The organism is Mesorhizobium sp. Cs1321R2N1, from assembly GCF_037179725.1.
GTDB classification, from domain to species: Bacteria; Pseudomonadota; Alphaproteobacteria; order Rhizobiales; family Rhizobiaceae; genus Mesorhizobium; species Mesorhizobium salmacidum.
This window is the reverse complement of the sequence record NZ_JAPYKP010000001.1, coordinates 1-112,248: the sequence shown is the minus strand read 5'-3', so window position 1 is coordinate 112,248 and position 112,248 is coordinate 1. Positions and strand designations below refer to the sequence as shown.

Sequence of the window (112,248 nt, the reverse complement as noted above, 5' to 3'; positions counted from 1 at the left end):
GCGAATTCGCGGGTCATTCGGCCTTGCGGCTGAGAGAGCCGACTCAAGAACGGACTGATAAATCGACTCGACCCTGTCGCACATGGCATCCATCCCCCATGACGAAAGGTCGGTGAATTTCGCGCTGGCAGCCAGTTGAGCGCGATAGCGCTCATTTTGCAGAAGGTCGGCGATCGCCGCCGCTGCGGCGCCAACATCTTCTGCTGGCGTCACAATTCCGTTCACGCCATGCTTCACCACTTCTTCCACGCCCGGCAGGTGCGAGACCACGCTGGCTCGGCCACCCGCCAGATACTGCATTACGACCCGAGGCAGTCCTTCTCGCATGGACGTCAGCACACATACATCTGCCAGGCTGATTAGTCGTTCAGGCTCGCAATGGTAGCCGATCATGCGAACGTTGTTTGCGAACGGGGATCGTTCGATCGCCGCCTCAACAGCGGACCGAGTCGGCCCTTCACCGGCTAGGATCAGTCGCACGTTTGGGATTCGGTCGACGACTTGCCCAAATGCTTCAATGAACTCTACATGGCGTTTTCTCGGTTCCAGTGCGGCCAGCATAAGGATCACCGGCGGCTTAGGCTCTCCGGCGGCCGTTCCCAGGAGCAGATGCGGCTCCTGCGGCCATTGCGCGTTCGCGAAGCGTGTCAGATCGAAACCGGAATGGACGACGTGGTGCTGATCGGGACTGCCCAAATGATTGGCGATGCAAATGTCGCGCATGGCCTGGCTGACGTCGATGAAAGCGCGCGTGACTTTCGCGGCCAGGCGTTCGGCAGCCAGGAACATGAGCCTCTGCGCGTTGCCCACATGCACGAAAGGTAAAATGTGCACGCCATGTACGATGCAACGGACATTGGCTTCCTTGGCGGCAAGGCGACCGACGATCCCGGCTTTGCTTTGATGTGTGTGCACGATGTCAGGTTGCCAATCGCGTATAAGGCGAGTGAGTTGCCCGAATGCGGAAATGTCACGGGATGGCGAGATCGAGTTGATCAGTTTTTCCAGAGTCACCACCCTGATGGCTCCGGCAACCGACGCCCGTAATCCAGCATCGTATTCTTGGCCGTGAACCAAAAGCACTTCGTGGCCATGCCGCGCCTGAGCGAGACAGCAGGCCAGTGTGTTCTCTTCGGAGCCTGCCCGAAGCAGTCTGGTGAGCACATGAACAATCTTCATTTGCTTATACCTCAGGGGACATGAATCCGGGGCGGCGCATCCGGGTGAGCGAGCGCCTGGAGGCGGAGCGTTGAGGGCTCCTCGGCGGCTTCCCTGGCACGGCCTGGATCGGCTGTTGCTTGGCGCGATCGTGGCAAGCTGGCCAGCGCGTCTGCTGTGGTGAATGCCGGCGTTAAGCCGCCAGCTGTTCTCAGAAGGACAACCAGATATGCCTGAACAGTTCCTGGCCGACCGCCTCTATGCCGGCGCTCGCGTCAATGGTTCGGATGTTCTTGTCCCTGTCTCGCAACTCCGCCATCAGCGATAGCCGCGCATCGAACGCTTCTTTCCTGATCTCTCCCGGCTTGCGCTGCTCGGAGACGGCAAAATCTGAAACGAGATGCAAAGTGAGTTGTGGCTGGCATTCTGCCATCTTTTGATAGAGCCTTTGCTCGAGGCGGGCGAGAACCGACAGGCCGGGGACGGAGAAGAGGTGCTGTGGGACGGTTGGCCCGTCCAGATATCCGCTACACAGCGCCTGCGGCCACCTGTCACAAATGACGATCAGGCCGCGCGTAGCCCATCGATGCGCACGTTTCACGACAGCGTATCGCTCTAACGCGATCAAGACTGCCCAGAATGCCAGCGCGGCAGCGGCGAGTCCTCCCTTCGACCAATTTCGGCTGAAGGAATTGTTGCCATCGTGCTGGGCCAACGACTTTAGGCGGCGTCTGTAGGGAAAAACCAGAGTCTGCAACGCCTTGCGGAGCCACCACCCATTGCCGTCTCCGATTCCGACATATGCTTGCGCACACCCGAATTTCCATCGAAATATCCGTGTCAGCCGATCAGCTTGAGTGCTCTTTCCCATGCCATCAGGGCCGACGAGCGCCACTACAAAGCCGCCAGCCGCAGGCCGCCTCTTTGGTGGGAATGTGCCGGGCATCAGGCGCTGAAGGGACCTCAACGCCAGATATGAGGTCTTGCGGGCCAGATGAACGCCGGCATCGGCGATCCCGTAACCTCCTGTAAAACCGCAGGCCTCACGGATTGAACGCCGGAGTCTGGCAAGATCTCTGCGGTTTGCCATCAAACCGTCTACGCTTTGCAGAAACCTGCAGCTCGCCAGTCTGCCGCCGCCAAGCGTGTATTCCGCGACACCCAAGCCTTGCTGGCCTGACGGAAGTGGCGGGCGTGCAAACTGGTCCCTCCAACCACCACCGACGGTGATCCACTGTCGCCAAGGCAATGCCCAGGTCCGGAAGGCGAAGCGGGCAATGGTTACTCGAATCTCGTCCTCGGGTGAGACGACTGGAATCGACACCCCGTTCACACAAATCGACTCCCATCGTGTAATCGCCGCATAGTCGAATACCGGATATCGCTTGCGAAATTCCCAGCCGACACGGATCCCGATATGCATGTCCAGATGGAGATAGCGGCCATTTGGAAAGTCAGGCAGGAACCAGTCCTCCCGGCCGGCACAGACATTGTCGTAGCAAGACAGGCTCACGCTGCGACAGCCGTGCAGCTTGCTCACGATCGAGCAGAAGACCGGGTAGTCGTGCTTGTCCAGAAGGAGATCCAGGTCGTCGCGGCCCGCAAGTCCGCTTTGCAGGGATGCGAGATCCTGAATTATTCCGTACTTCAGGCCGCTCTCATTGAATGCTCGAAACAGTTCGATGGCGATCGGGAGGGCCGGGACTGTTTCGAGGGGCAGCAAGGAGGCGCTTGCGTCGGTTTGAGAAACACCGGCATCTGCTTTGTTGGTCGACGAGCTCGCCCCAACAACCCTGGCTGGCGCTGGAACATTCACCCCCGGCGTCAACGCTTCGACCAGCATGCTTGCCTTGGCTTTTGGAACCCAGCGACGATATTGTTGCGGCTCCAGGCCGTCCCGAGCCTCTCCGGGATCCGTCGGACGGTAGCTTCCGGGTTTGGATTTACGTGAAGGTTGCAAGGGGTTTCCCCTGGTTGATCGCGTCGAGCGTCATTCGCTCATCGTCGCCGGTCATCGTATCGGCGAGGTATATCCAACCTGTTGGCGCTGATTTCGTTGAGACGCAGCACCCAATGGTTTCAACGCCGGCCTGCAGCCTTGGATGTCGCCTTGCAAGCTGCCGCATCGAGGGTGAATTGGGTGCCAACTCATCCTTCCTTTGCCGGGTGGTTTCGGCATCTTTCGTGCAAAAAGATATTATACGAAAACTAAGGTATAGAATTCAGGATATAACCGAAAGTTTATCTCGGTCGATCGTGATTGGAATCGAACGATTCATTATATCAAGAAGAATTTTGACTGCTCCAGCACTTCCAACATGATCAAGAACGCCAAGCTGTTCCGAAAACGGTCCATCTATGATTCGAATTCTTTGACCTGGCCTCAATAAGATATCGGGATGCAAAATTCCGTCCTCGTCGGTTGCGGCTATCAAGGACTCGATCACGCCGTATGGCGCCGGGACCGGCATTCCTTTGCTCATGACAAGTCTTCGCACGCCGACGGTCGAGTTGATCGGGTACCAACTTTGCTGAGCAGCCAGCGAGACGAACAGATAGCAGTCGAAATACGCACTGGCGACGGTTCTGACACTGCGAGCGTGGCGAACGGTTCGCCTTCGCTTGGGCAGGTATGTTCGGAAGGTTTGCGATAGCAGGTGCCGCTCCGCCAAGCTCTCGGAATGTTGGTGCGTCTGGACCACGTACCAACGCGCAAGGTCCCCGCCGTAAGTCTTTCCAACCGGCTCCGGGTAGCGATCATGGTATAATTCAGCGTGCTGCATGGCGAAACATTTCTCTAGTTGAGATAGTAACTGTCCGAGACACTACTTTCGAGGGACGTGTATCGGCCATATTTTGGCAGCTTTGGTTCGTCCACCATTGTCAGGGCGATGCCGGCAATCTTCGATCGACCGCCAAGGTGTCGAATTCCTTCTGCAACGGCCTCGCGCGCGGTTTCGCGCCACTTCACGACAAAGAGGACCTTGTCGACATACCGCGCCAGGATCGTGGCGTCGGCCGCGGCTCCAACAGGTGGTGCGTCAACGATCACCGTATCGAACTTTCCGCGAAGCTCTTCGAGAACCGAGCGCATCCGTGCCGAAGCAAGAAGGGCAGGCGGGTTCCGGGTCCTTGCGCCCGCAGGGAGCAGGGATATCCCCGAGCGTTCGTCCAGATGAATTGCGTTTGCTGCCTTCACCGGCAACGTCAGAAGGTCGACCAGCCCGACCTTGTCTGCCATGCCGAAGAAGGCCGTGGTGGCCGAAAGCCGCAAGTCCGCATCGACGACCAGAACCCGTTCGCCGTCGGCCGCTGCGGAGCAGGCCAAGCTCAATACCAGGGTTGTCTTTCCTTCGCCGGGCATCGCCGATGTCACCAGCATGAGGCGCGGCAAGCGGGCCTGTTCGGGCGTCGCATCGATGCCCAGGCGGAGCCGCCGCACGGCCTCGCTAAACCTCGATAGCGGTCTGCGCTCGAGATAAGCCACAGGTTGGGCTTGGGACTGGGCGTCTCTCGACCAGCCCGCCATCCGTGGGATGGATGCAAGAACCGGAACGGACAGCTCTTCCTCTATCTGCTTCTTTGCCAAGAAGCCGGAAGCGAAAAGTTCACGAAGAACGGCGCCTGCGCCCCCGACGAAGAAGCCGAGCACAAGTCCCAACGCCGCGAATAGAGGCCTGTTCGGAAAGCTTGGCGAACCCGGAATGACCGCATCGGTTATCACGCGCACGCCGCTGTTCAGCAGGGTAGACTTCTCCTCGGTGAGCTTGGCGCGTGAAAGGAATGTCTCAAACAGCTCCTTGTTCGCGGCCGCAATCCTTTCTAGGTCGCGCAACTGCACGCCAACCTGACCTTCGACTTCGGATCGGTTGGATACCGAATTCAAGGCTCGGCTGAGAGAAGCTTCCCGGGCCTCGGCAGCGTCCACTTCATTCTTCAGATTGCCGATGAGACGCTGGACTTCGGCGGTAATCTGCCCCTCGATGTCGCGGCGCTCGGCTTGCGCCGCCAGGACATCCGGATGCCGATCGCCATATTTCAATTTAAGGTCGGCTTCCCGCCGTGTCACTCCAGAGATCTGGGCCCGAAGCGCGCTGATAACCACGGACTGCAAGACGTCCGGCATCGACTGGATGTCGCCTCCGCTAGTCAGCAATTTGTCAACTTGTTGATATTGTGCCCGTTTCTCCGACAATTCGGCGCGTGCGGTGATTAATGCGACATTCAATTCAGACAGCTGCTGATCAGTCAAACTGCCTGCTGGCGTCGCCAATAGATTGTGATCGATCCGAAACTTCTGGACAGCTTGTTCCGAAAGGCTCAGTTCCGCTCGCAGAGATGCAGCCCGCTCACTGAGCCATGTGGACGCTTTCCTGGCCCCTTCGTAACGGGACCTTACTCGATCAGCGAGGTAGGCCTGGGAGATTGCGTTCGCCAGCGATGCTGCTTTCCCCGGGTCGTAGGCGGTCACCGAGATCTCAATAACATCCGCCAATCCGACACGCGAAACCCCAAGGGCGCCCTGTAGCCATATTAATGCCCCCGGCCCGATCTTCGGGTCTTCCGTCAGTTTTTCGCTGTCGACGACCTTCTGAAGAAGCGAGGCGGATCTCAGAACCGCAATCTGACTTTCGATAAATGTCGAATTGTCGGCAAAATCAGAATTGGAATAATCCTGCGGGGTCATATAGTCGACCGGGGAATCGAGTAAGACTTGTGCGACGCCCGTGTAGGATGGTGGAAGGAGATAAGCGGCGGCGACAAATAGGGCAAAGGTGATTACAGCAATGCTGCACACAAGCTTCCAGCGGCGGAGAAAGAAATCAAGAATCTCCCGCACGTCGAGCGGCAGTAATTCTCTGGTCATGGTCGGACTGTCAATTGAACTTGCCATTGCCGAATCCTTAGCGATCAACAGAACAACGCCCACCCTTCAGCGTCGGCTGAATGTGCTTCACTTCAACTTGTTTGGGCAGTTGCCTGTTAGGCGCGATGAGACCGCTGACAGGGTTCGCACCCCGCCATCCGGCATGTCCAAATCGCTTCCGCCCACCAACGATCGCGTCGCCGGTCAGCCGAAAACATAACAGCTTCGCGCACACCGCCGCCATTACCATTATTGAGTAGTAATTCGGCTAAAGGTCGATCTGGTCTACCCGATGAGCCTTTCAGACCTTAGGACGTTCGCAGGGACATCTATCGCTCGTCCGGGTGCTCTATAACGCGACCACCGAGCCGGCGCGCGCGGGACGGCCTACGCTCCCACACGACGAAGAGGCCGGCCGGCCCGTTTGTTTCGAGGTTGATATGGACACTTACAGCGACATTGTTCCGGGACTTGTAGATTGGGCGGTCAACAGACCGTTAGCCATTCTGATGCTGTCTGCAACCTGGCCGTTGATGCTTCTTCTAAGTAAGGGCCGGTTGCTGGGCTATGGTGCCCTTGCCTTTTTTATTGGAGTGGGGGCCTTGATCGTGTTCGGCATCGAAAGCCCCGCAGGAGCAGCCATTGTCGTGCTCGCCTACAGTTTGCTGGTTTCAGTTGCCCTGATTTCCACCAGCAGGCGACTTGCCGAAATCGAAAATCGCCTTGCATCGGCCATATCGGTGCTCGATGACCTGGAAGTTGCCGAGGAAAGACGGCAGACCTACAAGGCCAAGCATCCGTCGACCTCGCGGCTTCGCCGGAAACCGGCAGCTAGAACAATGGAGCCGGTCGTTGCGGAGGGCATAACAGAGGGTCTCGAAAGTGGGGCTCAGGTGATCCCTGGGCCTCCTTGGCAAGAGTTCCAACCGCTAGATCCGACGGTGGGATCGGCGGTTTCGGCATTAACTCCACCAACAGGATCCGACGTTCTTTCAGAAGAAAAACGTCGAACAAGACTGGTGTCAAGTTGAGTAGGTCTGCCTTGGATAGTTTCGGCCAAGTGAAGTGACCGCCAGCTAGCGCTGATGCTCCGGCTGGGCGCAGTCCAAAGGAAAAGGTCGACTGCGGGCGACCGGGTTGCTGCTGGCGGACCCACGGGCTACTTGCAGAAGTCGATCTGGTAGAGATCATAAGAGCCGGCTTCGGCGGAGATGCACGGCAGCTGGTTCGCTTTTTTCATTCGGTTGCGGTCACAAATCCTTGCCGATGGACCGCACGGCTGCCGAGCGTAACAAAGGTGCCGCGGCCAAAACAATGAAAATCGTGACCCCCGACTAGCCAGTGCGCCCGACGCTCTTGGCTATCCGCGCTGTACCGGCTTGAGTGGCCCCAGCAGGCATGGTGGCTCTTTATGACCTTTGCTGCATGCTGATATCCTCCGAAGGTGGTAAGGTAGTGCCCAACGGTGGTAGGTTGCGCCTCCATTCGGATGAAACTATAAATGGAACTTTATGTGTAGCTGTTAGTTTGGGCCTGAGGGACGATCACGGCTGGGGTAATCACACAAAATGAGCTTATCAAAGCAGGCTCTTGGATTGGCGAGGGAGCCTACCCTTGCTGAACCAATTTCAGAAATGGGAATCTCTGTACTGCCTGGAGCTGTCCGGCGCCTTTATCCGGCGAACACGACGATTGCACGGGAGTATCAGGCTAGATCCTTTATCCTAGTTATGACCGCGGGGTGGGCCGCATTCGCCAAAACCCTGCGGAATGGCTCTCGTCTCATCGTCGATTTTGCGCTCCCTCACGAAATTGCCTTCATCGAGTTCTGCGGAGACGGGAGCGAGACGGTAACGGCTCTCTCGGACGTGACCGCGATCGAGTTGACGGGTCCGGTCCATACATGTTTTTCGCGTTATCCGCAGTCCATTTGCGAGGCCATCATGCTGGCTGAGGCACGGCGGTACTCAAGGGTCACCGAACATCTGGCAGGAGTCAGTAGAAGAGGACCTATTGAACGCACGGCTCACCTTCTCCTCGAACTGGGCTGCCGCGCACATAGATCGGTCACAGGTTATCCGCAGCGCTTTGAATGCCCGCTGACCCAGGCCCAGTTGGCCGACGCGTTGGGGCTGTCTGCTGTGCATGTAAGTCGCGTGTTGAAGGATTTGCGAGAAAACGGGTTGGTTTCGTTCCGCAATGGTGTGGTCGAGTTGCATGACCACGCGGGACTTATCAAAATAGCCGGATTTGATCGGTCTTACATTTCGAGTTGATGGCGCAATTCCGGTCTCAACCGCGCACCGACCCTCGCCGAGGGTCAACTACCGAGCCGTAGTCGATGCAGAGCCGTAAAGGAAATGGCCGGTGCGGAGGGGCAGCCTTCCGGGGACGTGAAGACCGCACCGGCCACTGCGGCGGGCTTAACGCTACGCACCCGTACTGGCCAATCTAACGCATACTTACAACCAGGCAATTACGCCAATCGGTGGTGTCCAGGTCAGGGAAATACAGACGGGATCGTACGCCCTCCGTCTTGGCGAGTCTCTTTTCTAGAGCGATTTATGGTGTCTGATACTTCGGTCGATGGCACATTTGCTATCGGGAGGTGTGCGCTATCAGTGCCCCCGTCTGGCGATATGTTTGCGGAAGCTCCGGCTGGCTTGTCGGTCGCTGTCCCTGGCGTGGGGCGCCGCAGATCGTCGACGCCTCGGCCATGAACCCTTCCTGCCACCGCCATACGCAGGTCGTCGACTTGGGCGTAGCCGTCATGCTGCCGCGATCGCCTCAAACCAGGCCTGTCGGAGGCCACAACATCGATCATGAACCCGTGCGCATCCCAACCGTCGCATACAGCGCGAACACGCTTCTCCGTCTCAATCGGTCAACTAGGCGCGTCTAGTTCTTTTGCGTTGTGACCTCATCCAAGTAGTCGAATGGACTGGACGCCATACAAGGCCGTAACTTTTTTGTTTGGCTGCGGGGGGCTGGGAGGTCGTATGACCATACCTTTACAAATCAAAGAGTTGTTGGAAATCGAGGCGTACCGGCGAACCATCAAGATGCTCGACCACGCCTATGACGTCGACCTGGCAAATGCTTGCACGCCTGTGGAGCGGGAAAAGGTTCAGTACCGACATTATTGGGAAACGTTACTGTACTATGAACAGATTGCAGAGATAAAAACGCGGCGGCTTGTCCGGAAGGCGGAGCGTCTCAATCTGTCGATTGGCCCCCCGGACAGCGACAGCCCAATGTGGAGGAGATCGTCTCAGCTAAACAGCTGGATACTTACGACGGTTGGCTGTTCTGAAGTACAAAAAATAATCCGCAAAGAATACAAAGATCGACGAGAGCGAGACACTACCTGGGCTGGCGTAATCATCGGCCCACTCACCCGGCTGGCATCTGTTTGGCTGGTCGAGCGCGGGTAGCCGTACAGCAGCCAACGCACGCTGCCAGTTATGATCGCCGAGATGGCGGCGGAGATGACCTACTGGATCGCGCCGACAATGTTCTGGCGACGTGCGGCTGCCTGCATTGGAGGGGCATCCCATGACCTCGTCCGTTCATCAGAGTTTCGGGTTGGTTGTCCGCCAAACTTCATACTCATCGCTCGCACTTGGGTGCAGCGGATAATAGCGTTGCAACGACCCGCCCTCCATGAGCTTCATGCGCGAAAATTCCTCCCAGTCGTGATGCTTTTGGGATTCCTCGATCACCTTTGCGGCCATTGCGACGGGCAGCACGACCACCCCGTCATCGTCGGCGACGATGATGTCGCCGGGGATCACCGTGACACCGCCGCAGGCAATCGGAACGTTGACGGCGTTGGGATAGATGCTGGTTTGCACGTGGTAGTTGGGCGTCCAGCCGCGCAGCCATAGCGCCAGATCGAGCTTTTCGACGTTGGGTCGGTCGCGCATGCACCCGTCGATCACGATACCCGCGCCGCCTCTGCCCTTGAAATACGTCGACATCATATCGCCGAAGACGCCCGAGCTCATGTCGCCACGCGCGTCGACCACGACCACGTCGCCTTCCTGCGCGTGGTAGAGCACGTGTCGGTGCAGTTGCGTCTCCGGATCGGCATATTCTCCCTCGGTGAAGAGGTCCGGCCGCTGCGGCATGAATTGCAGCGTCAGCGCCGGCCCGACGATCGACTTGCCATGGTTCTGCGCCACCGGGCCGACCATGTGCGGATTGCGGAAGCCCATATGGCCAAGCGTGCCGGCAACCGTCGCCGCGCCGATCTCCCTTAGCGCATCGATCAGATCCTTGGGCGGCCGCGTGATGTCGGAAGTATGCGTCATTGTGGACTCCGATTGAAAGGGAACTACCAGTTCGTGACAGAACCATCGCGGCGCTTGAGGTGGGGCGCTTCCCAGAAACGGAAGCTCTGCGCCTGGACCGCCTCTTCGTTGACCTCGACGCCGAGCCCCGGCAGATCGCTGACGGGATAATCGGGGCCGTCGAGCCGCGGTTGTACCGGGAAGAATTCGGAATTGTCGAAGCCAAGCTTTGCTTCGGGTTCCCTGGTCTCGAGCCACGCGAAGTTGGGTACCGCGGCGGCCAGATGCACGGTCGCGGCCGTGCACACCGGACCAAGCGGGTTGTGCGGCATCAGGTCCACATAGTGCGCCTCGCTCCAGCCGGCGACTTTCATCGCTTCGGTGAACCCGCCGACATTGCAGATATCGAGCCGGTTGAACTGGTGGATACCGCGCTCGATGTAGGGCAGGAACTGCCACTTGCTGGCAAATTCCTCGCCGATGGCGAAGGGGATGCCGGTCATGGTGCGCAGGGACTCGTAGGCCTCCGGCGTCTCGTCGCGTATCGGCTCCTCGAGGAAATCGAGCACGCCGCGGTCGAGCTTGTTGCAGAAGCTCGCTGCCTCCGCCACCGACAGCCGGTGGTGATAGTCGATGCCGAGGACGACATCGTCGCCCAGCGCCCGGCGCGCCTTGTTCAGCATGCTCGCGGTAGCGCCGATCGACTGGCGTGGCTCGAAGATGTCCCTGCTGTTTTGCCCGACGGGAAAGAAGCGGATGGCCTGCCAGCCCTGCGCACATAGCCCGCGGGCCCGCTCGATGGCAATGTCGCCCTCGGCCTCGTCTCCGGTCGAGGCGAAGGTGGGGATCCGGTCACGCTGTTTGCCGCCCAGCAACTCGTAGACCGGCACCCCCAGCGCCTTGCCCTTGATGTCGTGAAGGGCGATGTCGATGGCGGATATCGCCGCCTGCAGAACTCGCCCGCCTTCGAAATACTGGCTGCGATAAACCTCTTGCCAGATGCGCCCGATCTGCATGGGGTCGCGGCCGACCAGGAACTCGCGATAGTGCTCGACCGCGCCGGCCACGGCCTTCTCGCGTCCGCTCAGGCCGCTCTCGCCCCAGCCGAATATGCCCTGGTCGGTCTCGACCTTGACCAGCATCTGGTTGCGCGTTCCCACCCATGCCGGATAGGGCTTGATCGCGGTGATCTTAAGCTTCGTAGTCATCCACGCCCACGTTCCACACGCATCCGCCTGCTCAGCTGGCCTCGAGGGCCATTTCAGTTTCGCCGTCGAACAGATGCATCCGCTCCTGGTCGAACTCGAGCCAGATCTGCTCGTCGGGCGCGACGGCAATGTTCGGCGGCACGCTGACGTTGACGACGGCGCCGGACAGGAACGCCTGCACGAAGGTGACGTCTCCGGTTGGTTCCACCGTGTAGACCTTGGCCGGGATGCTGCCTGGCACCGCACTCTTGTGCAGCTTGATCGTCGAGTGACGTGCGCCGAGCACGACTTTTTTGGTCGTTGCCTTCGTGACCTTCTGGACGTTGCGCGGCGAGAGCCCGAGGCTCCAGCCCTCCGCGCTGGTCAACACGGTACCGCCCGGTGCCGTCGATGCCTCCAGCGGAATAAGGCTCATCGCCGGGCTGCCGATGAAACTGGCGACGAACATGTTCACCGGATGGGCAAAGACCTGCGCCGGTGAATCGTATTGCTGCAGGAAGCCGCCGTTCATCACCGCCATCTTGTCGGCCATCGTCACGGCTTCGAGCTGGTCGTGCGTCACATAGATGATCGTCGCCTTCAGGTCCTGATGGAAGCGCTTGATCTCCGACCGCATCTGCACGCGCAGTTTGGCGTCGAGGTTGGAGAGCGGCTCGTCCATGAGAAACACGGCGGGGTCGCGCACAAGGGCGCGGCCCAAGGCCACACGCTGCTGCTGGCCGCCCGAAAGTTCGCGCGGCTTACGTTCGAGCAGGTGCGTCATGTCGAGCACGCGCGCCGCTTCCTTGACCTTCTTGTCGATCTCGTCCCTGGGCAGTTTGCGCATCTGCAGCGGGAAGGCGAGATTCATATAGACCGACTTTTGCGGATAGAGCGCGTAGTTCTGGAACACCATTGCGATGTCCCTGTCCTTGGGGTCGAGATCGTTGACCACCCGTTCCCCGATGACGATGTCGCCCGATGTGATCGGGGTCAGCCCCGCGACGAGATTGAGCGTGGTTGTCTTGCCGCAGCCTGAAGGGCCGACGAGCGCAACGAACTCGCCGTCATTGACCGTCAGCGAAACGTCGTTGACGGCCTTGAAGTTGCCGTAGGTCTTGACGAGATCTTTGAGGAGCACGTGGGCCATCGGCAACTCCCTAATGCTTGACCGCGCCTTCTGTCAGGGCGCGTACGAAGTATCGTTGCAGGACGAGGAACAGCACCACGACGGGCACGCTCATCATGAAGCTCGCCGCCATCAGACCCGGAAAGTCCGTCGTGTTTTCCGAGAAGAAGCGCTGGATGCCGACCGGCAGCGTCAACTGGTCGTTCTTGGAGAGGAAGGTGTAGGCGTAGATGTACTCGTTCCACGCGCCGATGAAGGAATAGATCGCGGTGGCGATGATCCCCGGCGTGGAGAGCGGCATCACGATCATGATGAAGGCCTGGAACCGCGTTGCCCCGTCGATGCGCGCCGCCTGCTCGAGCTGCACCGGGATATTGTCATAGAAACCCTTGAGCAGCCAGATCGCCAGGGGCAGGCCGAAGGTGAGGTAGGTCAGGATCAGCGAGCCATGCGTGTTCACCAGCCCGATCGCGCGCATCAGGATGAAGAGCGGCACGAGAAAGATCACTGCCGGGAACATATTGCGCAGCAGCACGGCGAAGAACAGGAAGTTCCGGCCCGGGAAAGTGAAGCGCGAAAACGCATAGGCCGCGGGAACAGCCACGATCACCGAAAGGATTGTCGTGACGGTCGACACGAACAGGCTGTTCCAGAAGAAGCGCAGGAAGTCCTGGCCGACACTGTTCTGCGGATCGAGGAGCTTCTGGTAGCTGGCAAGCGTGGGCTCGTCAGGCCACCATTGCGGCGGGAATTGCGTCGCCGCGAAGCCCGACTTGATCGAGGTAATCAGCATCCAGATCATCGGCAGCGCTGTGTAAAGCAGCATGAACAGAAGGAAGATGCGCCCGGCCCACCGCCATCCGTCGACGCGCATGCGGCGACGGATCTGGCCTCGAGAGGCTGTCTCGGCGATCGTGCTCATGCGCCACCCTCTTTCCGCTCATTGCCGCTCAGCGCACGGACGTAGAAGTAGCCCAGCATCATCAGGATGAGGAACAGGAGCACCGAATAGGCCGATGCCACGCCCCAGCGTTGCCGGCCGAAGGCGAGCTCGTAAATATGGGTTATCCAGATATGCGATGCGTTCGATGGTCCACCCGCGGTCATGATCCAGGGGATGATGAAGGAATTGAAGTTGGCCACGGCAAGCAGCAGGATCGTCACCACCGAGACGTTGCGCAAGTGCGGGAAGGTGACGTGCCAGAAACGCTGCCATGCATTGGCCCCGTCGACTTTCGCGGCGCGCAACAACTGGTCGGGCACAGTCTGCAGGCCGGCCATCATCATGATCATGGCAAATGGAAACTCGCGCCAGATATTGACGACGATCAGGGCGGGGAGCACCGTGCTGACGTTGTCGATGAAATTCGGCGGCCGGTCGGTCAATCCAAGGCCCACCAGCACCGCGCCGATGATGCCGAAATCCGAATGGTAGATCCACTTCCAGATATAGGAGGCGGCGACCGCGCTGATCACCCAGGGAATGATCAGGATGGCACGCAGGATGCCACGGCCGACAAAGTCGCGGTGCAGCGCCAGCGCCGTGGCAAACCCCAGGACAAAGGAGATGAAAGTCGACCCGAATGTCCAGATCAGGGTATTCCGGGTGACTTTCCAGAACACCTCACTGGTGAGGATGGTGGTGTAGTTGTCGAAGCCGATGAAGGTCTTGTCGCGGAGCTGCAGGCCGGGCGGCGTCTTATAGAACGACAGCTCGATCGTGTAGTAGATCGGATAGGCGATGACGACGAGCATCACGGCGATCGCGGGGAGCACGTATGCGTAGTCGGCGCGATGCTCCCAGATGTTCCGCAACGCGCCGGACCTGCCGGGTTGCAATTTTCGGCGAGCCTCGGCCTTGCCGGTCACGATCGTCACTGTGGCGTGCCCTTGTTCTTCGGAATGAACCAGCTGCACTCTGGTGCAGCCGGCCAGATCGGAGGTCAGGTCCGGACTAGAGTCCGCCCATCAGGTCCTTCACCCTCTTGGCCGCGTCGTCCGCTGCCTGGTCGACGGTCATCGCTCCGGTCAGGGCATTCTGCAGCATGTCCGGGACGATGATGTTCATGATCTCGGGCGACTCCGGCAGCGCCGGGAACGGGATCCCATACGGCAGCATCGAGGTCGTGACATCGAGGAACTTGATGTGGTCCAGACGTTCCTTCATCCATTTGGTCTTGAAGCCGTTGAGGTTGCCCGGGTTGGAGCCGGCATAGGCCATCTTCAGCGACCATTCCGGGCTCGTCCACATGCAGATGATCGCCTTCGCGGCCGGCTCGTCCACCTTGCCGCCCTCGACATATTCGGGCTTCAGGATGTGAATGTTCGAGCCGCCGAACACGACGGCGCGCTTGCCGTCAGGGCCAGTCGGGATCAGGCCGTAGCGCATATTGTCGATGACGGTCTGCGCCTTCTCCTTGTCGGTGCCCGTCGCCTTTGCCTGCAGGTCGAGCATGACGTTGTAGTCGGACGGGTGCGAGATCATCATGCCCAGCTGGCCGGCTACGAACAGAGGCTGGTTGTCGGCCTGCTGGTTGGTAAGTGCCGAGACCGGAACCGACTTGTCGCGGACATACATGTCGTATGAGGCTTGCAGCGCCGCCTTGCTCTGCGGGCTGTCGAGCTCCACCTCCTTGTAAGTCGGGTTCGCGGTGGCTTCGTCGAAGACGCCGCCGCCATAGGCCCACAACTGCGGCATGAAGCGATAGGGCGTATTGCCGGCATTCTTGCGAGCCACGAGGCCGTAGCCGGCAATGCCGAGCTTGTCGTGGATCTGCTTGGAATATTTGACGACGTCGTCCCAGGTTGCCGGAGCCTTGTCCGGATCGAGGCCCGCACGCTTGAAGATGTCGGCGTTCCAGATGAACGCCATCGTCTCGTTGTTCGTCGGTATGCCGTAGGTCACCCCATCCCAGGTCACGGCCTTCATGGCGCCCGGCCAGAAATCCTCGGTCGAATAGCCGACATCCTCTGGTTTGAGCGGCTGCAGATAGCCCTTCGAGGCGAATTCGGTACCGCCCAGGATTTGCAGGCGGACCGCCATCGGCGCGGCATTGCCCAGGAGCGCCGTGCGGAATTTGTCGAGAAGGTCGTTATAGGTGAGGGCCTGTTCCTCGAGCTGGATGTTCGGATAGGTCTTGCGGAAAGTCTCGAAGAAATCCTTGTAGTACTGGCGCAGGAGGTCGGGATCGCCCTCGAACACGCCCTGATACCAGAAAGTCAGTCGCCCCTTGTAATCGAGCGGGGTGACCTTGCCGCAATCGCCGGCCGTGTCGAATTCCTGTGTTCCGGCGATGGAGCGCACATATTCGGGCGACCATTTGCTCAGGTCGACCGGCGGCGCACCCAGCGCCGATGTGGACATAAGCGATGCCGCCAAAACACCGACGACAGTGCCGCGCAGGACCGCACTGCCGAGCATGATCCTCGTCATAGGTATCCTCCCTGGTTCTCCGCCCTGCGATCGCGAGGATGGTTCTTTTAGTACGGTGTATCCTCTCGATCGCTTAGTACGTTTTCAGATCATGGATTGCCTGTCAACGAGCCAGATCGTACATTGTGTAGGGAAACTGTGCGTGATATCGGACAGACTGTGTATTAATTTGGGGAGCCGGCCCTTGGCCGAAACAAACGACTTTAAAGCAAAGCCACCTCCGGGGATCGACGCCATCGGAGCCTCCAGCGAGGGCGCCTCCCTTTACGAACTAATAAGGGAAGACATCATCGAGGGACGGCTCGCCGCCAACGAACGGCTTGTCGTCACCGATCTCGCGCGCCGCCACGGCACTTCGACCAACCCCGTGCGCGAGGCCCTGCAACTGTTGCGGGGCGAGGGGTTCGTCATCTTTTCTCCCAATCGCGGCGCGCGTGTAAGGCCCATTGATCAGGACTTTGTTCGCGACATCTACGAGATCGGTGTTCTGATCGAACCAGCCTTGACGCGATGGTTTGTGGGCATGGCCACCGGCGAGGACATCGCCGAACTGGAACGTATCCAAGGCCTGATTGAAGAGAACAACTTTGCCGACACATTCAGGCACAGTGAGCTGGATACCGCCTTTCACACCGTGATGTACCAGCGGCACTATAACCGCCATGCCGCCGAACTCTGGTGGAAGCATCGCGAAGTGCTGCGAGCGGTGAGCCGACGCTTCAATTTCACGCTCGCGCGGCGTGCCGCGATCATTCGCGAACACCGCGAACTCATTGCGCTCATCAAGGCGGGAGAGGCAGACAAGGCAGCCGAACTCATTTCCCGTCATGTCGAGGGTTCCGGCCGGCATGTTCTCGAACACATGCGTGCGCGCAACGCCGCTCGGGCCGGATAGGACGAGGGTCAGGTCTGGAACATCGTGGCTGACCCTCACTGGCAAAGGTAGTTGAAATGAAAATCACGAGCGTTCGGCCGTGGCTGATCAAGTCCGATGCTTCTTATTGGGGGGAATTCCTGTTCGTCGAGTTGACGACAGACGAGGGGCTGAGCGGCTGGGGAGAGATCACCACCACCACCAAGCTCGCCAACCGCGCCCTCTGCACGATCCTTCGACAGATCGGAGCCGCGGTGACGGGCGAGGATTCGGCGCGCATCGAGTATCTCTGGCACAAGATCTTCCGCAGCTTCACCTATATGGGCAGTCGTGGCGCCGCGGTCGAATGCGTGAGCGCGATCGACATAGCCCTCTGGGATCTCAGGGGCAAAGCTCTCGGCAAACCGATCTACGAGCTGTTGGGCGGGCCAGTCCGTGATGAAATCGCGCTCTACACCCACCCAAACCAGGCCAAATTCACCAGCAAGGATGCTGTGGTCCGCGAAATCCTGGACATCGTCGAATCCGGACACACTGCTCTCAAGTTCGATCCTTTCCCCCACCAGGGTCGCGGTGCCGGCGGCGTGTCCCGCGAACAGCGGGACGGCTATCTCGATGGCAGCATGACCCGCAAGGACGAGCGCGAGGCCGCCGAACTCACGGCTCTGATCCGCGAAACGGCGGGGCCCGATGTCGACATCCTCATCGATGCGCATGGGCGCTTCGACGTTCCGACCGCCATTCGCCTCTGTCGCAGCCTCGAGGAAGCCGGCCAGATCGACTGGTTCGAGGAGCCGTGCCCGCCCGAGAGCCTTAACGCCCTCAAGCAGGTGCGCGAGAAGGTCAGTGCGGCCATCTCGTGGGGCGAGCGCGGCCACACGAAGTGGGATTTCGTGCCGGTTCTCGAGAACAAGCTCGCCGACTACATCATGCCCGACGTCACCTGGACCGGCGGCATTACCGAACTCAAGAAGATCTCCGCTCTGTGCGAAGCCTATTACATCCCGGTCTCGCCACATGACGCCGCCGGGCCGATCAACGTGGTCGCGGGAGCACAGGTGATGATGACCGTTCCGAACTTCTACAAGCTCGAGACGTCGGAGTGGAATTTGGGCAAGTACGATCATCTCGTCGACAGGCCGCTCGACGTTTCGAACGGCAGCCTCAAGCTCTCGTTGAGGCCGGGTCTCGGCATCGAGATGAACCGCGATTACCTGCAAGCCCATGAGATCGAACTGGGCTAGCAACGTTGTCGGCAGCATGCGGGCGACAAGCCTGCAAATCAGAACGAGGATAAGTCATGCCAAAGACGGATGGAGCCGACGAGGCCCTCAACCGGGTCAACACCAACTCGAAGCCGTCCGAGCTTCGCATCACCGACATGCGGGTGGCCGAAATCGTCGGCGCGCCGTTCACCTCGGCGCTGCTCAAGATCTACACCAACCAGGGCATCGTTGGGCTTGGCGAGGTGCGCGACGGCGCCAGCGCCACTTACGCGCTGATGCTGAAGAGCCGGCTGCTTGGTGAAAACCCCTGCGACATCGACCGTCTGTTTCGCCGGATCAAGCAGTTCGGCGGGCACGGCCGGCAGGGCGGCGGCGTCTCGGCGGTCGAAATCGCGCTGTGGGACCTCGCCGGCAAGGCCTATGGCGTGCCGATCTACCAGATGCTGGGCGGCAAGTTTCGCAATCACGTGCGCGTCTATTGCGATACCGACGCCGAGAAACCCAGCGGCACCGAAACCGGCAAGCGCCTCAAGGAACGCATGGGCCGCGGGTTCACCTTCTTGAAGATGGACCTGGGCTTGATGCAGATCGCCCATGTCCCGGGCGCCGTGGTCGCACCTGCCGGCGCGCTCGAAGGGTTTCACGGCAACCCGCGCGGCCGCGGTGGCTCGTTCGAGGAGCGAAAGGCCCGCAATCTCGCTTATGACGCGCAGAACGTGCAGCACCCGTTCACAGGCCTGCATTTCACCGAAAAGGGGATAGACCTGCTCGAGCAGTATATCCACGAGGTTCGCGAGGTCATCGGATACGAGATCCCGCTTGCCATCGACCATGTCGGCCACATCTCGCTGCAGGATGGCATACGCCTGTCGCGCCGTATCGAGAAATACGTTCCGGCCTGGCTGGAGGACGTGATCCCCTGGCAATACACCGAGCAGTACCGGCAATTGCAGCAGGCTACCACGGTGCCGATCTGCACCGGCGAGGACGTCTACCTCAAGGAAGGCTTCGAGCCGCTGCTCAAGAGCGGCGGCCTCTCGGTCATCCACCCCGACCTGCTCACCAGTGGGGGCATTCTCGAGACCAAGAAGATCGGCGATATGGCGCAGGATCACGGTGTCGCCATGGCGATCCATATGGCCGAAAGTCCGATCGCCGCGATGGCCGCCGCGCATGTCGCCACCGCGACCGAGAACTTCATCGCGCTCGAATACCACTCCGCCGATGTCGGCTGGTGGGACGATATCGTCACCGGCCTGCCCAAGCCGCTTGTCAAGGACGGCTTCATCACCGTGCCCGATAAGCCGGGGCTGGGCATAGACGATGTGGTCGACGAGGTGATCACCCAGCATCTGCAGCCCGGTGTCACGGGGATATGGCAATCCACCGAGCATTGGGACAATGAATATAGCTGGGACCGGACCTGGAGTTAGCCCAGACCCCTTGCCCTCATTCCCCAGGCTCACAGGGCCAACGACCGACCATTCGTGTCGACCGCTCCCAAGGGAGAGGCGAAGAAAGAAACGGACGAAACCATGATCTACGAACTGCGTATCTATGACTGCCTGCCGGGCAGACTGCCGACTTTGCTCAAGCGCTTTTCCGACCAGACGCTGGCCATCTGGGAGAGGCATGGCATCCGCCAAGCCGGGTTTTTCACCACGGCGATCGGCGAAAACAGCAATCGCCTCACCTATTTCCTCGCCTGGGAATCGCTGGCCGAGCGTGAGGCGAAATGGGCGGCTTTCGTCGCCGATCCGGCATGGCACAGGGCCCGGGACGAGTCTGAGCGCGACGGGCAGATCATTGCCAACATCAGCAGCCAGCTGCTCACGCCGACAGCTTTCTCGTCTGTGAAATAGGACTGCGCCATGAAGATCACCGACCTGCGGTGCGCCGTAATCGGCAAACATCCCATCGTCCGTATCGTCACCGACGAAGGTCTCTACGGCCTTGGCGAGGTCGAGTACACCAAGCCTTATCTCAAGCCATGGGTGCTGCATTTCCGCGAGGCGCTGATCGGCGAAGATCCGACCGACGTCGAGCGGGTCATGTTGAAGATCCGCCAACGCGGCTCTTTCAAGCCCTATGGCGCGGCGGTCAGCGCCATTGAACATGCGCTGTGGGACATAGCCGGCAAGGCCGCGGGCGTGCCGGCCTACAAGCTGCTAGGCGGCAAGGTGCGCGACAAGGTGCGCGTCTACAACGGCTCGATCCGCCAGAAGCGTACGGGCGACCGGCCGGAAGACTACGCCGCCGACGTCAAATGGATGATGGAGCAGCCGCAGAACTTCTTCATGGTCAAGCAAGGAATCTCGTTCCATTCCAACATGAAGGACACCATCGAGGACTTCCATTACGGCGTGACGCAGAAGAAGGCCGGCTATCATGGTGCGATGGATCAGGGCGTGATCAGCGAACGTGGTTTCAACCACATGCTCGATTGCGTGATCGCGATGAAGGAAGTGCTGGGGGACAAGGTCAGCCTGGCACTCGACTGCGGCCCGGGCTGGATGCTGCCCGATGCGATCAAGTTCGCTCGCGCGGTCGAAAAGTACAATTTGATGTGGCTCGAGGACATGCTGACCGGCGACTATGTACCATGGGTCAATCCACAGGCCTACCGGGAGCTGACCAGCTCCACCTCGACGCCGATCCATACCGGCGAGCAGATTTACCTCAGGCACAATTTCAAGGAGCTGATCGAGACGCAGGCGGTGCGCGTCATCGGCCCCGATCCTGCCGACATTGGCGGCATTGCCGAGCTCAAATGGGTCGCCGAGCACGCCTATATGCACTCAATCCTGATGGCGCCGCACGGCACCGCGAACGGCCTGCTGGGCCTAGGCGCGCTGATCAATGTCTGCGCCACCTTGCCCGCCAACTACGTCGCGTTCGAATATCCCAGCGCCTCGGACCCCTGGTGGAACGACATCGTCATCGGCCTGCCCAAGCAGATCGTGAAGGACAGCATGGTGGATCTGCTGGAAGCACCGGGGCTAGGTCTCGACATCGACGCCGAAGGCGCCAGGAAGTATTTGCTGGCGGAGGATGCCGGCTTCTTCGATTGATTGGCGCCGGTGGCCCTCGATCTCATCGACCGAGGGCATACTTCAAAGTGCGGATGCGAGCGGCTACCATTGGAGCATAGCCTGCACACTTGCAACAACGGAAATCGGCGCATTGTTGACGTGCGCCGGCCTTGTTTAGTTATGGCGGATCTCGGTCCCGAGCACCTTCAGGCATTCGCGGATGAAGGCAGCGAGGGCTGTCCAACCCTTGGCCGACACCATTGTGCCGTCGACATAGGCCTCCGTCGGCGAGAGGTCGACATAGGTTCCGCCTGCCAACGTCACTTCCGGTTCGCAGGCGGCGAGCGCGCCGACCTTCTTGCCGCGCACGACGCCGTCCACGGCAATCAGAATCTGGACCCCGTGGCAGATGGTGAAAATCGGCTTCCGGGTGTCGTGGAAGTGGCGCACCATAGCCTGCACACGCTTATCCGTGCGAATGTATTCCGGGCCGCGGCCGCCAGCGCAGTATACGGCGTGGTATTGATCGAGCTGCTTTTCCGCCTCGGCAAACGTCTTGTTGATCACCTGAAAATGGCCGAGCTTCTCGGTGTAGGTCTGGTCGCCCTCGAAGTCGTGCAGGGAGGTCTTGATGAGATCGCCGGCCTTCTTGTCCGGGCAAACCACGTGGACGGTGTGGCCGACGGCTTCCATCGCCTGCTGGTAGACGAAGATCTCGTACTCCTCGGTGAACTCGCCGGTGAGCATCAATATTTTCTTGCCTGACATAGTCGGTTCCTCTGTCGTGTGAAAAAAAGCCGGGCGGGCCATGCAGCGCCCCGCATTGGCTTTGTCCGTCCTCAGAATGGTGAGTTGGGGAAGTAGTATTCCTCGGCGTTGTCGTTGGTGCTCAGTGGCGCGGACATCGGTTTAGCCTCAATCGAAGGCCGGCAGCAGGCGATCGCGCGAGTGCTCGATGTGCGCGCGCATTGCTTTCGCTGCCGCATCGGGATCGGCCGAACCGAACGCGGCAAGGATCGCCTCATGCTCGTCCAGCGCCTCCTCGGTCACGCGGGAGTGGTACATCAGGCGAAAAATGTGGAAGTGGGTGTGTTGATAACCCAGCGTCTCGCGAATGAGCTCGTTTTCGGCATATTCCATGATCTTGTCGTGGAAAATCGCGTCCTGCCGGGCGAAGTTTGAGTAGCGCAGACGCTCGTCCTTGCCCTCGCGGCGCGACATCACGCCTGCTGCCTCCAGCAGCGTGCCGAGTTTGGCCTCGTCCATCGCGGCAGCGGCCTTCGCCGCGCCGTGCGGTTCGAGCAGGAGACGCATTTCGTACAATTCGTCGAAACGGCGCCGGCTGATCTGCGGTGCGGCGCGGTATCCGATCAGATGCGTCTTCAGAACCAGGCCTTCGCCTTCCAGACGCCCGAGCGCTTCGCGGATCGGCGTATGGGAAACGTCGAACTCCTTGACCAAATTGTCGACGGTGATGCGTGAACCGGGCGCGATCTTCAGCGACATCAGCTGCGCGAAAATGGCCTCGTAGACGTCCTCGGCCAGGCTGCTCGTGCGCTGGATGCGACCCGCTCCCGTGGGTGCTTCACCCTTATTGCTCAAAATGACAGGTTGCATTCTTTCGCCTCTCGACAAGGGAGACTGCTAACACGAGGGTTTGACCAATGCAATACTATATCCTATACGATTTTATCGGTGCCGTTCAGTTCAGGATCTTCGGTGCGGTTTTTGCAATGCGAGTTTCTCCGACACCCCTCAAGGATGCAGCCTGCCATGAGCCTTCTCACAGCCCTCCGGCTCCCACGCGAAATTCTATTCGGGAAGGGGCAACGCCATGCACTGCCGGTCGTGGCCGCTCGCTACGGCCGACGCGCCCTGGTCTGCACCGACGAGCGTTTCGCCGGTACGGCCGTGTTCGCCGAAATCATGGCATCCTTGCAGGCAGCGTCGATCGAAGTGCTGGTCCATGACGATGTCCTGCCGGATGTGCCGCGCGACTCCGTGGCGGTGTGCGTCGAGGAAGCACGGGGCTTTGGGCCCGATATGGTGATCGGGATCGGCGGCGGCAGCTGTCTCGATTTCGCCAAATGCGCCGCCTTGCTGATCAGCCACGGCGGCGAACTCCACGATTACTACGGCGAGTTCAAGGTTCCGGGGCTGACGCTGCCGCTCATCGCCGTGCCGACCACGGCGGGCACAGGGTCGGAGGTGACACCCGTCGCGGTGATATCCGATCCGGACCGCACGCTCAAAGTCGGCATATCGAGCCCCCATCTGATCGCTGCCGTTGCCATCTGCGACCCCGAGCTGACAGTGACCTGTCCGCCGGGCCTGACGGCGATCGCCGGTGCCGACGCCCTCACGCATGCGATCGAGGCCTTCACGGCCATGCGCCGGGACGGTGACTTCAGCCTGCCGCAGCGCCACGTCTTCATCGGCAAGACGCCGCTGACCGACCATTTCGCGCTGCTGGCCGTCAAACTGCTCGGCCGCAGCCTGGAGAAGGCGTTTACTGACGGTAGCGACGCAGAGGCGCGCGCCGACGTGATGATGGGAGCGCTGGCGGCGGGTTGCGCGTTCGGCACCGCCGGCACGGCGGCCGCGCACGCGGTGCAATACCCGGCAGGCGCGCTCACACACACGCCGCATGGGCTGGGGGTGGCGACAATGATGCCCTATGTCATGAGCTACAACAGCCGTGTGGCCGCGGCGGAGATCGCCGAAATAGGGATTGCTCTTGGCCTTGAGCCGCACGGTCGAAGCGCCGACGAAATGGCGGGCGCGACCATCGAGGAGATCAGGCGTTTGTTTGCGGCGATCGGCATCACTCCGACGCTGGCCGGCCTGGGGCTTCCGGCCGACAAACTCGACTGGACCGCCGAGCAGGCACTCGGCATCGATCGGCTGATCAAGAACAACCCGCGCCCATTCGACCTCACCGCCATGCGCCGCCTTGTCCAGGCTGCCTATGACGGCGATCTCAACGCCTGCGCCATGTGAACGTCAGGAACAAGACGATGAACCTTCCCTATAATGCCTCCCAGCTCGATCAGGATCCCTACGAAGTGCGAGGTTTTCCGCATCGACTCTACATTGGCGGACAATGGCTGCCGTCTTCCGACGGCGGGCTCATTGAGGTCACCGATCCATCCTCAGGCGCCGTGATCGCGGCGGTTCCCGATGCGACCCTGGAGGACGCCGCCGCAGCAGTCGAGGCAGCGGCCAAGGCCGCCAAGGGGTGGCGCGAGACCGCGCCACGCAAGCGCTCGGAGATTCTCAGACGCTGTTTCGAGCTGATGGTCGAGCGGTCGGAGACGCTTGCCATGCTGATCTCGCTGGAGAACGGCAAGGCACTGCGCGACGCGCGCGGCGAGGTGGGTTACGCAGCCGAATTCTTCCGCTGGAACGCCGAGGAAGCTGTTCGCATCACCGGCGAGTTCGGCACCGCTCCGTCCGGAACCAACCGGATCGTGGTCGACTATCAGCCGATCGGCATCTGCGTCCTCGTCACGCCGTGGAATTTCCCCGCCGCGATGGCGACACGCAAGATCGCACCGGCCCTCGCGGCAGGCTGCACGGTCATTCTGAAGCCGGCCAGCGAGACGCCGCTGACCGCCTATGCACTCGCCGCGCTCTACAGCGAAGCCGGCGTCCCGGACGGCGTCGTGAATGTGCTGACGACGTCGACACCCGGCCCCCTGACGTCGGCCATGCTGGCCGATCCGCGCGTCAGGAAGCTCTCCTTCACCGGCTCGACCGGGATCGGCCGCGCCTTGCTCGCCGAAGCCGCCAAACATGTGATCTCCTGTTCCATGGAGCTTGGCGGCAACGCGCCCTTCATCGTCTTCGACGATGCCGATCTCGATGCGGCCCTCGATGGCGCCATGATCGCCAAAATGCGCAATGCCGGCGAAGCCTGTACCGCCGCCAACCGCATTTACGTCCAGTCGGGCATCCACGATGCGTTCGCCGACGGCCTGTCCCGGCGCATGGCCGCGCTCAAGATCGGCACCGGCACCAGGGCAGAGACGGAATGTGGACCCATGATCACCAGGAAGGCGGTCGACAAGATCGACCGGCTGGTCAAGGATGCGGTCAATCGGGGTGCCAAAGTGTTGTGCGGCGGCTCGGTGCTTGAAGGAGATGGCTTTTTCTATCCTCCGACCGTCCTGTCCGAAGTCTCGCCGGACGCCGATATGGCGCATGAGGAGATCTTCGGCCCGGTGGCGCCCATCACCCGCTTCGAAAGCGAGGCGCAAGCCATTCTCCACGCCAACAACACCGAATACGGCCTCGCCGCCTATCTCTACACGCGCGATGTGGCACGCGGCATGCGGGTGGCCTCGGAGATCGAGGCCGGCATGATCGGCCTTAACCGCGGCTTGATGTCGGATCCCGCAGCGCCCTTCGGCGGGGTAAAGCAGAGCGGCCTCGGGCGGGAAGGGGGCCAGCATCACGGCATCGCGGAGTTCATGGAGGCCAAATACATCGCTGTAACCTTCTGAGCGGACACCATGTCGAAGGATCCTTTTCGCACCCGCGACCACGTTGCCGATTTCGATGACATCGTGGCCGATATCATCGCCCGCAGCGCCGCGACGCGGGCAGCGCTGCCCATGCTGGCGGATGTCGCCTATGGCCCGCACGAGGCCGAGCGCCTCGACCTGTTCTTTCCGGAGGGACCGCGTAAGGACCTCCCGGTGCACATCTTCATCCATGGCGGCTACTGGCGCATGTTCACCAGAAGCGACTATTCCTACATTGCCGAAACGGTGACGAGCGCGGGGGCAATCGCGGTCGTGATCGACTATGCGCTGATGCCTGCCGTCAGGATGGCGGCAATCGTCGACCAGGTCCGGCGCGCGGGGCAATGGGTGCTGGATAATATCGCCGGCCATGGCGGCGATCCCGGCCGGCTAAGCGTCAGCGGCCATTCCGCCGGGGCGCATCTGGCGACCTTTTTGTTCAACGAGGGTTTGGCCCCTTCGGCGGCACTCCTGCTCGGCGGGCTTTACGATTTGAAGCCCCTTCAGCATTCCTTCCTCGAGCCTTTGATAGGTCTCACCGACACGGAAGTTGAGGCATTTTCGCCGCTGAGCAAATCCCACTCTCCCCGGACGAAAGTCACGGTGTTGGTCGGCGAGCGGGAGACGGAACCTTTTCACCAGCAGGCCAACTTGTTTGCTGACCGCCTGACGGGACAGGGCCTGGGTGTGTCGAAGGGCGTGCTCGAGGGGCGCAACCACATGAATAGCGTACGTGATTTGGGGCTGCGCGGGACAATCGCGGGCGCCTGGCTTCACGACGTCGTCGTGACCGGATAGATTCGACCCGCGTCGGTACTGCGGCCGCACGATGCTGTCTCATCGACTCGAGGGTTCAGGCCTCGACTCGCCGCGACACGGGTGTCCGAAGGCACCGGTCCCGGTGGGCAGACGCAAAAACGCCCCGTTAAGCTTCGCGCAATGTATGCGGCCTAGTCTGCCCGCCAGATTGCGAGGCACCATGAAACGCAAACCACTCTTGCTTTTCGCCTTCCCGGCCTTTGTCCTGCTGATCCTGGCGGCGGAGCGAATGGCCACCATCCTGCTCGGAACCTACCCCGCAAGCCCCGATATGTGGAAGATCTGGCTCGCCTTGCACCCGTCGTCCGGGATGGTCTGGCAGCAGGTCGATGTCTATCTGGGAGGGTCGATGGTCCTGAATTTCGCGTTGCTGGGCGCGGCACTGGGGATCTGCTGGATGGCATGTCAGGCCAGAAGGTCGGCCGCTTTCTTTCTTGCCAACCATGGCACACTGATCCTCGCGGCGTCGATGATTTTGATCGGCGGCCGCCCGCAGACCGCCAGCACCATTGCCGCGTTCACGGCGCCGAGCGGCTTTCAGTTCTCACTGATGATGGACTTCACCTGGCTGAACTGCATGCTGGCGGTCATCGGGGTGACGGCGTGCACCTATTGCCATTTTGCCTATATCCGTGAACTCGGCATGCATGTTGAATCGCGGCGTGTCCGGATGATGGCGCTGCAGCGAGATTTTTAGCGCAGCGCGCCCGAGGCCAGAGCTAGTTTATCTTGTGGTAGGTGACCTTGCCCTCCGGGGATACGCTCCGCTGGTAGTTGGAGCTTGGCGCGGGAGGCGCTGCCGGAGCCGACCTCCTTCGCGTTACGCGCGGCATATCCTCTATGGCGGGCTCCGCCTCGGCGGCGCTGGCGACCGCCGCCGTGTCTTCGGCGGGCGAGGGGAGTTCCACGACGCGCGGCATGTCGCCACCGTGATTTCCCGACATTTCCGGTGCCTGCCGGGCGATGGTGGCGTTGACCTCGCCGAAGCTCGCCCTCAGCCGGTCGTCCAGTGCCTCGAACCGGCTTTGGAATCCGTTGTTGACGGTGTCCAGCCGCGCGCTCATTCGCTGCTCGAATTGGCCAAGGTCTTCCAGTCGCGCCTCGATCGCGCGCAGGTCGTTGATGCCACGGTAGAGATAGACGGCCGCGGTGGCATTCAGAAGGGCAAACAGCGTCAGGCCGACACAGACGGCAACGGCTAATCTGAACCGGCTCTTCTCCTTATCGAGCAATAGCGGTTCGGCCGCCGCCACCAGTTCGTCGGGATCGCTGATTGTCGTCATTGGACCACCACCTTGGTGCCGACAGGCACGCGCCTGAAAAGATCGATGACATCGGTATTGGTCAGGCGAAAACAACCCGACGTGCCGTCGAAACCCACGCCCGAAGGGTCGTTGGTGCCATGGATGCGATAGAGCGTGTCGCGACCGTCCCGAAGCAGATAGAGCGCCCGTGCACCGAGCGGGTTGTAGGGCCCCGAGGGCACCATGTCAGGCAACTCCGGCCGGCGGGCGCGCATTTCCCGGGGTGGGCGCCACGCCGGCCACTCCGTCTTCGCGCCCACCTGGACCGTACCCGTCCAGCCAAATCCATCGCGGCCGACACTGATCCGGTAGCGCAGGGCCTCGCCCTTGCCGGTCACCAGATAGAGCGCTTTTTCCTGCTTGCGGATGATTATGGTTCCAATCTTCTCGGCGGTGGAAAACGCCACTGTCTTGCGCAGGCTGGGACCCATGGCCGGCAAGGGCGGGCGGCTGTCCGCCCACGCGCTCTGTCCGGCCGCAGGTGCCAGCGCCAGGCCGAGGAGGCAGGCGGCCGTCAGTCGAAAGCGATGGCCGCTAGCGGGCCGCATCGTCGAGCCGCTCGCGGAACATCTTCTTCAGATCCTTGTTGAAGCGCGCGCGCCCATCCACTTCGGACGGCAGCATCGCGCGGTTCAGGGCGTCGGCCAGCAGGGCGTTGTCGAGGCCGACCGACTTGATGTTCGGCGCCTTGAAGATCTTCTCCAGCTCGCTGCGCGAGAAGTGGTTGCCGAACCATTTGCGCTTGTGCTTGTTGGCCACCAGCGTGATCGAGACGGCATTGCCGCGCAGCTCACGGATCTTCTTGTAGAGCCGTTTGCCTTGCCGCAGCGAAGCGACATTGAGCTCGAAGACGATGAAGATCTCGTCGCTCGTCGAAAGCACGGAATTGTGCCAGGGCGTTTCGATGTTGGGCAGGTCGATGACGATGTCGTCGAAACGGTAGGCCACGAGGTCGAGCAGCCGGAACACGAAATCGGCGCCATGCGGCTCGAACGGCAATTGCGGCCGCTCGAAGGCATAGAGCGTCAGGCCGGAAGGCCGCGACAGCTTGATGACATCCATCAGTTCGACATCGAGCCGTTCCGGCTGGCCGATGATGCCGGCAAGGTCGAACTGGTTGAACAGGTTGAGATAGGCGCCGCAATTGGCGCTCTGGAAATCGAGGTCGACCAGGCAGGTCGAGGCCGCGCGCTCGGTCGATTTCGAGGCCAGGAATTCGGCCGCCGATAGCGCCAGCGTCGTGGCGCCGGCACCGCCGCTGGCGCTGATGAAGGTGATGATGCGGCTCTTGGCGCCCTGGTTGCCGCTGTCGTGGAAGGTGACGGCGTTGAGCAGCTCCTTGCCGTCGAGCGGCTTGTGCAGCCAGTCCGAGGCATTCATGCGCACCAAGACGCGCGTTTGCTCCGACGTCAATTCGTCGGAAACCGCGATCAGCGGCACGGTCGCCCACAGCGCGCGCGCCTCGACGATGCCTGGATTGCCAAGCAATTCGCCATTGCCGAGATCGAGGATGACGATGCCCGGGCGCGTGTCGGCGGGCGGCCCCTTGAGAAAATCACCCGTCTCGGCAACCCGCACATCATAGATCGCCAGCGCATCGAGCCGCGTCGCCACATCGCGCTTGAAATTCGGATCGGAGGAAAACAGCGCGACCTGCTTTCGCTTGGTCGGCAAAACCTTGGTGTTGATGGCGTTCATGGCCAGGTACTCTTCATGTCTTCGCCCGTGACCGTGCTCAGCATGGAGGGCATGGTGATGTTTCCGAACCCGAGCAATCCGCCCAGAAAGAAGAACTGGAAGGGATGATTGGTGATGCTGACGGTGATCGTTGGCACCGGCCCGCTGGGGCGCGTCCAGTAGCCGAGGCCGGAGGCCTGATATTGGATCCGCACCTCGGACTTCGCCAGCATTGGCAGGAAAGTCTGCATTCCGGCCCGGCTGCTATTGCCGCTGAAGATGAAATCAAAAGCGGCTTGGCTTACATTGAGGTTCTGACACGTAGCGCCCGCGCCACAAGTGCAAGTGACGCTCCCCGCGGTATTGGCAGTGCAGATATAGTTGTAGGTGTTTGCAGCCACCGCGGTGCCGATTTTAGTTACATCGCTCTGCGTTATTGTCTCCAGCAGGAGCCCGCTGACGACAGGTGTAGAAATCTGCGCCAGCCTTGCGCCGGCTTGCACCGCTTTGTTCCCTGCATTCCATTGGTAAAAGGCGTAGCCGAAATCGACGAAGCCAAGCAGAAGCGTCAACAGTAGCGGCATCACCATGGCCATTTCGACCATTGTCGCTCCGGACTGGTTGGCCCAAAACTTGATGCGCCCCGTCACCATCCAATGACTCGTTCCTGATGGGACACGCTCAGCGTGAGAGCACCAAAGCCGAGATACGACCAGAAGCCGATGTCCGGATAAGAATAGGAGGTACTGACGTCCACGACATCGACAGTGCTCTTGCTGCTAAGATAAAGCTGCGTGCCCGTGGCCACATCAACCGCGTCCAGCGAGCGCGCCTTGGTGATCTCAACTGCCGCCGGCAGCCATCCTGTCACCCTGGCGCTGCCGTTGGCGACCGCCCCCTTGGCAGCAAGGTTTTGAGCCCGCCCCTTGCAGGTCTCCCAGTCACTGCTGCATCGTGCCATGTAGCGACCCGCATCCTCAACGCCGGCTTCGAGAAGCAGGCGCGTGTTCAGGATGTTGGAAAACTCAAACACACCAGCCGACAACAGCAACACGAGTGGTATGGTGATCGCGGCTTCCACCAAAGCGGCGCCATTTTCGTCGCCTTGGAACCGCCCAATAATTTTGCCGAACCTGGTCATGTCGACTCTACCGATACAGTTGGGCTTCGTTGCGGAATGCTTTGTCTAGAAGGGTGTTGTTCGCAAACCCTCCATCGACGTCGACGATCTCAAGGCTGATCGGCTTTTCGCCAGCCGAAGGATCTTCGGGGTCTTTGGTGTTATCCTGCTTCTGGATGGGGCTGTTTATAAAGACGCTGGCATAGCCATCAGGCTTGAGCTGGACATGGCCATTGATCTTGGCTTGGTTGGCGATGCAGTCGACGATCGCCATGTTGAGCAACCGCCGATCGGGGTCAGCTGTCGGCGTCGTGCCTTTGAAGCAGGCCGGAACGCCGGTTTCCTTTGTCGGCGCCTTGGACTTGTCCCCGACGAGCCCGTTCGCAATCTCGTACTTATAGACGTCATATCTCGAAGCCGGCACAGCGGCGCCGGTCGGGTTGGTGGTGCTCGGGACGGAGGGGTATGCGGCACCGTGGTTGATCAGCCAGTAATTGCTGCGATCCCAGGTCGAATTCGTCATCCCCGTGGCGGAATCGAAGCTGTTGCCCGGCGGCAGCGCCATGGCCGTCCCGTCCGTATTGGGTGTGTATTTATTACAGTTAGAGGTTTTATCTACCCCCTTGCGAACATTGCTCGCCGGCCGATATTGCCAATCGGTGTCATGGCTCTTCAGCGAAGTGCTGTAGATGTCGAAGCGTACATTGAGACCAGCGTTGACCTGGCCCAGGGTGACGCCGGTCTTAGTGGTGAGCTTATCGCGTTGATAGCAGGTGCCGGCGGTTCCGATAGCGAGCGCATCCCGCAGTGACGTGAGATTGTTGTCGATCAGTCCGAAATTGCCTGGGCCGGGGTTCGAGTCAACCTTGAGGATACGGTATTCGCGGCTATAGGTGAGCCCGGCGGCGAACGCCTGCTGGATGGTTTTGCTGGTCAACGGGTCGGTCGTCTCGAACGGATTGCACATGAAAATCGGCACCGTTTCGCAGATCGACTGGACAAATCCGGCCACAGCCTGGGGCTGAATATCGACGGTGTTGTTGCCGCCTAGAAAGCTTGCCGGAAAAATTGCCGCGAAAGCACCGGCACCATCCGCGTCACCGGACGGGTTTACTGTCACCAGGGAGAATGTCACGGCTTTGGGATCGGTGCTTGACCAGTCATGGCCATTAGTGTCGACACCGGCGGCGTTTAACCTGATGCTGTCGTCGGCAGGTATCCCAGTCAAATATTTGACGGTCACATCAGCCAAGGCGAGTGTATGATCGCCTGACGTTGAAAACTTTGTTTTGTTGGTGAGAAGTGTCGTCTTGGCCAGTTCGGCTCGGGTGATCGAATCCGATCTGCCATCCAGTTCCGCGGCCGTTGCAAGCGCTAGCGCATCGACACCTTTCTGCAGATCGTTATGCAGTCCGCTGGCCCGGCTCATATCGATTGCCAGCAGAGCGAAGCCGATAAGCACCGGCAGCATGATCGCCACGAGGATCATCGCTACGCCACGTTGATCGTTCCAGAAGGCACGAATGGTCCCCAACATGACCTTACTCTCTACTCTCTTGCAGGGCCCCTCGCATGCCCGGCGCCCTCCGCATCCTTCCGTTCAGTTCACGGCGTCGTCACACCCGACCCGCCGACATTGACCGTGATGGCTGGCGGCGGCGGCGGTGGTGGCGGATATTTGTAATTGTGCGCAACAAGTGCGGCGCGCGTGCCGTCGCCCTCGATATGCGTGTTCCTGGAGGCCGGGTTGAGCGGGTCCACCGTCTGCAGCAGCGAGTTATATTTCTGCGTGTCGCCGGCGGCCAGGGTCACCGAGTCGTAGTGGTTCAGATAGTCCGCGGCACAGCCCGAAAGCGATCCGGCGCACAGAATGAGGATCAAGGCACTATTTCTTGACATAGAGCATCTTGTCCTTCGACTTGAAGTCCAGCATGTGGCCATAGGGGCCGGTGACGCCGTCGCCCGTTTCATACTTGCGGATCATGTCCTTGTTCACTTCGAGTTGACCGAGCACGAAGAATTCCGGATCGTTCGCGGGCCGTGTCTTGTCGAAAGGCGTCGCCAACTGCTCGCCGGGCTTCACCGGCCGCACGATGTGCGGCGTGACGACGACGACGAGTTCGGTCTCTTCCTTCTGGCTGCTCGAATTGCGAAACAGTGTGCCGATGACAGGCACTTGGCCGAGCCATGGCACCTGGTTCTGAAGCTTGGTGGTCTTGCTGGACAGGAGCCCGCCGACCGCGAAGCTCTGGCCGTCGCGCAGTTCGACCACGGTTTCCAGCTTGCGGTTGGTGAAGATCGGGTCGCCGGCGGTGGTGAAGCCGGTCAGGTCGCTGACCTCCGGTGCCAACTGGATGTGGATCTTGTCGTCGGCGAGCACGATCGGCGTGAACAAGAGATTGACGCCGAATTGTTTGTACTCGATCTGGACCTCGCCGTTCTTGTCGACGCTGCGGATAGGCACCTGGCCGCCGGCATTGAAACTGGCGGGTTCGCCGGAAAGCGTGGTGAGGTTTGGCTCGGCAAGCGTGCGCACCACGCCCTTTGCCTCAAGCGCCTCGATGATCAGGTCGACCTTGATGTTGCTGTCGATGACGCGGGTGATCAAGGCTGCGAAGGGATTGCTGTTCGACAACAGGCCACTGACAAGCTCGCCCGCCCCGAGCTCCGCCCCGTCCTTGTCCACGGTGGCAATGCCAGTTCCGACTCGAGTCGTGCCTCTGCTGTTCGTGCTCTTGATCGACACACCGAGATCGCGGCCGGCGTTGCGCTTGGCTTCCAGCACGCGCACTTCGAGATTGACCTGCTGGCTGTCGTCAACGGTGACTGCATTGATGATGGCGTCGGGACCATATTGCTGCGCCACTTCCATGATGGCCGCCAGCGTGGCGCCGTCCTTGACATGACCGCCAAGCCGCACCCTGCCATTCACCGAACCGATTTCGATGCGCGACCTTGGCGACACCTGGCGGATCGCCGCCGCCATGTCGCTGACATCGACGCCGACCTCGATTTGGATGACGCCGAGCGAACGCTTGTCGGGCGAGAACAGGTTGACCGTGGTGGTGCCGGCGCCCTTGCCGATGACGTAAAGCGTGCGGTCGGTCATTGGCTGCGCGTCGGCGATCTTCTCGTCGCCGACGACGATGTCGCCGAGATTGGCATTCACCTGGAGCGTCACCGATTGCGACATCGGCAGGAAGATACGATGGACGCTGGGGTTCGACACGTCGATGAAGCGGTCGGCGGCATCGGCCGCAACGCTCGACAGCAGCGCCACCAGCATGGCCGTCGCCATCCTCAACCAAAACCCCTTCATTCCCCGTCTCCCCAAATGCTGCTTGAGGCAGCCACCATGTCGCGCGGTATTATGCCGCATTATTATCATGGTTGTCGCGGCACGTCATATGTCTCGAGCTTCACGCCACGAAATACGCCCACGGTCACGTTCTTCGGCGGTTCCGGCTGCACATATTTGATCACTTCCTTGACGACCTCGCGCACTTCAGGCGCAGATGTCACGGCCGGAGCGGGTTTGACCTTGCCCAACTCGTCAAGCCGGCTCCCCACCCTCTCCACGGCCTGAGCCAGCCCGGCCAGCTTGTCGTCGGCCCGCTTGCGCTCAGCTGCCGCCAAGGCTTCCGCTGCAGCCTTCTTGTCGAGTTCTGCCTGTCGAGCGGCGACATCGGCCGGCGTTTCGCCGGTCAGATCGGAAAGTGTCACCCGTTCGGTGGTTTCGCCCTTGCTGGCGGCGGCCTGGCGAAGCGCCAGCGACAATTGCCCGGCACCTGCCGCCAGTGTCAGCTTTTGCGCATCTTTCGTGCTGGCTTCCAGCGTAACGGACTTGACCACGGTTGGGCTGTCCTTGCTCACATCGGCCACCTGGTCGATGGCCAGCACCTTCATGCCCTGTAGCAGCACGTCGACAAAACTCTTGTCCGCGCCATCCTCGCCGCGAACCGTTCGGGTCAGCAAGACATCGACCCGGTCGCCCGGGAAGACGAAACCCGCAACGCCGAGCACGTCGTTGACCCTGATGGAAACGGCCTTCATTCCTTCGCCGAGCACCGCCGAAAGCGTGGCGCGCTGGCCGGGCCCAGTGATCTTGCTGGCGAGTACAGGCTCGTTAGCGCTAATGGTTTGAAGAGCCTGCCTCGTGCCCTCGCCTGCCAGAGCTTCCTTCGTTGTCTTGAAGGCGCCCGTTGGAACCACGCCCGCCGGCCACGCGACTTCGCGCAATTTATCTGCGGTGAGCGCGTCGCCGAACTTCAGCGGCATTGCCGCTACGACGACTGTGCTGCCTTGAACGAGGCCTGTTTGCGCCATAGCGCTACGCTGGCCGGCCAGCCAGATATTGACCAGCACAACTGCCAGAACGCCGAACACGCCGGCGAGAACGATCATGATAAGCGTATTGGCGCGCATGCCCCAAGCCCCAAGCCCCAATGCGGGATTCGCCCGCTGCGATCGGATTCAGGCCCGGCTCGAACGATCCGGGCCTGAGTGTAGTCAGGCGATCAGGTGCCGACGCCAGTCGCCGCGTTACACGAACCAACTGTCGCTGCGTCGAGGGCGGTGCAGAGTGCCGAGAAACGACCGTTTACCCAGCCGCCAATGGCGAGGACAGTCAGAATCGATGCAACGGCGATAATGCCGATAAGGATGGAATATTCGACCATGGCAGCGCCGTTTTCATCGTCGCGGAACTGCCGGGTCATCGTCATGAGCTTGTTCATGTCAATTTCTCCCTTGGAGGTTTGAACCCGACGAGACAGAGCAAAGGATGAAATCCATACCCAAGCATCCCCCGTCATCTCGATCCTAGGTCCCGAGAAATTGCAGAGTCAAATGGGATTAACGGTTCCTTAACTTTCCAATACATGAACTTTCGAGCTCTAAGCGCCTTCAAATTTCAGCAAGAGCTTGATTCGTCTAATTTTTCAAGCGCCCTTAACCATTCGTTCACAATTATGCATTCAATCTAATGAAGTGGCGGCTACTTTAGCCATATGGCATATCCCTTTATATCTAAGAGGTTATAGCCAAATATGGGGTGGATGCCGGTGTCGCAGCACGCAAGGGCACAGAAGCCTCCAAAGCTTATTGCGCCACTCATGTTTTGGTAACGTGGAGATCAGAAATAAAAACGATATTTTTTCGGTGCGCTCCTTAACTATGTTGCAAGTATTGCCGGCACGCGAGGCGCCCCGGCGCTTGTGCCCTGATTGGTTAACGTTTAGTTTCCGCTAATGCAGGGCTAGGGGAGCATAGGCGATTATGCTGGGGCGATTCATCAAGGGGCAAGGCGCACAGCCGGCCATGACAAACACGGAGACGCTGACAGTTCTGCCTGTCGCTCCCGCCCTTTCTCCGGTCACCGAAATCGAATCGCATGGCAACGATTTTCTGACACTCAAGGTTGAGCTTCATCGCCATCTTATCGATCGGTTCAATCTGACCGCTCTGGAAAATGCATCGAAGGATGAGATCCTGATCGAGATCCGCCCGATCGTGCGCGAATTCGTGCGGGGTCGAAATGTGCCGTTGAACGCCCGCGAACTCGATCAATTGACCAGCGACACGGCTGACGAGATGCTGGGGCTGGGGCCGATCGAACCGCTGCTCAAGGATGATTCGATCACGGACATCATGATCAACACCCACAAGCGGGTTTTCATCGAGCGGCATGGCATCGTTGAAGAAACAGCAATCCGGTTTCGTGACGAGGCGCATCTGCTGCGCGTAATCAACAAAATAGTCTCGAATATCGGGCGTCGGGTCGATGAATCCTCGCCGATGGTCGATGCCCGCCTGGATGACGGCTCACGCGTCAACATCGCCGTGCGGCCGATCTCGGTCGATGGTCCGCTGGTATCGATCCGCAAATTCTCCAAGAATCCCTATTCGCTCGAACGCCTAGTGGCGCTCAATTCGATCCGTCCGCCAATGGTCGATCTGTTGCGGATCGCCGTGCAGGCGCGCAAATCGATCCTGGTTTCGGGCGGCACCGGCAGTGGCAAGACTACGCTGCTCAACGCGCTGTCGAGCTACATCCCCTCGAAGGAACGACTCATCACCATAGAGGATGCGGCGGAACTGCAGTTGCAGCAGCCTCATGTCGGCAGGCTTGAAACGCGGCCACCCAATGTCGAGGGCAGGGGCGAGGTTCGTCAGCGCGAATTGCTGAAGAACGCGTTGCGCATGCGGCCGGACCGCATCATCGTCGGCGAGGTGCGCGGCGAGGAAGCTTTCGACATGCTGCAGGCCATGAACACAGGCCATGAGGGGTCGATGACCACCATCCACGCCAACACGCCGCGCGACGCGATCTCGCGGCTGGAACAGATGGTCGGCATGGCCGGCATGCCGATGACGCACGACTCCATCCGGGCGCAGATTGCCTCCGCCATTGACATCATCGTTCAAACACAGCGTCTTTCGGACGGCGGCCGGCGTGTCACATCCATATCGGAACTGACTGGCATGGAGGGTAATGTCGTCCAGCTTCAGGAAATTTATCATTTCGTCCGGCGTGAGGTCACAGCCGAGGGCAAGGTCATCGGAGACTTTCGCGCAACCGGCGTCCGCCCGCGGTTCGCTCCGGAGGCCGCAACCCTGGGGCACCATTTTGCCAAGGACGCCTTCAACCCGCAGGTCGCCCTCTGATGCTGACCGGTCAAGCTCTGCTGTACTTCATCTACATGCTGGCGGCAGCTTCGGTCATTCTCGCCGGCGAAGCCCTGTATCTTTCATTTGCCGGCCGCCGCTCCCGGTCTCTAGCAGTTAATCGCCGATTGAAGCGGCTCGCTGGCGACGTCCCGGCCGAACAAACGTTACAGGGACTTCTGCGAGAGCGCGGGCTCACGGACTCGGGCGATTTTCTTTTCGGTATGGTCTGGTTGAACAGGCTCTATACCCAGTCCGGTATCACCGGAAATCCGTTGACCTTCGCCGCAACATTTCTGCTTGCAGGGCTGGCGATGGCGTTGCTGCTGGTACTCTTCAATTTTCCCGCTTTGCCGTCGCTCATTGTCTTTCTGGTCGTAGGGCTTGTCCTGCCGCTTCTCGTCCTCCGGCGTGCCCGCAACAAGCGAATCCGGAAGTTCGCCAAACAGCTGCCGGATGCGCTCGATATGATCGTTCGTTCGCTGCGCGCCGGACACCCGGCTTCGGTCGCGATCGGTCTGGTCGCGCGCGAAATGCCCGATCCGCTCGGCACCGAGTTCGGCATCGTCTCCGATGAAATCACCTTTGGCCTCAGCATCGAGCAGGCCGTGCGAAAGCTCTCGCAGCGTGTCGGCTTCGAGGGCCTTCAGCTGCTGTCGGTATCGATGTCGATCCAGGCCAAGACGGGCGGCAATTTGACCGAGATTCTGGCCAATCTTTCCTCGGTTCTGCGTGAACGGCAGAAATTGCGCATGAAAATCAGGGCGCTTTCGGCCGAAGGTCGCGTCTCCGCGTGGATCATTTCCTTGTTTCCTATTGTGATGTTCTTCACACTTCAAATCCTTGCCCCAGGCTATTACGGCGGCGTCTGGGGCAACCCGCTTGTCTTCCCGATATTTCTGCTTTTCGGGTTGTGGGCGCTGCTTGGCGACTTCATCATGTACCGGATGGTTACTTTCGATTTCTGACTGGGGCGACGAAAGAAATTGTTTTCGAACATTCAGGACCTGGGCTTCTTGGTGTCTATTGCCGTCTTTGTGGCGGCGGTGTCCTTCTTCCTGTTCGGTGCGCTCGTCTTCCTGCCGGCTCTGCAGACACGAAAGCTCGTCGCGCAGAGCCTGATGGGCGAAGAAATTACAGACCGCCGATCGATGCTCGGACAAGATCAGCTTGCCAAGCTTGCGGCACAACGGCCGGTCGATGCCTACTTCAAGTCGATCGAGAAGGAGCGGGAAGAGCCAAACGCCTTGGAAGCGAAGCTGTTTCGCGCCGGCTTTTATCAATCAAGCGCACCGCTGATTTATACGCTGTCCCGCCTTGTCGCGGTCTGCGTCGGTTTTCTGGCGATGTATGCACTCCTGTCGCGGGTTCTGCCGCCGCACCTGCCAGGTTTCATCACCCTTGCTGGTTCTGCCCTGTTCGGGTTGGCCTGCATGGTGATACCCGCCATTCTGCTCGACCGTTTCGAGAACAGCCAGAAACAGATCTATCGTCGAGCCTTCCCCGACTTCATGGACATGATGATCACCTGCGCCGACGCGGGCATGAGCCTGGAGGGGGCAGTCGAACGCGTCAGCCATGAAATGGCCGCCACCCACAAATGGCTGGGAATACAGCTGTCGATCATGAATTTGCAGTTGCGTGCTGGCAAGCCGTTGCGGGAAGCGCTACGCGAACTTTCAGATCGCATCGGACTTGACGAGGCGCGGGCACTGGCTGTCCTGTTCCGTCAATCGGAAGAACTCGGCACCAGCCTCACCGATGCCTTGCGTGTTTATAGCGCCGAGATGCGTGGGCAACGAATCCTGAGCGCCGAGGAACGGGCCAATTCTCTTCCCGTTAAAATGATGATCCCGTTGGGGTTGTGCATCTTCCCTGTCGTGATGATGGTCATTATGTTGCCGGTGATCATCCGCATGAGGGGCATTTTCTTCTAGTTACATGTATGCTTTGGTCCTAATGTGAGTCGGGGATCCTCGAGGGGAACTATATGAAAAGGGTTATCGCTGTCGCAGCTTGTCTGTTGACGGTTGTCCTTGCCGGCTGCCAGACGGACGCCACCAACGGTGTCGTTCGTACCAACGAGCCGTCGAAGGGGGATGTGACCTCATTCGGCGATGCTTTCGACGGGCTGAAGACGGTCGGCGACGTCGAATACTACGCCTCGGACCAGGCTGTTGCCGAAGCCAAGAACCAGTTCCGCGCCGAGAATTACGGCAATGCCGGCGCCTTGTTCTTCAAGGCGACGCAGCTGGCGCCCAATGACGGCGGCGCCTGGATGGGACTTGCTGCTTCCTGCGACCGCATCCACCGCTTCGACCTTGCCGATCGCGCCTATGGCCGCGCGTTCAAGCTGATGGGGGCATCGCCCGAATACTACAACAATGTCGGTTATTCCTATTTGCTGCGCGGCAAGCTGCAGGACGCGCGCAGCAATTTCCTCAAGGCCTATGAACTGGCGCCCAACGATCCGACCGTCGCCAACAATCTGAAGCTGCTCTCGTCCAGCGTGCAGAACATCGAGCGCTGAACGTGCTGCTGATCGAAGCCATACTGCTGAAGGTACTGGCTGCGGCCCTGCTCGCACGGACTGGCTGGCTCGATTTTACCACTCAGAAAATATCCAACCGCGACGTGCTGTTGCTGCTCTGCCTCGGGCTCGGATCGCTGCTGCTTATGTCGCTCCGGGCCGGGTCCTGGTGGGATATGGGTTTGAGCGCGCTTGCAGGGCTGTTGCTGTTTCTGGCGCTGTTCCCATTCTGGTTGCTGCGCAAGATCGGTGCCGGCGATGTCAAGTTGCTGGCGGTCGTGCCGCTTCTGATCGGCGGTAGTGGCCTGACGGTATTTTCGCTGCTGTTGATGGTTTTCGCGCTCGCCACGGCCCTGGTCGTGAAGAACCCGCTCCTGCTGCCTCAAAGTGCCTTCCGCGTCTACATCCAGCATCTCGATCAGCGGGGCGTGGTGCCTTTCGGCGTGCCGATCTCGGCGGCCGCGATCTGTACGATAGCGCTCCAAGTCTACTGGAGTTTTGTCTTGGCCAACAGCTCTGGAATCCTGGGCCAGCTCAACTAGCACCTCGTCGCTGTGTAGATACTGTTCAGCGCAACGGTCTGACAATCGTGCTGCTCGTCGTCGCCCTGAACGCAGCAAGCGGGCTCGGGAATCACCACGGTTCACGAAATATTATGTGACGGAACGTCCGGGCCACCAGTCTCTTTGACCCTCGAGGCGGCCGTTCGCCTCGGTAACTCAAAGGAGAAGAAAAATGCCCAATAAAGGTGGTAGCCATGAGCAACATGTGAAAGCAGGCCAGCAGAGCCACAAGAACATGGACGACAAGAACCGTCAGCAGCAGGCGGCCGGCGGCAATCAGCGCCAGCAAGGCGACAGCTCCGGCAATATGCGCGGCGGGACCCATGAACAGCATGTGAGAGCTGGCGAGCAAAGCCACAAGAATCGCTAGCCAACCCTGTGGCATCGAGCCCGTCCCGAGCGCTCGGGACGGGCTCTGCGTGGTGATAGGTGCTGCGGTCAACCCGCCCGGTCCGGCCAAAGAGAGGCCGCCGAAAGAGAGACAGATTTGATGCCCGACCCGAGAGAACCCGACCCCAACCGCGACGTGCCCATGCCGGCTCCCAACTGGAAGCCCAAGCCGATCGGAGAACCGGAGCCGGACGGATTGCCCGATGAGGCGCCGTTGCCCAATCCTGATGAGAATGAAGAGCCCCCGTTGCATGCGGCCGGCTGACCCGATTGCGGACGTCGTTCGGTCACTCGTCGTCGGCGTGGCCGCCTTCCCTTGAATGATCGCGTGAGATGACCGCCTCCTCGACATCGTCGGGCAATGCCTCGTCGCTTTCCTGGTAGGCATTGTCGTCATCTTCCTCGGGCAAGTCGCCCTCAGCCTCGTCTTCCACCTCGGCGTCGTCGGGAAGGATTTTCGCGCCTGCGAGCGCGTCCCAGTCCTGCTGCTCGATCACGGGACCTTCGGTTTCTGCCGCGTCTTCGGCCTGCACTGCGTCGTCGGGCTGCACTGCTGGTTGCTTTGTTTTGCGGGGGTCCATCGTCGTTCTCCGAAATCCGGGGAGTTGCCCCGGATCGCCTGGCGCCCGGGGCAACCGCTCGCCAGCTAGGCGGCCTGTTTCAGGGCACGTTCATTGACGCCGCCCTCGCCAAGGCTGGAAAGTGCCTTGTCGGTCGCCGTCTCTTCCTCAAGGGTCTCGTTGAGGAGTTTGACCACGTCGCTCTTGCCGAGTTGTTCGGCCCAGGCGATCAGCGTGCCGTAGCGCGCGATCTCGTAGTGTTCGACGGCCTGCGCCGCTCCGACCAGCCCAGCATCCAGCGCGGGGTCGCCCTTATATTCCTGGAGGACTTCCGAACCCTCCTCGATGATGCCGTCGATGGCCGGACAGGTCTTGCCTCGGGCCGGCTTGTCGAGAAGCTCGAAAATCTGTTCTAGGCGGTCGACCTGGCCCTCGGTCTCTTGCAGATGTTTCTCGAACGCCGCCGAAACATCTTCGGATTCGGCGCCCTTCGCCATTTTCGGCAGCGCCTTCAGGATTTTCTTCTCGGCATAATAAATGTCCTTCAGCCCGTCGAGGAACAGGGCTTCAAGGCCCTTCGGTGCCGCTTTCTTCGCAGTCGCCATGATTGTCATCTCCAATTATCAATTATCGTGAAGCCCACCAGCGGTGTAGCTGGGGCACAACTTGCCATCGGGAAGGTTGTTCCAGCCATTTCGCAAAGAGCCGGCCGGGAGGGCGCCTCCGGCCAGCGAGCGCGCCCGTGGCGCGAACTGCGTCACTCGATCTGCCGCATGGTGCACTGGCGCGGCGCCTTGTCCGGGCGCCAGCGCAACAGTTTGGTGCCATGCCGGAACCTGTCGCCGGTGACATGGTCGAAGCGGACCTCGACCACAAGTTCCGGCCGCAGGGGCTCCCATTCGCCGCTGCGCTGCGTGCTCCAGCGGCTCGGTCCGCCCGGCGCCTTGCCGGTGAAGCCGGGTCCGCCACGCAGCTTTTCCAGCTCTCGGGTGACACGGGCCCGGTCATCCCTGCCGATGGTCGAGGTAAAGCCGACATGGTCGAGTTTGCCGCTCTCATCATAGAGGCCGAGCAGCAGCGAGCCGACCTCCCTGCTGCCGGTCAGATAGCGAAATCCGCCAACCACGCAGTCGGCGGTACGCAACCGTTTGACCTTGACCATCGCGCGTTCGCCCGGCCGGTAGGGGTCGGCCAGCAATTTGGCGACGACGCCGTCGGTGGGGCCATGGCCGGCCCCTTCCAGCCAGCGCCTGGCGGCCGCCGGATCGGTCGCGCTGGGCGAGAGCCGCAAGCCGGGCTTGGCGCAATCGCGAACGAAGCCCTCGACCGCCCGGCGGCGTCGCGACAACGGTTCGCCAAGCGCGATCGTCCCGCCCGGCGCGGCCGGAATGTCGAACAGAATCAGCCGGGCAGGCGTTTGCACGCTCAGCTTGCGGATACGGCTTTCGGCCGGGTGAAGCCGCATCTGCAGCGCGTCGAAGGAAAGCTGGCCTTCGAGTTCGATGACGATTTCGCCATCGACAACGAAGTTACGGGCCTCCACCTGCTGCAGCATGGCGACGAGTTCCGGGAAGTAACGGCCAAGAGGTTTGCCGGATTTGGCGCGCAAGTCGACATCCGTGTCGCCCTTGAAGGCGAGGCAGCGAAACCCGTCCCATTTGGGCTCGTATTGCCAAAGGCCTTCCCCCTCCGGCAGGGCGTCGGCGGCCTTGGCCTCCATAGGCGGCGTGTCCAGGGGTAGGGCGAACCTGTGCGTCATTGCCTGAACCATCGCTTTCGGGGGCGTCGCGCCCCTCGGCGAAGCGACACCTCAGCCGCCGAGATCGATCAAAGCCACACCGAACTCGGCACGCTTGCGGCGGCGCAGGTGACCCGGCGCTTCCACCACGGTGACTTCCAATGTCGGCCGAACGCTGCCTTCGAGCAGATGGCCGCCCCTGGTCGTGCCGTCGCTCAAGCCAAGCACCGCGTGGACATGAAGACTTGGCTTGCCATCATCGCCCGTCGCGACATCACCGATCGCGCTCAGGACCTCGCATTGCTCGTCTACCGGGATTTTTCGATAGCGCTTCGCCTCTAGGTCGAACCAGCCGACAGTGGCCCGTTGGAACGCGCCGATCGCCGTCAGGGACGCGCTGCCGATCGTCTGCTCGACCGCGAAGCTGGTCAGCGCCGAAAATGCTTCCTCACCCGGGTCGAGCACCACGACAAATGTCCGTTGGCCGTTGGCCTCGTTGACCAGTCGCGATTTCATGCCGGTGTTCCGATCTTCGAGGCCGTTCAGTGGGCGTGGTGTTCGGCGTTCCTCTTGCGGGTCGCCGCCGCCTTCCTTGCCGATTCGGACCGGCTCGCGGCCGATCGGGAAGCGGACGCCTTTCCGCCGCTCTTGCCGCCCTTGTGCGCCGCCGGATGACCTGTGTGCTTGCCACGCCCGGAGCCGCCTTCCTTCTTGCCGCCACCATCGTCCTTGTTGACCGTCGCCCATGCGCGTCGCTCGGCTTCCTTGTCGGACACGCCACGCTTCTCATAGCCTTCGGCAATATGGTCGGCCTTGCGTTCCTGCTTGTCGGTGTATTTGGATTTCTCGCCTCGTGGCATGATCGTTTCTCCTTCTCGATGGAGGTTGAACGTCAAGTCGCCGTCCAAGTTCCAATCGCGATCGGCGAACCGGCCGTTCCGACATCGTTCATGACCGCTTCCGGGCTGCTATTCCTCAGGCGCCGTTGCCGGTGCGGTGTAGCGCCGCCGAACGGCATCGAGCACCCGTTTGCGGCTCTCCTCCGCCGAAAGCTTCCTGTCCTTTTCCGCCTCGGTGGTTTCGCGGGCGAGATCCTTGTCCCTGATCTGCTGGCGGAACCATTTCGAATAGTCGCCCGCGCGCAAATGGAACTCCCAGGTCTTGTCGTCTATGCCTTCGGCCATCTGGGCAAAGATCATCAGATTATGGGCCCTGAGGTTCATCGCGTCGTCGGGGCCGCGGAAATAGAAGCTGCCGGTCTCATCGAGTTGGCCCTCGGCATATTTGCGGCTGTGGCGCTTGAGAGACTGACGAGGTTCGATGACCTTGACCGTCGTGAGTTTTTTGCGCGCCTGCGGCCGCCAGAACAGAACCCGGTCACCCTTGGGCGTGGGAATGTTCTTAGGCGGCTCGATGCCGGTCTCGTGGCAGAAGGCCTTCACCACGTCCTTCGCCTTTGGGCCAAGGGCGATGACGGCTGTAACCAGACGCAGGGCGTCGGTCGAAATCGCCTCGGGATGGACGGTGATCAGGATCGTGCCCGGCAGTTCCAGCGAGAGCACGGAGCGCGTATCGTCGCGCCGCTTCGGAAGAAGATGGTGGGCTTCGTCGATGACCAGCCAATGCGGTCTTGCGGTGCGGCGACGGAAGCTGCCGAGGCCAGGCAGCAGGTCGGCAAAGAAGTCAGGCCGTTCATCGACACGAAGCGCCAGTCCATTGACGACGATATTGCTGTCGGCCTTGGCCATCAAATCCAGCACCTGCGCCTTTGTCGGCGCGCTCGACCCATCCCCCAGCCGAACGGCGCCCTCGAGGCCGTCATAGTCACCCTCGGGGTCGAAGACGCAAAACTGAAATCGGCTCTCGACGAAGCGTTCCGTCAGCGCGGTGGCCAGGGTGGATTTACCGATGCCCGAACTGCCGGCGATGAGCACGCTTTCGGTCGGCGACAGATAGATGTCGTCGCCACCGGACGATCCCAGAACAATGCCGTCATGACGTTTCGGCACGATCCCGTGGTCGCGTTCGATCAGCTTGGCGATCAGTTCCTCGACGCCTTTGCCGCGTGCGCCGCGCGTGACCAGGTTTGCGGTGCCTTTGACCGCGGGAATGGCATTGTCGACCGCAACGCTGCAGCCGCAGGCCTGCAGGAAGGCATGATCGTTCTCGGCGTCGCCGATACCCACCACATTGTGCGGCGACAGGTGAAGGTCCTCGAGTGCGGCGGCCAGCCCGGTGGCTTTGTTGACGCCGCTCGGCAGGATCATAACCGCGCCCTTGTTGAAGATGATTTCGAGCTCGAGCCCCATCTTCTTGATCACCTCGAGCACGGTCGCCTGATGTGGCTCCCAGGTGGCGACGATCGACCGTCCCGCCGAAAGTGGCTTTACCCCCTGTTTTTTCAGCCTGGCGACGAATTTCGGCTCCGGCGATGGCGAGATCGCCCGCTCTTCCTCACTCGCCGGGGTGTAGATCAGGGCGCCGTTCTCGGCGACGACCTTGTCGAACATGCCGATGTCGGGAAACACGCGCTTGAGGTCGGGCAGCTCGCGTCCGGTGACCAGAAGCAGTTTGTGGCCACTTTTCTTGAACCGCTCCAGAGCGGCGAGGGTTTTCTTGGAGACAACTCCGTCATGTGCGAGCGTCCCGTCATAGTCGGTCGCCAAGGCAATGAAATACATTGCGATGACCTCAGTAGCCGCCGACGATCGGCAGGATCTCGCCGGTGACATAACTCGAGCAGTGCGGGGAGGCGAGGAACACATAGGCCGGAGCCACTTCCTCCGGCTGTGCCGGCCGTTTCATCGGCGTGTCCGCGCCGAATTTCGAGACGTCGTCGGCTTCCTTGTCGGACGGATTGAGCGGCGTCCACACCGGGCCAGGCGCGACCGCGTTCACCCTGATGCCCTTGGCGATGAGATTGCCCGAAAGCGCGCGCGTGAAGGCGTGGATGCCGCCCTTGGTCATCGAATAGTCGACCAGTTGCTTGGAGCCGTCTATGCCGGTAACCGAGCCGGTGTTGACGATCGACGAGCCCGGCTTCATGTGCGGCACCGCTTCCTGTGCCATATGGAAGTAGCCGTAGAGATTGGTCTTGAGCGTGGTGTCGAAATGTTCTTCGGTCAGGTCGCCGAAGTCGCTGGAGTGGATCTGGAAGGCGGCATTGTTGACCAGCACGTCGATGCGGCCGAATGTTTCGACCGCTGCCGCCACGGCATCGTGGCAATCCTGCCGTTCGCTGACGTCGGCCTTTATGAGGATGCAGCGTCGACCTTCTTTTTCGACGGCGGATTTTGTCTCTTCGGCGTCCCTGTCCTCGGCCAGGTAGACGATCGCGATATCGGCGCCTTCGCGGGCGAACAATACCGCCACCGCGCGACCGATGCCGGAATCGCCGCCTGTGATGAGAGCCACCTTCTCCTCGAGTTTCCTTGATCCGAGATAATAGGGTGCATCGTAGAGCGGGGCAGGTTCGATCGCCGCTTCATACCCGGGTTTCGCCTGATGTTGCTTGGGGAAGGGCGGCTCGGGATAGGTGCGCGCGCCTGCCTGCATGGCGTGTTCAGCCTTGCCGTCGCGCTTCGATTTGTCCTTGGCGCCGATGCCGCGCTGGATATGGCGTTGCTTGGCGGCTTCACCGGCGGTCTGGGATTTCGTCTCCATGGTTGTCTCCTCGGCTGAAGAAAGTTCAACGCGCGGCGGACCGAAAGGTTTGCGCGATGCCAAAGCTTGTCGTCCGCGTCAGTCCTTGACATAGGCTCCGGGTTGGCGGCCCGATCTTGGAGACTTCGCGTCCTTCGAGTGTTCGGAGATCGTCGGGCCCGCCCCGGATGTCTTTTCGGTTGCCGGGCTGGGTGTCGCCTTGCCGGGCTGGCCTCCGGACTGATGTGTTTCTTCCTTTGTCTGGTCCGCTGGTCGCGTGAGCCCCATTCCGCCTGCCGGCGGCTTGTTGCCCGCTGCCTCGGGCGAGAAATCATCACTCGGATCCGAGCCGGTCCTCGCCGGATATTTCCGTGCGCCGGTTTCATATTCGGTCCTCTCGCGTGCCATGGCCGCCTCCGTGTTTGCCTGAACGGAAAACAGCCGCGGGCCGATCAGGTTCCGAACAAACGGTGATGATCGACTCTTTTGCCAGCCGTCGCATCGGCCCTCGCGTGCGACGGCTGCAGCCCGCACGCTCGCCAAGCCATGCTCCTTTTTCAAGGATGGCGCTCCGGAAGAAAAATGTTTTTCCGATTTGGTTCCACGGCGACCGTCAATTCCTTTTGTTCGGAAGTAATGTCTATAAAAACTGGGGACATTCCGGCCAGCTGGTTCGAAAAGATCACAGGGCATCCATCATGACCAACCCGGCCATTGTCGGCTTCTCCGGCAATTTCACGCGGCCCTCCAAGACCCGCGGCTTCGTGGACCATATCGTGACGGAGATCGCCGGGCGATACGGCCTTACCGCCAGCACCCATGATATCGTTGATCTCGGTCCCAGCCTTGGCAATGCCAAAGGGACGCGCGACCTGGATGTACAGGCTCGCGCCATTCTCGAGCGGATCCTGGCCGCCGATGTCCTGGTGGTCGGCTCGCCCACCTACAAGGGCAGCTACACCGGTCTGTTCAAGCATTTCTTCGATCTCGTCGACCCGGCGGCCCTCAGGGGCAAGCCGATGCTGCTGGCGGCGACCGGCGGCGGCGACCGCCATGCGCTGATCGTCGAGCATCAGCTGCGGCCGCTGTTCGGCTTCTTCGAGGCTCTTGCGCTGCCGACGGCTCTCTACGCCTCGGAAAAGGATTTCGTCGACGGCGTGCTGGCATCCGAAGCGATCCGGGCCCGTATCGGTCTCGCGGTGGACGATGTCGGCCTGGCGCTTTTTGGCCGGCAACGCGCCAGGATCGCCGCGGAGTAGCGCGCTGCGGAATATCTCCCACTCCGACCCATGAGCGCGCTGAAGCGGCCCTGAACGCGCTTAGCGCGCGGTAGGGCGGCGACATACAGCACGCTGCCTGTGCCACCTGACCGTCAGCGGCGTTGCCAGGATGATGCGGGCTGCCGATTTCGATGGCGATGGCCGACGCCCGATCGGACCTGGCCCGATATCCAAAGCCCAATCCGTCGAGGTTGCCGTGGTCCCGGCCGATGCCGTAGACAAGCGGCGGTGAATCACATTGGCGGAGAAGAAACACATGTCGGATCGGATGAAAATCATCTGCGCTGCCAGGTCGCATGGCGGCGTCCAGGGCGTCTATTCCCACGCTTCGGATGTCTGCGCCTGCGACATGACCTTTGCCGTCTTCGTGCCGCCACAGGCCTGTGAAAGACCTTGCCCCGTCATATGGTACCTATCCGGTCTCACCTGCACCCACGCCAATGTCATGGACAAGGGGGAGTACAGGCGCATGGCGGCCGAGCTTGGCCTGATCGTAATCTGTCCCGATACCAGCCCCCGCGGCGCCGGCATTCCCGACGAGAAGGACAATTGGCGGTTCGGCAGCGGCGCCGGATTCTACGTCGATGCCACGCAAGAACCCTATGCCAGTAATTATCGCATGTATTCCTATGTCGCCGAGGAATTACCAGCGCTGATCGCGCGGGAGTTTCCGGCCGACATGACGCGTCAGGCGATCTTCGGCCACTCGATGGGTGGACATGGCGCATTGACCATCGCGCTTAAGAATCCTGAACGCTTCAAGAGCTGCTCGGCCTTCGCGCCTATCGTGCAACCCAGCACCGCCGGCTGGTCGAAGCCGGCCTTCGAAAAATATCTCGGTGCGGACGAGAAATCATGGCGGGGCTACGATGCCACCTTGCTCATCGAGGAGGGCCACCGCTTCCCGGAGCTTTTCGTCGACCAAGGGACATCGGACGGATTTCTCGATGATGGACTGAGGCCTTGGCTTCTGGAAGCGGCATGCGCCAAGGCCGGCATTGCGCTGACGCTGCGCATGCAGGACGGCTACGACCACTCGTATTTCTTCATCTCGACATTCATGGACGATCATCTGAGATGGCACGCCCGAAGATTGTCCGGCGCTGAAGCCGGAGCATAGCGGCGGGCTCTTCTCATCAAAGCCCGAACCGGTCCTTCACCCGGCCCGAAAGGATCGCCGCCTTGACGCCAAGCGGCCAGAAGCGATGGAACCGGATTGGCTTGAGCGGCGATATCGGCATGGGAAACGGCGATGTCTCGTCGCCCCGCAGGCGCCGCGCCAGGGCAGCGCCCATCGCCGAGGCCATGGCAACACCGCGGCCATTGTAGCCAAGGCAGATCAGCACGCCGTCTTTCGGCTCGTGAACGTGCGGAAGATGGTCCTTGGTGATCGCGACCCGGCCGTTCCAGCCATGTGTCCACCCGGTTCCAGCAAGCGCCGGCCAGAGCCGAAGCGCATGGTCGGTGAGGTAGCGGATGGCGGAAGCATCGCCGATCGGGCTCATCGGGCCCCGGCCGCCCATGAGAAGCCGGTTCTGGGCGTCGATGCGATAGTACACGGTGATGTTGCCGGTTTCGTAGACGACGGGCCTTTCGGGGAGGATTGCCGCCGCGGCTGCCGGCGCAAGCGGCTCGGTCGCCGCGATGGCGCTGAACACCGGGACGAGCGACTGCTCCAGGCCCGGCCACAGGTTTCCGGTATAGCCGTTGGTCGCGATCACGACCTTCTCGGCGCTGACGGAACCGCCTGCCGTCTCGATGACCCAGCGCCCGGCCTGCCTGCTCAGCGAGAGCACCTCGCTGCCGCCGAAGATCCGCGCGCCGGCCTTCTGCGCGGCGGCAGCCAGGCCAAGCGCGTATTTCAAGGGATGGAGGTCGCCGCCGCGGGCATCGAACATGCCGGATATATACCTGTCCGTGCCGGTACGCGCCGCCATCGCCTTTGCGTCGAGCATTTCAACCGGCATTCCCCTCCGCTCGCATTGCGTTGCCGTGGCCCGCACGGAGGCTGCCGGCTTCGGCCGGATCGCCGCGCGTATGGTGCCGTTCTGCCGGGCCTCGCAATCGATCGACAGGCGCCTGATGAGACCGAAGGTGAAATCCGGCGCGCCGTAGGAGAACTCGATCATCCGCGGCCCAAGCTCCGGGCCGAACATCGCCTCGATGGTGTCCGGATCGTATTTGAGGCCGGGATTGACCTGGCCGCCATTTCTGCCCGACGCTCCCCATCCAGGCTGATGGGTCTCGATCACGCAGACGTCTTCGCCGGCTTCCGCCAGATGCAAGGCGGTGGAAAGGCCCGTGAAGCCACCGCCAACGATGGCGACCCTTGCCTGCTGCGGACCGGCAAGGGCGGGGTAATTGCCGGCGCCGCCAGCCGTTTCGCGATAGAGGCTCCTGGGCGGGCTGCTTTCCAGCATATGACGGGCTCTCACGATAGGGCGGCGGGCTTGACGGGCAACCGGCTTTCAACTGCCCGATATCCGGCACGCACGGCAGACCCAGACTTTTTTGTCGGATACGCCAGGCAATTCTGCAGGGCTTTCGGAAATCATAGCTTTGGACATGTTGGCTCCCCCATCGCCGGCCGACTATCGTCTTGGACAAACCTCGAACAATCGCCGCCCATGGCATCTCGTAAGAAAGAGCTAACTTTGTGATCGCGCGTGCGGCGGATAACGTCCCCCTCAATCTCCCTCGAGGCCGCCGTTTGTACATGCTTGTATATGCAAGTCGATCTGATAGTCTCTCTGCCGCGCAACCGGAGCGGCCAAGGAGGATCAATGCGCAACGCTTCTCTTTTCGACCTTTCGGGCAGGAAGGCGCTTGTCACCGGCGCCAGCCGCGGCATTGGCCGCAGCATCGCCGAGGCGCTGAGTGCCGCCGGCGCCGACCTCGCGGTCACAGCGCGTAGCCTGGACTCGCTCGATGAGACGGCGGCGGCCATCCGCGCGGCCGGCGGGGTCGCACATACCATTGCCCTTGACGTGACCGATATCGGCCAATGCCGTGCGGCCACCGCCGAGGCAGCCCGCCTGCTTGGCGGCCTCGACATTCTCGTCAACAATGCCGGGGTGGAAGAGGTCCGGCCCTCGCTCGACGTCGACGAGCCCCTCTGGGACCGGATCATCGATACCAATCTCAAAGGGGCGTTCTTCTGCGCCCAGGCGGCGGCGCTGCAGATGCGGGACGCCGGGCGGCCCGGCGCTATCATCAACCTCTGCTCGCTGACTTCAGAAGTCGGCATTCCAACGGCGGTGCCATACAGTTCGTCGAAATCGGGCCTGCTCGGCATGACACGGGCGCTGGCAGTGGAATGGGCGGAACTTGGCATCAGGGTCAACGCCATCGCCCCGGGCTATTTCAGGACGGCGATGACGGAAGTGTTCTACGGCAACGAGGCGTGGCAGCAATCCATGCTCGCCAAGATTCCGCAGCATCGTTTCGGCGATCTGCGCGATCTGCACGGCATCGCCGTGTTCCTTGCCTCGGATGCCGCAGCCTACATAACCGGCCAGTCCATTCCGGTGGATGGCGGTTTCCTCGCATCGATCTGAGGCGGCTCGCCCAGCTTCGAAAACAGAGTCTTCCGCAATGTTACCGGCCGGCACATTGCGTTCCAACAGGAGGGAATACCATGTCCGACATCAGCTTCCACGATCTGTCATCCCTCGACGCCACCCGGCGGGCCGGTCTGCTGAAACGCGCCGAGAGCGATCTGTCGGTCTTCGTCGAAAAGGTCCGCCCGATTATCCAGGCGGTCAGGGACGAGGGCGACGCCGCCCTGATCCGCTTCGCCAGGGACTTGGACAAGGCCAATGTGGCCGAAGGCGAACTGAAAGTGTCGGAAGCGGAATTTGATGCCGCCTTCGACAAGGTCGAGAAGGATGTCGTGGAGAGCATCGGGTTCGGCATCGAAAACATCCGGCATTTTCATGAAGAGCAGAAGCCGGAAACCATGTGGCTCAAGGAAGTCCGGCCGGGCGCCTATGCCGGCGACAGATATACGCCGATTGCATCGGTCGCGCTCTACGTGCCGCGCGGAAAGGGCGCCTTTCCGTCGGTGACCATGATGACGTCGGTTCCGGCTGTCATTGCCGGCGTGCCGCAGATCGCCATTGTGACGCCGCCAACCTCGGATGGCTCCGTGGACGCGGCCACGCTGGTCGCCGCTCGCCTCGCCGGCGTCGAGACTGTGTACAAATGCGGCGGCGCGCAAGCCGTCGCCGCGGTCGCCTACGGCACCGAGACGGTGAAGCCGGCGCTCAAGATCGTCGGCCCGGGCAGCCCATGGGTGGTGGCCGCCAAGAGCGTGCTGTCCTCGATCATCAACACGGGTCTGCCGGCCGGGCCGTCGGAGGCCATTATCTTTGCCGACGACAGCGTCGACGGAGGCCTTGCCGCGCTCGATCTGTTGATCGAGGCCGAGCACGGGCCGGATTCCTCGGCCTATCTGGTGACGCATAGCCGCAAGGTTGCCGAGGCAGCACTTGCTGCACTTCCCGACCACTGGTCGCGCATGACCGAGCAGCGTGTGGATTTCTCGCGCGCGGTGCTGACGGGAGAGCGCGGCGGCATCGTGCTGACCGCGTCGTTGGAAGACTCTTACCGCTTCATCAACGACTACGCGCCCGAACATCTCGAGATACTCTCGAAGGAGCCGTTCGCGCATCTCGGCCACATCACCGAAGCGGCCGAAATCCTGATGGGTCCGCACACGCCGGTCACCCTCGCCAATTTTGTCCTCGGGCCGAATGCTGTGCTGCCGACCAGCCGCTGGGCGCGGACCTATGGGCCGCTTTCGGTGACGGATTTCGTCAAGCGTTCGTCGGTCGGCTATGTCACCTCGGCCGCCTATCCGGAACTGGCGCTGCATGCCCGCAGGCTCGCCCGCTACGAGGGCTTCAGTTCGCACGAAAACGCGGTTTCGGAAATCCGCGACCGCTATCTCGCCGGCTGAGCGGAGACGATCGCGATGAAGGCGGCACGACTTTATGGACCGGGCGATCTGCGCGTCGAGGACGTCGCCGCGCCAGGCATTCCGGATGCCGGCTGGGTGAAGCTCAGGGTCGATGCCGCAGGCATCTGCGGTTCGGACTTGCACAATTTCCGCACCGGCCAATGGATCAGCCGGTCGCCTTCGACAGCTGGCCATGAGCTGACCGGCACGGTGATCGCGCTGGGCGAGGGCGTCGATACCATCGCCGTCGGCGACAGGGTGGTCGCGGATTCCCGCTTCTGGTGCGGAGATTGCGCGCAATGCCGCGCCGGCAAGCGGCATCTCTGCACTTCGCTGGGCTTCGTCGGCGAAATCTGCGATGGCGGCTTTGCCGAACAGGCGGTGCTGCCCGCACGTCTGCTGCACGTCATCGACGCCGGTCTCGACGAGCGGGTCGCTGCCATGGCCGAGCCGCTCGCGGTCGCGCTGCACGCGGTGCGGCGGTTGCCGAAGACGGCGGGCCCGGTGCTTGTCGTCGGTTGCGGCCCGATCGGTGGTCTCGCCGCGCTGCTGCTCTCCCGAACCTTCGCCTGCACCGTGCTTGTGGCCGACCGCAACCAGGCACGCTGCGCCCGGGTGGCGCGGGTGACGGGCGCCACGATCGTCGACATCGACCGCGACGCCATGGCCGCCGCCACCGCCAATGCTCCGCTGCTCGCGGCCGTCGAGGCGACGGGCAGTATCGCCGCATTCAACCAGTTGCTCGGCGTCCTCGATCCCGGTGGCGCGGTGGCGATGGTCGGCATCTTCCATGGCCGGCTCGACATCGACCCCAATGTTCTGGTCGAGCGCGAGATCGCATTGCTCGGATGCCATGCCTTCGCCGACGAATTGCCCGACGCCGTGCGGATGCTGGATGAACTGAGTGAACCGTTGCTGGCCCTGATCGACCGCGAGATCGGCCTCGATGAGATTCCAGCCGCCTATGAGCGGCTGCTGGCCGGGACGAGCGATGGCTTGAAAACAATCATCCGCATGCGGCAACCTGCCGGAAAGGATTTTTGAAATGATCGATTTGCCCGACACGGCGAGCCCCCTTTACGAGAAGGTGAAGGATTACATCCTGACCAACATCGGAACGGGCAAATGGGGCAAGGATCGCAAGCTGCCGTCCGAGAACGAGCTGGTGGTTTCGCTGGGTGTGTCGCGGATGACGGTTCACCGGGCCTTGCGGGAACTGACCGCCGCGGGATTCCTGATCCGGCTGCAAGGTGTCGGCACGTTCATCGCGCCACCCCGGCCACAATCGACGCTGATCGAGATCAACAACATCGCCGCCGAGATCGTCGAGCGCGGCAACAGGCATCGCTCCGAAGTTCTCGTCCTCGAAACCATCGTGCCCACGAAGGAACTCGCGCTGTCGTTCGAGTTTGCGAAGCGCACCTCGGTCTATCACTCCGTCGTCGTCAATTTCGAGAACGACCTGCCGGTGCAACTGGAGGAGCGTTTCGTCAATCCGGGTCTGATTCCCGACTATGACAAGCAAGACTTCGCCAGGACGGCGACCTACGACTACCTCATGCAGAAGACCCCGGTGACCGAGGTCGAGCATATCATCTCCGCCAGCCCGGCCGACAAGGAGACGGCGCAGCATCTGGGCATCGATGTCGGCAGTTGCTGCCTTCTCCTGCATCGCCGGACATGGACGGGGGCGGTCGTGGCCACGATCAGCAAACTGACCTATGCCGGCAGCCGCTACTCGCTCGGCAGCCGCTACTCGCCTTCCAAAGCAAGCTGAAGGTAAGCCCGATGGCGGAACCGACCGGATGACCGGTTTTCTCGATCGGATCGATCCTGAAAAAGCATGTACTCGGGCGGGAGATTCGCCGGTTCAAACGTAAAATTGGACTCCATCTACTTGTATATGCATGTATGTATTTCAGCCTTGACATCCGCTGCCGCTGACGCTGAGATATGTCGGCACTTCAACCATGAAGTGGCGGGCAAGACGCCGAGGCACAGTGCCGCAAGAGCAGAACCCCGCAGTCTCACCAGACCGGATGCCTGGGTAAAAAGCGGTCTGATCATCAAGGGGAACGAAAGATGATGCTCAACCTAGCAGGACAATTTCGCGCATTGGTGATGGCCGTTGCGGTCGGGCTCACCGCCGCCCCGGCGGCCCATGCGGCCGATGCGGCCATTCCCACGACGCCCGAGGCCGGTCCGTTCAAGATCGGCATCGAGCCTTGGCTTGGATATGGCCAGTGGCACGTCGCCGACGCCAAGGGCCTGTTCAAGACAAACGGCCTGTCGGACGTCCAGATCGTCAATTTCGCCGAGGACAAGGATATCAACGCCGCACTCGCAAGCGGCCAGCTCGACGCCGCCAACATCGCCACACACACGGCGATGGGCATGGTTGCGGCCGGCCTGCCGGTGAAGATCGTGCTGCTGCTCGATGTCTCCATGACGGCCGACGCCATCGTCGCCGGCAAGGACGTCACCTCCATCGCCGATCTCAAGGGCAAGCAGGTCGCTTTCGAGGAAGGCACGACGAGCGACATCCTGCTCAAATACGCGCTCGCCAGGAACGGCATGTCGGTGGCCGATATCCAGCCGGTTCCAATGCCTGCCGCCGACGCCGGCAGTGCCTTGATCGCGGGCCAGGTACCGGTCGCGGTCACCTACGAGCCGTACCTCACTGTCGCCATGGCGCAGAACAAGGACGTCAAGCTGTTGTTCACCGCCGGCGAGGATCCCGGCCTGATCAGCGACGTGCTGGTGGTGCGCGACGAGGTGATCAAGTCGCGGCCCGGCCAGGTGCTGGCGATGATCAAGAGCTGGGACGCCGCACTCAAGGACTATAAGGCCGATACATCAGGCGGTCGCGCCATCATCGCCAAAGCCGTCGGTTCCGACGTCAAGGACCTCAACACCGCCTTCGACGGCGTGCGCTACTACTCCCTGGCCGAAAACAAGACGGCGCTCACCGGTGACTTTACCACCAAGACATTCGCCGACGTCGAAGCGGCGGCCAAGAACGCGAAGCTGCTTCAGGCCGATGTGACGCCGGAGCAGATGATCGACCCGTCCTTCGTCAAGGCGGCGCAATGACGAGATCCGGATCGCGGTGGTAACGCAGATGTCCGGGGAGCCTCCCGCGAAAACCGGTTTGGCCCGCCCGACGCCGGCGCCCGCCGCAAAACCGGCGAGGCGTCGCCGATCCTCCGGGATCGGCGTGCCGATCGCCAGGTCGCGTTTCCTGGCGATAGCGGTGGCTGTCTTTGTCGGCCTTGGTCTCGCCTGGTGGGCGGCGACCGGGCTGGAATGGGTGAAACCCATCTTCCTGCCGTCGCCAGGCAGCGTCGTGACCCAGATCGCCAAGCTCGCGGCCGACGGCACCTTGTGGCTGGACCTCAGGGCCTCGATGTACCGCATTTCCATCGGCTTTCTCCTCGCCTCGGCATTGTCCATACCGATCGGCGTGCTGATCGGCAGTTTCCGCTCCTGGGAGGCGGCCATCGAGCCGCTGGTGGATTTCATCCGCTATATGCCGGTTGTCGCCTTCGTGCCGCTCTCCATCCTGTGGGCCGGTACCGGAGACACCCAGAAATTCCTGATTATCTTCATCGGCACCTTCTTCCAGCAAGTGCTGATGGTCATGGACAATGTGAAACGGGTTCCTACCGACTTCATCGGCCTTGGCCGCACGCTCGGTCTGCCGGACCGCAAGATCCTGACGCGCATCGTCGTACCCAGTGCCTTGCCGGGCATCTGGGACACGCTGCGCATCAGCCTTGGCTGGGCATGGACCTGGCTGGTGCTGGCCGAACTCGTCGCGGCGACATCCGGCCTGGGCTATCGCATCACCGTGTCGCAGCGTTATTTCCAGACAAACACCATCATCGGCTACATCCTGCTCCTGGGCGTGCTCGGCCTCATCACCGACCAGGTCATGAAGGCCTTGGAGAAGGTACTGTTCCGGCAGGAAGGCCACCCGCAATGAGGAACCGCCGATGACAGTTCCCAAATTGCGCATCGCCGGTCTCGACAAGAGCTTCGGCACCGGAGAGCGGCGTACGCAAGTGCTGCGGGACATCAATCTCGACCTTGCCGACAACGAGTTCGTCTCCCTCGTCGGCACGTCGGGCTGCGGCAAGAGCACGTTGCTGTCGATCGTCGCCGGACTGCAGGATTTTGACGCCGGCGACCTCAGCATCGATGGCGCACCGATCTTGCAACCGGGTCTCGACCGTGGTGTCGTCTTCCAGTCCTACACGCTGCTTCCCTGGCTGACGGCGCGGCAGAACATCGAGTTTGCCCTCAAGGCCGCCGGCTATGATCGCTCCGCCTGCCGCGAGATCGCGCTCGAGCATCTCGACCTCGTCAAGCTGTCGCAAAGCGCTGATCGCTTCCCGTCCGAACTGTCGGGCGGCATGAAGCAGCGCGTCGCCATCGCGCGCGCGCTTTCCTATCGCCCGAAGATGCTGCTGATGGACGAGCCCTTCGGCGCGCTCGATGCGTTGACGCGGCACCAGATGCAGGAACTGCTGACCCAGATCTGGGAAGAGCATCGGCTCACCGTGCTGTTTGTCACGCATGACGTCGAGGAGGCCGTCTACCTCTCGGACCGCATCGTCGTCATGGGGATCGGCCCCGGGCGCATCATGCAGACCTTCAACGTCGACATCGAGCGACCGCGCCGGGAAGAGGTGATGGAAACTCCTGCCTTCATGGATTTGCAGCGCGGCGTGCACAAGGCGATCCGCGAGGCATCAAGACGTCCCGAAATGACGTAATGCCAGCAACCTTGGCCCCACCGGCGGTCAGAAATCAGGGGCCGTGGGGACTGCATATGCCGAGCGTCCATGCGATGGTTCCGCAAAAGTCGCCGGCATACCCACGGTAACTGCCGTAACCATTGTAATAGCTGTCCATCCAGTTGCTGTTGTCGGTCGAATTCTCCCCGGTCCAACCGCTTCCAACCCAACCGTAACGGTGTCTGTGTCCGCGGTTCGCGGTGTGCGTGTGGCCATTATGGGCGGTGGTGACGCGGACATAGTGGTGCCTGGCGACGGCGGCATCGGCGACTGTGGCAAACGGGACAGCGCTCGTGGCCAACGTCAACACGATGGAACAGAGGAATACGTTTCGCTTTTCCATAAGCATGTCTCCTTTTTAGTCGAGACATTGGGAAGAACGCGCGCCTCCCTGCCCACGTTCCTTCACGAAATCGGGCCTTCACGGTCCCGAGGACGCCGTGCAGGTCAGCGGCCAGATCAGCGGATCTCGCAAATAAGGTCTTCTCGGCAAAGGGTATGGAAGCAATCCGTCCGTTCGAACCCGCCAGCACGGGCTTACGTTGCTTTGCCGGCCGCCGTGTCCATTTCCATCTCTTCCTCGGAAATGTCGTCGAAGGAAGCGTAGTTCATGTTGTAGAGGCGGGCGTAAAGGCCTTTCCTCTTCATCAGCTGCTCGTGGTTGCCGCTTTCGACGACCTCGCCATTCTGCAGCACGATGATGCGATCGGCGCCGCGAATGGTGGCCAGGCGATGCGCGATGACCAGCCCGGTGCGGCCCTCCAGCAGTTTGATCAGCGCCTTCTGGATCAGCATCTCGGTGTAGGAATCGATGCTGGCCGTGGCCTCGTCGAGGACGAGGATCTTGGCGTCGGCCACCAGCGCCCGCGCGAAGCTGATCAGTTGGCGCTGGCCGAGCGAGAGGTTGCCGCCGCGCTGCTCGAGCTCGGTGTCGTAACCGTCGGGCAATTGCTCGATGAAGTCGTGCGCACCGACGGCTTGGGCGGCGCGCACCACCTCTTCGCGGCTGGCACCGGTCTTGTGATAGCGGATATTCTCCAGCACCGTGCCGGAGAACAGGAACGGTTCCTGCAGCACCATGGCCACCTGGTCGCCGAGCGAGTCCTGCGTCAGGTCGCGCACATCATGGCCGCCGACCAGGACCTCGCCCGACCAGACATCGTAGAAGCGGTGCACAAGCGCCATCGAGCTCGACTTGCCCGACCCGGTGGGCCCGACAAGCGCGACCGTCTCGCCCGGATTGACCCGGAAGGAGATGTCTTTCAGCACCGGCTGGTTCGGGCGGTAGCCGAAAGTGACATTCCGGAACTCGACCGAACCGTCCATGTCGCGCGACAGTGCCACCGCATTTTCCTTGTCGCTGACATCCACCGGCACGTCGAGCACTTCGGAGATACGCTGGCCCGACGCCATGGCGCGCTGCATGACGCTGTATTGCATGGTGAGCGAGCGGATCGGGTCGAAGAAGCGCTGGATGTAGAACAGGAACGCCACCATCACGCCGATGTCGAGACTGTGCGACAGCACCATCGACCCGCCGACGACGATCACGGTCGCCATGGCGATGCCGGTCAGTGTATCGACGATCGGCACCATCACCTGCGCGTATCTCGCCGATCGCAGATGCGCGTTGAGATTGGCCAGCACCTTCTCGTCGTAGAGGTCGAAATTGACGTGCTGGCGCTCCAGGCTCTGCACGGTGCGCACGCCATGGATGCCTTCGGCAAGCGCGCCGTTGGCGATAGAGTTGGTCTCGTGGGCGGCCATGAAGGCGACCTTGGCGCGCGGCAGCCAGAACAGGCGCACGATGAACAGCATCGGCATGGTCGACAGCGTCAGCAGGCCGAGCCGGAAGTCGAGCCACAGCAGGACGGTGACGATGCCGAACAACAGCACGATGTCGCCCACCGACATCACGGAGGTCTCGAGGAATTCCTGCATCGAATTGACGTCGCCCTGCAGGCGCGACATCAGCCGGCCGACCTCGGTCCTGTCCATGAAGCCTAGAGAGACCCGCTGCAGGTGGCTGAACATGGCACGACGCAGGTCGGATAGCACGTTCTCGGCCACCTTGCCGACGACGCTCTCCTGGACATGACTGGCGGCGTAGTTGATGAGGATGATGACGGCAAAAACGACGATCGCGGAGATCATTACCGATCGGTCGAGCCTGCCTGGCGCCATGCCGTGATCGATGGCGTAGCGGATGACCAGCGGGATCGCCAGCTGCGTCAGCGTAAACACCAGCACCGCGGCAACGGAGATGAAAATTCGGCCTTGGTACGGTCTGACGAAGCTCCAGATGCGCCTGATGATGCGCGGATCGTAGGCCTTGCCGAAGACCTCTTCCTCATCGCGGTGCGAGCCGACGACCACCTTGGTCGGGCGTCTGCTTGTGTCTTCCTTCTCGTCGTCCTGCGTTGACATCAGGCGGCCCCCTCGAGCCGATCGTCGTCCGGCCGCAGCTGCAGGTCGTAAAGCGCGCGGTAGCGTCCGCCGAGCGCCAGCAATTCTTCATGCGTGCCGCGTTCCACGATCCGGCCGCCCTCGACGAACAGGATCTGGTCGGCATGCATCAGCGAACTCAGCCGGTGCGAAATGATGAGCGTCACGCGATCCCTGGCGAAGCGCTTCATCGCCGCCCGGATCCGCTGCTCGGTGCCGGCGTCGACGGCTGCGGTGGAATCGTCGAACACCAGCACTGATGGCCGCAGCATCAGGCTGCGCGCGATGGTCAGGCGCTGCCGCTGGCCGCCGGAAAGCGACGCCCCACGTTCCCCGACGACCGTGGTGTAGCCGGCCGGAAGGCCGATAATGTAATTGTGCAACTGGGCATACTCGGCGGCTTGCCCGATGCGGGTCTCGCGCGCCCAGGGATTGCCATAGGCGATGTTGTTCTCGATCGAGGTGGTGAACAGGAACGCGTCCTGCTGCACGACGCCGACTGCCTTGCGCAGCGATTGCAGCGTGACTTTGCGGATGTCCTGCCCGTCAATGGTGATCGCGCCAGAGGTCACGTCGTAGAAGCGCGGGATCAGATGCGCGATGGTCGACTTGCCGCTGCCCGGCGGGCCGACGATGCCGACGGTCTCGCCGGGCCTGGCTTCGAAGGAAACGCCGGAAAGCGTCGGACGTTCGCCCGCGCCCTCGTAGCGGAAACCGACATTGTCGAAGCGCAGCACGCCGTCGGAGATGACGAGATCTTTGGCACCCGGCGCGTCCTTGATGTCGAGCTCTGCGTCGAGCAGTTCGAACAGCCGCGTGCCACAGGTCGAGGCGCGCGCGAAGGAGTTGACCATCAGACCGAGCTGGCGCACCGGCATCTGCAATATGGTCATGAAGGTGAGGAACTGGGCCAGCGTTCCGACGCTGATCTGGCCCGCGATCACCTTCTGGCCGCCGAACCACAGTACCAGGCCCATGGCGGCAAGGAAGGAAAAATTCATGGCGCTGGTGTTGGAGACGCGGATGTCGACGCGCTCATTGGCGAGCTCCAGCGCATCCTGCTTGGCGCGATCGAATTTTGCCAGCTCATGCCGCTGTGCCGCGAAGGCGCGCACGACACGGATGCCCCCGAGATTCTCGTCCATCACCCGGCTCAGCACCGACAGCCGCTCCTGCAGCGTCAGCCAGGTGCTGCGCAGCCGGAGCTGCGTCACCGAGGAGCGCCAGGCGACGAATGGCACGAAGCTGAGGCTCAACAATCCGAGCACGAGATCGGTGCTGATCAACAAATAGGCGCCGACCCCGATCAGCACGCCAAGCAGCACCACGCGCAGGATGCCGGTGGAAAAGAACATGCGCACTCCGTCGAGATCGAGCAGCCCGAGCGTGATGAGGTCGCCGGTATGGACCTTGTCGTGGAAGGAAAAGCTCAGCCGCTGGATCTTCTCATAGAAGGCGAGCCGCAGCTCATAGCCGGTCTGATGGCCGACGGCCTCGCCATAGTAGTTCTGCGCCATGGCGAAGAGGCCGCGCAGGATGCTGACGACCAGCAGGGTCAGCGCGGTAGTCCACAGCGCCTGTTCGGCCGCGATGCCGGCACCCGCGGCCATCACCCCTTGCGCCTGGTCGATGGCGCGGCCCAAGAGGCGCGGAATGAAGAGTTGCAGCGTCGCTGCGACAAAGGTCGAGATAAGGGTGATGGCAACCTGCCCGGGATGGCGCAGCGTCATGCGCACAATGCGCAGCAACGTGCTGAGGCCCTTGCCCCAGGAGGCTTCCGCCACATGGGCAAATGATTTGCCGCGCTTGCCCGCGCTGGTTGCATCCGTGTGCAAGGAAAATAACCCAGACCAATCCGGACATTAGTCCGAACGAATGTAGCAGACTCAATCAGATAGCGCGATTTTACGCGCGTCCGGCTTGCCCGTTCAAGGGGTCAATCACGGCATCACACTGTACCTGAAAGGCGGTGCCGGGTGCCATCTCGGCAATGGCCATCAGCGCCTGATCTGCGAAGCGGTCACCGGAAAGATCGTGTCGCAACTCGCCGCTGGTCTGCCGCCGGTGATCGATCTCGCGACTTTGCGGGCGGATAGGTTCTGACTATTCAGCGCCTGCTCTTCCAGTAGGCTTCCATCCTTCATGAGGGAACGACGTGACCGCGACAACAGACACACACGCCGTTGAATCGATCGATCCGCAACGCGCCTACGCCGTTCTGATCTGCGATCTGATCGGCCTGCGCTTTGATGCTGACGGAAAACCCGACCCTTCGGAGGTGCGTGCCCATATCGAGGCCAAGGGCGGCCGCTTTCATGCGACCGGACTTGGCGACAAGACCGCTCTCGAACCTGGCCGAGTGCATTTCTTCTACCAGCCGGATCTCAGCACCCGCGAAGAGCTGATCGGAGCCGCCGGCGACGGACGCTATGACGCCGTCATTGCCGCCGCCACCTTCCTGCCGGCAGAGACCGTCTTTCCGCTGGCCGGTGTGCGGATCGGCGCCGGCACCGGCAATATGGGCTCGCGCTCGTGGGGCGGCGGCAGTGGCGAGGGCGGCTCGGCGGTCCTGATGAACACGCCCGGCATCAACAGCCGCGCAACCGCGCAGATGGTGATGAAGGCGATCCTGAAAGTGCTGCCGGATCTCCCGGTCGGCATGCTTCACGACCGGGTGGCGCGGGGCTTCTTCGACACAGGCAGGGAGCTGCGCGATTTCCCCACCGGAAAGCTCGAAGGCAAGACCATCGCGATCATCGGCTATGGCAATATCGGCAGGGAGGTGGCCAAGCTTGCCCGCGCCTTCGGCATGCGCGTGGTGATCCACGCGCGGCCCCGGCATCGGGACTGGATAGAAGCCGAGGGCTTTGCATTTGCGGAGGACCTCGCCGACGCGGCTGCAGGCGCCGATGTGCTCAGCGTTCATGTCGGCCTCGGCAACCAGGATGCGCGGACCGGCCGCTATGCCAATGCCGGGCTCATCGGCGCGGACATTTTGTCTCGCATGAAAGGCGGTGCGGTGTTGGTCAACTACGATCGCGGCGAGCTCGTCGATGTCGCGGCCCTGGGCGACGCCCTGAATACAGGGCAGGTGCGCCACGCCGCGATCGATGCCGACCTGTTCAGGGATGCCTCCACTGGCAGCTTGTCTGGCCCGATGCTGCCTTATCTCGATCTCGTCGAGAGGCATGGCGCCAGGCTCGAGCTTCTGCCGCATGCGGCGGCCGACACGGATCATCCCTCGCGCGTCGCCGGCGCCAAGCAGGCCGTCGACCAGATCTTCGATGTCATCTGCCGCAAGACAGTGACGAACGCAAAAGGCACCGTGCCGCCAAACTATCTTTCCGTTGGTGCGACCACGCCTCCAGGCATCGGACCGGTGACCTCCGACCACCTTTTGAAACTGACCGCCAGCGAATGCTCGGAGTTGGCGGATCTCTGTGATCGCCAAAGCCGGTTGTGGAAAGCTCTCTCGAATACTCCGCCTGCCGAGCGAGGCGCGATTGTCGCCGAACAGGGCGAAGACCTTGTCCGGTTGATCGACCGCTTCTGCCTTCTGGCCGAGAACCTCGATCTCAGGGGGCCTTTCCAGCAATAGACCGGAGCTCTCAATCCCGGGGACCGGCCACCATACGGGCGACCCGTGTCATGTCGGCGCTCATCTCACGATCGTCGTCGAGCGGGCTGACGAGCGCACGGATGGCGGCAAAGGTGCGCTGCGGTCCTTCGCCCATGCTGTCGACGACGCCACGCAACTCCACGCCCGTCGCCGCGAAGATCAGCTCCATCGCCACGAGGTAGCGCAGGCGTTCGACAATCTCGGCGGTCTTGGCCACCACCCGCGGCGCCATCGAGGACTGGTCCTCGATGCCGTCCGATACGGCAAGCGGGCTGAGCGACATCGGGTTGGCCAGATGCCGGATCTCGGCTTCCAGCGCGGCGAGCGGCTTTTGCAGTTCAGCGTAGCCCTGGCGGCTGCCGCCCCTGGCCGACAGGAAGCGCGGCAGCTCCGCAATTGTCGGCGACATCAGCTTCATGCAGCGGTTGGCGGTGCCCACCGCGCAATGCGCGAGCGCTTGGCCAAGCTGCTCCCAGGCCGTCAGCCGCGCTGAGCGGCTTGGCGTCGAGCAGTATCATTCGGGCTGTCATGTCTCGCCTGTATCCCGTGACCGGATGCCCGGGCCGGTGGCGCTGCGAGCGTCACCGTTTGTGGCGCCTTGCTGGCAGGACTGCAAGCCATTCCGATTATGACAGCAGCAGGCGGGCGAAAGGCCGGGGTTTGGGGCTAGGCGAGGCGCTCCGCGACAGCGTCGGGCACCACCACCAGCTTGCCGACGAAATCCTTGGCGATGAAATCGGCCTGCGCGTGGTGGAAATCGGACAGCTTGTAGACGCCGCCGACCAACGGCCTGACCTTGCCCTCCTCGATGTAGCGAACGATGCGGCGGAAATCGGCGCGCGTGCCTTGGCTCGAACCATGCAACTGCAGCTGCTTGAGATACATGGTCCTGAGGTCGAGTTGGACGACCGGGCCTGCAATCGCGCCGGCGGTGGTGTAGCGGCCTTCGGGTCGCAGGATGCGCAGCAGATCGTTGAAGATCGCGCCCCCGACGAGATCGGCGACCACGTCGATCGGCTGGCCGCTGGTCGCTTCGGCCACGGCTTGCGGCAGGTCTGCGACGCCACGGGTGATGACCGCCTCGGCGCCGATGTCGAGCACTGCCTGTTCCTTGCCTTTGCCGACGACGGCATAGGGAATGGCGCCACGCGCCCGCGCCAGCTGCACGATGCCGGAACCGACGCCGCCCGAGGCGCCGGTGACCAGCACCCGTTCTCCGGCCTTAAGTGCGGCGCGTTCCAGCATCTGCTCGCCGGTAAGGTAAGCGCAGCAGAACGTGGCGAGTTCGACGTCGCTCAAGGTGGTGTCGACGACATGCGCGTTGTCAGCCGGGACGGTCTGGTATTCGGCATAACCGCCATCGCGGCCATGGCCCATGTAGTCGATGTCGGCGAGTGAATCGTCGTCGCGGTTGTAGATGGAGAAATCGACCATCACCCGTTCGCCGATGCGATCGGGCGAAACGCCTTCGCCGACGGCAACGATGGTGCCGACCGTGTCGGTGCCCTGGATGCGCGGGAAGGTCAGCGTATTGCCCTGCCTTCGCCAGGTCGACACCGCGTCCGCATTCTCCTCGGTACCATAGGCGCCCTGACGCACCCAGACATCGGTGTTGTTCATCCCGCAAGCGCTGACCCTTATCAGCACTTCACCTGAAGCGGGCGCAGGCACTTTGACATCGGTGCGGTAGACGAGCTTTTCCGGTCCGCCGTGCCCGGTGAGCAGCACGGCGGCCATGGTGGCGGGGAGCGTTTTGGTCATGGCATTCATCGGTCGGTCTCAGAGATTGGCGAATACGCTGTTCACGGCATCGGCGGTCTTGGCCACCACGATGTCGGCTTCCTCGCGGGTCAGGCACAGCGGCGGCGCGAAGCCGAGAATGTCGCCCTGCGGCATGGCGCGGCCGATGACGCCGCTTGCGGCAAGGGCCGTGGCAATTTGCGGTCCGATCTTCAGCGAAGGGTCGAAGAAGACACGGTCGTCACGATCCCTGACGAATTCCACCGCTGCCAGCATGCCGTCGCCGCGCACCTCACCGACGTGTTTGTGACCGCCGACGGCCTTGGCCAGTTCGGCACGGAAATAAGCGCCGGTCTCGCCCGCATTCCGCACCAGGTCCATCTCGTCGATCAGTTCGAGATTGGCGACGCCGGCGGCAACGCAGATCGGATGCGCCGAATAGGTCCAGCCATGGCCGAGCGAGCCGAGCTTGTCGGAGCCCTGCACCAGCACCTGCCACATCTTGTCGGCGACGATGACGCCCGACAGCGGCGCATAGGCGGAGGTCAGACCCTTGGCGATGGTGATCAGGTCCGGCTTGATGCCGTAGTGATCGGAGCCGAACATCGTGCCCAGCCGGCCGAAACCCGTCACCACCTCGTCGGCGACCAGGAGCACATCATATTTTTTCAGCACCGACTGGATCTTTTCCCAGTAGCCGGCGGGCGGCGGCACGATGCCGCCAGTGCCGAGGATCGGCTCGCCGATGAAGGCGGCAACCGTGTCGGGACCTTCGGCCAGGATCATCTCCTCGAGCTTGTCGGCGCAATGCTGCGAGAACTGCTCCTCGCTCATCGAGCGGTCGGCGCGGCGGAAATAATAGGGCGCCTCGGTGTGCAGGATCGGCGCGCGCGGCAGGTCGAAGGCGTTGTGGAACAGGTCGAGCCCGGTCAGCGAGCCCGTCATCACGCCCGAGCCGTGATAGCCGCGCCAGCGCGAGATGATCTTCTTCTTCTCCGGGCGGCCCAGCACGTTGTTGTAGTACCAGATCAGCTTGATGTTGGTTTCGTTGGCATCCGAACCGGATAGGCCGAAATAGACCCTCGACATGCCCTTCGGCGCGCGGTCGATGATCATCTTGGCCAGCGTGATCGAGGCCTCGGTGCCGTGCCCGACATAGGCGTGGTAATAGGCGAGGTTCTTCGCCTGGGTCGCGATGGCATCGGCGATCTTCTGGCGGCCATAGCCGACATTGACGCAATAGAGGCCGGCGAAGGCATCGATGCTCTTCTTGCCATTGTTGTCCCAGACCGTGACGCCTTCACCACCGGCCATGATCCGCGTTGGGCTTTCGCCCCGGGCATGCGTGCCCATATGCGTCGAGGGATGGAAGAAGTGGTCGCGATCCCAGGCGGCGAGTTCGTTGGACTGGTCGAGCATCTTTTTTGACTCCTTGAAAGAGATCCGGGTGCGAGCCTACGCCACATCCAGGCAAAGGTATTTGAGGTCGGTGAAAGCTTCCAGCCCGTGGCGCGAGCCTTCGCGGCCGATGCCGGACTGCTTGACGCCGCCGAACGGGATCGGCGCGCCGGTGATCTTCACACGGTTGATGGCGACCATGCCATAGTCGAGCGCGCGGCCCATGCGCTGTTGGCGGGCGCCGTTCTCTGTCACCACATAGGCGACGAGGCCATATTCGGTCGCATTGGCGCGGGCGATCACCTTGTCCTCGTCGTCGAATGGTGTCACCGCGGCGATCGGACCAAAGGTCTCCTCGCGCATGATCAGCGCTTCGTCGGCGACATCGGCGAGCAGTGTCGGCTGGTAGAACAGCGGCCCGGCCTGATGCCGCTTGCCGCCGGTGAGGCAACGTGCGCCAAGAGCCATGGCGTCAGCAACCTGTTCCTCGACCTTCTTGACGGCGCGCTCATGCATCAGCGGCCCGATGTCGATGTCATCGGCCAGGCCATTGCCGGCCCGCAGTGCCTCGATGCGCTTGGCGAAAGCGACGCAGAAGCGGTCGTAGAGCGGACGCTGGACATAGATGCGGTTGGCCGCAAGGCAGTCCTGGCCCGAGGTGGCGAATTTGGCGTCGATAGCGATGGCCACCGCTTTGTCGATATCGGCGTCGGCAAAGACGATCAGCGGCGCGTGGCCGCCAAGCTCCATCACCAGCCGCTTCATCGTCGGCGCACTTTGCGCGGCGATCAGCCGGCCGATCTCGGTCGAGCCGGTGAAACTCATGGCCCGCACGCGCGGATCTTCGCACATGCGTCCAACGATCGTCGCGGCCTTGCCGGTAACGATGTTGAAGACGCCGGCGGGCAGGCCGGCGCGTTCGCCGAGTTCGGCCAGCGCCAGCGCCGAAAGCGGCGTCTCCGAGGAGGGATGCGCGACGATGGTGCAGCCGGCGGCGAGTGCGGCAGCTGCCTTGCGCGTCAGCATGGCCGACGGAAAATTCCACGGCGTGACCACGCCGACGACGCCGAGCGGTTCGCGCCGCACCATCATCTCCGCGTTCGGCAGATGGCTGGTGACACTCTCGGCGTTGAGACGTTTCGCTTCCTCGGCATACCATTCGATGAAGGAGGCGGCGTAGTCGATCTCGCCGAGCGACTCCTTCAACGGTTTGCCCTGCTCCAATGTCATCAGCAGGGCGAGGTCGTCTTTCGCCGCGATGATCAGGTCGAACCATTTCCGCAGGATTTTCGAGCGCTCCTGCGGCAACAGCGCCCGCCAGGCCGGAAAGGCGCGCGCGGCGGCGTCGATTGCCTTTGTGGTCTGCCCGGCATCGAGCGCCGCAACGAAGGCCACGGTGGCGCCGGTCGCCGGATCGGTTACCTCGAAGCTCGCGGCTGCCTCGCTCGCCGTCCAATGGCCGTCGACGTAAGCGAGTTCGCGCAGCAGCCGGCGGTCGGCGAGCCGGTCTAGCGCTTCGTGGCGATGCGAGCGGGCGAAATGCGCGGACATGGTCGAAGCCTCCCGGTTCGGTTTGATGCGGGGAGACTATCCATCAGCGGCAGACAGAGAGGCTGTTTGGACGCCTGGCCGTAGAGAGAATCTCTCTATTGCACCGAGAGGGCAGCCCATTTCTCCGGCCCTATGTCGGTGCCGGCAGCAGGTCCGCTATCGGCAGCGCGACATCATCTTTTACCGTCTTGATGACGATGTAGGTGAAGTAGCGGTCGATGCCGATCTCGCGATCGAGCAAGCCGTCGACCAGCCGCTGATAGGCGTCGATGTCGCGTGCCATCACCTTCAACACATAGTCGACGCCTCCACCCACCGACCAGCAGGCGACGATCTCGGGGATGTCGCGGATGACGCGCTCGAAGCGGTCGAAATCGGCCTGGCGGTGGCTGGCCAGCGTGACCTCCATCAGCACCGTGGCGACCGGCGCCACGACGCGCATGGCGATCCGGGCATGATAGCCCGAAACGATGCCGGCTTTTTCGAGCTTGCGCAGCCGCATCCAGCACGGTGTTGGCGACAGCCCGACCTGCTCGGCCAGCGCCAGCTTGGTGATACGTCCGTCACGCTGGATGGCGTCGAGTATTTTAAGGTCGATCGCGTCGAGTTTCGCAGCAGTCATCAGCGCTCACTTTTTCGTCGATCGTACCATGACGGCGCATTATTTCGATTGTCAATTGCACTGATTTCGATCTCTAATAAGTCATGACATTGTGGCAACCCGATCCCACGCTCATCCGGCGGCCAGCCTATCAATCGTTGGCCGATCAGTTCGCGCGCGCCATCCATGACGGACGCCTTGCCAATGGCGCGCGGCTGCCGACGCATCGCAGGCTGGCGGACGATCTCAAGCTGTCAGTGCAGACCGTGAGCCGCGCCTACGAGGAATTGATCCGGCGTGGCCTGATTTCGGGCGAGATCGGCCGTGGCAGCTTCGTCCAGACGCAACGCCGCGAACCGGAGCCGCCTTATCTGCCCGAGCGCCTCGGCGAGGTCATCGACCTGTCGATTCTGAAACCGGTCTGCGAGCCGATGCACCTGGAGCGCATGAAGCAGGCGCTGGGCTGGCTCGCCGAAAACCTGCCGTCGAGTTCGGTACTGTCGTTCCGGCCCAACATGGTATTCCCGCGCCATCGCGCCGTGGCGGTCGAGTGGCTGAAACTGTGCGGCCTCGATGTCTCCCCGCAGAACATCAGCCTGACCAATGGCGCCACCGCCGGCATGACGGTGGCGCTGATGAGCGTGGCGCCGCCGGGCTCCACCGTCGCCACCGAGGCGATCGGCCATCACACGCTGGTGCCGCTCGCCCGTTATCTCGGCTTCAATCTCGAAGGCCTGCCGATTGACGGCAATGGCTTGATTCCGGAAGCGCTGGACGAGGCCTGCCGGCTTTCCGACATCCGCGCCGTGTTCGTCCAGCCTTCCGTCATAAATCCCACGGCAACGCTCATGGATGCGGCGCGCCGCGAGCAGATCGCGGCGGTGGCGCGCAAGCACGACATCGCAATTATCGAGAACGATGTGCTGGGTCCGCTGGTCGAGGATCGACCGCCGCCGGTCGCCGCTTTCGCGCCGGAGCGGACGCTCTACGTCACCTCCTTCACCAAGATCACCGTGCCCGGCCTGCGCATCGGTTATCTCGCCGCGCCCGATCGTTACGTTGCGGCCGTCGCCAACCGGCATCTTGTCTCGAACTGGATGGCGACACCAATGGTGGCCGAGATCGCCACCAAATGGGTGACCGACGGCACCGCGATAGAACTGGTGCGCTGGCAGCGCGCGGCGTTGCATCGCCGGCAGGATATCGCTGGCGAGGTACTCTCAGGCGTCGACTACCGTGCCCGCCGCGACGGATTGCATATCTGGCTGCAACTGCCGGCCGACCGCTCCGAGGAGAGCTTTGTCGCCCAGGCCCGATTGCAAGGCGTGGCCATTGCACCGGGCACCTCCTTCCGCATTTCGGATGCGCCCTGGCATCCGGCGGTACGCATCTCTCTGGGTTCGACCACCGAGGGGGAACTGCGGGCCGGTCTCGGCGTTGTCACCAAACTCTTGCTTGGCGATCCCGAGCATTTGCTGCTCGCAATCTAAGCCTGCCCAAAAAGCCGGCTGTGCTTGACTGGAAAATGTGCGCAATCGGAATAATTGTCATGATATTATTTTCCCAATTGACATGATTTGGCACGTTCCGCATCGTTAAGGGCACCAGCCTTCTCCAGCACGGGGAAATTCATTTGTCCGCATCCGCACCCATCATCAAGGTCGACAGCATCTCGAAGAGCTTTGGCAGCTTCAAGGTCCTGGACGGCCTCTCGATGCAGGTCATGCCGCGCGAGAAGCTGGCGCTGATCGGCCCCTCCGGCTCGGGCAAGACGACGATCCTGCGCATCCTGATGACGCTGGAGCGCATCGATGGCGGTCACATCCAGATCGACGGCGAGCAGCTCTACCATATGGAGCGCAACGGCCAGCTGTTGCCGGCCGACGAGCGCCACCTGGCGCGGATGCGCCAGAAGACCGGCATGGTCTTCCAGCTGTTCAACCTGTTTCCGCACAAGAGCGTCATCGACAATGTGACGTTGGCGCCGATGCTGACCAAGGGAACGCCGCGCGCCGCTGCCGAGAAGCGGGCGATGGAACTGCTCGAGATGGTCGGCATGGCCGATAAGGCGAAGGCGATGCCGGCCCAATTGTCCGGCGGCCAGAAGCAGCGCGTGGCGATCGCCCGCGCGCTCGCTTTGCAGCCGAAGATCATGCTGTTCGACGAGGTGACGTCGGCGCTCGACCCGGAACTGGTCGAGGAAGTGCTCAACGTCTTGTGGCGGCTCTGCGCCGAAACCGACATGACCATGCTGCTTGTCACGCACGAGATGGGTTTCGCCCACGACTTCGCCGACCGGGTGCTGTTCTTCGATCGCGGCCGCATAGTCGAGGAAGGCAAGCCAGACGAGATTTTCCGCAATCCCAAGCAGGAACGCACGCAAGGCTTCCTGAAGAAGATCATCGCGGCCGGACACCGTGTCTGACCGCATGCCAAAGGCGGCCAAGCCGTCTTGAAATCACGCAAACCAAGACAAGAACAAGGAGTTGGGAACAATGAAGAAACTTGGCATTCTGGCCGGCATCGCTGGCCTCGCACTGACGGCGGTGCTTGCGACATCAAGCGTGGGCTCGGCCGCGGACAAGAAGCTCGAACAACTCAAGGCGCAAGGGTTCGCACGCGTCGCCATCGCCAACGAGCCGCCCTACACGGCGGTCGCGGCCGACGGCAAGGTGTCTGGCGCCGCGCCCGACGTGGCGCGAGAGATCTTCAAACGTCTCGGAGTGGCCGATATCGTCGCCTCGATCTCTGAGTATGGCGCCATGATCCCCGGCCTGCAGGCCGGCCGCTTCGACGTCGTCACCGCCGGCCTGTTCATGAAGCCGGAGCGCTGCGCGGCGGTCGCCTATTCCGAGCCGGTGCTGTGCGACGCCGAGGCGATGCTGGTGAAGAAGGGCAATCCGAAAGGCTTCAAGAGCTATGAGGATGTCGCCAAGGACACGTCCGCCACCATCGGCGCGCCCGGCGGCGGCACCGAGGAGAAGCTGGCGCTCAACGCCGGCGTGCCGCGCGAGCGCGTCATCGTCGTGCCGGACGGCCAGAGCGGCCTGAAGATGGTGCAGGACGGCCGCATCGACGCCTATTCGCTGCCTGTGCTGTCGATCAATGATCTCATGAAGAAGGCCGCCGATCCGAACCTCGAAGTCATCGCTCCGGTGCAGGGCGCGCCGGTCTATTGCGACGGCGCCGCCTTCAAGAAGGGCGACGAGGCTCTGCGTGATGCCTATGATGTCGAACTGGCCAAGATGAAGAAGTCGGGCGAGTTCGCCAAGATCATCGAGCCCTACGGCTTCTCGGCGGCGGCGGCAATGTCGACCACGCGCGACAAGCTCTGCTCGGCGAAGTAGCGCGCGCTTTTCTTGCCTTCTCCCCGTTCACGGGGAGAAGGTGGCCCGAAGGGCCGGATGAGGGGCGGCGCCCCGTTTGCCGAACTGGCGCTGCCCCTCATTTGCCTGCCGGCAATCTTCTCCCCGTAAACGGGAAGAAGGACCCTAGTACTACAAACGTTGGAATCTCAATGACCCAGTGGTCCGGCTATTTCGGCCTGATATTGCAGGGAGCGCTTGTCACCATCGAGCTGACGCTGATGGGGTCCGTGCTGGCCCTGATCATGGCCTTTCTCGCCGGCTTGGGGCGCCTGTCGCGCTTCTTCGCGCTGCGGGCCCTGGCGACGGCCTATATCGAATTCTTCCGCGGCACATCGATCTTCGTGCAGCTGTTCTTCGCCTATTTCGTGTTGCCCCTGCTGGGTTTCGAGCTGACCCCGTTGCAGGCCGGCGTATTGGCGCTGGGCTTGAATGTCGGAGCCTATGCCGCGGAGGTGGTGCGCGGCGCCGTGCAATCGATCGGCCGCGAACAGCATGAGGCCTGCATCGCGCTCAATCTGGGCCGCTGGCAAGGCATGCGCCACGTCATCCTGCCGCAGGCGTTTCTGGTGATGCTGCCGACCTTCGGCAACAATGCCATCGAGCTGCTCAAGGCGACATCGGTCGTCTCGCTGATCTCGCTTGCCGACCTCACTTTCCAGGCACAGGTGGTGCGCGCCCAGACGGGCAACACCATGGTGCCGTTCACCACCATTCTTCTCATCTATTTCATCCTCGCGCTGCTCATCTCGTGGGGTGTGCGCTCGCTGGAACGCCGCATGGCGCGCGGCCTCGACGGGGTGCGGGTCTGATGGCCGGAGCATTCCTGATGAATTGCGTTCGCTGATGGATTGGGATTGGGATTTTGTCCGGCAGATCCTGCCGACCCTGATCCAGGGGGTGAAGATCACCATCCTGGCGACGCTGCTCGGCTCGGTGCTAGCGGCGATCGTCGGCTTGGGCATCGCGCTGGCGCGCCGCTCGCCCAACAAAGCGGTGGCGCGTACCGTCGGTTGGGTGGCCGAATTCATCCGCGGCACACCGCTCCTGGTGCAGCTCTATTTCATCTTCTATGTGCTGCCCGACATCGGCATCCTGCTGCCGCCCCTGGTCGCCGGCGTCATCGGGCTCGGCCTGCACTACGGCACCTACACGGCGGAGGTCTACCGCGCCGGCATCGACAATGTGCCGCGTGGCCAGTGGGAAGCCGCCAAGGCCTGCAATCTCAGCGCCCGGCAGACCTGGACGCATATTATCATCCCGCAGGCCATTCCGCCGATGATCCCGGCATTGGCCAACTACTTCATCGCCATGTTCAAGGAGACGCCGCTGCTCTCGGCGATCACCGTTCTGGAACTGATGAACCAGGCAAAAAGCGTCGCCAACACCTATTATCGCTACCTCGAGCCGATCACGTTGGTCGGTGCCTTCTTCCTCGCCATCAGCCTGATTTCGGTCGTGCTGCTGCGCTGGCTGGAACGCCGCTATGGCAAGATCGAAAGATAAAAGATGAAGCCCTTGCCCGAGATCAAGCTTGTGCCCAACCGGCCAGCGCTCGATGAGCGTCCGCTGGAGCGGCGCGTCGGCCTCATCATCCTGGCCACCGACCATACGACCGAGCCGGATTTTCGCCGCATGGTGGCGAGCGAACGGATCGGCGTCTATGTCGCGCGCATCCCCTATGCCAATCCGACGACGCCTGAGAACCTGCGCAAGATGCAGCCGGCGCTGACGGCGGGCGCGGCCTTGATCCTGCCGGACGAGCCGCTCGACGCCATCTGCTATTCCTGCACGTCGGCCTCGGTGGTGATTGGCGATGGAGAGGTCGAGGCTGCGATCCAGGCCGCCAAGCCAGGCGTGCCCGTCGTCACGCCAACAATGGCCGGTGTGCGCGGGCTGAACACGTTCGGCGTGCGCAGGATCAGCATCCTCACGCCCTATACCATGGAAACCTCCCGGCCGATGGCGACCTATTTCGCCGGACGTGGCTTCGAAATCCTAAGCTTTACCTGCCTTGGCTTCGAGGACGATCGCGAGATGGCGCGCATTGCTCCGGCAGCGCTTGTCGATCTCGCGCGCCAGGCGATGCACCCGCAGGCCGATGCGCTGTTCGTGTCCTGCACGGCACTGCGCGGTGCACTCGCGGTCACCGGCATGGAAGAGGCGATCGGCCGCCCGGTGGTGACCAGCAACCAGGCGACCGCCTGGAACTGTCTGCGCCTTTGCAGCGACGAGACAGCCCATCCCGAATTCGGCCGTCTGATGACGCTGCCCCTGCCGCGCGACTGACGATCATGGCAACAGTAACCCTTGGCGATATCCGCGCCGCACGTGAGCGAATTGCAGGCAAGGTCGAGCGCACTTCGATCGTGCTTTCGGCGAGTCTCTCCGAACGGCTGGGCGTGCCGGTTCATCTCAAGCTCGAGCACCGCCAGACCACCGGCAGCTTCAAATTGCGCGGCGCTTCGAACGCCGTCGCTTCGCTGGATGCCGAGGAGAAGGCGCGCGGCGTCGTCGCGGCATCGACCGGCAATCATGGCCGCGCGCTCGCCCATGCGGCAAAGCTCGAGCGTATGCGCGCGGTTATCTGCATGTCGCGTTTGGTACCCCAGAATAAGCTCGACGAAATCCGCCGCCTCGGCGCGGAAATCCGTATTGTCGGCAACAGCCAGGACGATGCCCAGCAGGAGGTCGAGCGGCTGGTGGCGGAGGAGGGGCTGGTGATGCTGCCACCCTTCGACCATCCCGCGATCATCGCCGGGCAAGGCACGCTCGGGCTGGAGATGATGGAGCAGGTCCCGGATGCCGCTCTGGTGCTGGTGCAACTCTCCGGAGGTGGCTTGGCTTCCGGTGTCGCCGCCGCCATCAAGGGCGTTCGTCCCGGGACAAAAGTCGTCGGCATCTCGATGGCGCGCGGCGCCGCGATGAAGGCGAGCCTCGATGCCGGCCACCCCGTGCTGGTCGAGGAACTGCCGACGCTGGCGGATTCGCTCGGTGGCGGCATCGGCCTCGACAACCGGCTGACCTTCGCCATGTGCCGCGACCTGCTCGATGATGTCGTCCTGCTCAGTGAGGACGAGATCGCCGCCGGCGTTCGCCATGGCTATGAACAGGAACGCGAGATCGTCGAAGGAGCAGGTGCGGTAGGCATCGCGGCGCTGCTCGCTGGCAAGGTCAAGGCGGAGGGGCCAGTGGTGGTTCTGCTTTCCGGCCGCAACATCGACATGGAACTGCACAGGAAGATCGTCTGCGGGGAGATACCATCGATTTCGGAGCGCGCCGCATGAGCAGGATGACTATCCTCACCGAAGCTGAACTGCGAGCAATCGTGACACTCGATCTCGATGCCGTCGCCTGTGTCGAGAATGCCTTTCGCGCGCTTGCCACGCTGCCCGTGGCGATGCCGCCGATCCTGCGGCTCGATATTCCGCAGCATCGTGGCGAGGTTGATGTGAAGACCGCCTATGTGCCTGGTATTGATGGCTTCGCCATCAAGGTCAGCCCCGGCTTCTTCGACAATCCCAAGCTCGGCCTGCCCAGCGTAAACGGCATGATGGTGCTTTTGTCAGCCAGAACCGGCCTGGTCGAAGCCTTGCTGCTCGACAACGGCTATCTCACCGATGTCCGTACCGCTGCTGCGGGAGCAGTCGCGGCCAAACACCTGTCACGGCCGGACTCATCCGTCGCCGCGATCTTCGGCGCTGGGGTCCAGGCAGGGCTGCAACTGGAAGCGCTGATGCTGGTGCGGCCGATCAGGCAGGCGCGCATCTGGGCGCGCGATGCCGCCAAGGCGGAGACCGCCGCGGCTACCTTGCGCGAAAGGCTCGGCATCGACGTGCGTGCCGAACCCGATGCGGCCAACGCCGTTGCCGGCGCCGACATCGTCGTCACCACCACGCCGTCGACCGAACCGCTGATCAAAGCCGGGTTTGTCTCGGCCGGCCAGCATATCACCGCCATGGGTTCCGACGCCGAGCACAAGAACGAGATCGCGCCGGCGATCCTGCGCATGGCTGATCTCTATGTCGCCGACAGCGCGAAGCAGACGCGGCGGCTGGGTGAATTGCACCATGCCATCGCGGCAGGCGTGATGGCCGCTGACACGGATGTGACCGAGCTCGGCCAGATCATCGCCGGCGCGAAGCATGGCCGGCGCTCGGCCAGCGACATCACCATCGCCGATCTTACCGGCACCGGCGTGCAGGATACGGCGATCGCCACGTTCGCCCGCGACCGTGCGCTGGCCGCGAAAGCCGGAACGGTCTTTGAAAGCTGATCCCGGCCGCAGGAGCATGATCCGGAAAAAGTGGCGACCGGTTTTCCCGGCAGATCATGCTCCGACAAAAAAGAATTACCTGGAGCCGGATTCAACAAAGTTGAAACGGGCTCCAGCCCCAAAAAACGAGGACCAACACTATGCAGCCGAACCTGAAATTCTCGCGAAGCGAATATGCGGAACGCCTCGCCAAGACGCGGAGAGCCATGGAGGCGAAGGGCGTCGATCTTTTGATCGTCAGCGATCCCTCCAACATGGCCTGGCTGACCGGCTATGATGGCTGGTCGTTTTACGTCCATCAGGCGGTCATCGTGCCGCCGAGGGGCGAGCCGGTCTGGTATGGCCGTGGCCAGGACGCCAACGGCGCCAAGCGTACCGCCTATCTCGCCCATGACAACATCGTCGGCTACGCCGATCATTATGTGCAGTCGACCGAGCGCCATCCGATGGACTTCCTGTCCAGCGTGCTGACCGATCGCGGCTGGGGCAAGCTCACCGTCGGCGTCGAGATGGACAATTACTGGTTCTCCGCCGCCGCCTTCGCCTCTTTGCAGCAGCATCTGCCCAACGCCCGTTTCGTCGATGCCACCGCGCTGGTCAACTGGCAGCGCGCGGTGAAGAGCCCGACCGAAATCGACTATATGCGCAAGGCCGCCCGCATCGTCGAGGCGATGCACCAGCGTATCGTCGACAAGATCGAAGTCGGCATGCGCAAATGCGATCTGGTCGCCGAGATCTACGATGCCGGCACGCGCGGCGTCGACGGCATCGGCGGCGATTATCCCGCGATCGTTCCGCTGCTGCCGTCGGGCGCGGACGCCTCGGCGCCGCATCTGACCTGGGACGACAAACCGATGAAGCGGGGCGAGGGCACGTTCTTCGAGATCGCCGGCTGCTACAACAGATACCATTGCCCGCTGTCGCGCACCGTCTTTCTCGGCAAACCGACGCAGGAATTCCTTGATGCCGAGAAGGCGACGCTGGAAGGCATGGAAGCAGGTCTTGCCGCCGCCAGGCCGGGCAACACATGCGAGGATATCGCCAACGCCTTTTTTGCCGTCCTGAAGAAATACGGCATCGTCAAGGACAACCGCACTGGTTATCCGATCGGTATTTCCTATCCGCCGGACTGGGGCGAACGCACGATGAGCCTGCGTCCCGGCGATCGCACCGAGCTCAAGCCCGGCATGACTTTCCATTTCATGACCGGCCTCTGGCTGGAGACAATGGGACTGGAGATCACCGAGTCCATCCTGATCACCGAAGCCGGTGTGGAGTGCCTGGCCAATGTGCCGCGCAAGCTGGTGGTGAAGGATTGAGCCCGATGTCCAGTCTTCGCCCGTCGCCGATTGCGCCGACCGTCGATTTCGATCGCGGCGGCGTCCAGCATGGATTCCTGCGCCTGCCCCATAGCCGCGACGACTCGGCCTGGGGCTCGGTGATGATCCCGATCTGCGTCATCCGCAACGGCAAGGGGCCGACGGCGCTGCTGACCGGCGGCAATCATGGCGACGAGTATGAAGGGCCGCTGGCGCTCTACGAACTTGCCAGGACGCTCGATCCCGACCAGGTCAGCGGCACGGTGATCATCGTGCCGGCGATGAACTATCCGGCCTTTCGGGCCGGCACGCGCACCTCGCCGATCGACAAGGGCAACATGAACCGCAGCTTTCCCGGCCGGCCCGACGGCACGGTGACGCAGAAGATCGCCGATTATTTCCAACGCGAGCTGCTTCCCCGCGCCGACATCGTCTTCGACTTCCATTCCGGTGGCAAAACGCTGGATTTCGTGCCGTTCTGCGCCGCCCATACCTTGCCCGACAAGGCGCTGGAGCAGAAAGCCTTTGCCGCGGTGGCGGCATTCTCGGCACCGTTCTCGATGCGCATGACCGAGATCGACGCAATCGGCATGTATGACACGGCGGCCGAAGAAATGGGCAAGGTCTTCGTCACCACCGAGCTCGGCGGCGGCGGCACTTCGCGAGCCGAGACGGTGCGGATCGCCCGGCGCGGCATCCTCAACGTGTTGCGTCATGCCGGTATCGTCGCCGGGGCGGTCGAGACCGGCAAAACCCAGTGGCTGGACATGCCCTCGGGAGATTGCTTTTGCTTCGCCGAGGACGACGGCATGATCGAAACCATGGTCGATCTCGGCGAGCCCGTCGAAGCGGGCGTGGTTCTGGCGCGTATCCATTCCACCGGCCGCACCGGCGTTGCTCCGCAAGATATCCAGGCGAAAATGTCGGGCATGCTGGCGGCGCGGCATTTTCCTGGCCTGGTCAAGGCTGGCGACTGCGCCGCGGTGGTCGCCGTGAAGGTCGATTGACTGATGTGATTTCCCCGTCCGGACCATGCCGGGACGCCGCTGCCAGCGGACCGGTTCGCTGCTGCTTGGTCTGGAGCGAATCACCGCCTGCCACCGGTTCGCGGAATTGCGCGGAGTTTCAGCCCTGCGCCGGCGTGCGTTCGACGATGTAGATGTGGTCGGCCGCCAGCACCACCTCGCCACGCTGGTTGATCACCTCGCAGCGCTCGATCACCCGTCCCGAGGTGGGCCGCTTGGGGTCGTCCTCCTTGGCCGCGATGGTGGTGCGCGTGCGGATCGTGTCGCCGATGAACACCGGCTTGATGAAGCGCAGCCGGTCATAGCCATAGGAAAAGGCGACAGGGTTGACCACGTTCGCCGTCAGCCCGATGCCGACCGAGAACACCAGCGTGCCATGCGCGATGCGCTGGCCGAACGGCGTCGTCTTCATGAACTCGGCGTCCATGTGGTGCGGGAAGAAATCGCCGGTGTGTCCGGCATGAACGATGAAGTCGGTCTCGGTGATCGTGCGGCCGCTGGTCAGCCGCGTTGAGCCGATCTCGTAGTCTTCGAAATAGGTGATCTGTTCCATGTCCTGCCTTACGGCTTTTCGGCCAGCGGCGTCGCCGGCGCCGCGCTCGATTTATAGGCGGCTTCCACCAGCGCCATGGTGGTCCAGGCGTCCTCGACCGAACTGACCAGCTTGTCGTCCTCTCCGCAAGCAAAGCGCTGGACATTGGCCATGCGCCCGACAAAGGCGTCGGGAAACCATTCGCCGGTCAAAGGCACGGCTATCCAATCGGTCCCGCCTTTCGGATAGATCTCCAGAATGTCCGGCTCGCCACGGGGATAGTCGAGATTGAGGCCGAGCTTCAGATAGGCAGCCCCCTCGGTGCCGCAGATGCGGAACTCGCAGGCCTGATGCCGGCGCCCGAACTTGTGGTCGTGGTTGATCGACAGCGCGCAACGCACCGTGTCGCCATAGTCGAGAATGGCGCTGGTGCGCGTCTGCGCCACCTTGTGGTTGGGATGGCCGAGTGTCTTGGCGTGGACGCCCCTGGGGTCGCCGAGCAATTGCCGGATCAGGTCGAGATAATGGATCGAATGCATGGCGATCTCGACGCGCGGCGCCTTGAGCAGGAATTCCCACAATTGCCACGGCGTCGCCAGCGCCAGCCAGGCGTCGAAGTCGACGACCTCGCCGAGCCAGCCCTTGGCGATCGCGTCCTTCAGCGCCAGCATCATCGGCGCGAAGCGCAACTGGAAATTCACGGCCGCTTTGAGGTTCTTGGCGCGACATATCTCGAGGATTTCGGTTGCCTCGCCGAGATAGTTGCCCATCGGCTTCTGGATCAGCGCGAACGCACCGTCGGGCAGGACCTTCAGGATCTCGGCATGCCGCCCCGGTGGTGTTGCCAGATCGAAGATCGCGTCCTTCACGTCAGCGGCCTCTTCCACCGAGCGGAACGCCGTCACGCTCCATCTATCGGCCAGGGCCTGCGCCTTGGCCTGGTCCGGATCGTAAAGGCCTGCGATCGGAAATGCCGCCTTCCGGTAGGCCGGAAAATGCGCGTCGCCGACGATAGATCCGGCACCGAAGGTGACGATCGGCCGGGGTTTTGAGGGTTTTGGCCAGGACTGGATGAGCGAGGCGGGGTCGAAACCGGCCTCAGTCATGATGGAAGACTTCGTCCATCGAAGCCCACCACTCACCTTCCTTGCGGGTTGCAAGCGGCTCTTGGCAGGGCATGCAGACGGACCACCATTCCTGCGTCTTCGGGTCGGCCGCCATCTTGGCCATATCGGCCGCGTAGTCGGTGCCGTGATATTCGTAATAGGAAAACAACAGGTTCTCCGGTCGCTTCAGGTAGATCGAATAATTCTTGATGTTGCAGGCCGAGATCATGGTCAGCACATCCGGCCAGACAGCGGCATGGAGGCGGACATATTCCTCGACCTTTTCCGGCTTCAGCCCCAGAACCATTCCCATCCGCTGCATGTTCGTTCCCCTATTTCGTGATCGCCGTGGTGAATTCGGCTATGTTCATGGCCTTGACCGCGTCCCAGTCCCAATCGATGCCGATACCGGGCTCGTCGGGCGCCAGCGCATGCCCATCCTCGATGCGCATGTGCCTGCCGGTCAACTGGTCGAGTTGCGGAATGTACTCGACATACCTGCCGTTCTGAACAGCACAGGTCAGGCTGACATGTAATTCCATCAGGAAATGCGGGCAAACCGGAATGTCGAAGGCCTCCGCCGCATGGGCGATCTTGAGCCAGGGGGTGATGCCGCCGATGCGGCCGACATCGACCTGCACGACCGAGCAGGCGCCTTTCTGCATGTATTCGCGGAAATGGCGCATGGAATAGAGCGATTCGCCAACCGCGATCGGCGTCGGCGTCGAGCTCGACAACCTAATATGTCCGTCGATGTCGTCGGCCGGCAGCGGCTCCTCGATCCATGCGAGATCGAGTTCGCGCAACCTCGCCGCACGCCGGATCGCCTCGTCCACCGAGAAGCTCTGATTGGCGTCGGTCATGATCTCGTAGCCGTCGCCGACCGCCTTTCGCACCGCCGACAGGCGCGCGAGATCCTCAGACCCGTGCGGCCTGCCGATCTTCACCTTCGAGCCACGAAATCCCTTCGCCTTGGCGGCCAGCGCATCGTCGACCAGCGCCTGCGTATCGATATGCAGCCAGCCGCCTTCGGTCGTGTAGAGCGGGCAGCGGTCCTTGGCGCCACCGGCGAGCTTCCATAACGGCAGGTTCTGTTTCTTCGCCCTGAGGTCCCATAGTGCGATGTCGATTGCCGCGATGGCGATCGCGGTGATCGCACCGATCGTGGTGGCGTGGGTGGCGAATTCGAGATCGTGCCAGATCGCCTCGATCATATCAGGATCGCGGCCGATCAGGCGCGGCACCAGGTGGTCGGACAAGAGCCGCATCACCGACGAACCGCCGGTGCCGATCGTGTAGCTGTAACCGGTGCCGATCGCGCCGTCGGAGTCGGTGACCGTCACGATAGGCGTTTCCTGGCTGACGAAGCTCTGGATGGCGTCTGTGCGCTTGACCTTTGGTACAAGGTCCACCATCCGCAGTTCGATTTTCTCGATCCTTGCCATGTCAGTCAGCTCCGCAATGTCTTTCCGGTCTCGGTGGCAAACAGATGCGCCTGCGACAGGTCGAGGCTCATGGCGACGCGCTCGCCGGATCGCAGCGGGCGGGGGTTCAGCATGCGCGAGACCCAATCGCTGCCGTTGAACTCGACGAACACCAGCGTCTCGTTGCCGAGCGGTTCGGTGACGGTGATCGGCAATTCGATCTGGTGCACGTCGGCGGAACTTCCCGAACTGATGCCATGGCCGGTCGGGTAGATGTCGTCGGGTCGCAGCCCGAACACGACCTTGTCGCCGATGGCGACATTGGCCTTGAACTGGCTGGGCAGCGGCAGCTTGGCGCCGCTGGCGAAAGCCAGCTGGCCGTCGTCTATCGTGGCCTCATGCAGGTTCATAGGCGGCGAGCCGATGAAGCCGGCGACGAAGCGTGTCGCCGGGCGCCGGAAAACCTCGTCCGGCGTGCCGACCTGTTCGATGTAGCCGTCGCGCATGATGACGATGCGGTCGGCAAGCGTCATCGCCTCGACCTGGTCGTGGGTGACGTAGATCACCGTCGATTGGACCTTGGCATGCAGCTTCTTGATCTCGGTGCGCATCTGCGTGCGAAGCTTGGCATCGAGATTGGAAAGCGGCTCGTCGAACAGGAAGACATCGGGGTCGCGCACGATGGCGCGGCCCATGGCGACGCGCTGGCGTTGTCCGCCGGAGAGTTGCGACGGGCGGCGGTCGAGCAAAGTATCGAGCCCGAGGATGGCGGAAGCCTCGGCGACGCGGCGGTCCAGATCCTCCTTGGCGGCGCCGGCGATCTTCAGGGAGAAGCCGAGGTTCTCGCGCACCGTCATATGCGGGTAGAGCGCATAGGACTGGAACACCATCGAGATGTTGCGCGAGCGCGGCGGCAGGTCGTTGACGACGCGCCCGCCGATCTCGATCGAGCCGGCGCTGATCTCTTCCAGCCCGGCGATCATGCGCAACGTCGTCGACTTGCCGCAGCCTGACGGGCCGACCAGCGCGATGAATTCGCGGTCGGTGATGTCGAGGTCGATGCCATGCACGATCTGGATATTGCCGTAGCGCTTGGTCAGCTTTTTGAGGGAAACCGTTGCCATTGGATCAGCCTTTCACCGCGCCGGAGGTCAGGCCGCCGACAAGGTGTTTCTGGACGATGAAAGTGAGGGTGAGCGCCGGGATGATCATCACAACGGCGAGCGCGCACATGCCGCGCCAGTCGATGGTGAACTCGGCCGTGTAGTCGAGCAGGCCGACCGGCAGCGTCTTGGCGCTGACCGAGCGGGTTAGTTGGGAAGCCAGCGCGAACTCGTTCCAGCAGGTCAGGAAGGCGAAGATCGCCGCCGACGCAATGCCCGGTCCGGCGAGCGGAAACTCGACCTGCCAGAAGGCCTGCCAGCGCGTGCAGCCATCGATCTGCGCTGCTTCCGCGAGGTCCTTCGGCACCTGGCGGAAGAAGCCGTCGATCAGCCAGATGGTGAAAGGCACATTGAGTGCGACATAGGCGAGGATCAGCCCGAAATGCGTGTCGATGATGCCGAGCCGCACATAGAGGAAGAACAGTGGCAGCGACAGCGCGATGCCCGGCACCGTGCGCGTCAGCATCAGGCCGAGGAAGACGCTCGACTTGCCGCGGAAGCGATAGCGCGCGAAGGCATAGCCACCGGCCATGCCGATGGCGACCGCGATAACCGTCGAGGTCACCGAGATGATCAGCGAGTTGCGGAAATACTCGATGACAGGGATGCCGCCCTTGCCGATGCCCGAGAACATCGCGACATAGGCATCGAACGAAATGTCCTGCGGGATCCACACAGGCGGCTTGGCCATGATCTCGACCGTCGGCCGCAGCGACGACAGCACGATCCAGAGGCCGGGCAGGCAGATCGTCAGCATCGCCACGAACAGGCCGATGCGATAGACGATATCAAGCAGCCGGCGCTTGAGGCGGGCGGAAGAATTCTCATCCATCTTCACCACCCCGCCCCTTCACCACTCCGCACCGATCTGCGTGCGCGCCGCGGCGAGCTTGTTGAAGAAGTAGACGGTGAAGGCGATCGACAGCAGGATCGAGAAATAGGCCATGGCGTTGGCCATTCCCATGCGTCCGTCGCTATAGGCGGTGCGCGCCACCAGCGTCCAAAGCAGTTCGGTGCGGCCGGCCGGCCCGCCATCGGTCATGATCTTGACGATGTCATAGGCGCGCGCCACGTCGAGCGAGCGAATGGTCATGGCGATGTAGGCGAAGGGCATGACGAACGGCCACGTCACATAGCGGAAGGTCTGCCACGGCGTGCAGCCATCGACGCGAGCCGCCTCGATTGGTTCCTTGGGCATGGCGAGCAGCCCCGCCAGGATCAGGATGGCGAAGATCGCCGTCGACGACCAGATCTCGGCGACTGAAATGGCGATGAAGGCGAGATGGCCCTCGATCAGCCACGGGACGGCGTCGCTGGTGATGCCGAGCGACTGCAGCGCGTTGTTCACCAGGCCGATATTGTCGTTGAACATGAACTTGAACTGAAAGCCGACGAGGATCGGCGAGAACATCATCGGAAACATCATCAGCGTGCGCAGGATGCGCTGGCCGCGTGTCGCCTTCTCGACCAGCATGGCGAGGCCGAGGCCAAGCAGCATTTCAAGATTGAGCGCGATCGTCAGCAGCAGAACCGTGCGCCCGAACGCCCACCAGAAATCCATATTGGCCAGGATCGAAAGATAGTTCCGCAAGCCGATGAAGACGAAAAACGTCTCGGGCTTGGTCAGCCGGAAGGGCGTGAAGCTGGAATAGAGCGAGAGAAGCAACGGCACCACCACGACCGCCGCCAGCACGATGAACGCCGGAAGCAGCAGCAGGAATGGTGCGGATGGCTTGAAGCCCTTCATCGGGGTCCTTTGGTATCTGGCATGCAATTTTGGGGCCTGACCGGTGAATGGACAGCACCGGCAAGACGCGATCGCCTCCCCCATTGACAATGGGGGAGGCGGTCTTGGGAACAATGCCTAGAGTTTGCCGGCGTCCTGCAGGATCTGCGTCGCCTTGGCGGCGGCTTCATCCAGTGCCTGCTTGGAGGTCTTGTCGCCGAGGATAGCTGCCTGCAGCTCGGGATAGACGGTGTTCGAGATCTCGATCCACTCAGGCGTCTGCGGCACGGCAAAGGCGTGCTTGGCTTCTTCCTGGAAAGCCGACAGAACCTCCTTCTTGTAAGGATCGTTCGCGGCCTGCTGCAGGTCCCAATCCCAGACCGCGGTGCGCGTTGGCAGCGGGCCGGCGGCGGCCTCGAGCTTCTGGCTGTCCTCGTTTGTCAGCCACCATACGAGCGACGCGGCGGCCTCCTTGTTCGGGCAATTCTCGGTCACCGAGAAACCATGGAAGCCCGACCAGCCGGTGCGCACTCCAGCGGAGCCTTTCGGCGCGACCTTGACGCCGACATTGCCGGCGACCTTCGACGACTTCGGGTCGTTGAAGAAGCCGGCCCAGCCCGGCCAGTCCAGATTGATGGCGACGGTGCCCGAAGCAAAGCCCTGGCCGAGATCGTCCCAGAGGTAGTTGGTGGTTCCGGCCGGCACGGCCTTGGCCTTGTAGAGATTGACGAACCAGTCGAGCGCCCGGATGCCGGCCTCGGAATTGAAGACCGGCTTGCCGTCCTTGTCGAGATATTCGCCACCCTCGGCGACGACCATTTCGTAGAAGCGGCCGTTGATCGCCTCTTCCTTGCCGGCGAACTGGGTGCCGTAGAAATTGGGTGGGTTGGCGAAGAATTCGGCCTGGTCGGTGACTTCCTTCCAGGTGTCCGGTGGCACCAGGTCGTAGCCGTATTTGGCCTTGAATTTGGTCTTGTTGTCGGCGTTTTCGTACAGGCTCTTCTGGTAGTAGAGCGCCGAAACGTCGAACTGCGCACGCGGCAGCATCTCCAGCTTGCCGTCGATGGTTGCCGCCTTGATCGTCGACGGCACGAAGCCGTCGATCTCCGACTTTGGCAGGAGCTTGCTGAGATCGGTGTAGAGGCCGGTGTACTGCGGCGCGAAGGAGGAATGGTTCCAGCCGACGCACCAGTTGGTGCTGCCCGAGGCGATGTCGGACTTCAATTCCTTGTCGATATCGAAGCCGTTCTTCTTGGTCAGGATGTTGACCTTGGCGCCGGTCGCCTTCTCCCACTCCGGGATGCGCTCGTAGAGCTTTTCATATTGCTGGCCGCCGATCAGCTTTACGTCGACGGTCACGCCTTCGAACTTGCCGGGCAGGTCGCCGGCGAGGGCAGCACCCGCGCCAAATGCGAGTGCCAATGCGCCGGCGGACACGCCGGAAAGCAGTCTGTTCATCGATATCCTCCCTTGGTGCGCCTCAGCGGCGACCGCAACTCGTCTGATGACAAGAAATTCTACATTCATATACAAACAAAACATTCATAGATACGTCAAGGCGAAATTTGTTTCCGCCAGCCGCGTTCCTGCGTATATGAAGAGCTGAATTCACTGGAGGGACGAGCCATGGACGACAGCGAAGACGAGCGCTACCGCGCGCCGGCGCTCGACAAGGGGCTCGACATCCTCGAACTGCTGGCTGGCGTCGACGGCGGCCTGACGCAGGCGGAAATCGCCAAGAAACTCGACCGCAGCCCCAATGAATTTTATCGCATGCTGGACCGGCTGGTGCGGCGTGGCTACGTCACGCGACTGGACGGCGACCGCTATTCGCTGACGCTCAAGCTGTTTGGCCTGGCGCAATTGCACGCGCCGGTGCGGCGGCTGGTTTCCTATGCGACGCCGCTGATGCGCGAGTTGGCCGAGACCTCGCAGCAAGCCAACCAACTCGTTGTTTTTGATCGCGGTTCCGCTGTCGTGATCGGTCAGCAGGAGGCGCCGAACTACTGGGGGATTTCGATCCGTGTCGGCTCCCACATTAGCCTGTTCGATACCGGTTCAGGCCACGTCCTGCTCGCCTTCCGTTCGCCGGAAGAGCGGCAGATGATGATCTCGGAGCATGTCCGCAGCACCGACAAGACCGCGCAGCCGGCCGAGTTCTTCGCCCGTCTCGACCAGATCCGCGACCGCGGCTACGAGATGATGGCTTCCATGCAGACCGCAGGCGTCTTCAACCTCTCCGCCCCGGTGCGCGGTTCTGACGGCAAGGCCATCGCGGCGCTGTCGATCCCCTACATCACCGTGGTCAACGCGCCGTCCGCGCCCGATATCACCCGGACCATCGAGTTGTTGCTGGCAACCTGCGAAAAGCTGTCGCACCTGGCCGGGTCGGCCGTCGGTTCATCGGCATGAATTCTTATTTGAATGAAGAATTCCCCCGTGAGATGATCTGAGAAAGCCAGCGGAGGAGCATCGTCATGATCATCGATACCCATTTGCATCTCATCGATCGCTCGGTGCTGCGCTATCCCTGGCTTGCCGGCGAGCCGGCACTGAACCGCGATTTCTCCTATGAAGAATACGCCACTGAGGCCCAGCGTGTCGGCGTCGGGTGCGTGCTGCATATGGAGGTGGATGTCGACCCGGCTGACATCGAGGCGGAAACCGCCCGTGTCGAGGGCCTGTCGCGGCAAGCGGGCAGCATGCTCGCCGGGGCGATTGCATCTTGCCGTCCCGAGGAGGCGGATTTCCCGGCCTATCTTGAACGCCAGCGGGCAAATCCCTTCGTCAAGGGCTTTCGCCGTGTGCTCCACGTCGTGCCGGACGATCTTTCGGAAGGGACATTGTTCCGTGACAACATCAAGCGGCTTGGCGGCACCGGCCTGACCTTCGACCTCGTCGTGCTGCCGCACCAGATTCCCAAGGCGATGGCGCTCGCCAATCTGGCTCCCGATGTCCAGTTCGTGCTCGATCATTGCGGTGTCCCCGACATCAAGGGCAACGCAGAGCATCCCTGGCGTGAACACATGAGCGAGATCGCTCGGCGTCCGAACGTCATGGCCAAGGTCTCCGGGGTGGTCGCGTATGCGGACTCCGGCAGTTGGACGGTCGAGACACTCCGGCCTTACGTCGAACACACCATCAATTCATTTGGCTGGGACCGTGTTGTCTGGGGCAGCGACTGGCCGGTCTGTACGCTTGGTGGTGGTCTCTCGACCTGGGTGGCGGCGACACATGCGCTGCTTGCCGGCTGCAGCGTCTCGGAACGAGACAAGCTGTTGTCGGGAAATGCCCGCAAGCTGTGGCGGTTGAAGTAAGGATCCAGTCCCTCAGGTGGCAGCCTGCGTACTGGCCCGGAACAGATTGATGAGATCGGCGACGACCTGACCGGCCGGGTGGCCGGAGGTCAGGCCGGAATTGATGCGGTCGGACGCCGCCTGCTGGAACGCCATGTAGCCGTCATGGCGCGGCCGCACCCAGGCGCCCTCCAGCGTCGCGCGCGTGTCCCGATAGAAATTACCGGTCGCTTCATTGACCGTCCGGTCCTCCCAGGCTGCCGCATGGCCCGGCTGGCCGCCGGCGGCGGTATAGATGCCGCGCTGGACATCGCCGCTGGCGATCCAGTAGGCGAAGTCGATCGCGGCGTCTTTCGCCTTGGAAAAGGCCGAGACCGCAATGCCTGTGCCGCCGAGCGCCGAGCCGATCGGGCCATTGGAACCAATGACCGGGATATGGGCAAAGGCCAGCCTGTTCGCGCGAAAACCCGACGCCGCATAAGAGACATAGCCATAGATCAGCGGCGCGCAGACAATGCGGGAACCGGCCTCGGCCATGCGCTCCGAGACGGCGATAGGGTCCATGTCGAAGCAGGTGGGGTCGACCAGCGCCGCGATCTCTCGCATCGTCTCGAAGACTTCGCAGCCCATCTCGACGTCGATAAGATCGCCCGACGGATCGGCCGCGCAGGGATGCCCGAGATTGCCGGCCAGCGTGTAGAATGTCATCAGGCAATGCGGTGGCCGCAGTGGCAGCAACACGCGGCCCTGCCGGGCGACAGCGAGCATCTCGCTCCACGTCGCCGCCGGCGCATCGAGCGCGTCCGGCCGCCAGGCCTGCACCTGCGCCGCCGCGTCGATCGGAAACGCCCATTGCCGGCCCTGCCAGGTGTAACTCGGATAGGATTGGCCGACGCTGCCCGAGGCAAGCGCGGCGCGCTGCGCCTCGCGGCCGGTGACGTCGAGCGGCTCAAGACAGCGCTCCGCGGTGATCTGGCCGACATGCGGGTGATCGATGACGATCAAATCATAGGTGCGCGCCAGCTCCTCGACCGGATAGGATTCGAAATCCTGCAGCGAACGCTTGTCCCACTCGATCGCAACGCCGGTTTTCTGCTCCCACAGAGATGAACACGCGACCGTCGGATCATAGCCGCGCGGGTGGCTCCAGGTCATGCCCCTGAGTGTGGACTTAAGGAAGCGCGTGCTCACAGGCCGAACTCCTCGCGGATTTTCGCACTGTGCTCGCCGATGCGCGGCGCCGCGCGGTCAACCTTGGCTCTGATCCCATCAACCCTGAGCGGCGAACTGGTGGTCAGGATCGAGACGTCGTCCTCACGCGTCACCGTCTGCAGCATGTCGAGCGACTGGAAACCTTCGCTTGCCAGCATCTCCGGCCAGTTCAAAACCTTGGCGCACCAGATATCGGCCGGCTCCAGGATACCAAGCCATTCGTCGATGGTCTTGGTGGCGATCCTCTGGGCGATGATTGCCTTGATATCGTCGCGCGCGGTGAACCAGGATGCTGGCTTGTCGCGATAGGGGGCCAACTCGCTGAGCGACAAGAGGTCGGCGAGCTTGGGGATAGGCGTCATGGCGATGGCGAGATATCCGTCCTTGGCCGGATAGACGCCATAAGGCGCGGAGAGATAGGCATGCGCGCTGCGGAAACTTGAGCGCCTGGGCAGGCGACGACCGTCATTGAGATGCGTGGTCAGCACCTCGAACTGGAAGTCGACCAGCGCTTCCAGAAGGCTGGTCTCGATATGGCTTCCCTGACCGGTGATGCCGCGCCGTACCAGTGCTGCCAGGATGCCTTGCGCGCAGGCCGCACCCGCCAGCATGTCGCCGATGGCGAGCCCGAACGGCACCGGCCCCTGGTCTTCGTCGCCATTCAACCACATCACGCCGGAGCGCGATTGCGCCAGAAGATCCTGGCCCGGGCGCTTCACCCACGGACCCTCCTCGCCATAGCCGCTGATCGAGGCATAGACCAGGCGCGGGTTGATCTGGCGGACGGCCTCGTGGTCGAGGCCAAGGCGTTCGATGACGCCGGGCCGGAAATTCTGGATCAGCACATCGGCCTTGGCCAGCAGCCCGCGCAACACCTTGAGGTCCGCCTCCTTCTTCAAATCGATGGCGAGGCTTTCCTTGGCCCGGTTGATGGCATGGAAGATCGTCGAATCGCCGCCGATCTCGGTGTCGCTGAGATAGAGCCGGCGCGACAGATCCCCTCCGTCAGGACGCTCGACCTTGATGACGCGGGCGCCGAGATCGAGCAGCCTGAGCGAGCAGTACGGCCCGGACAGGAATTGGCTCATGTCGACGACGACGAGGCCGGCCAGCGGCAATTCGGCTGCTGCCGGCATCTCTATTTCTCCGTCTTGCCGACGAAATCGGCAGGGTTGCGGTACTTCACCGTCTGCAGATGCTCGCAATAGAGCACCAGCTCGCCTTCGCCCTTGAACACCTCGTAGCTGGCGCGGATCAGCCCCATCTCCTTATAGCGGGGCTTCTTGTCGAGGTTGGAACGGATCGAATAGATCGTGTCGCCGATGAAGACGGGCTTTATGAAGCGGAGCTTGTCATAGCCGTAGGAGAAGGCGTTGACGCAGTTGGTGGCGACCAGGCCCAGCCCAGCCGAAAAGACGAACGCGCCGGCGATCAGCCTCTTGCCGAAAATGCCTTCGCTCTCGGCGAACATCTGGTCCTGCACGTAAGGGTGGATGTCGAGCACCAGCGTGTTGAAGAGGTGGCTGTCGCCTTCCGCCATGGTGCGTCGCAACGAACGGATCTTCTGGCCGACGGGCCAATCTTCGTAGAACCAGTTCTCGGCGTTCCAAACCGGTAGCGCGGCATGATCGGCAGGCATATTCCCAGGGTGCGTCGAGGCAACGCCGACGGTTGGCGCGAAATCGTTCATGGCTCAATCCATCGGTCTCGCGAGAGCGCCCAGGTGATCATTCGAGCACGAATCGAAGCGCCTGATTGCACGATGTCTCCTCCCTGCCAATCTTCTTTTGTAAATACTATTTTCACATATGGGGCTATGTTGCAAGCGAGGACAGGCGAAATTTTGGCTGGTTTTGCGCGCGGAAGCGCGAGCGCGGCAGGAGCAAATCATGCGCGGTGCCTGGAATGCCTGTGTGGTGTTTGTCGGCAACCTGAACCGGAAGGCGCCTTATTTTCAGGGCGCCGGCGGTGCTGTCTCCGCCATCGAGATCAGCACGCCGATGTCCGTCAAGATCGTGGCTTGATCGCCAGTAAACTCGCCAGGCTCAAGCCTCCTGTATCGCCGAGAGCTTCCAGTTCGAGCCGTTCTGACGCGTGAACGTCCACAACTCGGTCGTCTCGGTGGGATGGCCCTCGTCGCCCTCGACGACCTTGCCGCTCGCCCGTTCGCGCATCACGTCGCGCGACTCATAACGCAATGCGGCGGTGGCGTAGTCGCGGTCATCCTCGCGCCAGCTTTCCGCGATGTCGGCCTGCAGCAGGGTGACATCGGACACTTCGTTTCTGAGACCTTTCTGGGCATTGTCGGCCAGTTCTTCCGACAGATAGGACACCATCTCGGGCGTCACCGACCGGCGCAATGCGGCATGGTCTTCGCGGCCGAATGCTTCCTGGACCTCGGTCAACAACTGCTGGAAGGCGTCGAGGTCGGTCTGGGCCAGCGTGATCTCCTCGGACCGGGTGGCCTGATAGCCTCCGCCCGAACCGCCGCCAAAGCCGGGAATGGTGAAGGAGCCCGCGGTTCCCGTCTCCTGCTGTGCCGTTGCTCGGTTCTCAAACCGCGAAGCCTGGGCATTGTCCATGCCGGCGAGCGCGGGCGCGGGGCCACGCGCGGACTGCGACCGGAAGAACCTGATGGCCAGCATGATCGCGCCACCGATGAGCAGGGCCTGGAGCAGGAATCCGAACATGCCGGCGAGGCCGCCGAAACCCTGGCCCACGAGCAGTCCGATCAGGCCGCCGAGCAGCAGGCCGCGCATCATCGTTCCGCCGAAGCCGCTCATGAAGCCGGGCCTCTGCGGTCCGGCCCGCGGCCGCCGGGCCGCGTTGTTCACGCCGGTGTTGGGTGTCATCGAACGCTCGACCGGCGCGGTCGGCGCCGGCGTGGTCCTGGTCGGCGGCATCGACTGGAACGTGCGCGTGCCTCGACTGCCGAAGCTGCCGCCGCGCCGCGCCTCGGCATGATCGATCGCGACCATGGAGAAGGCGAGGAACAGGCCGGCAAAGAGGGTAGCGAATCGGCTTGTGCGGGAAATCATCTGATAGAACCTTATCGATGTCGTTTCGGAAAATTTCAGCAAGGCGCTGGCCCGGGTCGCGGGCGTCATAAGGGTCAGTCGAACAACTCTTCGAAGAATGACTTCTTTCGCTTCGGATAGCGTTGGCCATGCGAGCGGGAATAGTCGTCATCGCGCTCCCGGCTGTGTTGCGGCTGGGCAAATGGCGCGGGCTGCGCTTGCGGCGCGGGCGACGCATCCCTGCCGGAACGTTCGATAATCTTGTCGAGTTCGCCACGATCAAGCCAGACGCCGCGGCACTGCGGACAGTAGTCGATCTCGATCCCCTGGCGTTCGCTCATCACGAGGGCGACGCGGCAGGAGGGGCAAACCATACCAAGCAGAGATGATGTCATCAGGGGCTCCTAACCAGAAAGGAATGAGCCCGCTCGACCGAAAGGAATGGAAACGGGCCCGTTGAAGCGGTCCGACATCACGGTCGCCAGAAGCGACAGTCAGAGGGGCCCGGCCCGCATTCGGGATTTAGGAATGCGGGACGGCGCCTTCAAGGGGCAATATTGCCGGTGAGAATGATTGCCGCTCAAACCGTGACGACGATCTTGCCGAATTGTTCGTTCGATTCGAGATAGCGATGCGCTTCGACGATCTGGTCGAATGGAAACGTTCTGTCGATGATCGGCCTCAGCGTGCCGTCCTCGAGCCCTCCGAGGATGAACGCCTTGGCAGCCTCCAACTTCTCCGGATTGCCGGTGATCTCGTGGACGAGATAGCCGCGCAACGTCAGCGTCTTGCCCAGTACCGCGGGCAACGGAAACGGTGTCGGGTCGCTGCTGAGGCCGCCATATTCAATCAGAATGCCGCCCTTCGACATGGCCGCCGTCAGCGGTTCGAAGATCGGGCCGCCGACTGCATCGAGCACGACGCGCACGCCATCCTGCCCAGCGATCCCACTCAGCCGCATGGCAAGATCTTCGTCGGCGAGGACCACGACTTCAGCCGCTCCGGCGTCAAGCAGGGCCTGTCTCTTTGCGGATGTCCGCGTCACGGCGATCGCTGTCGCGCCAACCCTGTTGGCGATCTGGATCGCGGCAAGTCCGACGCTGCTCGAGGCCGCGGTGATGACAACGGCATCTCTACTGTTCAACCTGGCGATATCGATCAGGGCGCCGTAGGCAGTGAGGTACTGCATCCAAACCGCCGCCGCGGTTTGCCAGTCGAGGGACGGCGGATGTTTGACGATAAGCCCGGCGGGGAAAGTGACAAGCTCACCGTAGGCCGGCCAGCGGACCATCGATTGCGGCGGGACGACACTGACCGCGTCACCGGGCGCCAGCCCTGTCACGCCTTCGCCAATTGCCTCGATGACGCCTGCCGCTTCCAGCCCGAGCCCGGAGGGGAGGGCGGGTGTCTCGATATAGCTGCCCGCGCGCAGCAGCGCCTCGGCGCGGTTGAGGCCGAATGCCCTGACGCGGATCTGAACCTCGCCCTGGCCCGGTGGGGGCAGGTCGACCTTCTCGATGCGCAGGGCCTCGGGACCACCATGCTGGTGAAAGCGGACTACACGGGTCATTCGGCCAACTCCAAACTATCTGAACCAAATGAGCTATGGTGCGAAGCCTGTTGGCGATAAATGGCTATTCAGATTGTACAGTAGAAACCAGGAGTTTCGAATATGGATAGGCTTGAAAGCATGGCCGTGTTCGTCAGGGCGGTTGATCTCGGCTCGTTCGCAGCGGCCGCCTCAGCGCTCGATCTATCTGGACCGATGGTCGGCAAGCACGTCCGGTTTCTTGAGGACAGACTTGGCGTGCGTCTTATCAACCGGACCACGCGCCGCCAGAGCCTGACCGATTTCGGCCGCGCCTACTATGAGCGGTGCCGCCTGGTGCTGGCCGAGGCCGAGGCCGCCGATGCACTCGCCGCCGACCAGCTCTCGCAACCGCGCGGAAAATTGCGCGTCACCATGCCTGCGCATTTCGGCCGCCACTGCGTGACTCCCGTATTGCTGCAACTGGCGCGGCGGTATCCGATGCTGGAGCTCGACCTCTCGCTCAGCGACCGCTTTGCCGATCTTGCCGAGGATGGCTACGACCTCGCCATCCGGGCCGGTGAACTGGACGACAAGGCCGGCGTGATCGCGCGCCGTGTTGCACGCCAGGACATGGTCGTCTGTGCCGCGCCTTCCTATCTCGAAATTCACGGCGAACCACGGCGGATCGAAGATCTCGCCGATCATCGGGCGATTGTCTATCGCCGGCTCGGCATGATCGTTCAGCCCTGGCTGTTCCCGCGCGAAGGACAAGCCGCGCTCGAGGTCATCCCAAACGGCCGGCTGCGGCTCGACGATCTCGATGCCATCGCCGATGCCGCTGTCGGCGGCATGGGGCTGGCGTGGTTGCCTTACTGGCTGGCTCGCCAGCGCATCCAGGCCGGGGCGCTGGTCGAGCTGTTGCCGGACCAGCCACGCCATCCCTACGATTGTCATGCACTCTGGCTGCAGACGCCGCATCTGCCGCTCAAGGTCCGGCTGGCCGTCGACGCATTGGCGGCCGCCTTGCCGAAAATGATGGCATGATCGCCAGCAGACGACTTGCGCTCTTTGAGGTGTCGCGTTCCGGTGCCATATGAAGATGGCTGACCAAATGCGCGCATCGCAGGAGAGACGGTTCATGACCAAGGGTTCGGATCTGTTCGTGGCGGCCCTCGAGAATGAAGGGGTCGATCGGATCTTCGGCATTCCGGGCGAAGAAAATCTCGACATCGTCGAATCCATCCGCCGCTCGTCGATCCAGTTGATCCTGACCCGCCACGAGCAGGCGGCCGCCTTCATGGCCGCCACCTATGGCAGGCTCACCGGCAAGGCGGGCGTGTGCATCACCACGCTCGGCCCCGGCGCGCTCAACCTGACGACCGGCTCTGCCTACGCGCTGCTCGGTGCGATGCCCATGATCATGATCACCGGCCAGAAGGGCATCCTGTCGTCCAGGCAGGCGCGCTTCCAGATCGTCGACATCGTTGCGGCGATGAAGCCGCTGACCAAGCTGTCGCGCCAGATAGTCTCGCCGAAGATGATCCCGTCGCTGGTGCGCGAAGCCTTCCGCGTTGCCCAGGAGGAGCGCCCCGGCCCCGTGCACCTGGAACTGCCGGAAGACATCGCGGCGGCGGAGTGCGAACCGATTGCGTTGGTGCCGACGCATCCGGTCGAGTTGCCCCTGGCCAGCGCTGGCGCGCTCGATCGCGCCGCCCGCATGATCCTCGAGGCCAAGCGTCCATTGCTGATGTTCGGCGCCGCGGCGTCACGGCCGCGCGTGACCCCCGACGTCGCCCAGTTCGTGCTGCGCACGCAGATTCCCTATTTCACCACGCAGATGGGCAAGGGCACCGTGCCCGGCGGCACCGAGCTTTACATGGGAACGGCGGCGCTTTCGGAGCGCGACTATGTCCACGAGGCCATCGAACAGGCCGATCTGATCATTACCATCGGTCACGACACGGTCGAGAAGCCGCCCTTCATCATGGGCGCGAAGGGACCGAAGGTTATTCATGTCGGCTACCAGTCGGCTGATGTCGAGCAGGTCTATTTCCCGCAAGCCGAGATCGTCGGCGACCTCGGCCCGTCGTTGGCGCTGCTGGCCGACCGCATCGAAGGCAAGATCCTCAACGCGCAGGCGCTGCTGCCGCTGCGCGAAGGCATTTTGAGCCGCATCGCCGCGCGCGCCACCGAAGACCGCTTCACGCCGCAGCGCATCGTGCACGACGTGCGCGCCGTGATGCCGGCCGACGGCATCCTCGCGCTGGACAACGGCATGTACAAGATCTGGTTCGCGCGCAACTACCGCACGCGCATGGCAAACACGCTGTTGCTCGACAACGCGCTGGCCACCATGGGCGCCGGGTTGCCGTCGGCGATGATGGCGGCGCTGCTCTATCCCCAGCGCCGTGTCATGGCCATTTGCGGCGATGGCGGCTTCATGATGAACAGCCAGGAACTGGAGACGGCTGTCAGGCTCAAGCTCAACCTCGTCGTCCTGCTGCTGGAAGACCATGCCTATGGCATGATCCGCTGGAAGCAGGCGGTCGACGAATTCCCGGATTTCGGCATGACCTTCGGCAATCCCGACTTCGTCAGATACGCCGAGGCCTATGGCGCCAAAGGGACCAGGGTCGGTGCCATCGCCGAGTTGCGGCCGGCGCTGGAACACGCCTTCACCGGCGGCGGCGTGCATCTCGTCGTCGTCCCCATCGACTATTCCGAAAACACCAGGGTGCTTGTCGACGAATTGCGCGAACGGCTGCCGGCGCCGCAGGCGACCTGATGGTTGCCGATATGGCGGCTGCGCGGCGTGGAAGTCCAGATCGCCGCGCAGCCGGAAATCCCTACAGCTTGCAGTAAGACGTCACCGGCACGATCGTCCCGAAATCCTTGACGATCTCGTAGACGATACCGTCCGCCGCCTTGCCAACACAGGAATGGCAGAGCGTGTGATTGTTCTGGCATCGACGCGGATCTTGCCTTGCGGCGCGTCGAACTCGATCGTCGGCAGCGCCTTGAGCACATCGTCGTCCTTCAGACCACGTCGAGCGGCGCGATCAGCGGCTGCTTGATGTCGAAGCTACGATACTGCTTGAACTGGGTGACGGCGTCGTTGTCGACCACCATCGACCAGACGACATCGGCTTCAGCGACTTGATCTTCTGGAAGGCCGGGCCGAAATCTCATCTGGCGCCGGGCAGCCATTCCGTTTCGATCAGCGGGATTTGCGGGGCGACATCGCGCGGCAGGGTCCCCTTGATCCGCGGATCGTCGGTGATTTCGAAACCAGCCGCATAGGGTTCAAATCCGCAAGCTCTGTAGAAGCCGATGACGCTGTGATGATCGAAGCTGCTGGTGTGCAGCCAGACGCGGCTGGGCTCTAGGCGCCATGCCTGATCGAGCGCGCCCGCCATCAGCCGCTTGCCGAAACCGCGGCCGGTCAAAGAGGGGAGCAGGCCGAAATAGGCGACCTCGATCTCGTTGCTGTCGGCGAGCGAGAATTCGACCATGCCGACCCGGCCGCCGTTTTCGTCGTGGCCGTAATAGAGATGCTGGCGTGGGTCGGCGAAATGCGCCGCGATGTCGGCGTCCGACATTTCGGCGGCGCGATCCCAGAGCCAGGGAGCGCCGATCTCGAGGAAGACTGCGCGATAGATGACGGGGTCGGGCTTGGTGACGCGGGTCATCGCAAGCGGATGCGAAAGACCCTGCACCGGGGCACGCGCCTCCATCCACGTCACCGCATTGACGATCTTGCCGGCCGGCACGCGCCGGTAGCCGGGCGCGAGGTCGGTGGTTTCATCCGGCAATGAGCCTTCGGTGACCTGCATCTGTCCTCGATCTTCCGCCGCGCAGCCTTGCCGGCATTTCGAACTGATGCCAACTCTGCGGCCACCTGCCAAGAGGCTCTAGCGGTGGGCCATGATTTTGGCCGCCTGTGTCTTCTTGCCTTTCCGGGAAATGATATGAGATATGATACATCATCCCTGGGAAAGCGGAATATCATGCCTGAGCGAATTGCGGATGAAGCCATTTTGCGGGCGGTCGACGATGGCTTCGACCGTCAACTTGCCTTCTTGGCCGACCTCGTACGCTTTCCCTCGCAACGCGGTGAGGAACACGCCGCGCAATCCTTCATGGCGGCGGCCTATGAAGCCAATGGCTATGCGGTCGATATGTGGCGTGTCGATGTCGACGCGATCCGCGACCTGCCCGGATTTTCACCCGTCGCGGTTTCCTACGATGACGCCTTCAACGTCGTCGCCACTCATACGCCGAAAAACGCCACCGGTCGCTCGCTGATCCTGAACGGCCATATCGATGTGGTGCCGACAGGACCGCTCGACCGCTGGGTGCGAGACCCCTACGATCCCGTGATCGAGGACGGCTGGATGCATGGCCGTGGCGCCGGCGACATGAAGGCCGGTCTGTCGGCTTGTCTCTATGCCCTGGCCGCCTTGCGCGGCCTTGGCTACCAGCCGGCCGCGAAAGTGTTCCTGCAGTCGGTCGTCGAGGAGGAGTGCACCGGCAACGGCGCGCTCGCTTGCCTGCAGCGCGGCTACCGCGCCGACGCCGCCTTCATTCCTGAGCCGCTGGAGCCAAGGGCGGGCGCAGGTCGGGCCGATCTGGTTCAGGGTCGAGGTCGACGGCGATCCGCAGCACGCGTCGGGCGCTTTCTCGGCCGGCGCCAACGCCATCGAAAAGGCCTTCCTCATCATCCAGGCGCTGAAGCGGCTCGAAATCGTCTGGAACGCGAGAAAAGTCGATGACAAGCATTTCTGCGACCATCCGCATCCCATCCGCTTCAACCTCGGCAAGATCGAGGGCGGCGAGTGGACATCGAGCGTTCCGGCGCGCTGCGTCTTCGAGATGCGTGTCGCGACCTATCCCGGCCAGAAGCTGGAGGATGCGAGGGCCGAACTCGAGGCCTGCATCGCCGACGCGGCGCGCGCCGATCCGTTCCTCGCCAATCGCCCGCCCAGGATGACCTATAACGGCTTCATGGCCGAGGGCTATGTGCTGGAAGGCGCCGACGAGATGGAAGCCGTGCTGCGGCGCAGCCATACCGCCGTGTGGGGCGAGCCGCTGACGGAGCATGTCACCTCGGCCACCACCGATGCGCGCTTCTTCGGCCTTTATGCCGACACGCCGGCGATCGTCTACGGCCCCATCTGCCGCATGCCGCATGGCTATGACGAGGCCGTCGATCTCGACTCCGTCCGCAAGGTCACCCAGACCATCGCGCTCTTCATCGCCGACTGGTGCGGTCTCGAACCCGTTGATGCCGAGGTCAGGTCATGAGCGCGGCCGTGTCGGATGCCTTCGGCGAAACGCTCGCCGAGGATGCCCCTGACGTTTCGATCGCCGAGGCGCTTGTCATATTGGGCCGGCACTACGGGCTCACCGGCAGTGCGCGCCCGCTGCCGGGCGAGCGCGACCATAATTTCCATATCCAGACAGAAAGCGAGGGCGAGTTCGTCCTGAAGGTCTCGCATCCGGCGGAAGAGGCCGGCTTCACCGATTTCCAGAACAAGGCGCTCGACCATATCATGACGGTCGACCCGGCCTTGCCCGTTCCCTCGGTGCGCAGGAGCCTCGAAGGCGAAGCGCAGTTTATGGTCAGCGTCGGCGGATCGGCGCCGCGCGTCGTCCGGCTGGTTACCTATCTGCCCGGCCAGTTGCTTTCGCGCTCGCCCACGTCAGCGGCGCAGGATCGCAATCTCGGCATCTTCCTCGCCAGGCTTGGCCGGGCACTGCGCGGCTTCTTCCATCCGGCCGCCGGCAGCGACCTTTTGTGGGACATCCGCAAAGTCGCCAAGACACGGCCCATGCTGGCGTACATCGCCGATGCCCACCATCGCGCCATGGTCGAGCGCGTCATCGACGCTTTCGAGCAGCACGCGGCGCCGGTCATCCCCGGGCTGCGCGCGCAGATCGTCCACAACGACATGAACTCCTACAATGTGGTGATGGATGCCTCGCGGCCGGAAATGGTCAGCGGCATTCTCGATTTCGGCGACATGATCCACTCGCCGCTGATCTGCGATCTCGCCATCGGCGCCGTCTATCGCTGGCCGGCTGAAGGTCATCCGCTGGCGCCTGCGGCACGCTTCGTCGCCGGCTATCAGTCCGTGCAGCCGCTCGAGATTGAAGAGCTTGGCATCCTCTTCCACCTCATTCGTGCCCGCCTCGCACTCATCGCCAATATAGCCAGCTGGCAGGCCGAGCGGTTTCCGGCCAAACGTGACTATGTCCTGCGCCTCATCACCGAAGTCTGGGCCTCGCTCGAACGGCTGGACGGTCTCTCGTCCGCTGAAGCCCGCCGCTATTTTCTTGACCATTCCAAGCCGGAGTAGATGCCCGTGTCCCAGCCCTCGCCCGCAAGTGCTTCTGCCGATGCCGAGCGCGCGCTGCTTGAACGCCGCGCCAGGTTGCTCGGACCGACCTATCGCGCCTTCTACCGCAACCCGATCCATCTGGTGCGTGGCAGCGGTGTCTGGCTCTACGATGCGCAGGGCCGAAAATTCCTCGATGCCTACAACAACGTCGCCTCGGTCGGACACTGCCATCCGCGCGTCGTCGAGGCATTGTCGGCGCAGGCAGCCACGCTCAACACGCACACGCGTTATCTCAGCGAGATCATCCTCGACTACGCGGAAAAGCTTCTCGGCACGCTTCCATCCCATCTCGGCCACGCCATGTTCACCTGCACCGGCAGCGAGGCCAACGACCTCGCCATCCGCATCGCCCAGCATTCGAGCGGCGGCACCGGCGTGATCATCACCGACTTCGCCTATCACGGCGCCACCATCGCCACCGCGCAGCTGTCGCCGGCGGCGGTCGGCGCCAAGGGCGTACCCGCGCATCATCGCGCCGTGGCAGCGCCGGACACGTTCCGCGACGGCGGCCGCGCCGCGCGTGATTTCGCCAGGAATGTCGCCGCCGCTATTGACGATATGCGCGCGCAAAACATCCGCCCGGCGGCGCTGCTGCTCGATTCGGCCTTTTCCAGCGATGGCATTTTCTTCCCCGATGGTTCTGTCATCCGCGAGGCGGCCGATCACGTCAGGAAAGCCGGCGGCATCGTCATTGCCGACGAGGTCCAGTCCGGTTTCGGCCGGCTTGGCCAGGGCATGTGGGGCTTCGCCAATTACGGCCTCGAGCCTGATATCGTCACCTTGGGCAAGCCGATCGGCGACGGGCATCCGATGGGTGCGGTGATCGTGCGGCCGCAGCTGGTGAGCTCGTTCGGTTCGAACACCGGCTACTTCAACACCTTCGGCGGCAATCCGGTCGCGGCCGCCGTCGGCATCGCCGTGCTCGAGGTGATCGAGGGCGAGGGGCTGATCGAGAACGCGCGAAACGTGGGCGCCTATACAGGAGCATTGCTTCGCCCCTTGCAAAGCCGGCACGGCATGGTCGCCGATGTCAGGCACAATGGCCTTTATTTCGGCGTCGAGCTGACGGCGGAGGATGGGGCCACCGCCGCTGCCAGGACCTCTTCCGTCGTCGAAGCCATGCGCGAGCACGGCGTGCTGATTTCGTCCTGTGGCCCACGCGGCAATGTGCTGAAGATCAGGCCGCCGCTGCCCTTTTCCAGGGACAATGCCGAGCAACTGGCCGAGACGCTCGACCGCGCGCTGTCGAAATGGTGAGCCGAGCGGTCCGCGCATGCTGAAACTCGAGCATCAAACCCTCAATGACCGCGCCTATGGCGCGCTCAAGCAGGAATTGATTTCAGGTGGCTTCAGCCCCGGCCAGACGCTGGTCATCCGCAAGCTTGCCGAAACCTTTGGCATATCGACCACGCCGATCCGCGAGGCGCTGCAAAGGCTGGTCGCCGAGCGGCTTCTGGAAATGCAGAACAACCGCTCGATCATCGTGCCGTTGCTCTCCGCGCCCGCTTTCGCGGAACTGACGCGCATCCGCATCGCCGTCGAGGGGCTGGCGGGCGAGATGGCTACGTCACGGATGACCGAAAGCGGGCTGGCCGACATACAAGCCGCGCTCGCCGGCATGCAGCGGGCCGTCGAGGCGCAGGACGCCACGACCTATCTTTCCCTGAACGAAGCCTTCCATTTCGCTATCTATGAGCATGCCGGCGCGCCCATCCTCTTGAACATGATCCGCGATCTCTGGGGTCGGGTCGGGCCCTATCTCAAGCTCCTGATGCGGGCCGATCGCTACATCCCGCAGTCCAATGACGCACACCACAGGATCGTCGTCGCGCTGGAACAGCGCAACGGTCCAGCCGTTCGGGCTTTCCTCGAGCAGGACATTGTCGCGGCAGCCGCTATCCTCTCCGAAAACCTTTGCACGGACTGATCGCACGGCAGGCTCGGTCGGCCTATGGCGTCTCGTCGATCCGGTCGCGCAGCATGCTCCAGCCAAGCAGCATGTTGGGTGCGTGCCGCAGCAGGGCATGGAACGGGATCGGCGCCGGCGGTGCAAAGGGCAGCGGCAAATCACGCGCGTCGGTTCCAGCGGCCCAGTCGGCCAGCACCTTGCCCATCGCCGTGGTCATGGCAATGCCGCGTCCATTGCAGGCGCGACCGGCGATCAGGCCCGGGCCGAGGTCCAGGAGGTGCGGCAGGAAATCCGGTTCGACCGCCGCCATCCCCGACCAACTATAGGCAAGCGGCGGCAAGTCAGGCAGGTCGAGCTGGCTGGCAAGCCGCCGCCAGATTGCTTGCGGCACGCGCGTATCGGCGCCAGTGCCAAGAATATGCATGCCGCCGCTGATCAGCCGGTTATCGGCGTCGAAGCGAAAGGTGAAGAGATTGCGCCTGGTATCGCCGACGCCTTGCCCCCCGGGAAGCAGACGCGTGCGGATTTCGAGCGGTAGCGGCGCGGTCGCGATCTGGAAAACTTTCAGCGGAAAATAAGTCCGCCGCAGCAACGGACTGAGCGACCCGCCATAGGCGTTGGTGGCGATCAACACCTTGGCCGCGCGCACCGAACCCGATGGCGTTTCAAGTGCCCAGCCATTGGTCACGCGATCAACCGACGTGACACGTGTCTGTTCGAAAATCCGCGCGCCGGCGTTTTCCGCCGCATCGGCCAGTCCGCGCGCATAGGCGACCGGATTGAGCACGCCGCCGGAATGATCCATCCAGCCACCGACATAGCCGCGCACGCCGGTCAGCGCTTCGACCGCCTGCCGATCCAGGGTGACGGCAGGCCGTCCGCGCCGCGCCCATTGGTCCGCACGTGATTTGGCCTTCTGCAAGGCGCCGGACGAGTGCGCCGGCTGGATCCATCCGTTCTGCACGGCGTCGCAGTCGATGCCGTGTCGCCGGATCAGGCCGAAAACGAGGTCGGCACTGCCGGCGGCGAAATCGATCAGCCGTTCACCGCGCTCGGGGCCGAGATGCGCAAGGATGTTGTCCGGATCCATCCTGGCGAAGTTCGGCACGACGAAACCGGCGTTCCTGCCGGTCGCGCCCCAGGCGATGATCTCGGCTTCGAGCACAGCGACGGAGATGCCTTTTTCAGCGGCGTGCAGCGCGGTCGACAGACCGGAAAATCCACCGCCGACGATGGCCAGATCGACATCGAGCCTGCCTTGCAGCGTTGGCCGTTCCCGGCGATCGCGGTTGATCGCATGCCAGAGCGAAGTGCCATTCGCACCCTGCCGGACCGGAGCATTCATGAGCCGGAACTGCTTTTGTCCGTAGCGATCCGCTTACGCTTGCCAAAGCGCGGCCGCTTCGGCCTGTCGCCGAACAACCCGTTCGGCCGGATCAGCAGGATCACACAAAGCATGACGCCGATGGCGACGATCTGCAGCGAGGCAGCGCGTGCCTGCTGCTCGGGCGGGAAGAACACGCTGGTCAGCGTGCCCGATCCCGCCCATATCCCCCAGACCAGGACACTGCCGATGACGGCGCCGAGATTGCTGCCCGAGCCGCCGACGATCAGCATCACCCAGACCTGAAAGGTGAGGATCGGCAGATAATTGTCTGGCGCGATGAAGCCGGTGAAGTGCGCCTGCAGCGCGCCGGCCAGCGCCATGATGGCACCGCCGACGGCAAACGCCTGGACGCGATAGAAGCGCGCGCTCTTGCCGAGTGAAATCGCCGCCCGCTCGTCCTCCCGCAGCGCCTTCAGCACGCGACCCCACGGGCTTCGCGACAGATGCTCCAAAGCGAGATAGGCAATCAGCGTCACGGCACAAACGACAGCAAGGTTCGACAGGTTGAACAGCAGCGGCGTTTCGGCCAGGCCGCCGAAGGGACGCGGGATGAAGCCGATGCCGAACGGTCCGCCGGTCAGCTTCTGCGCGTTGAGCGCGACCAGCTGTACGACGACGGCCACGCCGAAGGTGGTGATCGCCAGATAATCGGATTTAAGACGCAGCGTCGCCATGCCGGTAAGCGCGGCGGCAATGCCGCCGACGGTCATGGCGCCCGCCCAGCCGGCGAGGATGGGCAGGCCGAAGCCGCCGAGGCGCGCGGGATCGTCCGGTGTCGTCAGCAGTGCCGAGGTGTAGGCGCCGATGGCGACAAAACCGGCGAGGCCGACATTGAACAGGCCGGTCAGACCCCATTGCAGATTGAGCCCCAGCGTGACCAGCGAGAAGATCAGCGCCGTGGTCAGGAAGAACGCGCCATAGCCGACCAGCTCGATCATCTTTCCCGAACTCCGAAAAGGCCGATCGGCCGCACGAACAGCACCGCCATCAGGATGATGAAGGAGACGGCGGCGCGCCATTCGGCGCCGATCAGTTGCACCGCGCCGGCTTCGGCGAGCCCGATGATCAGGCCGCCGAGCACCGCGCCCGGGATGCTGCCGATGCCGCCGAGGATAGCGGCGGCGAACATGGGCAGCAGCATGTCGAAGCCCATGAACGGGCGGATCTGCACCAGAATGCCGATCATCACGCCAGCCACGCAGGCGAGCGCGCCGCCGATGATCCAGGTGACGCGCACCACCTTGGCGACGTCGATGCCGACGATGCGGGCCAGTGCCGCGTTCTGGCTCAGCGCCTGCATCGAGCGGCCGGTCTGCGTACGCGTCATCAACAGATGCACGCCGAGCACGAGCACGGCGGTCAGCAGCAACAGGGCGATCTGGTCGGGCGTGATGCGGATGCCGAAGCCGACCGGCATGGCGATCTGGATCGCCCGGCTGAAATAGGTCGGCCGCGAGGTGAAGGTGAATTCGAGCAGGCTGCGCAGCGCCATCGAGGCGCCGAAACTCGCCATCACCACGATGATCGCCTGGCCTTGCGAGCGCAGCCGCGAGAACAACACCTTGTCGAGCAGCAGCGCCAGCAAAGCGGTGAATGCCATACCGACGACCAGTGCAACAAGGAGCGGCCAGCCGAAGGAGAGCGGCCCGATCGGCGCCACCTTGCCGAATATCGCGCCGATGGCACCGACCGTGGCCAGCGTCGCATAGCTGCCCCAGGCCATGAAGTCGCCATGCGCGAAGTTCGAGAAGCGCAGGATCGAATAGGTGAGCGTGACGCCGATGGCGCCGAGGCCGATCATCGAGCCGGTCAGCAATCCGTCGACGATGAATTGCAGGCTCATGCCGCGCCTCCCTTGCCGGCTTGAGAGGAGCGCTGGCCAAGATAGAGCTCGGCCACGACAGGATCATTCCACAGTTCGGAGGCGATGCCCTCGTGCCGGTCCTTGCCTTCGACCAGCACATAGGCGCGGTCGCCAATGGCAAGCGCTGCCTTGGCGTTTTGCTCGACCAAAAGAATAGTAACGCCGGATTTGCGGATGCCGGCCAGCATCTCGAATACCATCGCGACGAATTTCGGCGACAGGCCAGCCGACGGCTCGTCCAGCACCAGCACCTTGGGGTGGATGATCAGCGCCCGCGCCACGGCAAGCATCTGCCGCTGTCCCCCGGACAGATTGCCGGCGGCGATGCGCCGCTGGCGGACGAGGTCGGGGAAGGCGGCGTACATTTCCTCGATGCGGACAGGGACTTCGCGCCGCTCGAGAATGCCGCAGGCGACCCTGAGATTGTCCTCCACCGACATCAGCGGAAAGATGTTCTCGGTCTGCGGCACGAAGGCGAGGCCAAGCCGCACCATGGTGTGGGCGGGCGCGGCGGTGATGTCCCTGCCATCCAGCAGCACCGTGCCGCCGGTGATCGGGATAAGGCCGGCGATCGCCTTGATGAAGCTCGACTTGCCGGCGCCATTGGGGCCGAGCACGACGACGATCTCGCCTCTGCCGACGGTGATCGAGGCGCCGCGCACGATCGGTACGCCGGGTTCATAACCGGCTTCGAGATCACGGACATCGAGGACGGTCTCGCTCATGCGGTACCTCCGAGATAGGCCTCGATGACGCGCGGGTCTCGGGCGACTTCTTCCGCGGTGCCTTCGCTCAGCAACTGGCCGCTCGCCATGACCAGGACGCGATGGCAGAGCCGCGTCACCATGTCGATATTGTGCTCGATCAGCAGGAAGGTGATGCCGCGCGCGTTGATGTCGCGGATGCGGTCGATGATGACTTCGAGCAGCGTCGCGTTGACGCCGGCCGCGGGTTCGTCGAGCAGGATGATCGCCGGATCGGCCATCATCACCCGGGCGAGTTCGAGCAGCTTGCGCTGGCCGCCGGAAAGCACGCGCGCCGGCTCATGCGCGAGATGGCTGAGGGTGACGAGTTCCAGCAGTTCGAGCGCCTTTGTCCGGGCAGCTCTTTCCTGCGCCGCCACCCGCCACGGCGTGATGAAGTTGGCGAGCAGCCTTTCGCCGGCCTGGCCCTGTGCCGCCAGCATGATGTTTTCGATCAGCGTCAGATTGGGCAGCGGGCGCGGGATCTGGAAGGTGCGGCCAAGACCACGGCCGATGCGCAGGTGAGCGGCTTCGCCCGAGACGCACGTGCCGTCGAGAAGGATATCGCCGCTGGTGGGCAGGATGCTGCCGGCCAGCAGATCGAACATCGTCGTCTTGCCGGCGCCGTTGGGTCCGATCAGGCCAAGGATTTCGCCCGCTTTGACATCAAATGAGACATCATTGACGGCGACAAGGCCGCCGAACCGCCTGACGACGTGGCTTGCCGTCAGAACCGGCGGACGGGTCTCCTTCCCCTGCCTTTCCGCTGCCTCGCTCATCAAACCCTCTGGCGAAGACGGTCGTCGCCGTCTCCTGATTATGATTTGTGATCACACTTGCTTTGATCACGCTATTCGGCTTTAATTTCATCCGCAAGCCGAAAACCCGCCGAGAACGGAATTCCATGCAAAAGGCTGCCATCGAAAAAAACAACGAGGCGATCGCGGCCCAACTTGCGCCTGTCGGTCGCGAAACGGTGCAGGATCGCGTCTATTCCGAGCTGCGTCGGGCCTTGATCGGCGGTCTGTTCGAGCCGAGCCAGGTGCTGACGATCCGCGGTCTGGCCGATGCGCTGGTCACCTCGACCATGCCGGTGCGTGAGGCGCTTGGTCGGCTGATCACGGAAAAGGCGCTGGAGGCGCTGCCCAACCGTTCAGTGCGGGTACCGCCAATCACGCTGGAACGTCTCGACGATCTTTTGCGGGCCCGCATCCTGATCGAGGGCGAGGCGATCGCGCTGGCCGCCGCTCGCATGGGGCCGCGCCAGATAGCCACCATCGAAACCATTCTCGGCGAATGGGACGAGATGCGGGCGCTGAAACACAAGAAGGATGTCGACCGCGAAGTGACGCTCAACCAGAGCTTTCACTTCGAGATCTACCGCTCCTGCGGCTCGGCCGTGCTGATCCCGATGATCGAGAGCCTGTGGCTGCAATCAGGTCCTTGCATCCGCGTCGCCATCTACGCCTTCTCGGAAGCCGGCGAGGTCGACACCGCCCAGTATCACCGCCGCATCGTTGAGGCGCTGGCCACGCAGGACGCACGCGCGGCGCGCGAAGCGCTTGCCGCCGACATCAGCCGGCCCTTCACCTTCCTACGCAGCAAACTGCAATCCGCCGCCGCGAAAGGCCAGATATGACCTCCATCAGGATCAGCGAGCCGCGCTCGAAGCTTTCCGCCACGGCGCTGCTGTTGCCGGGGAAGGCGCCGGAAAACGCTGCCTTTCTCACGGCCTATCTCGCCAAGCCACGTGTCGTCCCCGCCATTCACGCCATGTGGACGGGACCTGAGATTTCCTGCCCGGTTCCCGCCGCCGATCTCGAGGGGCGGGCCTATGCCCAACCGCTGCCGGCCGAGAACGCGACGCTGACGCCGCAGCCGGGCGACATCGTGTTGTCCTACGTGCCGCCGCGCATGTGGGGTGGCAATCCCAATGCCATCTTCGACATCGGCCTGTTCTACGGGCAGGGCGCGCGGCTTCTGTTCCCGATCGGCTGGCTGGCCGGCAGCGTGGTGGCCCAAGTGAAGCCCGAGGAGCGCGATCAATTCGCGGCTGCCTGCGGGGTGATCCGGCGCAATGGCGCCTGCGACATTACCTTCAGCCTGGGAGGCTTGAATGGCTGAACGCGACGACAGTTTCGAGCTTTTCGATCTCCGCGTCGAAGCGGTTATCCCGCAGGGCAAGCCGATCTATTGCGGCGCCAAGGCCGGCGACTATTTCGAACTCAAGGGCGAGATGCTGTCGATGCCGGCGGGGCAGGGCTTCTCGATCTATTCGATCTCGGCGGTGCTGCCGCTGCTGGCGGCGAAGCAGCGCGCGACCCACCCGAATGACTGGATGACCTCGGACGCCGAGATCGCCTGTCCCGATCCCAACTGCGCCAGCCGGTTAAGGATCGTCAGGACCGGTAAGCGGCGGTTCAGCCATGCCGAAACCACGGCCGTGCCGCTGCCCAAGGAGAATGACCTGACATGACCGCCAAGGCCTTCGAGCTCAGCCCCGGCTATACCGTTTCGCGTGTCATACGAGGTGGCTGGCAACTGGCCGGCGGCCATGGCGCCATCGATCGTAGCCAAGCCGTGACCGACCTCATCGCCACCTTCGACGCCGGCATCTGGACCTATGACTGCGCCGATATCTACACCGGCGTCGAGGAACTGATCGGCGCCGCGCGCCTGCGGCTGGCCAATGAGCGCGGCCTTGATGCAGCGGCCAAAATGAAGGTGCACACCAAACTGGTGCCCGACCTCGAACGGCTCGCCACGATCAGCCGTGACTACATCAGGGGCATCGTCGACCAGTCGCTTCGCAGGCTGAAGACCGAGCGGCTCGACCTCGTGCAGTTCCATTGGTGGGATTATGCGCAGCCGCGCTATGTCGAGGCGATGGGTTGGCTCAACGAGCTTCGGCTCGAGGGCAAGCTGCGCAATCTCGGTACCACCAATTTCGACACGCCCCGGCTTGCCGAAATCCTGGCAGCCGGCATACCGCTGGTCAGCCAGCAGCTGCAATATTCGGTACTCGATCAGCGCCCGGCGCACAGCCTCGCCGCACTTGCACAGGAAAACGGCGTGAGCTTCCTCTGCTACGGTTCGGTGGCCGGCGGCTTCCTCAGCGACAGATGGCTCGATGCCGCCGAACCCGCCGTGCCGCTCGAAAACCGCTCGCTGGTCAAATACAAGCTGATCATCGACGATTTCGGCGGCTGGGACTTGTTCCAGCAACTGCTTCGCGCATTGAAGGCGGTAGGCGACCGCCACGCCGTCGACATTGCCACCATCGCCAGCGCCTGGGTGCTGGAGCAGCCGCAAGTGGCGGCGGTCATCGTCGGTGCCCGCAACCAGGAGCATGCGCTGGCCAACGCCAGAATCATCGATGTCGTACTCGACGCCGATGACCGTGCGCGGATTGCCGCCGCCATAGCGCGGGGCAACGGTCTGGAGGGAGACGTCTACACGCTGGAGCGCGACCGGCACGGCCGCCACGGCTCGATCATGCACTACAATCTCAACGCGGGCCGGATATGAAAACCACGAACGACAAGTTGTTTTCGCAGGCCAGCACCGAAGTCGTCGACCTGCATCGCTTTTTCGTCGACTGGTTCGTTGCCGAACGCGCTGACCAAGTGGATTTCGGCCGCTTCGAAGCCGTCATGGGCGAAGGCCTGACCATGATCGCACCAGGCGGCCAGATCCTCGACCGCGATGCCGTGATCGACCATGTGCGCTCCAGCCGCGCCACCTGCGACAACGGCTTCGCCATCTCGATCGAGGACATCCGGCCCGGCTGGCAGGCAGCCGGTACGATCGTCGTCCTCTACGTCGAGGCGCAGCTGCGCGCGGGCAAGCACAGCCGCCGCCAGTCGAGCGCGGTCTTCACCACCAGTTCATCGGCGCCCAACGGCGTCCAATGGCGGCATCTGCATGAAACCTGGCTGCAGGTGCCGGAACACTGAGACTTTCCAGACGTCAAATCAGTTCGTGTAACTCAAGGGGAACAACAATGAGAAAGACGATACTCCAGCTCACCACCGCTCTTGCTCTCGTCACGATTGCCAGTGTCGCACAGGCCGCCGACTGCAAGATCACCGTCGGCCTCGTCATGGAACTGACCGGCCCGGCCGGCGAATACGGCCAGGCCGGCGCCAAGTCGGTCGAGATGGCCTTCCGCGACATCAACGAAGCCGGCGGGGTACGCGGCTGCGATCTCGTTACCGACACGCGCGACAGCCAGAGCCAGGGCAACATCGCGGTCGACGCCGCCACCCAGCTGGTTCAGGTCAAGAAAGTGCCTGTTATCATCGGTGGCATCATCTCCTCGGTGTCGATCCCGATCCTGACCTCGGTGACCGCGCCGGCCAAGATCGTCCAGGTCTCGCCGGCCTCATCCTCGCCGACGCTGACGACACTCGGTCGCGACGGCAAGACAAACGGCATCTTCTTCCGCACCATCACCTCGGACGCGCTGCAGGGCGTGGCCGCTGCCAAATACGCCGTCGACAAGGGTTTTAAGAAGCTGGCCATCATCCACGTCAACAACGACTTCGGTGTCAACATGGTGGCCGAATTCTCGCGTGCCTACAAAGCGCTCGGCGGCACCATCGTCTCCGACACGCCCTATAACGAGAAGCAGTCGAGCTATGCCTCGGAAGTCACCGCGGCGATGGCCGGCGAGCCGGATGGGCTTTACCTGGTCAGCACGCCCGTCGACGGCGCCACCATTGCGCGCACCTGGATCTCGCAGGGCGGCGTGCAGAAATTCCTGCTCAATGACGGCATGAACAGCCCTGATTTCATCGAGTCGGTCGGCGCCGATTATCTGAAGGACGCCTATGGCACGTCCTCTGGCACCAGCCCGACCGCCTCGACGGAGTATTTCACCAAGAACTACAAGGCGTTTTCCGGGATCGAACCGACAAACCCCGCGGCCGACCGCTCCTATGATGCCGGTGCCATTGTCGGGCTCGCCATCGCGATTGCTGGCTCCGAGGACCCGGCCAAGATCAAGGATGCCATGTACAAGGCGGTCGACCCGGCTGGCACGCCGATCTATGCCGGCAAGGAAGAATTCGCAAAGGCGCTCGGCCTGATCAAGGATGGCAAGCCGATCCGCTATGAAGGCGTCATCGGTCCGGTCGCCTTCGACAAGTTTGGTGACATCACCGGTCCGTTCCGGCTGTGGAAAATTGCCGACGGCAAAGTGACCACCGACGGCGAAATGACCACCGACGACGTCAACGCGCTGCAGGCCAAGCTTCAGTAAGCTGCGCGGTCCTTCCGGCATCAATCTCGGCTCTCGCGATTGATGCCGGTACCGCCTAAGGCAGGCCGGTATCGCTTGCACGGCATGCAATCACGAATAGGATCGGCGGGCTGCAATTTGCGAACGGCGAGCGTGTTGGATAAGGATATTCATCGGGCCACCCGGTTGTTGATGCTGACGATGCGCCTTGTCGCGCAGGCGCCTGAGCCCGATGTCGCCTGAGACACAACAGCTTCTCTCCGCGCTTGGCGACAGGCTGGGCGCGGGCGGCGTGCTCGCCGGCTCCGACGTCGACCAGCGCTACCGCGACGATCCCGACGGCAAGCTCGGCGTGCTTCCCGAAGCCGTGCTGCGCCCGCGCGACACCGATGGTGTCACGGCAGCACTCGCCGCGTGCAACGCTTTTCGCCAGCCGGTCGTCATCCAGGGCGGCCGCACCGGGCTGGCCGGTGGTGCTCGCGTCCAGCCGGGCGAGATCGTGCTGTCGCTGGAGCGCATGACCGGCCTTGCCGCGCCGGATCGTCAAGCCGCCACCATCGTTGTCGAAGCCGGCGCAACGTTGC

114 protein-coding genes and 1 pseudogene (1 of these 115 only partly in view) are annotated in these 112,248 nt (G+C 62.5%); 56 read left to right on the top strand and 59 right to left on the bottom strand.

The features are described 5' to 3' along the window. The 4 genes from O7A61_RS00575 to O7A61_RS00560 all read right to left on the bottom strand — a co-directional run. Positions 1-1,179: the 5' portion of a glycosyltransferase gene (locus O7A61_RS00575; protein WP_140505872.1), read on the bottom strand. Its footprint begins 42 nt before the window's first position; the window shows 1,179 of its 1,221 coding nt (coding positions 1-1,179); its start codon is at positions 1,177-1,179; its stop codon lies beyond the left edge, outside the window. 190 nt (positions 1,180-1,369) lie between these two features. Further along, positions 1,370-3,118 (bottom strand): hypothetical protein, encoded by a 1,749-nt coding sequence (locus tag O7A61_RS00570; RefSeq protein WP_337127945.1) that lies wholly within the window; start codon positions 3,116-3,118, stop codon positions 1,370-1,372. Between the two features lie 262 nt (positions 3,119-3,380). After that, entirely contained in the window at positions 3,381-3,941 is a 561-nt protein-coding gene (gene nusG, locus O7A61_RS00565; RefSeq protein ID WP_337127944.1) for a transcription termination/antitermination protein NusG, read from the bottom strand. A 14-nt stretch (positions 3,942-3,955) separates the two neighbouring features. After that, a complete protein-coding gene (locus O7A61_RS00560; protein ID WP_027145850.1) occupies positions 3,956-6,052 on the bottom strand; it encodes a GumC family protein in 2,097 nt (698 codons plus the stop codon). Positions 6,053-6,465: 413 nt separating this feature from the next. Here O7A61_RS00560 and O7A61_RS00555 point away from each other — a divergent pair, with 413 nt between their 5' ends. From O7A61_RS00555 to O7A61_RS00545, 3 genes are all read left to right on the top strand, one after another. Continuing rightward, entirely contained in the window at positions 6,466-7,056 is a 591-nt protein-coding gene (locus tag O7A61_RS00555) for a hypothetical protein (protein WP_337127943.1), read from the top strand. A gap of 537 nt (positions 7,057-7,593) precedes the next feature. Beyond that, positions 7,594-8,301: a Crp/Fnr family transcriptional regulator gene (locus tag O7A61_RS00550; protein ID WP_337127942.1), complete on the top strand. Its 708-nt coding sequence runs from the start codon at positions 7,594-7,596 to the stop codon at positions 8,299-8,301. A gap of 723 nt (positions 8,302-9,024) precedes the next feature. Next, positions 9,025-9,459: a hypothetical protein gene (locus O7A61_RS00545; RefSeq protein WP_337127941.1), complete on the top strand. Its 435-nt coding sequence runs from the start codon at positions 9,025-9,027 to the stop codon at positions 9,457-9,459. A 138-nt stretch (positions 9,460-9,597) separates the two neighbouring features. Here the strand turns inward: O7A61_RS00545 and O7A61_RS00540 are convergent, their stop codons facing one another. The 6 genes from O7A61_RS00540 to O7A61_RS00515 form a co-directional block, all read right to left on the bottom strand. After that, the gene (locus tag O7A61_RS00540) at positions 9,598-10,338 is read right to left on the bottom strand and encodes a ribonuclease activity regulator RraA (protein ID WP_337127940.1); all 741 of its coding nucleotides are present in this window, start codon (positions 10,336-10,338) and stop codon (positions 9,598-9,600) included. A gap of 23 nt (positions 10,339-10,361) precedes the next feature. Continuing rightward, complete coding sequence (locus O7A61_RS00535; RefSeq protein WP_337127939.1) at positions 10,362-11,525, bottom strand: mandelate racemase/muconate lactonizing enzyme family protein; 1,164 nt, start codon at positions 11,523-11,525, stop codon at positions 10,362-10,364. A 31-nt stretch (positions 11,526-11,556) separates the two neighbouring features. Beyond that, complete coding sequence (locus tag O7A61_RS00530; protein ID WP_337127938.1) at positions 11,557-12,654, bottom strand: ABC transporter ATP-binding protein; 1,098 nt, start codon at positions 12,652-12,654, stop codon at positions 11,557-11,559. 10 nt (positions 12,655-12,664) lie between these two features. Next, entirely contained in the window at positions 12,665-13,555 is an 891-nt protein-coding gene (locus O7A61_RS00525; RefSeq protein ID WP_027145844.1) for a carbohydrate ABC transporter permease, read from the bottom strand. Continuing rightward, positions 13,552-14,511 (bottom strand): carbohydrate ABC transporter permease, encoded by a 960-nt coding sequence (locus O7A61_RS00520; RefSeq protein ID WP_337127937.1) that lies wholly within the window; start codon positions 14,509-14,511, stop codon positions 13,552-13,554. Before O7A61_RS00520 ends, O7A61_RS00525 begins: the two co-directional genes overlap by 4 nt. Positions 14,512-14,587: 76 nt before the next feature. Next, positions 14,588-16,066 carry an ABC transporter substrate-binding protein gene (locus O7A61_RS00515; protein WP_337127936.1) on the bottom strand — a complete coding sequence of 493 codons (1,479 nt, stop codon included), beginning with the start codon at positions 16,064-16,066 and terminating at the stop codon, positions 14,588-14,590. 184 nt (positions 16,067-16,250) lie between these two features. On the opposite strand from O7A61_RS00515, the gene O7A61_RS00510 reads away from it, so the two are divergent. The 5 genes from O7A61_RS00510 to O7A61_RS00490 all read left to right on the top strand — a co-directional run bounded on the left by O7A61_RS00510 (position 16,251) and on the right by O7A61_RS00490 (position 21,237). Next, entirely contained in the window at positions 16,251-16,961 is a 711-nt protein-coding gene (locus O7A61_RS00510) for a GntR family transcriptional regulator (protein WP_337106741.1), read from the top strand. Positions 16,962-17,017: 56 nt separating this feature from the next. Continuing rightward, positions 17,018-18,184: a mandelate racemase/muconate lactonizing enzyme family protein gene (locus O7A61_RS00505; RefSeq protein WP_337127935.1), complete on the top strand. Its 1,167-nt coding sequence runs from the start codon at positions 17,018-17,020 to the stop codon at positions 18,182-18,184. Positions 18,185-18,240: 56 nt separating this feature from the next. Continuing rightward, complete coding sequence (locus tag O7A61_RS00500) at positions 18,241-19,599, top strand: mandelate racemase/muconate lactonizing enzyme family protein (protein ID WP_337127934.1); 1,359 nt, start codon at positions 18,241-18,243, stop codon at positions 19,597-19,599. A gap of 102 nt (positions 19,600-19,701) precedes the next feature. Further along, positions 19,702-20,028: an NIPSNAP family protein gene (locus tag O7A61_RS00495; protein WP_027145838.1), complete on the top strand. Its 327-nt coding sequence runs from the start codon at positions 19,702-19,704 to the stop codon at positions 20,026-20,028. Between the two features lie 9 nt (positions 20,029-20,037). Continuing rightward, positions 20,038-21,237, top strand: a complete 1,200-nt coding sequence (locus O7A61_RS00490; protein WP_337127933.1) for a mandelate racemase/muconate lactonizing enzyme family protein — start codon at positions 20,038-20,040, stop codon at positions 21,235-21,237. A 135-nt stretch (positions 21,238-21,372) separates the two neighbouring features. Here the strand turns inward: O7A61_RS00490 and O7A61_RS00485 are convergent, their stop codons facing one another. Together O7A61_RS00485 and O7A61_RS00480 are read right to left on the bottom strand one after the other, a co-directional pair. Next, on the bottom strand, positions 21,373-21,966 hold the full coding sequence (locus tag O7A61_RS00485; protein WP_140505914.1) for a DJ-1/PfpI family protein: 594 nt from the start codon (positions 21,964-21,966) through the stop codon (positions 21,373-21,375). Positions 21,967-22,113: 147 nt separating this feature from the next. Beyond that, positions 22,114-22,815, bottom strand: coding sequence for a GntR family transcriptional regulator (locus O7A61_RS00480; RefSeq protein ID WP_337127932.1), 702 nt, complete (start codon positions 22,813-22,815; stop codon positions 22,114-22,116). 156 nt (positions 22,816-22,971) lie between these two features. Between O7A61_RS00480 and O7A61_RS00475 the strand changes: the two genes are divergently transcribed. The 4 genes from O7A61_RS00475 (at position 22,972) to O7A61_RS00460 (ending at position 27,240) form a co-directional block, all read left to right on the top strand. After that, positions 22,972-24,198 (top strand): iron-containing alcohol dehydrogenase, encoded by a 1,227-nt coding sequence (locus tag O7A61_RS00475; RefSeq protein WP_337127958.1) that lies wholly within the window; start codon positions 22,972-22,974, stop codon positions 24,196-24,198. A 17-nt stretch (positions 24,199-24,215) separates the two neighbouring features. Continuing rightward, positions 24,216-25,703, top strand: coding sequence for an NAD-dependent succinate-semialdehyde dehydrogenase (locus tag O7A61_RS00470; protein WP_337127931.1), 1,488 nt, complete (start codon positions 24,216-24,218; stop codon positions 25,701-25,703). A 9-nt stretch (positions 25,704-25,712) separates the two neighbouring features. Beyond that, on the top strand, positions 25,713-26,522 hold the full coding sequence (locus O7A61_RS00465) for an alpha/beta hydrolase (protein WP_337127930.1): 810 nt from the start codon (positions 25,713-25,715) through the stop codon (positions 26,520-26,522). Positions 26,523-26,721: 199 nt separating this feature from the next. Then, entirely contained in the window at positions 26,722-27,240 is a 519-nt protein-coding gene (locus O7A61_RS00460) for a hypothetical protein (RefSeq protein WP_337127929.1), read from the top strand. Between the two features lie 22 nt (positions 27,241-27,262). Here O7A61_RS00460 and O7A61_RS00455 read toward each other — a convergent pair whose 3' ends face one another. From O7A61_RS00455 to O7A61_RS00410, 10 genes are all read right to left on the bottom strand, one after another. Further along, the gene (locus tag O7A61_RS00455) at positions 27,263-27,826 is read right to left on the bottom strand and encodes a hypothetical protein (protein WP_337127928.1); all 564 of its coding nucleotides are present in this window, start codon (positions 27,824-27,826) and stop codon (positions 27,263-27,265) included. Beyond that, a complete protein-coding gene (locus O7A61_RS00450) occupies positions 27,823-28,395 on the bottom strand; it encodes a L,D-transpeptidase (protein WP_140746025.1) in 573 nt (190 codons plus the stop codon). Before O7A61_RS00450 ends, O7A61_RS00455 begins: the two co-directional genes overlap by 4 nt. Then, entirely contained in the window at positions 28,382-29,545 is a 1,164-nt protein-coding gene (locus tag O7A61_RS00445) for an AAA family ATPase (protein ID WP_337127927.1), read from the bottom strand. Before O7A61_RS00445 ends, O7A61_RS00450 begins: the two co-directional genes overlap by 14 nt. Further along, a complete protein-coding gene (locus O7A61_RS00440) occupies positions 29,542-30,177 on the bottom strand; it encodes a TadE/TadG family type IV pilus assembly protein (protein ID WP_337127926.1) in 636 nt (211 codons plus the stop codon). The genes O7A61_RS00445 and O7A61_RS00440 overlap by 4 nt, the downstream gene beginning before the upstream one ends. Next, on the bottom strand, positions 30,171-30,665 hold the full coding sequence (locus tag O7A61_RS00435; RefSeq protein WP_337127925.1) for a TadE/TadG family type IV pilus assembly protein: 495 nt from the start codon (positions 30,663-30,665) through the stop codon (positions 30,171-30,173). Before O7A61_RS00435 ends, O7A61_RS00440 begins: the two co-directional genes overlap by 7 nt. Positions 30,666-30,672: 7 nt before the next feature. Continuing rightward, entirely contained in the window at positions 30,673-32,181 is a 1,509-nt protein-coding gene (locus O7A61_RS00430) for a TadE/TadG family type IV pilus assembly protein (protein WP_337127924.1), read from the bottom strand. A 68-nt stretch (positions 32,182-32,249) separates the two neighbouring features. After that, complete coding sequence (locus O7A61_RS00425) at positions 32,250-32,525, bottom strand: hypothetical protein (protein WP_246673778.1); 276 nt, start codon at positions 32,523-32,525, stop codon at positions 32,250-32,252. Positions 32,526-32,529: 4 nt separating this feature from the next. Further along, on the bottom strand, positions 32,530-33,963 hold the full coding sequence (locus tag O7A61_RS00420; protein WP_337127923.1) for a type II and III secretion system protein family protein: 1,434 nt from the start codon (positions 33,961-33,963) through the stop codon (positions 32,530-32,532). 65 nt (positions 33,964-34,028) lie between these two features. Then, positions 34,029-35,069, bottom strand: a complete 1,041-nt coding sequence (cpaB, locus tag O7A61_RS00415; RefSeq protein ID WP_337127922.1) for a Flp pilus assembly protein CpaB — start codon at positions 35,067-35,069, stop codon at positions 34,029-34,031. Between the two features lie 92 nt (positions 35,070-35,161). Next, positions 35,162-35,380 (bottom strand): Flp family type IVb pilin, encoded by a 219-nt coding sequence (locus O7A61_RS00410; RefSeq protein WP_337106722.1) that lies wholly within the window; start codon positions 35,378-35,380, stop codon positions 35,162-35,164. 541 nt (positions 35,381-35,921) lie between these two features. Between O7A61_RS00410 and O7A61_RS00405 the strand changes: the two genes are divergently transcribed. From O7A61_RS00405 to O7A61_RS00375, 7 genes are all read left to right on the top strand, one after another. Further along, complete coding sequence (locus tag O7A61_RS00405) at positions 35,922-37,310, top strand: CpaF family protein (RefSeq protein ID WP_337127921.1); 1,389 nt, start codon at positions 35,922-35,924, stop codon at positions 37,308-37,310. Continuing rightward, entirely contained in the window at positions 37,310-38,278 is a 969-nt protein-coding gene (locus tag O7A61_RS00400; RefSeq protein ID WP_337127920.1) for a type II secretion system F family protein, read from the top strand. Before O7A61_RS00405 ends, O7A61_RS00400 begins: the two co-directional genes overlap by 1 nt. 18 nt (positions 38,279-38,296) lie before the next feature. Next, on the top strand, positions 38,297-39,247 hold the full coding sequence (locus O7A61_RS00395; protein WP_337106719.1) for a type II secretion system F family protein: 951 nt from the start codon (positions 38,297-38,299) through the stop codon (positions 39,245-39,247). Positions 39,248-39,300: 53 nt separating this feature from the next. After that, positions 39,301-39,840: a tetratricopeptide repeat protein gene (locus tag O7A61_RS00390; protein ID WP_337106718.1), complete on the top strand. Its 540-nt coding sequence runs from the start codon at positions 39,301-39,303 to the stop codon at positions 39,838-39,840. Positions 39,841-39,842: 2 nt separating this feature from the next. Further along, positions 39,843-40,382, top strand: coding sequence for a prepilin peptidase (locus O7A61_RS00385; RefSeq protein ID WP_337127919.1), 540 nt, complete (start codon positions 39,843-39,845; stop codon positions 40,380-40,382). A gap of 193 nt (positions 40,383-40,575) precedes the next feature. Then, positions 40,576-40,773: a hypothetical protein gene (locus O7A61_RS00380; RefSeq protein WP_140505812.1), complete on the top strand. Its 198-nt coding sequence runs from the start codon at positions 40,576-40,578 to the stop codon at positions 40,771-40,773. Positions 40,774-40,893: 120 nt separating this feature from the next. Next, a complete protein-coding gene (locus O7A61_RS00375) occupies positions 40,894-41,058 on the top strand; it encodes a hypothetical protein (RefSeq protein ID WP_084636794.1) in 165 nt (54 codons plus the stop codon). A 22-nt stretch (positions 41,059-41,080) separates the two neighbouring features. Here the strand turns inward: O7A61_RS00375 and O7A61_RS00370 are convergent, their stop codons facing one another. The 8 genes from O7A61_RS00370 to O7A61_RS00335 form a co-directional block, all read right to left on the bottom strand. Next, positions 41,081-41,374 carry a hypothetical protein gene (locus tag O7A61_RS00370; RefSeq protein ID WP_337127918.1) on the bottom strand — a complete coding sequence of 98 codons (294 nt, stop codon included), beginning with the start codon at positions 41,372-41,374 and terminating at the stop codon, positions 41,081-41,083. A 65-nt stretch (positions 41,375-41,439) separates the two neighbouring features. Further along, positions 41,440-41,958: a YciE/YciF ferroxidase family protein gene (locus tag O7A61_RS00365; RefSeq protein WP_027145178.1), complete on the bottom strand. Its 519-nt coding sequence runs from the start codon at positions 41,956-41,958 to the stop codon at positions 41,440-41,442. Between the two features lie 152 nt (positions 41,959-42,110). Then, entirely contained in the window at positions 42,111-43,124 is a 1,014-nt protein-coding gene (locus O7A61_RS00360; protein ID WP_442921030.1) for an ATP-dependent DNA ligase, read from the bottom strand. A 39-nt stretch (positions 43,125-43,163) separates the two neighbouring features. Then, positions 43,164-43,607 carry a PPC domain-containing DNA-binding protein gene (locus O7A61_RS00355; protein WP_337127916.1) on the bottom strand — a complete coding sequence of 148 codons (444 nt, stop codon included), beginning with the start codon at positions 43,605-43,607 and terminating at the stop codon, positions 43,164-43,166. 26 nt (positions 43,608-43,633) lie between these two features. Continuing rightward, positions 43,634-43,951, bottom strand: coding sequence for a plasmid stabilization protein (locus O7A61_RS00350; protein WP_140505910.1), 318 nt, complete (start codon positions 43,949-43,951; stop codon positions 43,634-43,636). Between the two features lie 108 nt (positions 43,952-44,059). Next, positions 44,060-45,772 (bottom strand): HAD-IIB family hydrolase, encoded by a 1,713-nt coding sequence (locus O7A61_RS00345; RefSeq protein ID WP_337127915.1) that lies wholly within the window; start codon positions 45,770-45,772, stop codon positions 44,060-44,062. A 10-nt stretch (positions 45,773-45,782) separates the two neighbouring features. Then, a complete protein-coding gene (locus tag O7A61_RS00340) occupies positions 45,783-46,754 on the bottom strand; it encodes an SDR family oxidoreductase (protein WP_337127914.1) in 972 nt (323 codons plus the stop codon). A 78-nt stretch (positions 46,755-46,832) separates the two neighbouring features. After that, entirely contained in the window at positions 46,833-47,294 is a 462-nt protein-coding gene (locus tag O7A61_RS00335) for a hypothetical protein (protein WP_337127913.1), read from the bottom strand. A 137-nt stretch (positions 47,295-47,431) separates the two neighbouring features. On the opposite strand from O7A61_RS00335, the gene msuE reads away from it, so the two are divergent. Both msuE and fghA read left to right on the top strand, forming a co-directional pair. After that, on the top strand, positions 47,432-47,992 hold the full coding sequence (msuE, locus tag O7A61_RS00330) for an FMN reductase (protein WP_337127912.1): 561 nt from the start codon (positions 47,432-47,434) through the stop codon (positions 47,990-47,992). Between the two features lie 277 nt (positions 47,993-48,269). After that, on the top strand, positions 48,270-49,133 hold the full coding sequence (gene fghA / locus O7A61_RS00325; protein WP_337127911.1) for an S-formylglutathione hydrolase: 864 nt from the start codon (positions 48,270-48,272) through the stop codon (positions 49,131-49,133). A gap of 16 nt (positions 49,134-49,149) precedes the next feature. Here the strand turns inward: fghA and O7A61_RS00320 are convergent, their stop codons facing one another. Then, complete coding sequence (locus O7A61_RS00320; RefSeq protein ID WP_337127910.1) at positions 49,150-50,433, bottom strand: NAD(P)/FAD-dependent oxidoreductase; 1,284 nt, start codon at positions 50,431-50,433, stop codon at positions 49,150-49,152. A 363-nt stretch (positions 50,434-50,796) separates the two neighbouring features. Between O7A61_RS00320 and O7A61_RS00315 the strand changes: the two genes are divergently transcribed. From O7A61_RS00315 to O7A61_RS00285, 7 genes are all read left to right on the top strand, one after another. Further along, a complete protein-coding gene (locus tag O7A61_RS00315) occupies positions 50,797-51,570 on the top strand; it encodes an SDR family NAD(P)-dependent oxidoreductase (protein WP_337127909.1) in 774 nt (257 codons plus the stop codon). Between the two features lie 80 nt (positions 51,571-51,650). Beyond that, positions 51,651-52,973: a histidinol dehydrogenase gene (hisD, locus tag O7A61_RS00310; protein WP_337127908.1), complete on the top strand. Its 1,323-nt coding sequence runs from the start codon at positions 51,651-51,653 to the stop codon at positions 52,971-52,973. 15 nt (positions 52,974-52,988) lie between these two features. Next, entirely contained in the window at positions 52,989-54,017 is a 1,029-nt protein-coding gene (locus O7A61_RS00305) for a zinc-dependent alcohol dehydrogenase (protein ID WP_337127907.1), read from the top strand. A 1-nt stretch (position 54,018) separates the two neighbouring features. Next, the gene (gene hutC, locus O7A61_RS00300) at positions 54,019-54,750 is read left to right on the top strand and encodes a histidine utilization repressor (protein ID WP_337127906.1); all 732 of its coding nucleotides are present in this window, start codon (positions 54,019-54,021) and stop codon (positions 54,748-54,750) included. Positions 54,751-55,058: 308 nt separating this feature from the next. After that, positions 55,059-56,066: an ABC transporter substrate-binding protein gene (locus O7A61_RS00295; protein WP_337127957.1), complete on the top strand. Its 1,008-nt coding sequence runs from the start codon at positions 55,059-55,061 to the stop codon at positions 56,064-56,066. 28 nt (positions 56,067-56,094) lie between these two features. Further along, positions 56,095-56,958 (top strand): ABC transporter permease, encoded by an 864-nt coding sequence (locus O7A61_RS00290; RefSeq protein ID WP_442921029.1) that lies wholly within the window; start codon positions 56,095-56,097, stop codon positions 56,956-56,958. Positions 56,959-56,968: 10 nt separating this feature from the next. Further along, positions 56,969-57,751: an ABC transporter ATP-binding protein gene (locus O7A61_RS00285; RefSeq protein WP_337127904.1), complete on the top strand. Its 783-nt coding sequence runs from the start codon at positions 56,969-56,971 to the stop codon at positions 57,749-57,751. A gap of 558 nt (positions 57,752-58,309) precedes the next feature. On the opposite strand, the gene O7A61_RS00280 is transcribed toward O7A61_RS00285, so the two are convergent. Both O7A61_RS00280 and O7A61_RS00275 read right to left on the bottom strand, forming a co-directional pair. Next, positions 58,310-60,199, bottom strand: a complete 1,890-nt coding sequence (locus O7A61_RS00280) for an ABC transporter ATP-binding protein (RefSeq protein ID WP_337127903.1) — start codon at positions 60,197-60,199, stop codon at positions 58,310-58,312. Then, the gene (locus O7A61_RS00275; protein WP_337127902.1) at positions 60,199-62,052 is read right to left on the bottom strand and encodes an ABC transporter ATP-binding protein; all 1,854 of its coding nucleotides are present in this window, start codon (positions 62,050-62,052) and stop codon (positions 60,199-60,201) included. The genes O7A61_RS00280 and O7A61_RS00275 overlap by 1 nt, the downstream gene beginning before the upstream one ends. Before the next feature lie 85 nt (positions 62,053-62,137). Between O7A61_RS00275 and O7A61_RS00270 the strand changes: the two genes are divergently transcribed. Both O7A61_RS00270 and O7A61_RS00265 read left to right on the top strand, forming a co-directional pair. Beyond that, positions 62,138-62,320: a hypothetical protein gene (locus O7A61_RS00270; RefSeq protein ID WP_337127901.1), complete on the top strand. Its 183-nt coding sequence runs from the start codon at positions 62,138-62,140 to the stop codon at positions 62,318-62,320. A 52-nt stretch (positions 62,321-62,372) separates the two neighbouring features. Next, positions 62,373-63,815 carry an NAD(P)-dependent oxidoreductase gene (locus O7A61_RS00265; RefSeq protein ID WP_337127900.1) on the top strand — a complete coding sequence of 481 codons (1,443 nt, stop codon included), beginning with the start codon at positions 62,373-62,375 and terminating at the stop codon, positions 63,813-63,815. 10 nt (positions 63,816-63,825) lie between these two features. Here O7A61_RS00265 and O7A61_RS00260 read toward each other — a convergent pair whose 3' ends face one another. The 5 genes from O7A61_RS00260 to O7A61_RS00240 all read right to left on the bottom strand — a co-directional run bounded on the left by O7A61_RS00260 (position 63,826) and on the right by O7A61_RS00240 (position 69,147). Then, complete coding sequence (locus O7A61_RS00260; protein ID WP_337127956.1) at positions 63,826-64,320, bottom strand: aromatic amino acid lyase; 495 nt, start codon at positions 64,318-64,320, stop codon at positions 63,826-63,828. A gap of 182 nt (positions 64,321-64,502) precedes the next feature. Further along, positions 64,503-65,606 carry an alcohol dehydrogenase family protein gene (locus tag O7A61_RS00255; protein WP_337127899.1) on the bottom strand — a complete coding sequence of 368 codons (1,104 nt, stop codon included), beginning with the start codon at positions 65,604-65,606 and terminating at the stop codon, positions 64,503-64,505. A 9-nt stretch (positions 65,607-65,615) separates the two neighbouring features. Further along, a complete protein-coding gene (locus tag O7A61_RS00250; RefSeq protein ID WP_337127898.1) occupies positions 65,616-66,995 on the bottom strand; it encodes an aspartate aminotransferase family protein in 1,380 nt (459 codons plus the stop codon). 36 nt (positions 66,996-67,031) lie between these two features. Continuing rightward, positions 67,032-68,525 carry an NAD-dependent succinate-semialdehyde dehydrogenase gene (locus tag O7A61_RS00245; RefSeq protein WP_337127897.1) on the bottom strand — a complete coding sequence of 498 codons (1,494 nt, stop codon included), beginning with the start codon at positions 68,523-68,525 and terminating at the stop codon, positions 67,032-67,034. Positions 68,526-68,655: 130 nt separating this feature from the next. Continuing rightward, the gene (locus O7A61_RS00240; protein ID WP_140714870.1) at positions 68,656-69,147 is read right to left on the bottom strand and encodes an Lrp/AsnC family transcriptional regulator; all 492 of its coding nucleotides are present in this window, start codon (positions 69,145-69,147) and stop codon (positions 68,656-68,658) included. A gap of 83 nt (positions 69,148-69,230) precedes the next feature. Here O7A61_RS00240 and ehuR point away from each other — a divergent pair, with 83 nt between their 5' ends. The 10 genes from ehuR (at position 69,231) to doeB (ending at position 79,093) form a co-directional block, all read left to right on the top strand. After that, positions 69,231-70,616 carry a MocR-like ectoine utilization transcription factor EhuR gene (gene ehuR, locus O7A61_RS00235; RefSeq protein WP_337127896.1) on the top strand — a complete coding sequence of 462 codons (1,386 nt, stop codon included), beginning with the start codon at positions 69,231-69,233 and terminating at the stop codon, positions 70,614-70,616. A gap of 143 nt (positions 70,617-70,759) precedes the next feature. Continuing rightward, positions 70,760-71,551 (top strand): ectoine/hydroxyectoine ABC transporter ATP-binding protein EhuA, encoded by a 792-nt coding sequence (gene ehuA, locus O7A61_RS00230; RefSeq protein ID WP_027145205.1) that lies wholly within the window; start codon positions 70,760-70,762, stop codon positions 71,549-71,551. A gap of 70 nt (positions 71,552-71,621) precedes the next feature. Then, complete coding sequence (ehuB, locus tag O7A61_RS00225; protein ID WP_337127895.1) at positions 71,622-72,473, top strand: ectoine/hydroxyectoine ABC transporter substrate-binding protein EhuB; 852 nt, start codon at positions 71,622-71,624, stop codon at positions 72,471-72,473. A gap of 170 nt (positions 72,474-72,643) precedes the next feature. Beyond that, on the top strand, positions 72,644-73,303 hold the full coding sequence (gene ehuC, locus O7A61_RS00220; RefSeq protein WP_337127894.1) for an ectoine/hydroxyectoine ABC transporter permease subunit EhuC: 660 nt from the start codon (positions 72,644-72,646) through the stop codon (positions 73,301-73,303). A 34-nt stretch (positions 73,304-73,337) separates the two neighbouring features. After that, positions 73,338-73,997 carry an ectoine/hydroxyectoine ABC transporter permease subunit EhuD gene (gene ehuD, locus O7A61_RS00215; protein ID WP_027145208.1) on the top strand — a complete coding sequence of 220 codons (660 nt, stop codon included), beginning with the start codon at positions 73,338-73,340 and terminating at the stop codon, positions 73,995-73,997. Positions 73,998-74,000: 3 nt separating this feature from the next. Further along, the gene (eutA, locus tag O7A61_RS00210) at positions 74,001-74,780 is read left to right on the top strand and encodes an ectoine utilization protein EutA (protein WP_337127893.1); all 780 of its coding nucleotides are present in this window, start codon (positions 74,001-74,003) and stop codon (positions 74,778-74,780) included. A 5-nt stretch (positions 74,781-74,785) separates the two neighbouring features. Next, on the top strand, positions 74,786-75,778 hold the full coding sequence (eutB, locus tag O7A61_RS00205; RefSeq protein ID WP_337127892.1) for a hydroxyectoine utilization dehydratase EutB: 993 nt from the start codon (positions 74,786-74,788) through the stop codon (positions 75,776-75,778). Then, on the top strand, positions 75,775-76,767 hold the full coding sequence (gene eutC, locus O7A61_RS00200) for an ectoine utilization protein EutC (RefSeq protein WP_337127891.1): 993 nt from the start codon (positions 75,775-75,777) through the stop codon (positions 76,765-76,767). Before eutB ends, eutC begins: the two co-directional genes overlap by 4 nt. Positions 76,768-76,907: 140 nt before the next feature. After that, positions 76,908-78,086 (top strand): ectoine hydrolase DoeA, encoded by a 1,179-nt coding sequence (gene doeA / locus O7A61_RS00195; RefSeq protein WP_337127890.1) that lies wholly within the window; start codon positions 76,908-76,910, stop codon positions 78,084-78,086. Positions 78,087-78,091: 5 nt separating this feature from the next. Beyond that, entirely contained in the window at positions 78,092-79,093 is a 1,002-nt protein-coding gene (gene doeB / locus O7A61_RS00190) for a N(2)-acetyl-L-2,4-diaminobutanoate deacetylase DoeB (protein ID WP_337127889.1), read from the top strand. A 118-nt stretch (positions 79,094-79,211) separates the two neighbouring features. On the opposite strand, the gene O7A61_RS00185 is transcribed toward doeB, so the two are convergent. The 8 genes from O7A61_RS00185 to O7A61_RS00150 form a co-directional block, all read right to left on the bottom strand. After that, entirely contained in the window at positions 79,212-79,664 is a 453-nt protein-coding gene (locus tag O7A61_RS00185) for a MaoC/PaaZ C-terminal domain-containing protein (RefSeq protein ID WP_337127888.1), read from the bottom strand. A gap of 8 nt (positions 79,665-79,672) precedes the next feature. Beyond that, on the bottom strand, positions 79,673-80,749 hold the full coding sequence (locus tag O7A61_RS00180) for a Gfo/Idh/MocA family protein (protein ID WP_337127887.1): 1,077 nt from the start codon (positions 80,747-80,749) through the stop codon (positions 79,673-79,675). Beyond that, a complete protein-coding gene (locus O7A61_RS00175; RefSeq protein ID WP_337127886.1) occupies positions 80,742-81,071 on the bottom strand; it encodes an L-rhamnose mutarotase in 330 nt (109 codons plus the stop codon). Before O7A61_RS00175 ends, O7A61_RS00180 begins: the two co-directional genes overlap by 8 nt. Before the next feature lie 10 nt (positions 81,072-81,081). Continuing rightward, positions 81,082-82,194 (bottom strand): mandelate racemase/muconate lactonizing enzyme family protein, encoded by a 1,113-nt coding sequence (locus O7A61_RS00170; RefSeq protein ID WP_337127885.1) that lies wholly within the window; start codon positions 82,192-82,194, stop codon positions 81,082-81,084. A gap of 5 nt (positions 82,195-82,199) precedes the next feature. Beyond that, positions 82,200-83,297 carry an ABC transporter ATP-binding protein gene (locus O7A61_RS00165; protein WP_337127884.1) on the bottom strand — a complete coding sequence of 366 codons (1,098 nt, stop codon included), beginning with the start codon at positions 83,295-83,297 and terminating at the stop codon, positions 82,200-82,202. Between the two features lie 4 nt (positions 83,298-83,301). Continuing rightward, the gene (locus tag O7A61_RS00160; protein WP_337106681.1) at positions 83,302-84,168 is read right to left on the bottom strand and encodes a carbohydrate ABC transporter permease; all 867 of its coding nucleotides are present in this window, start codon (positions 84,166-84,168) and stop codon (positions 83,302-83,304) included. 18 nt (positions 84,169-84,186) lie between these two features. After that, positions 84,187-85,083, bottom strand: a complete 897-nt coding sequence (locus O7A61_RS00155; RefSeq protein WP_337127883.1) for a carbohydrate ABC transporter permease — start codon at positions 85,081-85,083, stop codon at positions 84,187-84,189. A gap of 117 nt (positions 85,084-85,200) precedes the next feature. Beyond that, on the bottom strand, positions 85,201-86,520 hold the full coding sequence (locus O7A61_RS00150; protein ID WP_337127882.1) for an ABC transporter substrate-binding protein: 1,320 nt from the start codon (positions 86,518-86,520) through the stop codon (positions 85,201-85,203). A 168-nt stretch (positions 86,521-86,688) separates the two neighbouring features. On the opposite strand from O7A61_RS00150, the gene O7A61_RS00145 reads away from it, so the two are divergent. Both O7A61_RS00145 and O7A61_RS00140 read left to right on the top strand, forming a co-directional pair. Further along, on the top strand, positions 86,689-87,474 hold the full coding sequence (locus tag O7A61_RS00145; protein ID WP_023771193.1) for an IclR family transcriptional regulator: 786 nt from the start codon (positions 86,689-86,691) through the stop codon (positions 87,472-87,474). A 65-nt stretch (positions 87,475-87,539) separates the two neighbouring features. Beyond that, positions 87,540-88,379: an amidohydrolase family protein gene (locus O7A61_RS00140; RefSeq protein ID WP_337127881.1), complete on the top strand. Its 840-nt coding sequence runs from the start codon at positions 87,540-87,542 to the stop codon at positions 88,377-88,379. Between the two features lie 12 nt (positions 88,380-88,391). Here the strand turns inward: O7A61_RS00140 and O7A61_RS00135 are convergent, their stop codons facing one another. The 3 genes from O7A61_RS00135 to O7A61_RS00125 are packed head-to-tail and all read right to left on the bottom strand — an operon-like array spanning position 88,392 to position 91,260. Continuing rightward, positions 88,392-89,513: an extracellular solute-binding protein gene (locus O7A61_RS00135; protein ID WP_337127955.1), complete on the bottom strand. Its 1,122-nt coding sequence runs from the start codon at positions 89,511-89,513 to the stop codon at positions 88,392-88,394. A gap of 32 nt (positions 89,514-89,545) precedes the next feature. After that, a complete protein-coding gene (locus tag O7A61_RS00130; RefSeq protein ID WP_337127880.1) occupies positions 89,546-90,706 on the bottom strand; it encodes a CaiB/BaiF CoA transferase family protein in 1,161 nt (386 codons plus the stop codon). Positions 90,707-90,708: 2 nt separating this feature from the next. Then, the gene (locus O7A61_RS00125; protein WP_337127879.1) at positions 90,709-91,260 is read right to left on the bottom strand and encodes a MaoC family dehydratase; all 552 of its coding nucleotides are present in this window, start codon (positions 91,258-91,260) and stop codon (positions 90,709-90,711) included. Positions 91,261-91,459: 199 nt separating this feature from the next. Here O7A61_RS00125 and O7A61_RS00120 point away from each other — a divergent pair, with 199 nt between their 5' ends. Then, positions 91,460-91,594: a hypothetical protein gene (locus tag O7A61_RS00120; RefSeq protein ID WP_337127878.1), complete on the top strand. Its 135-nt coding sequence runs from the start codon at positions 91,460-91,462 to the stop codon at positions 91,592-91,594. A gap of 21 nt (positions 91,595-91,615) precedes the next feature. Here the strand turns inward: O7A61_RS00120 and O7A61_RS00115 are convergent, their stop codons facing one another. The 3 genes from O7A61_RS00115 to O7A61_RS00105 form a co-directional block, all read right to left on the bottom strand. Beyond that, the gene (locus O7A61_RS00115) at positions 91,616-92,608 is read right to left on the bottom strand and encodes a Tim44 domain-containing protein (protein ID WP_337127877.1); all 993 of its coding nucleotides are present in this window, start codon (positions 92,606-92,608) and stop codon (positions 91,616-91,618) included. Between the two features lie 74 nt (positions 92,609-92,682). Then, on the bottom strand, positions 92,683-92,982 hold the full coding sequence (locus O7A61_RS00110) for a TFIIB-type zinc ribbon-containing protein (RefSeq protein WP_337127876.1): 300 nt from the start codon (positions 92,980-92,982) through the stop codon (positions 92,683-92,685). 185 nt (positions 92,983-93,167) lie between these two features. Next, positions 93,168-94,157, bottom strand: a complete 990-nt coding sequence (locus O7A61_RS00105; RefSeq protein WP_337127875.1) for a zinc-dependent alcohol dehydrogenase family protein — start codon at positions 94,155-94,157, stop codon at positions 93,168-93,170. A 102-nt stretch (positions 94,158-94,259) separates the two neighbouring features. Between O7A61_RS00105 and O7A61_RS00100 the strand changes: the two genes are divergently transcribed. Continuing rightward, complete coding sequence (locus O7A61_RS00100) at positions 94,260-95,162, top strand: LysR substrate-binding domain-containing protein (RefSeq protein ID WP_337127874.1); 903 nt, start codon at positions 94,260-94,262, stop codon at positions 95,160-95,162. 94 nt (positions 95,163-95,256) lie between these two features. Then, positions 95,257-96,903 carry an acetolactate synthase large subunit gene (locus O7A61_RS00095; RefSeq protein ID WP_337127873.1) on the top strand — a complete coding sequence of 549 codons (1,647 nt, stop codon included), beginning with the start codon at positions 95,257-95,259 and terminating at the stop codon, positions 96,901-96,903. Positions 96,904-97,154: 251 nt separating this feature from the next. On the opposite strand, the gene O7A61_RS00090 is transcribed toward O7A61_RS00095, so the two are convergent. Beyond that, the gene (locus tag O7A61_RS00090; protein ID WP_337127872.1) at positions 97,155-97,307 is read right to left on the bottom strand and encodes a hypothetical protein; all 153 of its coding nucleotides are present in this window, start codon (positions 97,305-97,307) and stop codon (positions 97,155-97,157) included. Then, positions 97,304-97,951: a GNAT family N-acetyltransferase gene (locus tag O7A61_RS00085; RefSeq protein WP_337127871.1), complete on the bottom strand. Its 648-nt coding sequence runs from the start codon at positions 97,949-97,951 to the stop codon at positions 97,304-97,306. Before O7A61_RS00085 ends, O7A61_RS00090 begins: the two co-directional genes overlap by 4 nt. 174 nt (positions 97,952-98,125) lie before the next feature. Between O7A61_RS00085 and O7A61_RS00080 the strand changes: the two are divergent. From O7A61_RS00080 to O7A61_RS00065, 4 genes and pseudogenes are all read left to right on the top strand, one after another. Beyond that, positions 98,126-99,422 (top strand): annotated as a pseudogene (locus O7A61_RS00080) (ArgE/DapE family deacylase). After that, positions 99,419-100,477: a phosphotransferase gene (locus tag O7A61_RS00075; RefSeq protein ID WP_337127870.1), complete on the top strand. Its 1,059-nt coding sequence runs from the start codon at positions 99,419-99,421 to the stop codon at positions 100,475-100,477. The pseudogene O7A61_RS00080 and the gene O7A61_RS00075 overlap by 4 nt, the downstream one beginning before the upstream one ends. Next, positions 100,478-101,776, top strand: a complete 1,299-nt coding sequence (locus O7A61_RS00070; protein ID WP_337127869.1) for an aspartate aminotransferase family protein — start codon at positions 100,478-100,480, stop codon at positions 101,774-101,776. 16 nt (positions 101,777-101,792) lie between these two features. Beyond that, complete coding sequence (locus tag O7A61_RS00065; RefSeq protein WP_337127868.1) at positions 101,793-102,446, top strand: GntR family transcriptional regulator; 654 nt, start codon at positions 101,793-101,795, stop codon at positions 102,444-102,446. Between the two features lie 22 nt (positions 102,447-102,468). On the opposite strand, the gene O7A61_RS00060 is transcribed toward O7A61_RS00065, so the two are convergent. From O7A61_RS00060 to O7A61_RS00040, 5 genes are read right to left on the bottom strand one after another with little or no spacing between them, the layout of a single operon-like run. Beyond that, the gene (locus O7A61_RS00060) at positions 102,469-103,773 is read right to left on the bottom strand and encodes an NAD(P)/FAD-dependent oxidoreductase (protein ID WP_337127867.1); all 1,305 of its coding nucleotides are present in this window, start codon (positions 103,771-103,773) and stop codon (positions 102,469-102,471) included. Continuing rightward, complete coding sequence (locus O7A61_RS00055) at positions 103,770-104,753, bottom strand: branched-chain amino acid ABC transporter permease (protein ID WP_337127866.1); 984 nt, start codon at positions 104,751-104,753, stop codon at positions 103,770-103,772. The genes O7A61_RS00060 and O7A61_RS00055 overlap by 4 nt, the downstream gene beginning before the upstream one ends. Then, a complete protein-coding gene (locus O7A61_RS00050) occupies positions 104,750-105,658 on the bottom strand; it encodes a branched-chain amino acid ABC transporter permease (RefSeq protein WP_337127865.1) in 909 nt (302 codons plus the stop codon). Before O7A61_RS00050 ends, O7A61_RS00055 begins: the two co-directional genes overlap by 4 nt. Then, positions 105,655-106,404 (bottom strand): ABC transporter ATP-binding protein, encoded by a 750-nt coding sequence (locus O7A61_RS00045; protein WP_337127864.1) that lies wholly within the window; start codon positions 106,402-106,404, stop codon positions 105,655-105,657. The genes O7A61_RS00050 and O7A61_RS00045 overlap by 4 nt, the downstream gene beginning before the upstream one ends. After that, positions 106,401-107,201, bottom strand: a complete 801-nt coding sequence (locus O7A61_RS00040) for an ABC transporter ATP-binding protein (protein WP_337127863.1) — start codon at positions 107,199-107,201, stop codon at positions 106,401-106,403. The genes O7A61_RS00045 and O7A61_RS00040 overlap by 4 nt, the downstream gene beginning before the upstream one ends. Positions 107,202-107,326: 125 nt before the next feature. Between O7A61_RS00040 and O7A61_RS00035 the strand changes: the two genes are divergently transcribed. From O7A61_RS00035 to O7A61_RS00005, 7 genes are all read left to right on the top strand, one after another. Beyond that, positions 107,327-108,061, top strand: coding sequence for a GntR family transcriptional regulator (locus tag O7A61_RS00035; RefSeq protein ID WP_337127862.1), 735 nt, complete (start codon positions 107,327-107,329; stop codon positions 108,059-108,061). Continuing rightward, positions 108,058-108,546: a DUF3830 family protein gene (locus O7A61_RS00030; RefSeq protein ID WP_337127861.1), complete on the top strand. Its 489-nt coding sequence runs from the start codon at positions 108,058-108,060 to the stop codon at positions 108,544-108,546. The genes O7A61_RS00035 and O7A61_RS00030 overlap by 4 nt, the downstream gene beginning before the upstream one ends. Then, positions 108,539-108,898, top strand: coding sequence for a TIGR04076 family protein (locus O7A61_RS00025; RefSeq protein ID WP_337127860.1), 360 nt, complete (start codon positions 108,539-108,541; stop codon positions 108,896-108,898). The genes O7A61_RS00030 and O7A61_RS00025 overlap by 8 nt, the downstream gene beginning before the upstream one ends. Beyond that, positions 108,895-109,950, top strand: a complete 1,056-nt coding sequence (locus O7A61_RS00020; protein ID WP_337127859.1) for an aldo/keto reductase — start codon at positions 108,895-108,897, stop codon at positions 109,948-109,950. The genes O7A61_RS00025 and O7A61_RS00020 overlap by 4 nt, the downstream gene beginning before the upstream one ends. After that, positions 109,947-110,378, top strand: coding sequence for a hypothetical protein (locus O7A61_RS00015; RefSeq protein ID WP_140505703.1), 432 nt, complete (start codon positions 109,947-109,949; stop codon positions 110,376-110,378). The genes O7A61_RS00020 and O7A61_RS00015 overlap by 4 nt, the downstream gene beginning before the upstream one ends. Before the next feature lie 47 nt (positions 110,379-110,425). Continuing rightward, on the top strand, positions 110,426-111,685 hold the full coding sequence (locus tag O7A61_RS00010) for an ABC transporter substrate-binding protein (protein WP_337127858.1): 1,260 nt from the start codon (positions 110,426-110,428) through the stop codon (positions 111,683-111,685). Between the two features lie 211 nt (positions 111,686-111,896). Next, the coding region (locus O7A61_RS00005; RefSeq protein WP_337127857.1) for an FAD-binding oxidoreductase at positions 111,897-112,248 on the top strand (352 nt) is incomplete at its 3' end.

Coding starts and splice junctions, on each gene's coding strand:
- O7A61_RS00515 (WP_337127936.1), bottom strand. CDS start 16,066: ATGACGAGGATCATGCTCGGCAGTGCGGTCCTGCGCGGCACTGTCGTC.
- O7A61_RS00455 (WP_337127928.1), bottom strand. CDS start 27,826: ATGACGACAATCAGCGATCCCGACGAACTGGTGGCGGCGGCCGAACCG.
- O7A61_RS00305 (WP_337127907.1), top strand. CDS start 52,989: ATGAAGGCGGCACGACTTTATGGACCGGGCGATCTGCGCGTCGAGGAC.
- eutC (WP_337127891.1), top strand. CDS start 75,775: ATGAGCAGGATGACTATCCTCACCGAAGCTGAACTGCGAGCAATCGTG.
- ehuB (WP_337127895.1), top strand. CDS start 71,622: ATGAAGAAACTTGGCATTCTGGCCGGCATCGCTGGCCTCGCACTGACG.
- O7A61_RS00285 (WP_337127904.1), top strand. CDS start 56,969: ATGACAGTTCCCAAATTGCGCATCGCCGGTCTCGACAAGAGCTTCGGC.
- O7A61_RS00250 (WP_337127898.1), bottom strand. CDS start 66,995: ATGCTCGACCAGTCCAACGAACTCGCCGCCTGGGATCGCGACCACTTC.
- O7A61_RS00165 (WP_337127884.1), bottom strand. CDS start 83,297: ATGGCAACGGTTTCCCTCAAAAAGCTGACCAAGCGCTACGGCAATATC.
- O7A61_RS00550 (WP_337127942.1), top strand. CDS start 7,594: ATGAGCTTATCAAAGCAGGCTCTTGGATTGGCGAGGGAGCCTACCCTT.
- O7A61_RS00240 (WP_140714870.1), bottom strand. CDS start 69,147: ATGACTGCTGCGAAACTCGACGCGATCGACCTTAAAATACTCGACGCC.
- hisD (WP_337127908.1), top strand. CDS start 51,651: ATGTCCGACATCAGCTTCCACGATCTGTCATCCCTCGACGCCACCCGG.
- O7A61_RS00170 (WP_337127885.1), bottom strand. CDS start 82,194: ATGGCAAGGATCGAGAAAATCGAACTGCGGATGGTGGACCTTGTACCA.
- O7A61_RS00010 (WP_337127858.1), top strand. CDS start 110,426: ATGAGAAAGACGATACTCCAGCTCACCACCGCTCTTGCTCTCGTCACG.
- O7A61_RS00470 (WP_337127931.1), top strand. CDS start 24,216: ATGAACCTTCCCTATAATGCCTCCCAGCTCGATCAGGATCCCTACGAA.
- O7A61_RS00030 (WP_337127861.1), top strand. CDS start 108,058: ATGACCTCCATCAGGATCAGCGAGCCGCGCTCGAAGCTTTCCGCCACG.
- O7A61_RS00295 (WP_337127957.1), top strand. CDS start 55,059: ATGCTCAACCTAGCAGGACAATTTCGCGCATTGGTGATGGCCGTTGCG.
- O7A61_RS00075 (WP_337127870.1), top strand. CDS start 99,419: ATGAGCGCGGCCGTGTCGGATGCCTTCGGCGAAACGCTCGCCGAGGAT.
- O7A61_RS00410 (WP_337106722.1), bottom strand. CDS start 35,380: ATGAACAAGCTCATGACGATGACCCGGCAGTTCCGCGACGATGAAAAC.
- O7A61_RS00155 (WP_337127883.1), bottom strand. CDS start 85,083: ATGAAGGGCTTCAAGCCATCCGCACCATTCCTGCTGCTGCTTCCGGCG.
- O7A61_RS00125 (WP_337127879.1), bottom strand. CDS start 91,260: ATGAACGATTTCGCGCCAACCGTCGGCGTTGCCTCGACGCACCCTGGG.
- doeB (WP_337127889.1), top strand. CDS start 78,092: ATGTCCAGTCTTCGCCCGTCGCCGATTGCGCCGACCGTCGATTTCGAT.
- O7A61_RS00280 (WP_337127903.1), bottom strand. CDS start 60,199: ATGTCAACGCAGGACGACGAGAAGGAAGACACAAGCAGACGCCCGACC.
- O7A61_RS00540 (WP_337127940.1), bottom strand. CDS start 10,338: ATGACGCATACTTCCGACATCACGCGGCCGCCCAAGGATCTGATCGAT.
- O7A61_RS00370 (WP_337127918.1), bottom strand. CDS start 41,374: ATGGACCCCCGCAAAACAAAGCAACCAGCAGTGCAGCCCGACGACGCA.
- O7A61_RS00390 (WP_337106718.1), top strand. CDS start 39,301: ATGAAAAGGGTTATCGCTGTCGCAGCTTGTCTGTTGACGGTTGTCCTT.
- O7A61_RS00440 (WP_337127926.1), bottom strand. CDS start 30,177: ATGGTGACGGGGCGCATCAAGTTTTGGGCCAACCAGTCCGGAGCGACA.
- ehuD (WP_027145208.1), top strand. CDS start 73,338: ATGGATTGGGATTGGGATTTTGTCCGGCAGATCCTGCCGACCCTGATC.
- O7A61_RS00150 (WP_337127882.1), bottom strand. CDS start 86,520: ATGAACAGACTGCTTTCCGGCGTGTCCGCCGGCGCATTGGCACTCGCA.
- O7A61_RS00430 (WP_337127924.1), bottom strand. CDS start 32,181: ATGTTGGGGACCATTCGTGCCTTCTGGAACGATCAACGTGGCGTAGCG.
- O7A61_RS00490 (WP_337127933.1), top strand. CDS start 20,038: ATGAAGATCACCGACCTGCGGTGCGCCGTAATCGGCAAACATCCCATC.
- O7A61_RS00185 (WP_337127888.1), bottom strand. CDS start 79,664: ATGGAACAGATCACCTATTTCGAAGACTACGAGATCGGCTCAACGCGG.
- O7A61_RS00445 (WP_337127927.1), bottom strand. CDS start 29,545: ATGAACGCCATCAACACCAAGGTTTTGCCGACCAAGCGAAAGCAGGTC.
- O7A61_RS00140 (WP_337127881.1), top strand. CDS start 87,540: ATGATCATCGATACCCATTTGCATCTCATCGATCGCTCGGTGCTGCGC.
- O7A61_RS00500 (WP_337127934.1), top strand. CDS start 18,241: ATGCCAAAGACGGATGGAGCCGACGAGGCCCTCAACCGGGTCAACACC.
- O7A61_RS00045 (WP_337127864.1), bottom strand. CDS start 106,404: ATGAGCGAGACCGTCCTCGATGTCCGTGATCTCGAAGCCGGTTATGAA.
- O7A61_RS00245 (WP_337127897.1), bottom strand. CDS start 68,525: ATGTCCGCGCATTTCGCCCGCTCGCATCGCCACGAAGCGCTAGACCGG.
- O7A61_RS00025 (WP_337127860.1), top strand. CDS start 108,539: ATGGCTGAACGCGACGACAGTTTCGAGCTTTTCGATCTCCGCGTCGAA.
- O7A61_RS00560 (WP_027145850.1), bottom strand. CDS start 6,052: ATGGCAAGTTCAATTGACAGTCCGACCATGACCAGAGAATTACTGCCG.
- O7A61_RS00365 (WP_027145178.1), bottom strand. CDS start 41,958: ATGGCGACTGCGAAGAAAGCGGCACCGAAGGGCCTTGAAGCCCTGTTC.
- O7A61_RS00160 (WP_337106681.1), bottom strand. CDS start 84,168: ATGGATGAGAATTCTTCCGCCCGCCTCAAGCGCCGGCTGCTTGATATC.
- cpaB (WP_337127922.1), bottom strand. CDS start 35,069: ATGCGCGCCAATACGCTTATCATGATCGTTCTCGCCGGCGTGTTCGGC.
- O7A61_RS00420 (WP_337127923.1), bottom strand. CDS start 33,963: ATGAAGGGGTTTTGGTTGAGGATGGCGACGGCCATGCTGGTGGCGCTG.
- O7A61_RS00475 (WP_337127958.1), top strand. CDS start 22,972: ATGAGCCTTCTCACAGCCCTCCGGCTCCCACGCGAAATTCTATTCGGG.
- O7A61_RS00345 (WP_337127915.1), bottom strand. CDS start 45,772: ATGTATTTCATTGCCTTGGCGACCGACTATGACGGGACGCTCGCACAT.
- O7A61_RS00450 (WP_140746025.1), bottom strand. CDS start 28,395: ATGCGGCCCGCTAGCGGCCATCGCTTTCGACTGACGGCCGCCTGCCTC.
- O7A61_RS00105 (WP_337127875.1), bottom strand. CDS start 94,157: ATGACCCGTGTAGTCCGCTTTCACCAGCATGGTGGTCCCGAGGCCCTG.
- eutA (WP_337127893.1), top strand. CDS start 74,001: ATGAAGCCCTTGCCCGAGATCAAGCTTGTGCCCAACCGGCCAGCGCTC.
- O7A61_RS00115 (WP_337127877.1), bottom strand. CDS start 92,608: ATGATTTCCCGCACAAGCCGATTCGCTACCCTCTTTGCCGGCCTGTTC.
- eutB (WP_337127892.1), top strand. CDS start 74,786: ATGGCAACAGTAACCCTTGGCGATATCCGCGCCGCACGTGAGCGAATT.
- O7A61_RS00360 (WP_442921030.1), bottom strand. CDS start 43,124: ATGGTTCAGGCAATGACGCACAGGTTCGCCCTACCCCTGGACACGCCG.
- O7A61_RS00320 (WP_337127910.1), bottom strand. CDS start 50,433: ATGCTGGAAAGCAGCCCGCCCAGGAGCCTCTATCGCGAAACGGCTGGC.
- O7A61_RS00405 (WP_337127921.1), top strand. CDS start 35,922: ATGCTGGGGCGATTCATCAAGGGGCAAGGCGCACAGCCGGCCATGACA.
- O7A61_RS00090 (WP_337127872.1), bottom strand. CDS start 97,307: ATGAGATTTCGGCCCGGCCTTCCAGAAGATCAAGTCGCTGAAGCCGAT.
- O7A61_RS00145 (WP_023771193.1), top strand. CDS start 86,689: ATGGACGACAGCGAAGACGAGCGCTACCGCGCGCCGGCGCTCGACAAG.
- O7A61_RS00015 (WP_140505703.1), top strand. CDS start 109,947: ATGAAAACCACGAACGACAAGTTGTTTTCGCAGGCCAGCACCGAAGTC.
- O7A61_RS00095 (WP_337127873.1), top strand. CDS start 95,257: ATGACCAAGGGTTCGGATCTGTTCGTGGCGGCCCTCGAGAATGAAGGG.
- ehuC (WP_337127894.1), top strand. CDS start 72,644: ATGACCCAGTGGTCCGGCTATTTCGGCCTGATATTGCAGGGAGCGCTT.
- O7A61_RS00110 (WP_337127876.1), bottom strand. CDS start 92,982: ATGACATCATCTCTGCTTGGTATGGTTTGCCCCTCCTGCCGCGTCGCC.
- O7A61_RS00100 (WP_337127874.1), top strand. CDS start 94,260: ATGGATAGGCTTGAAAGCATGGCCGTGTTCGTCAGGGCGGTTGATCTC.
- O7A61_RS00355 (WP_337127916.1), bottom strand. CDS start 43,607: ATGAAATCGCGACTGGTCAACGAGGCCAACGGCCAACGGACATTTGTC.
- O7A61_RS00020 (WP_337127859.1), top strand. CDS start 108,895: ATGACCGCCAAGGCCTTCGAGCTCAGCCCCGGCTATACCGTTTCGCGT.
- O7A61_RS00525 (WP_027145844.1), bottom strand. CDS start 13,555: ATGAGCACGATCGCCGAGACAGCCTCTCGAGGCCAGATCCGTCGCCGC.
- O7A61_RS00480 (WP_337127932.1), bottom strand. CDS start 22,815: ATGCAACCTGTCATTTTGAGCAATAAGGGTGAAGCACCCACGGGAGCG.
- doeA (WP_337127890.1), top strand. CDS start 76,908: ATGCAGCCGAACCTGAAATTCTCGCGAAGCGAATATGCGGAACGCCTC.
- O7A61_RS00070 (WP_337127869.1), top strand. CDS start 100,478: ATGCCCGTGTCCCAGCCCTCGCCCGCAAGTGCTTCTGCCGATGCCGAG.
- ehuR (WP_337127896.1), top strand. CDS start 69,231: ATGACATTGTGGCAACCCGATCCCACGCTCATCCGGCGGCCAGCCTAT.
- O7A61_RS00375 (WP_084636794.1), top strand. CDS start 40,894: ATGCCCGACCCGAGAGAACCCGACCCCAACCGCGACGTGCCCATGCCG.
- O7A61_RS00465 (WP_337127930.1), top strand. CDS start 25,713: ATGTCGAAGGATCCTTTTCGCACCCGCGACCACGTTGCCGATTTCGAT.
- O7A61_RS00435 (WP_337127925.1), bottom strand. CDS start 30,665: ATGACCAGGTTCGGCAAAATTATTGGGCGGTTCCAAGGCGACGAAAAT.
- O7A61_RS00050 (WP_337127865.1), bottom strand. CDS start 105,658: ATGAGCCTGCAATTCATCGTCGACGGATTGCTGACCGGCTCGATGATC.
- O7A61_RS00535 (WP_337127939.1), bottom strand. CDS start 11,525: ATGACTACGAAGCTTAAGATCACCGCGATCAAGCCCTATCCGGCATGG.
- fghA (WP_337127911.1), top strand. CDS start 48,270: ATGTCGGATCGGATGAAAATCATCTGCGCTGCCAGGTCGCATGGCGGC.
- O7A61_RS00350 (WP_140505910.1), bottom strand. CDS start 43,951: ATGCCACGAGGCGAGAAATCCAAATACACCGACAAGCAGGAACGCAAG.
- O7A61_RS00505 (WP_337127935.1), top strand. CDS start 17,018: ATGAAAATCACGAGCGTTCGGCCGTGGCTGATCAAGTCCGATGCTTCT.
- O7A61_RS00180 (WP_337127887.1), bottom strand. CDS start 80,749: ATGACTGAGGCCGGTTTCGACCCCGCCTCGCTCATCCAGTCCTGGCCA.
- msuE (WP_337127912.1), top strand. CDS start 47,432: ATGACCAACCCGGCCATTGTCGGCTTCTCCGGCAATTTCACGCGGCCC.
- O7A61_RS00120 (WP_337127878.1), top strand. CDS start 91,460: ATGCGCGGTGCCTGGAATGCCTGTGTGGTGTTTGTCGGCAACCTGAAC.
- O7A61_RS00485 (WP_140505914.1), bottom strand. CDS start 21,966: ATGTCAGGCAAGAAAATATTGATGCTCACCGGCGAGTTCACCGAGGAG.
- O7A61_RS00085 (WP_337127871.1), bottom strand. CDS start 97,951: ATGCAGGTCACCGAAGGCTCATTGCCGGATGAAACCACCGACCTCGCG.
- O7A61_RS00255 (WP_337127899.1), bottom strand. CDS start 65,606: ATGAATGCCATGACCAAAACGCTCCCCGCCACCATGGCCGCCGTGCTG.
- O7A61_RS00545 (WP_337127941.1), top strand. CDS start 9,025: ATGACCATACCTTTACAAATCAAAGAGTTGTTGGAAATCGAGGCGTAC.
- O7A61_RS00175 (WP_337127886.1), bottom strand. CDS start 81,071: ATGCAGCGGATGGGAATGGTTCTGGGGCTGAAGCCGGAAAAGGTCGAG.
- O7A61_RS00290 (WP_442921029.1), top strand. CDS start 56,095: ATGTCCGGGGAGCCTCCCGCGAAAACCGGTTTGGCCCGCCCGACGCCG.
- O7A61_RS00495 (WP_027145838.1), top strand. CDS start 19,702: ATGATCTACGAACTGCGTATCTATGACTGCCTGCCGGGCAGACTGCCG.
- O7A61_RS00130 (WP_337127880.1), bottom strand. CDS start 90,706: ATGCCGGCAGCAGCCGAATTGCCGCTGGCCGGCCTCGTCGTCGTCGAC.
- O7A61_RS00060 (WP_337127867.1), bottom strand. CDS start 103,773: ATGAATGCTCCGGTCCGGCAGGGTGCGAATGGCACTTCGCTCTGGCAT.
- O7A61_RS00135 (WP_337127955.1), bottom strand. CDS start 89,513: ATGACCTGGAGCCACCCGCGCGGCTATGATCCGACGGTCGCGTGTTCA.
- O7A61_RS00035 (WP_337127862.1), top strand. CDS start 107,327: ATGCAAAAGGCTGCCATCGAAAAAAACAACGAGGCGATCGCGGCCCAA.
- nusG (WP_337127944.1), bottom strand. CDS start 3,941: ATGCAGCACGCTGAATTATACCATGATCGCTACCCGGAGCCGGTTGGA.
- hutC (WP_337127906.1), top strand. CDS start 54,019: ATGATCGATTTGCCCGACACGGCGAGCCCCCTTTACGAGAAGGTGAAG.
- O7A61_RS00315 (WP_337127909.1), top strand. CDS start 50,797: ATGCGCAACGCTTCTCTTTTCGACCTTTCGGGCAGGAAGGCGCTTGTC.
- O7A61_RS00530 (WP_337127938.1), bottom strand. CDS start 12,654: ATGGCCCACGTGCTCCTCAAAGATCTCGTCAAGACCTACGGCAACTTC.
- O7A61_RS00040 (WP_337127863.1), bottom strand. CDS start 107,201: ATGAGCGAGGCAGCGGAAAGGCAGGGGAAGGAGACCCGTCCGCCGGTT.
- O7A61_RS00065 (WP_337127868.1), top strand. CDS start 101,793: ATGCTGAAACTCGAGCATCAAACCCTCAATGACCGCGCCTATGGCGCG.
- O7A61_RS00400 (WP_337127920.1), top strand. CDS start 37,310: ATGCTGACCGGTCAAGCTCTGCTGTACTTCATCTACATGCTGGCGGCA.
- O7A61_RS00555 (WP_337127943.1), top strand. CDS start 6,466: ATGGACACTTACAGCGACATTGTTCCGGGACTTGTAGATTGGGCGGTC.
- O7A61_RS00380 (WP_140505812.1), top strand. CDS start 40,576: ATGCCCAATAAAGGTGGTAGCCATGAGCAACATGTGAAAGCAGGCCAG.
- O7A61_RS00340 (WP_337127914.1), bottom strand. CDS start 46,754: ATGGAGACGAAATCCCAGACCGCCGGTGAAGCCGCCAAGCAACGCCAT.
- O7A61_RS00055 (WP_337127866.1), bottom strand. CDS start 104,753: ATGATCGAGCTGGTCGGCTATGGCGCGTTCTTCCTGACCACGGCGCTG.